The organism is Pseudoalteromonas piscicida (genome assembly GCF_002744175.1).
Classification (GTDB): Bacteria; Pseudomonadota; Gammaproteobacteria; order Enterobacterales; family Alteromonadaceae; genus Pseudoalteromonas; species Pseudoalteromonas piscicida_B.
This window is the reverse complement of the sequence record NZ_NKHF01000089.1, coordinates 1-115,343: the sequence shown is the minus strand read 5'-3', so window position 1 is coordinate 115,343 and position 115,343 is coordinate 1. Positions and strand designations below refer to the sequence as shown.

Annotated in this window: 98 protein-coding genes and 2 pseudogenes (1 of these 100 running past the window's edge); 41 read left to right on the top strand and 59 right to left on the bottom strand. The window is 43.8% G+C overall.

From position 1 onward, the window contains the following. From CEX98_RS18705 to CEX98_RS18695, 3 genes are all read right to left on the bottom strand, one after another. Positions 1-86, bottom strand: part of the annotated coding region (locus CEX98_RS18705) for a non-ribosomal peptide synthetase (protein ID WP_143484359.1) (this coding region is incomplete at its 3' end). The annotated region extends 3,438 nt beyond the left edge of the window; 86 of its 3,524 annotated nt are in view. 133 nt (positions 87-219) lie between these two features. After that, positions 220-831, bottom strand: coding sequence for a hypothetical protein (locus CEX98_RS18700; RefSeq protein ID WP_099643519.1), 612 nt, complete (start codon positions 829-831; stop codon positions 220-222). A gap of 750 nt (positions 832-1,581) precedes the next feature. Further along, complete coding sequence (locus tag CEX98_RS18695) at positions 1,582-2,670, bottom strand: hypothetical protein (RefSeq protein WP_242441756.1); 1,089 nt, start codon at positions 2,668-2,670, stop codon at positions 1,582-1,584. 561 nt (positions 2,671-3,231) lie between these two features. Between CEX98_RS18695 and CEX98_RS18690 the strand changes: the two are divergent. Continuing rightward, a pseudogene (locus CEX98_RS18690) lies at positions 3,232-4,021 on the top strand (transposase); the annotation flags it as partial. Between the two features lie 111 nt (positions 4,022-4,132). Here CEX98_RS18690 and CEX98_RS18685 read toward each other — a convergent pair. After that, the gene (locus tag CEX98_RS18685) at positions 4,133-5,809 is read right to left on the bottom strand and encodes a serine hydrolase domain-containing protein (protein WP_099643517.1); all 1,677 of its coding nucleotides are present in this window, start codon (positions 5,807-5,809) and stop codon (positions 4,133-4,135) included. A gap of 75 nt (positions 5,810-5,884) precedes the next feature. Here CEX98_RS18685 and CEX98_RS18680 point away from each other — a divergent pair, with 75 nt between their 5' ends. After that, positions 5,885-7,516: a LytR/AlgR family response regulator transcription factor gene (locus CEX98_RS18680; RefSeq protein WP_099643516.1), complete on the top strand. Its 1,632-nt coding sequence runs from the start codon at positions 5,885-5,887 to the stop codon at positions 7,514-7,516. Between the two features lie 365 nt (positions 7,517-7,881). Here CEX98_RS18680 and CEX98_RS18670 read toward each other — a convergent pair whose 3' ends face one another. The 4 genes and pseudogenes from CEX98_RS18670 to CEX98_RS18655 form a co-directional block, all read right to left on the bottom strand. Then, entirely contained in the window at positions 7,882-8,613 is a 732-nt protein-coding gene (locus tag CEX98_RS18670; RefSeq protein ID WP_099643515.1) for a hypothetical protein, read from the bottom strand. Further along, positions 8,610-8,798, bottom strand: coding sequence for a hypothetical protein (locus CEX98_RS18665; protein ID WP_099643514.1), 189 nt, complete (start codon positions 8,796-8,798; stop codon positions 8,610-8,612). Before CEX98_RS18665 ends, CEX98_RS18670 begins: the two co-directional genes overlap by 4 nt. A 165-nt stretch (positions 8,799-8,963) precedes the next feature. After that, positions 8,964-10,783: pseudogene (glmS, locus tag CEX98_RS18660) on the bottom strand (glutamine--fructose-6-phosphate transaminase (isomerizing)). Between the two features lie 10 nt (positions 10,784-10,793). After that, positions 10,794-11,576: a DeoR/GlpR family DNA-binding transcription regulator gene (locus CEX98_RS18655; RefSeq protein ID WP_099643525.1), complete on the bottom strand. Its 783-nt coding sequence runs from the start codon at positions 11,574-11,576 to the stop codon at positions 10,794-10,796. A gap of 149 nt (positions 11,577-11,725) precedes the next feature. On the opposite strand from CEX98_RS18655, the gene CEX98_RS18650 reads away from it, so the two are divergent. Next, positions 11,726-13,369 carry a PKD domain-containing protein gene (locus CEX98_RS18650; RefSeq protein ID WP_099643513.1) on the top strand — a complete coding sequence of 548 codons (1,644 nt, stop codon included), beginning with the start codon at positions 11,726-11,728 and terminating at the stop codon, positions 13,367-13,369. 49 nt (positions 13,370-13,418) lie between these two features. Here CEX98_RS18650 and CEX98_RS18645 read toward each other — a convergent pair whose 3' ends face one another. Then, on the bottom strand, positions 13,419-13,718 hold the full coding sequence (locus CEX98_RS18645; RefSeq protein ID WP_099643524.1) for a DUF6482 family protein: 300 nt from the start codon (positions 13,716-13,718) through the stop codon (positions 13,419-13,421). 532 nt (positions 13,719-14,250) lie between these two features. Between CEX98_RS18645 and CEX98_RS18640 the strand changes: the two genes are divergently transcribed. Further along, positions 14,251-14,850 (top strand): retropepsin-like aspartic protease, encoded by a 600-nt coding sequence (locus CEX98_RS18640; protein WP_242441755.1) that lies wholly within the window; start codon positions 14,251-14,253, stop codon positions 14,848-14,850. Positions 14,851-15,041: 191 nt separating this feature from the next. Here the strand turns inward: CEX98_RS18640 and CEX98_RS18635 are convergent, their stop codons facing one another. The 7 genes from CEX98_RS18635 to CEX98_RS18605 form a co-directional block, all read right to left on the bottom strand. Continuing rightward, positions 15,042-16,133, bottom strand: a complete 1,092-nt coding sequence (locus CEX98_RS18635; RefSeq protein WP_099643511.1) for a glycosyltransferase — start codon at positions 16,131-16,133, stop codon at positions 15,042-15,044. Beyond that, on the bottom strand, positions 16,130-17,158 hold the full coding sequence (locus CEX98_RS18630) for a glycosyltransferase family 9 protein (RefSeq protein WP_099643510.1): 1,029 nt from the start codon (positions 17,156-17,158) through the stop codon (positions 16,130-16,132). Before CEX98_RS18630 ends, CEX98_RS18635 begins: the two co-directional genes overlap by 4 nt. A 2-nt stretch (positions 17,159-17,160) precedes the next feature. Next, positions 17,161-18,501 carry a 3-deoxy-D-manno-octulosonic acid transferase gene (locus CEX98_RS18625; protein ID WP_099643509.1) on the bottom strand — a complete coding sequence of 447 codons (1,341 nt, stop codon included), beginning with the start codon at positions 18,499-18,501 and terminating at the stop codon, positions 17,161-17,163. 105 nt (positions 18,502-18,606) lie between these two features. Further along, positions 18,607-20,994 carry an ABC transporter permease gene (locus CEX98_RS18620; protein WP_099643508.1) on the bottom strand — a complete coding sequence of 796 codons (2,388 nt, stop codon included), beginning with the start codon at positions 20,992-20,994 and terminating at the stop codon, positions 18,607-18,609. 57 nt (positions 20,995-21,051) lie between these two features. Then, positions 21,052-23,448 carry an ABC transporter permease gene (locus CEX98_RS18615; protein ID WP_099643507.1) on the bottom strand — a complete coding sequence of 799 codons (2,397 nt, stop codon included), beginning with the start codon at positions 23,446-23,448 and terminating at the stop codon, positions 21,052-21,054. 2 nt (positions 23,449-23,450) lie between these two features. Next, positions 23,451-24,158: an ABC transporter ATP-binding protein gene (locus CEX98_RS18610; RefSeq protein WP_099643506.1), complete on the bottom strand. Its 708-nt coding sequence runs from the start codon at positions 24,156-24,158 to the stop codon at positions 23,451-23,453. Between the two features lie 10 nt (positions 24,159-24,168). After that, positions 24,169-25,422 (bottom strand): efflux RND transporter periplasmic adaptor subunit, encoded by a 1,254-nt coding sequence (locus CEX98_RS18605; protein ID WP_099643505.1) that lies wholly within the window; start codon positions 25,420-25,422, stop codon positions 24,169-24,171. Positions 25,423-25,672: 250 nt separating this feature from the next. Between CEX98_RS18605 and CEX98_RS18600 the strand changes: the two genes are divergently transcribed. Both CEX98_RS18600 and CEX98_RS18595 read left to right on the top strand, forming a co-directional pair. Then, positions 25,673-27,091 (top strand): sigma-54-dependent transcriptional regulator, encoded by a 1,419-nt coding sequence (locus CEX98_RS18600; RefSeq protein WP_099643504.1) that lies wholly within the window; start codon positions 25,673-25,675, stop codon positions 27,089-27,091. A 10-nt stretch (positions 27,092-27,101) separates the two neighbouring features. Beyond that, positions 27,102-28,427 (top strand): sensor histidine kinase, encoded by a 1,326-nt coding sequence (locus CEX98_RS18595; protein ID WP_099643503.1) that lies wholly within the window; start codon positions 27,102-27,104, stop codon positions 28,425-28,427. A 51-nt stretch (positions 28,428-28,478) separates the two neighbouring features. On the opposite strand, the gene CEX98_RS18590 is transcribed toward CEX98_RS18595, so the two are convergent. Next, positions 28,479-29,678 carry an acyltransferase family protein gene (locus tag CEX98_RS18590; RefSeq protein WP_099643502.1) on the bottom strand — a complete coding sequence of 400 codons (1,200 nt, stop codon included), beginning with the start codon at positions 29,676-29,678 and terminating at the stop codon, positions 28,479-28,481. A 247-nt stretch (positions 29,679-29,925) separates the two neighbouring features. On the opposite strand from CEX98_RS18590, the gene CEX98_RS23495 reads away from it, so the two are divergent. From CEX98_RS23495 to CEX98_RS18570, 5 genes are all read left to right on the top strand, one after another. Beyond that, on the top strand, positions 29,926-30,054 hold the full coding sequence (locus CEX98_RS23495) for a hypothetical protein (RefSeq protein WP_277948939.1): 129 nt from the start codon (positions 29,926-29,928) through the stop codon (positions 30,052-30,054). 107 nt (positions 30,055-30,161) lie between these two features. After that, complete coding sequence (locus CEX98_RS18585) at positions 30,162-31,025, top strand: LytTR family DNA-binding domain-containing protein (protein WP_099643501.1); 864 nt, start codon at positions 30,162-30,164, stop codon at positions 31,023-31,025. 345 nt (positions 31,026-31,370) lie between these two features. Continuing rightward, positions 31,371-32,657: a LysM peptidoglycan-binding domain-containing protein gene (locus CEX98_RS18580; protein ID WP_099643500.1), complete on the top strand. Its 1,287-nt coding sequence runs from the start codon at positions 31,371-31,373 to the stop codon at positions 32,655-32,657. Between the two features lie 23 nt (positions 32,658-32,680). Then, on the top strand, positions 32,681-33,433 hold the full coding sequence (locus tag CEX98_RS18575) for a hypothetical protein (RefSeq protein ID WP_099643499.1): 753 nt from the start codon (positions 32,681-32,683) through the stop codon (positions 33,431-33,433). Beyond that, positions 33,394-34,047: a glycoside hydrolase family protein gene (locus CEX98_RS18570; RefSeq protein WP_172439801.1), complete on the top strand. Its 654-nt coding sequence runs from the start codon at positions 33,394-33,396 to the stop codon at positions 34,045-34,047. The genes CEX98_RS18575 and CEX98_RS18570 overlap by 40 nt, the downstream gene beginning before the upstream one ends. A gap of 20 nt (positions 34,048-34,067) precedes the next feature. Here the strand turns inward: CEX98_RS18570 and thpR are convergent, their stop codons facing one another. From thpR to CEX98_RS18555, 3 genes are all read right to left on the bottom strand, one after another. Next, entirely contained in the window at positions 34,068-34,586 is a 519-nt protein-coding gene (gene thpR / locus CEX98_RS18565; RefSeq protein ID WP_099643498.1) for an RNA 2',3'-cyclic phosphodiesterase, read from the bottom strand. Positions 34,587-34,606: 20 nt separating this feature from the next. Then, positions 34,607-35,329 (bottom strand): helix-turn-helix domain-containing protein, encoded by a 723-nt coding sequence (locus CEX98_RS18560; protein ID WP_099643497.1) that lies wholly within the window; start codon positions 35,327-35,329, stop codon positions 34,607-34,609. Between the two features lie 171 nt (positions 35,330-35,500). Beyond that, complete coding sequence (locus tag CEX98_RS18555; protein ID WP_099643496.1) at positions 35,501-36,367, bottom strand: helix-turn-helix domain-containing protein; 867 nt, start codon at positions 36,365-36,367, stop codon at positions 35,501-35,503. 265 nt (positions 36,368-36,632) lie between these two features. Between CEX98_RS18555 and CEX98_RS18550 the strand changes: the two genes are divergently transcribed. The 6 genes from CEX98_RS18550 (at position 36,633) to CEX98_RS22920 (ending at position 46,089) form a co-directional block, all read left to right on the top strand. Then, positions 36,633-39,284, top strand: coding sequence for a TonB-dependent receptor (locus tag CEX98_RS18550; RefSeq protein WP_099643495.1), 2,652 nt, complete (start codon positions 36,633-36,635; stop codon positions 39,282-39,284). Between the two features lie 40 nt (positions 39,285-39,324). After that, a complete protein-coding gene (locus tag CEX98_RS18545; protein WP_099643494.1) occupies positions 39,325-40,812 on the top strand; it encodes a tryptophan halogenase family protein in 1,488 nt (495 codons plus the stop codon). 106 nt (positions 40,813-40,918) lie between these two features. Continuing rightward, positions 40,919-42,184 carry an MFS transporter gene (locus tag CEX98_RS18540; protein WP_099643493.1) on the top strand — a complete coding sequence of 422 codons (1,266 nt, stop codon included), beginning with the start codon at positions 40,919-40,921 and terminating at the stop codon, positions 42,182-42,184. Between the two features lie 6 nt (positions 42,185-42,190). Continuing rightward, a complete protein-coding gene (locus CEX98_RS18535; protein ID WP_099643492.1) occupies positions 42,191-43,066 on the top strand; it encodes an ROK family protein in 876 nt (291 codons plus the stop codon). Beyond that, complete coding sequence (locus CEX98_RS18530) at positions 43,056-45,632, top strand: family 20 glycosylhydrolase (protein WP_099643491.1); 2,577 nt, start codon at positions 43,056-43,058, stop codon at positions 45,630-45,632. Before CEX98_RS18535 ends, CEX98_RS18530 begins: the two co-directional genes overlap by 11 nt. A 283-nt stretch (positions 45,633-45,915) precedes the next feature. Beyond that, a complete protein-coding gene (locus tag CEX98_RS22920) occupies positions 45,916-46,089 on the top strand; it encodes a hypothetical protein (RefSeq protein WP_172439800.1) in 174 nt (57 codons plus the stop codon). A gap of 67 nt (positions 46,090-46,156) precedes the next feature. Here the strand turns inward: CEX98_RS22920 and CEX98_RS18525 are convergent, their stop codons facing one another. The 3 genes from CEX98_RS18525 to CEX98_RS18515 form a co-directional block, all read right to left on the bottom strand. Beyond that, positions 46,157-46,675 carry a hypothetical protein gene (locus CEX98_RS18525; RefSeq protein ID WP_099643490.1) on the bottom strand — a complete coding sequence of 173 codons (519 nt, stop codon included), beginning with the start codon at positions 46,673-46,675 and terminating at the stop codon, positions 46,157-46,159. Between the two features lie 256 nt (positions 46,676-46,931). Further along, positions 46,932-50,063, bottom strand: coding sequence for a lantibiotic dehydratase (locus CEX98_RS18520; RefSeq protein WP_099643489.1), 3,132 nt, complete (start codon positions 50,061-50,063; stop codon positions 46,932-46,934). An 8-nt stretch (positions 50,064-50,071) separates the two neighbouring features. After that, positions 50,072-51,274, bottom strand: coding sequence for a lanthionine synthetase C family protein (locus CEX98_RS18515; protein WP_099643488.1), 1,203 nt, complete (start codon positions 51,272-51,274; stop codon positions 50,072-50,074). Positions 51,275-51,515: 241 nt separating this feature from the next. Here CEX98_RS18515 and CEX98_RS18510 point away from each other — a divergent pair, with 241 nt between their 5' ends. After that, positions 51,516-51,716, top strand: coding sequence for a hypothetical protein (locus tag CEX98_RS18510; RefSeq protein ID WP_099643487.1), 201 nt, complete (start codon positions 51,516-51,518; stop codon positions 51,714-51,716). A gap of 307 nt (positions 51,717-52,023) precedes the next feature. Here CEX98_RS18510 and CEX98_RS18505 read toward each other — a convergent pair whose 3' ends face one another. The 18 genes from CEX98_RS18505 to CEX98_RS18420 form a co-directional block, all read right to left on the bottom strand. Then, a complete protein-coding gene (locus CEX98_RS18505) occupies positions 52,024-54,168 on the bottom strand; it encodes a peptidase domain-containing ABC transporter (protein ID WP_099643486.1) in 2,145 nt (714 codons plus the stop codon). Positions 54,169-54,185: 17 nt separating this feature from the next. Continuing rightward, positions 54,186-55,430, bottom strand: coding sequence for an HlyD family secretion protein (locus CEX98_RS18500; RefSeq protein WP_099643485.1), 1,245 nt, complete (start codon positions 55,428-55,430; stop codon positions 54,186-54,188). Positions 55,431-55,590: 160 nt separating this feature from the next. Then, entirely contained in the window at positions 55,591-56,952 is a 1,362-nt protein-coding gene (gene glmU, locus CEX98_RS18495; RefSeq protein ID WP_099643484.1) for a bifunctional UDP-N-acetylglucosamine diphosphorylase/glucosamine-1-phosphate N-acetyltransferase GlmU, read from the bottom strand. A gap of 426 nt (positions 56,953-57,378) precedes the next feature. Beyond that, positions 57,379-57,795, bottom strand: coding sequence for a F0F1 ATP synthase subunit epsilon (locus CEX98_RS18490; RefSeq protein WP_099643483.1), 417 nt, complete (start codon positions 57,793-57,795; stop codon positions 57,379-57,381). A 13-nt stretch (positions 57,796-57,808) separates the two neighbouring features. Then, on the bottom strand, positions 57,809-59,194 hold the full coding sequence (gene atpD, locus CEX98_RS18485; RefSeq protein WP_099643482.1) for a F0F1 ATP synthase subunit beta: 1,386 nt from the start codon (positions 59,192-59,194) through the stop codon (positions 57,809-57,811). Between the two features lie 32 nt (positions 59,195-59,226). Further along, the gene (gene atpG / locus CEX98_RS18480; protein WP_099643481.1) at positions 59,227-60,087 is read right to left on the bottom strand and encodes a F0F1 ATP synthase subunit gamma; all 861 of its coding nucleotides are present in this window, start codon (positions 60,085-60,087) and stop codon (positions 59,227-59,229) included. 52 nt (positions 60,088-60,139) lie between these two features. Then, positions 60,140-61,681, bottom strand: coding sequence for a F0F1 ATP synthase subunit alpha (atpA, locus tag CEX98_RS18475; RefSeq protein WP_099643480.1), 1,542 nt, complete (start codon positions 61,679-61,681; stop codon positions 60,140-60,142). Between the two features lie 14 nt (positions 61,682-61,695). Next, entirely contained in the window at positions 61,696-62,229 is a 534-nt protein-coding gene (gene atpH / locus CEX98_RS18470; RefSeq protein ID WP_099643522.1) for a F0F1 ATP synthase subunit delta, read from the bottom strand. Positions 62,230-62,244: 15 nt separating this feature from the next. Beyond that, positions 62,245-62,715, bottom strand: coding sequence for a F0F1 ATP synthase subunit B (gene atpF, locus CEX98_RS18465; protein ID WP_010376882.1), 471 nt, complete (start codon positions 62,713-62,715; stop codon positions 62,245-62,247). A gap of 49 nt (positions 62,716-62,764) precedes the next feature. Beyond that, positions 62,765-62,998 (bottom strand): F0F1 ATP synthase subunit C, encoded by a 234-nt coding sequence (atpE, locus tag CEX98_RS18460; protein ID WP_010376881.1) that lies wholly within the window; start codon positions 62,996-62,998, stop codon positions 62,765-62,767. A 78-nt stretch (positions 62,999-63,076) separates the two neighbouring features. Next, positions 63,077-63,934, bottom strand: a complete 858-nt coding sequence (gene atpB / locus CEX98_RS18455; RefSeq protein WP_010376880.1) for a F0F1 ATP synthase subunit A — start codon at positions 63,932-63,934, stop codon at positions 63,077-63,079. Between the two features lie 15 nt (positions 63,935-63,949). Further along, positions 63,950-64,330 carry an ATP synthase subunit I gene (locus CEX98_RS18450; protein ID WP_099643479.1) on the bottom strand — a complete coding sequence of 127 codons (381 nt, stop codon included), beginning with the start codon at positions 64,328-64,330 and terminating at the stop codon, positions 63,950-63,952. Positions 64,331-64,606: 276 nt separating this feature from the next. Then, the gene (locus CEX98_RS18445; RefSeq protein ID WP_099643478.1) at positions 64,607-65,545 is read right to left on the bottom strand and encodes a ParB/RepB/Spo0J family partition protein; all 939 of its coding nucleotides are present in this window, start codon (positions 65,543-65,545) and stop codon (positions 64,607-64,609) included. A 15-nt stretch (positions 65,546-65,560) separates the two neighbouring features. After that, the gene (locus CEX98_RS18440) at positions 65,561-66,346 is read right to left on the bottom strand and encodes a ParA family protein (protein WP_099643477.1); all 786 of its coding nucleotides are present in this window, start codon (positions 66,344-66,346) and stop codon (positions 65,561-65,563) included. Positions 66,347-66,360: 14 nt separating this feature from the next. Then, positions 66,361-66,981 (bottom strand): 16S rRNA (guanine(527)-N(7))-methyltransferase RsmG, encoded by a 621-nt coding sequence (gene rsmG / locus CEX98_RS18435; protein WP_099643476.1) that lies wholly within the window; start codon positions 66,979-66,981, stop codon positions 66,361-66,363. A gap of 15 nt (positions 66,982-66,996) precedes the next feature. Beyond that, positions 66,997-68,886: a tRNA uridine-5-carboxymethylaminomethyl(34) synthesis enzyme MnmG gene (mnmG, locus tag CEX98_RS18430; protein ID WP_099643475.1), complete on the bottom strand. Its 1,890-nt coding sequence runs from the start codon at positions 68,884-68,886 to the stop codon at positions 66,997-66,999. 420 nt (positions 68,887-69,306) lie between these two features. Continuing rightward, the gene (gene mioC, locus CEX98_RS18425) at positions 69,307-69,744 is read right to left on the bottom strand and encodes an FMN-binding protein MioC (RefSeq protein WP_099643474.1); all 438 of its coding nucleotides are present in this window, start codon (positions 69,742-69,744) and stop codon (positions 69,307-69,309) included. Positions 69,745-70,153: 409 nt separating this feature from the next. Further along, entirely contained in the window at positions 70,154-70,951 is a 798-nt protein-coding gene (locus CEX98_RS18420) for an isocitrate lyase/PEP mutase family protein (RefSeq protein WP_099643473.1), read from the bottom strand. Between the two features lie 239 nt (positions 70,952-71,190). Here CEX98_RS18420 and CEX98_RS18415 point away from each other — a divergent pair, with 239 nt between their 5' ends. Beyond that, on the top strand, positions 71,191-71,496 hold the full coding sequence (locus tag CEX98_RS18415; RefSeq protein WP_099643472.1) for a hypothetical protein: 306 nt from the start codon (positions 71,191-71,193) through the stop codon (positions 71,494-71,496). A gap of 115 nt (positions 71,497-71,611) precedes the next feature. Here the strand turns inward: CEX98_RS18415 and mnmE are convergent, their stop codons facing one another. Next, positions 71,612-72,976 carry a tRNA uridine-5-carboxymethylaminomethyl(34) synthesis GTPase MnmE gene (gene mnmE, locus CEX98_RS18410; protein WP_099643471.1) on the bottom strand — a complete coding sequence of 455 codons (1,365 nt, stop codon included), beginning with the start codon at positions 72,974-72,976 and terminating at the stop codon, positions 71,612-71,614. 217 nt (positions 72,977-73,193) lie between these two features. On the opposite strand from mnmE, the gene CEX98_RS18405 reads away from it, so the two are divergent. Continuing rightward, positions 73,194-75,374: a winged helix-turn-helix transcriptional regulator gene (locus CEX98_RS18405; protein WP_099643470.1), complete on the top strand. Its 2,181-nt coding sequence runs from the start codon at positions 73,194-73,196 to the stop codon at positions 75,372-75,374. A 3-nt stretch (positions 75,375-75,377) separates the two neighbouring features. Here CEX98_RS18405 and CEX98_RS18400 read toward each other — a convergent pair whose 3' ends face one another. From CEX98_RS18400 to rpmH, 7 genes are all read right to left on the bottom strand, one after another. Next, complete coding sequence (locus CEX98_RS18400) at positions 75,378-76,115, bottom strand: TlpA family protein disulfide reductase (RefSeq protein ID WP_099643469.1); 738 nt, start codon at positions 76,113-76,115, stop codon at positions 75,378-75,380. Next, complete coding sequence (locus CEX98_RS18395; protein ID WP_099643468.1) at positions 76,115-76,573, bottom strand: TlpA family protein disulfide reductase; 459 nt, start codon at positions 76,571-76,573, stop codon at positions 76,115-76,117. Before CEX98_RS18395 ends, CEX98_RS18400 begins: the two co-directional genes overlap by 1 nt. Before the next feature lie 17 nt (positions 76,574-76,590). Next, positions 76,591-77,262 (bottom strand): cytochrome c biogenesis protein CcdA, encoded by a 672-nt coding sequence (locus CEX98_RS18390; protein ID WP_099643467.1) that lies wholly within the window; start codon positions 77,260-77,262, stop codon positions 76,591-76,593. Positions 77,263-77,424: 162 nt separating this feature from the next. Next, positions 77,425-79,059, bottom strand: coding sequence for a membrane protein insertase YidC (yidC, locus tag CEX98_RS18385; protein ID WP_099643466.1), 1,635 nt, complete (start codon positions 79,057-79,059; stop codon positions 77,425-77,427). An 8-nt stretch (positions 79,060-79,067) separates the two neighbouring features. Then, positions 79,068-79,370, bottom strand: a complete 303-nt coding sequence (gene yidD / locus CEX98_RS18380; RefSeq protein ID WP_242441754.1) for a membrane protein insertion efficiency factor YidD — start codon at positions 79,368-79,370, stop codon at positions 79,068-79,070. A 173-nt stretch (positions 79,371-79,543) separates the two neighbouring features. Continuing rightward, the gene (gene rnpA, locus CEX98_RS18375) at positions 79,544-79,978 is read right to left on the bottom strand and encodes a ribonuclease P protein component (RefSeq protein WP_099643465.1); all 435 of its coding nucleotides are present in this window, start codon (positions 79,976-79,978) and stop codon (positions 79,544-79,546) included. Between the two features lie 6 nt (positions 79,979-79,984). Continuing rightward, complete coding sequence (gene rpmH, locus CEX98_RS18370; RefSeq protein WP_010376846.1) at positions 79,985-80,119, bottom strand: 50S ribosomal protein L34; 135 nt, start codon at positions 80,117-80,119, stop codon at positions 79,985-79,987. Between the two features lie 608 nt (positions 80,120-80,727). Here rpmH and dnaA point away from each other — a divergent pair. The 7 genes from dnaA (at position 80,728) to CEX98_RS18335 (ending at position 90,430) form a co-directional block, all read left to right on the top strand. Next, positions 80,728-82,128 (top strand): chromosomal replication initiator protein DnaA, encoded by a 1,401-nt coding sequence (gene dnaA / locus CEX98_RS18365; RefSeq protein WP_099643464.1) that lies wholly within the window; start codon positions 80,728-80,730, stop codon positions 82,126-82,128. A 10-nt stretch (positions 82,129-82,138) separates the two neighbouring features. Further along, complete coding sequence (gene dnaN / locus CEX98_RS18360) at positions 82,139-83,242, top strand: DNA polymerase III subunit beta (RefSeq protein WP_099643463.1); 1,104 nt, start codon at positions 82,139-82,141, stop codon at positions 83,240-83,242. Positions 83,243-83,246: 4 nt separating this feature from the next. Then, positions 83,247-84,335, top strand: a complete 1,089-nt coding sequence (gene recF, locus CEX98_RS18355) for a DNA replication/repair protein RecF (protein ID WP_099643462.1) — start codon at positions 83,247-83,249, stop codon at positions 84,333-84,335. Between the two features lie 13 nt (positions 84,336-84,348). Next, entirely contained in the window at positions 84,349-86,766 is a 2,418-nt protein-coding gene (gene gyrB / locus CEX98_RS18350; protein ID WP_099643461.1) for a DNA topoisomerase (ATP-hydrolyzing) subunit B, read from the top strand. 173 nt (positions 86,767-86,939) lie between these two features. Further along, positions 86,940-87,842, top strand: coding sequence for a glycine--tRNA ligase subunit alpha (glyQ, locus tag CEX98_RS18345; protein ID WP_099643460.1), 903 nt, complete (start codon positions 86,940-86,942; stop codon positions 87,840-87,842). Further along, a complete protein-coding gene (gene glyS, locus CEX98_RS18340; protein WP_099643459.1) occupies positions 87,842-89,911 on the top strand; it encodes a glycine--tRNA ligase subunit beta in 2,070 nt (689 codons plus the stop codon). The genes glyQ and glyS overlap by 1 nt, the downstream gene beginning before the upstream one ends. Before the next feature lie 72 nt (positions 89,912-89,983). Beyond that, complete coding sequence (locus CEX98_RS18335) at positions 89,984-90,430, top strand: hypothetical protein (RefSeq protein ID WP_099643458.1); 447 nt, start codon at positions 89,984-89,986, stop codon at positions 90,428-90,430. 33 nt (positions 90,431-90,463) lie between these two features. Here CEX98_RS18335 and tusA read toward each other — a convergent pair whose 3' ends face one another. The 3 genes from tusA to fadB form a co-directional block, all read right to left on the bottom strand. After that, positions 90,464-90,703 carry a sulfurtransferase TusA gene (gene tusA / locus CEX98_RS18330; RefSeq protein ID WP_010604166.1) on the bottom strand — a complete coding sequence of 80 codons (240 nt, stop codon included), beginning with the start codon at positions 90,701-90,703 and terminating at the stop codon, positions 90,464-90,466. A 308-nt stretch (positions 90,704-91,011) separates the two neighbouring features. Beyond that, on the bottom strand, positions 91,012-92,181 hold the full coding sequence (gene fadA, locus CEX98_RS18325) for an acetyl-CoA C-acyltransferase FadA (protein ID WP_099643457.1): 1,170 nt from the start codon (positions 92,179-92,181) through the stop codon (positions 91,012-91,014). Between the two features lies 1 nt (position 92,182). Continuing rightward, a complete protein-coding gene (gene fadB / locus CEX98_RS18320; RefSeq protein WP_099643456.1) occupies positions 92,183-94,345 on the bottom strand; it encodes a fatty acid oxidation complex subunit alpha FadB in 2,163 nt (720 codons plus the stop codon). 282 nt (positions 94,346-94,627) lie between these two features. On the opposite strand from fadB, the gene CEX98_RS18315 reads away from it, so the two are divergent. From CEX98_RS18315 to CEX98_RS18290, 6 genes are all read left to right on the top strand, one after another. After that, positions 94,628-96,517: a transglycosylase SLT domain-containing protein gene (locus CEX98_RS18315; RefSeq protein ID WP_099643455.1), complete on the top strand. Its 1,890-nt coding sequence runs from the start codon at positions 94,628-94,630 to the stop codon at positions 96,515-96,517. 93 nt (positions 96,518-96,610) lie between these two features. Next, positions 96,611-97,933 carry a Xaa-Pro dipeptidase gene (pepQ, locus tag CEX98_RS18310; protein WP_099643454.1) on the top strand — a complete coding sequence of 441 codons (1,323 nt, stop codon included), beginning with the start codon at positions 96,611-96,613 and terminating at the stop codon, positions 97,931-97,933. A gap of 68 nt (positions 97,934-98,001) precedes the next feature. Then, on the top strand, positions 98,002-98,619 hold the full coding sequence (locus CEX98_RS18305) for a YigZ family protein (RefSeq protein WP_099643453.1): 618 nt from the start codon (positions 98,002-98,004) through the stop codon (positions 98,617-98,619). Between the two features lie 64 nt (positions 98,620-98,683). Then, a complete protein-coding gene (locus CEX98_RS18300; protein WP_099643452.1) occupies positions 98,684-100,135 on the top strand; it encodes a TrkH family potassium uptake protein in 1,452 nt (483 codons plus the stop codon). Positions 100,136-100,272: 137 nt separating this feature from the next. Further along, complete coding sequence (locus tag CEX98_RS18295; protein ID WP_242441753.1) at positions 100,273-100,806, top strand: hypothetical protein; 534 nt, start codon at positions 100,273-100,275, stop codon at positions 100,804-100,806. 129 nt (positions 100,807-100,935) lie between these two features. Beyond that, positions 100,936-101,619, top strand: a complete 684-nt coding sequence (locus CEX98_RS18290) for a flagellar brake domain-containing protein (protein ID WP_099643451.1) — start codon at positions 100,936-100,938, stop codon at positions 101,617-101,619. A gap of 295 nt (positions 101,620-101,914) precedes the next feature. Here the strand turns inward: CEX98_RS18290 and trkA are convergent, their stop codons facing one another. From trkA to def, 4 genes are read right to left on the bottom strand one after another with little or no spacing between them, the layout of a single operon-like run. Beyond that, positions 101,915-103,291 (bottom strand): Trk system potassium transporter TrkA, encoded by a 1,377-nt coding sequence (gene trkA, locus CEX98_RS18285; RefSeq protein WP_099643450.1) that lies wholly within the window; start codon positions 103,289-103,291, stop codon positions 101,915-101,917. Positions 103,292-103,313: 22 nt separating this feature from the next. Next, entirely contained in the window at positions 103,314-104,597 is a 1,284-nt protein-coding gene (gene rsmB, locus CEX98_RS18280; protein WP_099643449.1) for a 16S rRNA (cytosine(967)-C(5))-methyltransferase RsmB, read from the bottom strand. Next, on the bottom strand, positions 104,594-105,541 hold the full coding sequence (fmt, locus tag CEX98_RS18275) for a methionyl-tRNA formyltransferase (RefSeq protein WP_099643448.1): 948 nt from the start codon (positions 105,539-105,541) through the stop codon (positions 104,594-104,596). The genes rsmB and fmt overlap by 4 nt, the downstream gene beginning before the upstream one ends. A gap of 29 nt (positions 105,542-105,570) precedes the next feature. Continuing rightward, positions 105,571-106,083, bottom strand: a complete 513-nt coding sequence (gene def / locus CEX98_RS18270; protein WP_099643447.1) for a peptide deformylase — start codon at positions 106,081-106,083, stop codon at positions 105,571-105,573. Between the two features lie 127 nt (positions 106,084-106,210). On the opposite strand from def, the gene CEX98_RS18265 reads away from it, so the two are divergent. The 6 genes from CEX98_RS18265 to hemF all read left to right on the top strand — a co-directional run bounded on the left by CEX98_RS18265 (position 106,211) and on the right by hemF (position 111,369). Further along, a complete protein-coding gene (locus CEX98_RS18265; protein ID WP_099643446.1) occupies positions 106,211-107,350 on the top strand; it encodes a LysM peptidoglycan-binding domain-containing protein in 1,140 nt (379 codons plus the stop codon). Between the two features lie 47 nt (positions 107,351-107,397). Next, positions 107,398-108,480, top strand: coding sequence for a DNA-processing protein DprA (dprA, locus tag CEX98_RS18260; RefSeq protein ID WP_099643445.1), 1,083 nt, complete (start codon positions 107,398-107,400; stop codon positions 108,478-108,480). 4 nt (positions 108,481-108,484) lie between these two features. Further along, positions 108,485-108,958, top strand: a complete 474-nt coding sequence (locus tag CEX98_RS18255; protein WP_099643444.1) for a DUF494 family protein — start codon at positions 108,485-108,487, stop codon at positions 108,956-108,958. A 350-nt stretch (positions 108,959-109,308) separates the two neighbouring features. Beyond that, positions 109,309-109,875, top strand: coding sequence for a DNA topoisomerase family protein (locus CEX98_RS18250; protein ID WP_099643443.1), 567 nt, complete (start codon positions 109,309-109,311; stop codon positions 109,873-109,875). Beyond that, positions 109,872-110,450, top strand: coding sequence for a Sua5/YciO/YrdC/YwlC family protein (locus tag CEX98_RS18245; protein ID WP_099643442.1), 579 nt, complete (start codon positions 109,872-109,874; stop codon positions 110,448-110,450). The genes CEX98_RS18250 and CEX98_RS18245 overlap by 4 nt, the downstream gene beginning before the upstream one ends. Before the next feature lie 7 nt (positions 110,451-110,457). Next, entirely contained in the window at positions 110,458-111,369 is a 912-nt protein-coding gene (gene hemF / locus CEX98_RS18240) for an oxygen-dependent coproporphyrinogen oxidase (protein WP_099643441.1), read from the top strand. Positions 111,370-111,417: 48 nt separating this feature from the next. Here the strand turns inward: hemF and CEX98_RS18235 are convergent, their stop codons facing one another. Next, positions 111,418-113,025 carry a methyl-accepting chemotaxis protein gene (locus CEX98_RS18235; protein WP_099643440.1) on the bottom strand — a complete coding sequence of 536 codons (1,608 nt, stop codon included), beginning with the start codon at positions 113,023-113,025 and terminating at the stop codon, positions 111,418-111,420. Between the two features lie 105 nt (positions 113,026-113,130). Next, positions 113,131-113,580 (bottom strand): group II truncated hemoglobin, encoded by a 450-nt coding sequence (locus CEX98_RS18230; RefSeq protein WP_099643439.1) that lies wholly within the window; start codon positions 113,578-113,580, stop codon positions 113,131-113,133. Between the two features lie 27 nt (positions 113,581-113,607). On the opposite strand from CEX98_RS18230, the gene aroE reads away from it, so the two are divergent. Then, the gene (aroE, locus tag CEX98_RS18225; RefSeq protein WP_099643438.1) at positions 113,608-114,420 is read left to right on the top strand and encodes a shikimate dehydrogenase; all 813 of its coding nucleotides are present in this window, start codon (positions 113,608-113,610) and stop codon (positions 114,418-114,420) included. A 1-nt stretch (position 114,421) separates the two neighbouring features. Next, positions 114,422-114,655 (top strand): DUF1488 family protein, encoded by a 234-nt coding sequence (locus tag CEX98_RS18220; RefSeq protein WP_099643437.1) that lies wholly within the window; start codon positions 114,422-114,424, stop codon positions 114,653-114,655. Here the strand turns inward: CEX98_RS18220 and CEX98_RS18215 are convergent. Then, positions 114,641-115,171: a gamma carbonic anhydrase family protein gene (locus CEX98_RS18215; RefSeq protein WP_172439798.1), complete on the bottom strand. Its 531-nt coding sequence runs from the start codon at positions 115,169-115,171 to the stop codon at positions 114,641-114,643. The genes CEX98_RS18220 and CEX98_RS18215 overlap by 15 nt on opposite strands. Positions 115,172-115,343: the final 172 nt, after the last annotated feature.

Here is a 115,343-nt window from a genome sequence, read left to right as displayed (position 1 = left end):
CCACCAATATTATTTACAACGTCTCCGTTGAGTTGCCCTTCAATTAAAATACCTTTTTGTATAGAGGTTAGTTGTACATTCTTCATAGTTATCTATTTACGCCGAATAAGCGCAGCATTCCTTCATTAAACATCACGCCAAAGACGGATGAAATAAACATCGCAAACTTCGTTCAAATGTTCGAAGCCCGTATCTTAAATTGTAGTTACCCAATGAGTGTCAATTAGCTTCAGCGCTTTTCAGCTTTTTATTTTCTTCTTGCACTGTTGCCTGAATTTCTACTAAAGGCTCGATACCTAATTTAGCTCGCTCTGCGTCTGAAAAGTGAGGATCAACTGGATCATGAATATACATGTCACCTTTCTTGTTTAAGCGCCAATGTGTGCCATATCGTTGTGATTTTCCCTGAGACAAAAGGTAACGATCCATAGCTGCGCCCGCATACCACCCAGCCACTTCGAAATTCAATTCATAGGCTTGCTTGCACAAGTAGAATGCAAGCAAATGATTTTCATAGCTAGTGCTGGCATAGTAATTGTCAGAACCTGTCGCTTTAGGGGTGTGCTGTAGAATAATACAAGCGTAAAAAAAGCCTTCAGCTGAATCGATCCTGTTTGAGGCAACCAACTCTAACACTCGCTCACGTCTACGTGCTGAACCTTGAGAATCCGTAAGTCCTTCATTAATCATTTTTTGATCTAATTCGAACATCTGTTTTATTTCAGACGTTACATCCGATTCTTGCAAATTTTGTTGCTTAGCTAACGTGCTTCCCTGAACCCCTAAAGACAGGGTAAACAACAACACTTTGGTGAGAGATAATTTCCCCATTGAGTGACATCTCCATTAATATAACTCTACTGTGATTGAGTATGACGATTATTTTTATCAGCACTATGAATCTGCTCACACGCTAAAAAATGCGAGAGAGCCTATAAACATCAGTGGATTACCTATTCACGGCAAACGCTTAAGTGAACACTTCTGTAGTATAAAGGGCCATACATAGGGTAGCTAAGTATAGCGGACACAAACAAGCCTTAAACTGCAAAAGATAGTCTACTTTCATAAAGTCGGGTAGACTCTTGATATGCTCAGCATTCACACCATAAAAATATTAAAGATCTCACGCGTGAGATCTTTAATATTTTTACGCCACAACCTAATAGTTATCCCGAGTTATTTCCAGCTGGAAACATCTCCTCTGCCTTTAGCGTACAAATATTATTGTCTACCTTCAAAAACACAAGCACCAACCTAGCTTGACAATGACCATATCAAATTTTCATTTCACTGATATGGCTTTTCAATTTATAAGCCAAATCGGAAAAGCAAGGCTATGAAAACCTTGCCCTATAGACTCCTGAAGCGTCACTTGAACAAGTTTGCTGTCGCCTTTTTGAGCTCAGCTTGAGGTAAAAACTGACCTGTAATTGTTAACATTGCATACAGGTTGTGTTTTAGCTTATCCAATTCAAAGTTGCTTGGATTAGTGGCCACTTGTAATAAGTGAATAGTCACACTTGCAATGTAGTATGTAAGCACTAACTTACATACTACTTACTATTCTGAGTATAAAAATTAAGATTCTGACTCAGAAAGGAATGATATTACCTTTCGCAATGCTGAGTTCACCATATTGGTATCACCCCAGTCTATTGAGTCCCAGTCGACCCCACTGTCTAACGACATGATGTTGCAAGACAGCAGCTTCTTGATAACTTTAGGTGACTCTACTTTTTCGAAAGTATATAGCTCATTTCGTTTCTTATTACCGGCTGGGATCGCAGCCTTGCCACTCAATTTTTCTGCCAATAAACTGTTTATTTCTCTTTTATGACTACCAGTTAATACTGTTAGTCCTCTTTCAGTCTGATAATTTTTCTCTTCTGTAAGTACCAGTTTTTTCATTTTTACAAAAGACAAAGAGTTACCATCTTCATAAGCAGTAACAACAGCAGGGTATCGAACCAGCACATTATAATTATCAAACGCACCACCCGAAATACCCAAAACACTCACAGTCTCTTTTACAGTGAGCGCCTTTCCTCCAACTCTCTTTCTGGCTTTATTTAGAGCTTCTATTTCGTGCATAGCGGTCATAAATGCTCGGAGTTTGCCATATTGAGGCAAATCTTCCCGACTGGCGTTCTCTTGGAACTGCTTTATCTTGTGCAGCACAGGCTTTTTATCATAGACCTTAAAATGCGCAGCACCGTTTACACCGTGAGCATAGATCATAGCAAAAAATCTACGGTGGCCAGTCAATATCTGATAACTACCATCCTCTGTTGGAAAAACGGTGGGAGCCTGAATTACTTCCGAAACCGCAACATTTTCTCCTAGCTCTATGATTGAAGCGATAGTTTGATTGGACTTTTTCCATTCCGTTGAGCCCACAACGCAGCAATTTACAATGCAAGACTTACCAATAACAACTTTATTTTCAGCAGAATACCGCTCGATTAGTTGCTTCTTAGACAATTGCTTCGTGGCAACTTGATAGGCGTGCTCATCACTCATGATAACCGCAGGAAAATACCTTGGGTTACTATGGTCAGGCGTTACCTTACTAATGAAAAGTGACTTGTACTCGTAGCATGAATCCGAGATAGATTCCTGCTCATTTGAAGCAATAGATGCCAGTATAGTCTGTTCAAGTTTATCCATTATTTACCTTGTATTAAATCATATAACCCAACTGATTCCATTTACAAGACAAGTGCTTACGACACTCATCTATCTCTAAACAATAAGCCAAATTACTATATTATTATGCTTATTGCTAGGCACCAAAACGATTCATGGCAGATGAGTTAGCTTATACTTAAACACTGCTTCGAAAGATATCCCTTTAATAGGTTGAACCACTTGCCTTTAAGCAATAATACAGTAAATACACGCTGCGATACAATAGGATAATGGCCTGGTTGCTTGACAGGGAATCAGGGATTCGAAACAAAAAGCTTACAAAAACAGTGAGTAAGGATTCCACTAAGAATACGCACATCTGCACAACTAGACCCACACACGTCGAGAATATACAAATTGTACCCTTTTTAACCCCATCATTTCTCAAACCTTCATGAATGACTGCATAGCAAAAAGCGCCTTCGCGCCTTTTTTGGCTGCGGGTTAATACTTGGAATGAAACTATATTCCTAAGTTACAATTGATGTCGCCTCGCAATATAGTTTCATACTGAGCGGGGCTTTATATCTGTGTTTTGGCATGGAAATATTCAGCTTAACCGACACCAAATACTACCACTGCATCTCCCGTTGCGTGAGGTGCACGTTTTTATGCGGTGAGGATAAATTGACCGGAAAATCCTATGAACATTGCCTTGATTGGGTTGAAGAAAAGCTCCCGATGTTGGTAGTTGTCTTCTGTATCGACGTCTGTGCCTATGCAGTGATGAATAACCACACTCACGTTGTTCTGCGCGTTGATTGATGATAAAAAGGCCAAGCGCTTGTCAGATAAAGCCGTTGTGATACGTTGGCACCAGCTGTTTAAAGGTAATTGGGTACCTTAAGAAGAGCCTCTCAGCGAGTCGGAGCACTTGATACTCAGTGAATATGTTACCAAATACAGACAAAGACTGGCTGATATTAGTTGGTTTATGCGAGTGCTCAACGAGGATATTACCCGTTGAGCAAATAAAGAGAATGAGTGTACAGGCCGGCTCTAGGGAGGAAGGTTTAAATCTCAACTCTTGCTGGACGAAGCAGTATTAGCTGCTTGTATGGCATACGTTGACTTAAACCCTATTCGAGCTAAATTAGCCCCAACACCTGAAACCTCTGACTTTACCAGTATCAAAAAGCGCATCGACCATGCAAGGTAAGGGAAGCAACCAAAAAGCCTATTACGGTTTGCGGGAAGTCCCCGAAAACATATGCCAGAAGGACAGCCTTTTGAGCTCAAGTTTTACATAGCGTTGGTTGAGCTTAACGGCCAATGTATTCGCACCGACAAAAACGGTGCCATCTTTGAGTCTCAACCTATTCTGCAGAAACCTTATTTTAAAAGCACTTTTGATACGAATAGTAAACAACTGTGTGCAATTCTAAGTCGAAACTGCCATAACCATGGTGAGCAAATAACAGTGGGTGGGTGTCTTGTTTGTTCACTTCAGTTTGCTCAACCCTGCTTGGAACGTCTCGTTATCAGGGTGGAAGTGTAAACCTAACTGATAAAACGTTATCGCTTCTTGTTTTCGCCCTTCGTCTCGGGCATAAGTTGCAAGCCTTTCAAACGTCGCTGTTCGCGTTAATAGCGTATTCGGGTATGCTGCGACCCAGCTTTTATACGCATTTAAGCCTACTTTATATCCACTGTTCCTAGCATGCACAAAAGGAGGTTGGATGTTCTTGGTAATGCGTGTAAGCGCAGTTGCAGGTTGGTCAGCATCTTTGTGAAAAAATGCGAGATTACCTTTGTACAAGCCAATCTCGGCACTAACAAACTGATCTATTCGATAACGGCCATTCTCTGTTGGTAAGAGCTCGTATGGCATTCTAGTACCAAATGAGTTATCTAAAAGTAACCTCCCATTTTTTACAAAGACGGTAACTATTTCATTAAACGGCGAAAAAAAGCCTCTATTGATATTGTAATAATGCCCCACCATATCCGCATGCCGAGATTTATTTGACGCCATTTTAGAGCCATTGATTGCTCGTCCCCAGTTGCGCTCACTAATTATGGAGCTAATTACGGCATTAATAACAGGGATACGGCTTTTGTGTGCTCCGTTGCCAAAAATGATAATTGCTTTCCCTCCCTCCATTGTCGCCATCACTTGTCCGCCAAACCCCGCTCCGTAGCCTGAATGAGAAAACCACTCGAGGTTTCCGTCAGCCATATACCTCATCCAACCTAATCCCCATCCACCTGCCTTTTTTAGTGTCTGAATTTTAGTTGTTTCTCTTGCAACTCTTGGTGAAATTACTGTTCCAGACTGGTGCCGTAAAGCACGTTGAAAATCAATTATCAGTTTTGCCATATCTGTCGGAGTCGTCCACATCCCCGCAGCAGCTACTTGCGGATAGATAGGAAGCCCAGTCCCACCGGCAAGCGTACCGTCAAAATTGTGCGCTTTAGCCACATTCTTTGGGAAATTTGGACTACCGTATTGCTGCAAGGTGCTATTGGTCATTCCAATTGGCTTAAAAAGCATATTCTGAGCTATCTGAGCTATGGGTTGCCCTACCACATCCTCAATAACCATCTGCGCAATAACAAAACCGCCTCCACTATAACTAAAGCGGCTTCCAGGAGAGGATTGAATAGTAATAGGGTCCGCAGGCTTCTTTAACTTTTTACCGTTTAAACTTTCAACCAGAGTAGGTATGTCATCTCCCGTAAAATAAGCAGAATATCCGCTTTGATTCACCCCACCGCTATGACTGAGCAAGTGGCGCAACGTAACGGGTTGTTGAGTTGTATATTTGTTTTCAGGGAGTTTCCACCTCCGCAGGTAATTGTTTACAGGCACATCTAAATTCAGTCTGTTTTGTTCCGATAATTGAGTTGCAATGATGGCAGTTATCACTTTTGAAATAGAAGCTGCGCCAAAAGCGGTATTCTGATTTATATACTCTCCAGCACCACGTTCCTTTTTTCCATATGAGCCGATAAATGCCACTTCGTAATTTTCCACTACCGCAACACTTAGCCCGGGCAAATTGTGCTGCTTGAGTAATGCTTCAAAGTCCACGTTCGCAAAATTAACAGGTTGTTTTGCTGATGCCGCAACTGAAAACAAAGCAAACAATAAAAATAAACACCTTAAAAGCTTCATAAAACTGCTTTTCCTTTTAATAAATGTGCAGACCGCAGTGGTTGTGCTGTCATGTGTCTGAAAGTTATATAGAATATGGGTTTGAATATATCTACGAAATTCCTTTTTGCTCGCTTTTTTATGCTAACGGTCGGTTTTTTTATGCTAACGGTAGGTTTTTTTCAGGGTGTCACCTGTCTTTTTTCCAGACATAGTTCAATTTGTGCAGGCCACGTTTTACGTTTTTGTGTGGTGATAAGTCTATTTTATTCAATAATGGTAAACGCCACCTCAACCTCTCCCGTTCATATCTCATCAGTATCTGTCTGTCAGGATGTATCTAAAAATACACAGGGAAGACTGATAAAAGTCGAAAACTGTAGAGCAGTGTCAATCAATCAGGTCAACCCAAAGCAATCATTAGTTTGGATACAAGTTCATTTCGACGTGGCAAACGCAGGGCAACCTAGGGAGCGCCCTCTTGGACTGGTTCTGTCAGCCGAAGCATCTACGACGGTTTATCTTAATGGAGTAAAAATCGGCCGCAATGGCTCGCCAGCTGAGGAAGCAAAAAATGAAGTTGCCGGCCGCATAGATAAGAGTTTCTATTTACCTGACAGCCTCCTTATAAACCAACACAATGCTTTAGTCATCGAGTTATCTTCACATAACAGGCTATTACAAATTGATCCGCCTATACAAAGGTTGCTTATCACCGATTATCAAACGCCTAAGGACTACCTTGCAAACCACTACCTACCCGTGTTTATCCCGTTTGGTATTTTAATTCTCGGTTTTATCTACTCAACTGTATTAGCCTTCCAAAGTAATAATACCAAACACAACCTATTCATCCCTTTTGCATCACTTTTCGCAGTTATCCAGTTAATTGCTGAAGTATCACGCGGGTTGTTTGATTACAGTTACCCATACAATGGGATCAGGATGCTAACTATTCTTTGCTCAAGCTTAATAGTTTCATTCTTTTTATTGAGTTATGTATGTAAACGCTTTTTAACACAAAGGGGAAAGACAGCCTTAACCGTTGGTTGTGTAACGACCCTCATACTTGTCTTGTTACTGGATCACTTGGAATCAAAAACGCTTGCATCATTACTGCTCCCTATGGGAATAGGCACATTAATTACCGGGTATGCTGCGATAAAGAAAGCCCGCAACGCGCTGCCACATAGCATCGCACTGTTTGCATTTGTTTTATTGACTGCTAGTAGCCCAAACCAATTTTTGGATATTTACTACTACTATTGCATTGCTTTGCTTTTCGCCTTCTTTTTTGCTCAACATGCTATCGATTATAAGAAAGAGCAGGAAAAAAAGCGGTTTGAGCAAGATCGGGCAGATCGATTACAGCGCATATTGGATGAACAGAAAGAACGGGAGCAACCAACTAAAATAAAAATCAGCCATGCTGGAAAAACAGACTTTATATCTTGCGAAGAGATTTGTTTTTGTAAAGGGGCAAGAGATTATGTTGAGCTGGTTATTAATAATAGGGGAAGTGTATTGCACCACAACAGCTTGTCTGAGCTTGAAAGTACACTTCCAACCACTTTTTTACGGGTTCATCGCTCGTACATAGTGAATACTCAGTTCATAACATCATTATCCAGAAGCGCATCAGGAACCGGCATTTTACATTTATCGACAGGTGACGAAGTCCCAGTTAGTCGCAGGATCATGCCCAAAGTCCGCGACGCATTAGGTTAGACGGTTATCCAAATTAGACACTATTAGGCCAAAAAGCCAGCAAAAAAGCCGTTGCAATTATTGTGTGACTTAGGGATATGGCTTCATTCTAAGTCACAAAAAAACTGTCGCCCTGCAACAAAGTTTCATCCTCGTGCTACTACTTAATCTACTCACAAGTACTGATGACTCCCCTGCTAGGCCAACATATGTCAAAAAATAAAACACAATGCATTGACCTTGTAATCCTGATACTCGCCAGTACCGCGCCCCTCTTTAATCCATTTACGATATTGGGCCTCAGTATGGCCAATCTTCCTAGACATAATATACCGCTATAACTGATTGAAATTTCAGCATAGCGTAAATACACAGAACGCTTCCACTTAAGAATGAGAAAGCGTCGAGTTATCAGGTTCTTCGTAAATATATAGATACTCTAAATTAAGGTTGATGATCTGACTATATTTCAAAATTAATCTTTCACCCTTTATTTGGTAGTAGCGTTCACAACCTGAACCATCATCGTCATCTTTAATATTTCTTCGATATACATCAAACAACACGATTCTATCTAGCTGCCCATCACTATCCAGATAAAAATCATCTAGATATCCATAATACAGATAGGAACTCTCTTTTGTGTCTAATAAACATGATACTTTAATTATTTGAGCTGAAGATTCAGATGACAACTTACCTTTTAATTCGTAGTACCAAGGAGTATCAAATGAAAGTAATGATGATTTATACGGGTTGCATTTAAAGACTATTATTTGCGCCAACTTACCGCAGAGCCATGATGAAAAATACAAAACTAAGAAATACACCCCAATATGGCCAACATCAGGTTGCAAAGAATCAATATCACTTTGAGCAAGCTTTACACCTGTCAGTAGTTTAATACAGATATCGAAATCAATGCTTTTATAAAAAGTATGAATAAAGAATGCGAAAGGAACCTGTATACACAAAGCCCAAAACAAGCTGCTTGCGGAAGACGCTTCAAATGGTTTCTTGTCTAGGGATGTATTTTCCTTGCGCTCGTAAGCGCTAGTAAAAATGAAACCTGGGAGAATAAGAGCAAGCAAAAAGAAAGCGGGAAAAGCAATGTTCATGCTGCGTTTTCTGACTCTTTCTCATCCTCAGTGGTTCTTTTTTCACTCGTTATTACATAAGATTTGCCATTAGACAGTTTGATGATCCTAGAATCTTCTCCACTTCCAACAAACTTCTGAAGCTCAATTCGGCCTTTAGTATCCTTGCGAATCTGTTTCGCTATGTTGCCCATAAGTGCTTTCATTTTATACCCTCCAGATAGTAAACGAAGTCTAATGTCTAATAATTAACCAGTCAATACATTGTACCTAATGGACACAGCTCCAACATATAAAAAATAACATTAAATCAAGTTTAGGGTGAAACTTTATTGTTCACCCACAAAAAAAAGGCGCTTGCGCGCCTTTTCTTATTCTACCGTTACACTCTTTGCGAGGTTTCTCGGTTGGTCAACATCGGTGCCTTTAATCACGGCTACATAGTACGAAAGTAGCTGTAGCGGGATGGTGTAAACCACTGGGGCGATGATGTTTTCTACGTGGTTGACGTTCATTACTCGCATGGTGTCGTCTGAGGCAAAGTTTGAGTCTTTGTCTGCAAATACATAGATGATACCGCCGCGTGCGCGTACTTCTTCAACGTTTGATTTTAGCTTTTCAAGCAGTTCGTTGTTTGGTGCAACGACGATGATTGGCATGTCTGCGTCGATAAGTGCTAGCGGGCCGTGTTTTAGCTCGCCTGCCGCATAAGCTTCGGCGTGGATGTAAGAGATCTCTTTAAGCTTAAGTGCACCTTCCATTGCGATTGGGTATTGTGAGCCGCGGCCTAGGAATAGCGAGTGATGTTTGTCGGCAATTCTTCTGCAAGTAGCTCAATGCCGTCAGCCATGCTTAGGGTTTCTTCTAGCTTGGTTGGCAGGGTTTTGATGGCGTTGACGATTGCGCTTTGGTCACGGCCTTTTTCCTGCGCGATTGACGCAGTTAGCATCAGTAAGCCAACTAATTGAGTTGTAAATGCTTTGGTTGATGCCACGCCAATTTCAGCGCCAGCTTTGGTCATAAAGGCAAGATCTGATTCGCGTACTAGCGATGAGCCAGGTACGTTACAGATAGTCATTGACGCCATATAGCCTTGCTCTTTGGCCAAACGCAGTGCTGCGAGCGTGTCTGCGGTTTCACCTGATTGTGAAATGGTCACCAGTAGGCTGTTTTCGTGAACAAATGAGTCGCGATAACGGAATTCTGAAGCGATTTCAACGTTACAGCTTACGCCTGCAAATTGCTCTAACCAGTAGCGTGCTACCATGCCTGAGTGGTAAGACGTACCACACGCGATGATCTGTACGTGTTTTACATCTTTAAAAATTTCGTTCGCTTTGTCGCCAAATGCATCGATACTCACGCGATCGTTATCTAAACGGCCTTCAAGTGTGTTACGTACGGCCATTGGCTGCTCGTAGATTTCTTTTAGCATGTAGTGGCGGTATTCACCTTTGCCCGACGCATCTTGAGTGATGTTAGACTCTACCACTTCACGCTCTACTGGATTACCATTGATGTCGAAGATTTCAACCGTTTCACCAGTAATACGTGCTACATCCCCCTCTTCTAGGAAGATAAAGCTGCGCGTTACAGGTAATAATGCGAGCTGATCAGAAGCGATAAAGTTTTCACCTAGACCAAGGCCAATTACCAGTGGGCTACCTGAGCGTGCCACAATGATTTCACCTTGGTTGGCTTTATCAAACAACACTGTACCGTATGCACCTTCAAGCTGTTTAACCGCAGCTTGCACGGCAGCGAGTAACGTGGTGTGTTGTTGTCTAAGTTGATGGATCAGGTGCACCATCACTTCAGTGTCGGTGTCAGATAAAAATTCGTAGCCGTCTTCTTTTAATGCGCTGCGCAAGCCTTCGTGGTTTTCAATAATGCCGTTGTGCACTAGCGCAATTTCGCTGTTAGAAATATGCGGGTGCGCGTTGGCTTCGGTTACGCCGCCGTGGGTAGCCCAGCGAGTATGTGCGATACCGGTTGTGCCTTTTACTTCTGCATTTTCAAGCGCAGCTTCTAGGTTTACCACTTTACCTACGGCTTTCACGCTGTTGAGTGTGCCACCTTCGCAAAGTGCCACACCCGCAGAGTCATAACCACGGTATTCAAGGCGTTTTAGGCCTTCGATAAGAATTTTGTTTACTGGACGCTCAGCAACAGCGCCTACGATTCCACACATAATCTCTCCATTATTTGCACGTTGTGTGTAGTTCAGCACAGATAAGATGTATGCCACGCGCTTCGATCGCTTGGCGGAGGTCATCAGCCAAGTTGTTGTCGGTGATCAAAGTGGTGATCTGTGCCCAGGGTATTTCTAAATTTGGAATTTTACGGCCAACCTTTTCGGATTCGACCATTACAATTACTTCACGGGCTGACTTGGCCATCACACGGCTCAATCCAATCAACTCATTAAAGGTGGTTGTGCCGCGTTCTACATCAATGCCATCGGCACCAATAAAAAGTTGGTCAAAGTCATAGGATTGCAGCACTTGTTCCGCTACTTGTCCTTGAAATGACTCAGAATGTGGATCCCATGTTCCACCGGTCATCAATAAAGTAGGCTCATTTTCTAGTGATAACAAGCGATTAGCAATGTTCATCGCGTTGGTCATCACTACAAGTCCGCGCTTTTGTATCAGCTCAGGAATCAAGGTTTCAGTGGTTCTGCCGCTATCAATTATGATGCGGTTGTGATCCTTAATCAGCTCAGCGGCCGCTTTCGCAATGGCCGTTTTACGCGCCGAGTCTTGCTCGTCTTTTCCTGATGCGGTGATCTCTTTAGGAAGGGCAATCGCACCACCGTAACGGCGCAGTAATAGGCCACTTTTTTCTAATGCCGTTAAATCCTTACGAATCGTAACTTCTGATGTTTCAAACTCAGCGGCGAGCGATTCTACGCTAACTTCACCATATTCATTTACCCATGAAAGAATGGTATGCCTGCGCTGTTGAGTATTTCGTTTAGTCATCATACAAGTTTCGTTTCGAAATTTAGTGCGATTATAATCGAAACTTTTATATTTGGACAAGCTAATTTTTGTGCAGAGCAAATTTTAACTAGATTAAATATTCTAAAGCAGGTATTTTGTCTCACTGGATATAATAAAGGGACATTTATATGAACAAACGATTAATATTATTGGCTTTATTTCTTGGAGCAACGCTAACGGCGTGTGGTGGTTCAGGGAGTTCAACTACACCACAGGTAGAAAACAGTAACGTCAGCGATAACGAGAAAGACACAACCACAGATAGTGAAACTGACTCCGATAACTCAACGACAGATAATGTAGCCATTGCCGCTAAAATCGACCCCATCAAATCGGTCTATACAGGCTCTACGGTCAGGTTGATAGGAACAAGTAGCATTGTGTCTGCTAATTCAAGTATAAATTGGTCGATTATTGACAAACCAAGTCATAGCGAGGCCAAAATAACAAATAACAGCAGACTAATGAGCGATTTTGTTGCCGATGTAGCTGGTACTTATCAAGTTCAACTGCTGATTAAATCCGGTTCAAAAGAATCTGTCGCGCTAGCGTCGGTCAACGTTTCAGATAAACCAATTGAACCAACAAATCATGCCCCAACAGCAGTTATCACGCCCTTTAAGGAAAGAGTAGTTAAAAATGAGCAGGTAACACTGAGCGCCAAAGACAGCTCAGATCCCGATGGCGACCGCCTTTATTATAAGTGGCAAGTGACAAGCGCGAACAATGCGTTAGACTTCCGTCTCAACAATCCAGAAGGACAATCTGCTATTTTTGAAGGCAGAGACTATGGCACGTTTACGATTAGCTTAACGGTACACGATGGTAAAGACTACTCAGAGACAGTTACCAAGCAAATAGAAGTCTATGACGACAGGCCAGAGCTAAAAGCATTGCTTGATGCACCTGAAACTGCTGAAGTGAACGACTTTATTACCCTAAATGCTGAAGCCAGCATGCAATACAACTTTGCGACCCCAATGTTTAGCTTCGACAGTATTCCTGCTGGCAGTAAGGTAAAACTACCCCAATCTATGGCATATATCTCCTTCTTTATCCCTGATGTCGCTGGTGAATACAAGGTTCGCTTTACGCTAAAAGATAGAAATAGCGACCGAACAGCGTCGGTGGTAAAAACGATTACGGTCTCAGAGAAACCGGCGCAAACAGGTAAAGTTACGAGTCTATTTTACGGTGACCGAAATGCGCCGCCGGTACTTAACATAGTGCCAGGTCCGCTGCTCAACACTTTTACCCTTACAGAGCAAGAATTCATCGCCGAGGTCCAAGATCCAGAAGGCGCACAAGTAGAGCTACACTGGAAGTGGCTAAATAAACCTGCCGCTAGCCAAGCAACCATTGTTACTGAAGCCAATAATCGCGCTAGCACCCGCTTTGATGTCGCCGGCCTCTATATTGTACAAGCCGATGCCAGCGATGGAGAAAATACCACCAGCCGGTTTGTCGCCATAAAAGTCGAAGATCCGGCAAACTACGCGCCAATCATTACCAACGTAGAAGTAGATGGGAGTAAAATCAAAGGCAACCGCTTAACCCTTAAAGCGAACGCTTATGACAAAGAAGCTAACCCCATTACCTTCACATGGCTGGTGATAATGCCAAATGGTACAATCGCCCCTGTCGGAACTGAAACTAGTAACACTGCCACATTGCCTTTAACTGCCGCAGGTACTTATCAGGTATTGGTTTACGCGAGCGATAACATAGCCCCTTACTCGGGACATAAACGTATTACATTTGTCGTTCAGTAATACTGGAAGCGGCGCTTAGCCGGCGCCGCTTTTCTGTCTGGCAAATGTGCTAGAGGTTTCTTATTTCCATTGTATCAACGCCATTGCTCTGCGAATGAATGGGGCCACACTCATCATATGCAGACTCTACTCTAAGATAAGCTTGCGTTGCGCCAAGCTCCGCCAGTTTTGTTTCTGCCTCTCGCAGCGAGTTGAACGGGGTTAATTTACCTTCAGCATGCATCAGAATATGTAAATTACCTTCCATATCCTGACCCCCCGCCAAATAATGGTTTGAATCAGCATAGCTCAGTACGATGGCGTGTAGTTCTTTAGTTGCAATTTTTTCTTTAAGTGTGGCAGCAAGCATAGCGCGCTCCTCATTTAATTGGACAATAATTAAACGAACCAATGAGCCATCTAGTTCACTTTTAGCCAACCGTAGCGAGAAAACCATTTAAAGCAGGCTCCATATCTGCAGCATTTTGCTTGTTAGTGCATACTTATTAAACGGGAAGTTGTTAATTTTTCTTTGATTAACGATTAAATTAGGTACAAAATAAAAAACCTTAATCATTATTAACACCTAACAAGGATTTAGTTTGAAACTTATAATTTCAATCTTTGCAGGGCTCTTTTGCTCTCAAGTAATAGCTGGAATAACGCCTTGGATTGATTTTAATCTCGAGAACGGCCATATCAAAGTACCAGCTACAGTCGCCAATATACACAGTAATATCATTCTGGATACAGGGTCTCAAATCAACGCAATTAATAGGCGATTCTTAAGCAAAAATAATCTTAGCCTAACAAAAAGCGGAAGAATTGAGGTTCAGGGAATATATAGTACTGAAACTAGAGCAACTTATAACAATGTTCCTGTTAACTTGTTTGGTGTCGATATGAAGTTAGATAAAGTTGCAGAACTTAACCTAGGCGAGCACACGAATGCGGCCTTGTTTGGCAGACCCTTTTTCGAACACTTCGTGATACAACTTGACTATCCCAACAGCAAAATGCGCATTATTGATCATGAATCTATTAACTTAAATAAGCTTAAGAACATTAAACTGATTAAACAAAGAGGCTCAGGAATGCCTATTGTAGAAATCTCTTTAAAAGAGGACAAATCGATTTGGCTGTTGCTTGATACGGGTAATAATGGCGGGATTGTTATCGAGCGCAACGTAGCAAAAAGTATGGGGTGGCTAGACACTTTAGAGCGAAACTCAGTTATTAGCACCGGAGCCAATTCAAGTGCCGTATCAGAGGATTTTAGGGTCCCTTGGATTAAGTTTGGTCCATTTGAGCTAGAAAATGTGCTTATTAGTATTCCAGAAGAAGGTCAACGAACCCACTTGGTGTCTCAGCATAAAACCACAGGAAGCCGAATTAAAGGGAAAAGGGTACAAGGCGCGATTGGTTATGATGTCCTCAAGCACTTTCTAATCACGCTCGACTATAGAGGTGGCTACGCGCACATTGGTCTTCCTGAAGAATAGCCTCACTTCGTAAAATGATAGGTGGCCGACTTACTTTTTAGCTGTAATACCAAATGCATTAAATAAATGGGCTATTTGAAGCGGAGAAATAGCTTTAGTAGCTAGGCAAAAATTTTGCTATTTAGTCGTTCTCAATGAGAAATTTTTAACGACGCTAATATGCTATTTCATCCTTCAAATTGATCAGAGAATTAATTCAATTGGTATAATACCTTGCGATACACAGATAAATTGCCTGCGGCCATCACCTCAATAGCAAATTTATTGAGCATTTTAGCTCGCCCTGCTTTTCCCATCTCTTCTCGCAAGCTAGGGTTATGCAGCAATATATTCAGATCGCTGGTAAATTGCGCTTCATCACCAACTTGGCTCAACAAGCCGGTTTCACTGTGCTTTATGGCTTCAGGGATACCGCCTGCTGCAAATCCAACTACCGGTATACCAGATGCGCTACTTTGTAGTAGTGCCACTCCCAAGCCTTCTGTTGCTGCAGGATGCGCAACAATATCGACCGCAGGTAAAATACGTGCTACATCTTGTCGAAATCCCACAAGCTGAACAATTTTTTGTAGCCCCAGCTCGTCTATACGGGTCTGGTACTGTTGCAATTTAGGCCCTCGACCAAACAATAATACCCGCAAGTTAGGATGCTCGCTCACCAGCTGCTTAGCCGCTCGCATGATCACGGCTTGCCCTTTGCGTTCAATAAGCTGCGCAAAATTTGCGACTATCAGCGCATTTTGTGGCAGGTCAAACTCCTCTAATAACCACTGACGATCTGCTTTGTTTGGCGCAAAACGTACTGTATCAACGGCGCTATGAACAAGCTGTACTTGCTCTGGAGCAACCCCTTGTGACAATAGCACTTGGCGGATCCCCTCAGAGATCGCAATAACCTTGTCAAAAGTCGGGTATTTTATTTTTGACCACCAACGTGGTTCTGGATTATCGACTCGTCTCGATAAAATAACGGGAATATTAAGCGACTTCGCTGCAATTAACCCCCAAGTATCAACTCCTCGACGGCTATGGATATGCACACAATCCGGCTGGTGCTCGGCGATCACCTTGCGTAAGCGCAAGCACTGCATCATATCAAGATCCCCTGCCATCTTCACAGGATGTACAATAATTTGGCTGTCTATTGCTGCAATCATTTCACTGCTCGGTGGACACACAATAATGTTCTCCACCCCTTTGCGCTGCAAAGCCTGGGTTAAATAGACAACCTGTTGTGCCCCTCCGTATAAGTGACGGCCGGCCTCAATATGCAAGACTTTCATAGCACTTCTCCTAATGCTTGTGACACTCTTTGGGGTGTCAGTCCGGCCATACAATCGTAACGAGCCTCACAGGTCGGCCTGCGCTTGCACGGCGAGCAAGCAAGTTTGTCGCTGAGCACTTTGGCAGTCGAGCTAAAGGTGTTTTCATACGGTAAGGTTGAGCCGAATAAAGCAATCACTGGGGTTTGATGGGCCATTGCCATATGCGTAAGCCCAGTATCTACGCCAATCACGCCTTTAGCCCCCCGAATAATTTCACTGCATTCCAACAGCTGTGTTTTACCTGTTAGGTTTATCACCTCAGGCATCTGCCGAGCCAAGCGCTCGCTGTGAGCAATATCGCTTGGTCCCCCTAACATAATGATGGTGTCACATAACGACTGCTTTACTTGTTTATACAACTCAGACCAATACTCGTCTAACCAATGCTTTTGTGCACGAGTGGTAAACGGGCAAAACACCACATAAGGTTGGTTTTTGGTGTGTTCGGATAACAGCAAAGCTACGCGCTGTTGGGTTTCGTTGGCGGCAATAAGGGAGTACTGAAATGCCGTTTCTGGGGCGCCGAAAAACCGTGCCGCTGCTCGATATTCAGAGCTAATATCTGCAGACCAAGGAACGCTTACCACCTTATTCATTAGCCATTGGCTACCTTCGCGGCTATTAATGCCAACTTTATATTTAGCACCACAAAGCCATGCCAACACGCCACTTTTGAGAAGTCCTTGGGCGTCAAGCACCAAGTCAAACTCTCGACTAGCAAGCATTTGCTTAAAAGAACGAATTTGCTTCAGCAAGGCTATCAGACCCTGTGCTTTACGCGTCTTTTGCCATTCGCTACGTGGCCAAAGGATCACTTCATCAAGTAATGGGTTTTGTTGTAGTAAGGATGCACCCGCAGGCTCTGCCAGCCAGCTGAGTTTTGCTTCTGGATAACATGTTTTTAGCGCTGAGATAAGGCCAGAAGCCATCACGATATCGCCAATGGCGCTTAGCCGTACAATAAGAATATTATGATATTGCATGCTTATCTGATCACCATGGGGTATAAATGCATTTTGCGCTTCGACTGATGCGCCTTTTGTAGCTGATATAGCACTTGTTTTGTGGTTTTTTGTAGTGCACCGTCGTGAGCTGCAATCGCCGCTTGACCCGCTTTAACCTGCATTACCGTATTTGCATTATTTTGCCAACACGCCAAGACACTGTGCGCTATTTGCTGTGGTTCTTGACCATCTCTTAGCGCGCCTGCTGCCAGCAATGGCGAACAAATATCTTCACAGTTCCTCCTACTTGACCCCATTACGACAGCCGCTCCTTGTACCACGGCTTCGGCAGGGTTATGACCGCCAAGCTTCACCAAAGAGCCACCGATAAAAGCAACATGGGCAGCGCGATAAAATGAAAAGAGCTTACCCATAGTATCAAGGAGGTATACTTGGGTCGTCGGGTCTATTTCTGGTTGCATAGAATAGCGCTGACAACGCAGTGAACTTGCTTTGAGTAGTTGCCATACTTGCTCAAACCGCTCAGGGTGACGCGGTGCGATGATAAGCTGCGCTGTTGAGGTGTGTGCTAGTAATTGCTTGTGCGCCACAATAACAGCCACCTCTTCGGTATCGTGAGTGCTGCCAGCAACCCATGTTAACCGCGCAGGCTTTTGAGTAGGATCCGCTCGCTTTAGTTCCGGCCAGTCATACTTAATATTCCCACATAACATCAACTTTTCTGGCGGTACGCCCAAATCGCGAAAAGCTTGATAACTGCGTTCACTCTGCGGCAGTATTTTATGTACTTTTGACACCATAAAAGTGAAAAGGCCTAACATTTTGTTATAGCGATGCTTAGATCTTTCTGTCATACGGGCATTCACCAGCATTACTCGACTGCCACGATTGCGTGCTTGGCGGATTAGGTTAGGCCACCACTCCATCTCTACCGACATCGTTAATACGGGATTAAAGTGGTTTAAGAACGCCCCCACGGTTAACTGAAAATCCAATGGGAGATAGGTATGGATAACTTGGCCCCCCCAATGGCGCTCAATATAGTGTGAGCCTGCCACTGTAGTGCAAGTAAAAACGATGGGTAGGTGAGGATGTTGTCTACGCAGTTCGGGAATCAGTTTCGCAATGGCGGAGCACTCACCAACAGACACGCCATGTAAATGAATACACGCAGATAATGGGTTGCAATTAAAGATACCGAGGCGCTGCACGAAATGCTTTTTATAGCCTGGTTTACAAAGCCACTTTTTTAATAAGATCAGTGAAATTAACGGTAACAATAACACAAGAATGCAATTATAAACGCCAATCCAAAGTGAACTAGCAGTTCTTTTACGAAGACGAGAGGCGGTCTTAGCCATAGCTACACCTTGTTATTCACAGATGAATTAACCCCAGTGTAACTATGGTTTTTGACACTAAATTGACAATAACTTAGCGCTGATAACTTTCGTCAGTCGCTCTTTTTACTCATACCGCAGAATTAATGACGGACGCGTACTCGCTGCTTTAAAGGCAAGGATAGCCACTGTCAACCAGGTGATCCCAGCAACGACCAAAGCAGCAACACCATATACCCACACCGCCTGCTCTATTCTATCGTTGAAGTTTGCAAGCCACTCACCAACCAACCAATAGGCAAGTGGGTACGCAATGGCAATGCTCAATATAACTAAAACCAAAAAGTCTCTCGCTAGCATATTGACGATACTCAGCCGTGATGCCCCTAGCACTTTACGTACAGCCACTTCTTTTTGCCGCTTTAACACTGTAAAGGAGGTCAGCCCAATCACACCTAATATAGCAAGGCATAGTGTAAGTAAGCTAAATGTTTGCACAATCTGAATAAAGCGGGCGTCTTCATTAAAATTTGCGCTAAAATTTGCTCCCAAATCTTCAATGTTAGGTTCATAAATACCCAACCTTGAGGCGAGCAGCTGGGTAAGCTGTTGCGTCACATATTGTTGTTTTGATTTATCGATTTCTATCAAAATAGCAGCTGTTGGTACTAGACTATACCCTGGCAACAACATCGCCACGGAGTTATTGCGCTTAGCACCACCGATTTGTATATCCTTCACCACTCCCACCACCGTCATCGTTAAACTTCCACGACGCATGGTTTCTCCGATTATATGTTGAGGCGAAGCAAAGCCTGCAAGCTTAGTGACAGACTCCGTAACAATAATACTAATAGTGCGCTCATCTCCTCGTCGTGTGTACCAATCTGATGCATATTCTGGTGAAAAATCCCGCCCTGCGATTAACTCTAAGCCGAGTTGCGATACAGCATTAAAGCCGACGCCTATACCGGCGATGGCTTCTGCCGACTCTTCACCATTTGGTAGTATCGGGGTAAAGCTGTATTGAATATCATGGGTTAAGTCCGTATCCAGGGGGCCCACTTGTTTCACCCCATCAATATTTCGCACTGCATCTAGCACCTGCGAGTGCGGGCCAGCAAGTATAGCGTCTTTTGGTAACTCTCTTATATATAAACGATTTTCTACGTTATAACCTGGCGACAAGGTTTGCAAAAAGCTGAGCTGTCGTGGCAGCGTTATAGCACCAACAATCAAAGCAGTAGCGACAATAAATTGAGACATGAGCAATATTTTTCGCAACCACAAGGCACCGCCAGATATGGAGGATTGACCCGACAACATTAATTTTGGGTTTAATTTCGAGAGATAGAGCGCAGGATAAATCCCCGCGAGCAAACTGACAATGAGTGACAAAGCTACAAGAAGCCCACCCTGCCAGCTAAAAAAAGTAAAATTAAGTGTTCTATCAACCAAATGATTAAACCTAGGTAAGCTCAATTCAATCATTGCGGCACTAACGACAAGTGTTACTAGGGCAATAATCAAAAATTCGCAGATAAACTGGCAGAATAACTGCGCCCTTGACGCGCCAAGTGACTTTCTGATCCCCACTTCTTTAATTCGACTGCCACTTTGCGCAATACTCAGGTTAATAAAATTGATAGCAGCGACGCTCAGCAGAGCAAAGCTGAGTATTACACTCACAATGATAGCTTGAACATTGCCACCAGCACGCATCTCTGATAGTTCATCATGATATAGATGCAGGTCTAGAAGAGACGTTAGGTTAATCGATAACATATCTTTTTCTGGCCCCACCACAAATAAATCTGTGACAGCCTGTTCCAATGCCTCAATGTCATTGGTGCTATTTAGGCGTAAATACACATAATGCATGTGCATATTTAAGTTTTCGCTGGTCTTGTTGGTGTAAATCAGGCTATCAAATGCAAAATGAGTATTAGGGGGTAAATCTTCAAAAACTGCAGCAACTGTGTATACACCATCTTTATAATCTAAACGTTGCCCAACTACATCTAGGTGCCCAAACAAACGCGTGGCTTCAGTGCGACTCAATGCCAATTGCTCTGGCTTACTCAACGCTTGTTCAATATCGCCACCTAAGACCTTGAGGTCGATGAAGCTCATGATATTACTTGAAGCAACATATAAATTATGCAACTGAAAAGAGCTCTCGCCAGAACGCACATAACCTAGCGCAGGGTCATAATTTTTTGCACGAAATAGCGCAAATATGTCGTCGACTTGTGCAAGATCTTTGGCTTTGAGCAGACGGGGATAGTTAACGGTTGGAATGGTGCCCAGACCAAGTGGTGAAAAGTCTACTTCGGCGCGATATACCTGTTCAGCATTTGGCTGAAACCGATCGAATGACAGTTCATGAAGCGTGTAAAGCAAGATCAAAAATGCAGCAGACACACCCAATGAAAACCCTAGCACATTGAGAGCAAAGTGAAGTTTTTGTTTTTTCGCCACTCGTAACGCAGTACTTAAATTGACAATCAGCATGTTTTTTCCTTAAACGAAACGCAAAAGCGGCCTAAAAACGGCCGCGCAAACAATGTGTTATTCGTACCGCAGAATTAATGACGGACGCGTACTCGCTGCTTTAAAGGCAAGGGTAGCCACCGTCAACCAGGTGATCCCAGCAACGACCAAAGCAGCAACACCATATACCCACACCGCCTGCTCTATTCTATCGTTGAAGTTTGCAAGCCAATCACCGACCAACCAGTACGTTACGGGATAAGCAATAGCGATGCTGACAGCCACTAGGGTAAGAAACTCTTTTGCTAAGATATTCACAATGCTAAAACGAGAAGCCCCTAATACTTTGCGCACAGCCACTTCCTTTTGACGGCGTACAGTGGCAAAGGATGCGAGACCAAAAGTGCCCAGACAAGTTAGGAACACCGCAAGGCCGGTGAAGATCTGTACAACTTTAGAAACGCGTTTATCACCACTGAGCACAGCCTGATAACTCTCCGAGAGTAGGTTAATCTCTGGCTCATACACATTTGCTGTTTTTGCCAATACGCTAATCAATTCTTGTCTAATGTTTACTAAGCGCTGTGGCTCAATCGTTAAGATCACTTCAGAGGTTGGATTAAAGTAAGTGAAGCCAAGTAAGAACATAATATTAGAGTTAGCTTCTTGGGCATTTCCCACTTTTACGTCTGCAACAACACCAACCACTCGCATTGCCACATTGCGGCCGGTATCTTTAATCGTTTTGCCAATCATATCGGCAACATTGCTGTAGCCTGCCTGTTTAGCAATCGACTCAGTAACAACAGTGCCTACTGTGGTTACCCCATTTACTCGGTTTGCCCAATCACCGGCAAACTCACGACTAAAGTCTCGACCTGCAAGTAACGTTAAGCCTAACCCTTTGACTACCTCGTAGCCTGTACCAATCACGGGGGTTAAAGATTGCGATTGTTCACCATTGGGCCAAGTGGGTACTAATGTATTGTTAATTGAACGAGTCAACTGTGTATCAATGACACTCACGTGCTTCACCCCTTCAATCGCTGAAAACTGCTTGATGAGTGATGTTGGTGCTTTGGTTAATGCTGATTTTACCGGCACTTCTGAGACCACCAAACGCTGTGCAGTTTCATAACCAAGCGGTAAATTCTGTAAATGTGCTAACTGATATTGCAGTGTTACCGATGCAATGATTAGCCCGATTGCGAGACCAGCCTGTAAAGTCAGCAAACTCTTTCGTACCCAAATTGCCGTGTTTCCACGCTGTAAGTCGCCACTTAGCACACGCTTGGCACTAAAAGATGAAATAAAGAACGCAGGATAAAGACCAGCTAACAATCCCACTGCGATAGCAACCACGACCACAACAACACTAAAAATAGAACCATAATCAACGCTGAGCGCTCGACCCACTAAGTTATTAAAACTAGGCAATAATAACTCGACTAAAGCACAAGCAATGATCATCGATAGTAAAGACACTAAAACAGATTCAGATAAAAACTGTGTCACTAATTGCGATTTGCTAGCGCCAAGTGCCTTGCGGACACCCACTTCTTTTGCTCGCTTTGCCGATTGTGCCACCGTCATATTAATAAAGTTGAAAGCAGCAATTAGGATCAACAACACGCTTAAACCTGCACAGATCATCACCACTTGCTTCGCTCCCCCTACCTTCATTTCAAACGGTGATTTTGCGCTAAAATGTAAGTCCAGTAAGGGATGTAGCTGCAGCGATAAGCGGCCTTTGAAATCACCAAAATAGTATTTTTCCGTCAGTGTTTTTTCTAAAGCAGCAACATCAGTTTGCGGTGCCAATCGTAAATAAACATAGCTAGAAGTAATATCCGTATTGGCAGGATCATGCTCTACAGAAACTAGGTTTTTAAAGCCGAAATGCGTATTTTCAGGTAAGTCTGTAAAAACCGCTCTTACCGTATATTGGCCATTTTTATGCTGTAAAGTTTCGCCAATCACGTTGGTGCGGCCAAAAATGCGCTGAGCCTCTGAAAGACTCAATGCAATGCTATTTGGCACACTCATGGCGTTTTCAAGATTGCCTGCTAGCGTTTCTATGTCGATAAAGCTTTCAATATTTGCCGTGGCACCATAGAGATCATTCAGTTTAAAGCCTTGGTTTTTCACACTCACATCAACTTCAGCTTCACGAGTGAACTCCACCATCGTCAGCGCAAAAACCGCTTCAACCTGGCTATATTCAAGCGCTCGAGTACCGTTGATATAATTAAAAATAGGAACAACCCCAAGCCCTAACTGCGAATAGTCTTGTGCAATTCGATACACGCGATCAGCGTGAGGCTGTTGGCTATCATAAGACAGTTCATTTTTGGCAAATAACGCGACCAAAATAGCCGCTGCCAGGCCTACGCTGAGTCCTAAAACATTTAATATAAAATGCTGTTTTTGCTGCCTAAAAGCACGCAATGCCGTTATTAGGTAATTTGCTATCATCTCTACGCTACCTCTGTTTTTGGTGGTTGCCCCACCGTGTTAGCTTTGTCTAGCATTACTTGACCGTCGAGTAGGCGTACAAGTCGGTCCGCGTATGTGCCTTCTTTTTCAGAGTGCGTAACCATAATAACGGTCGTGCCTTCTCTATTAAGTTCACGCAACATCGTCATGACTTCTTCCCCGTTTTTTGAGTCCAAGTTACCCGTTGGCTCATCAGCTAAAATTAGTTTTGGGTTAATGACTAATGCTCTTGCTACCGCAACACGTTGCTGCTGACCACCAGAAAGCTGCTGCGGCAAGTGTTCGGCTCGGTGGTCAATAGCCACGCGTTTTAAAATTTCTTCTACGCGCTGCTTACGTTCACTTTTTGAGATATTTTGGTATTGCAGCGGTAGCTCCACGTTTTCAAATACGGTTAACTCATCAATAAGATTGAAGCTTTGAAACACAAAGCCGATTGATGCTTTACGTAGCTGTGATAACTGCTTCTCGCTGTAACCTGCGATGTCAGTACCCGCAAATTCAAACTGACCAGAAGAAGGGGAATCTAACATTCCAAGGATTGATAATAAGGTAGACTTACCACACCCAGACGGGCCCATGATGGCCACAAACTCACCTTCATTGACACTTAGGTTAATATTATTTAGCGCAGTAGTTTCAACGTCTTGCGTACGAAATACACGGTTTAGATTAGTTAGTTTTATCATTGTTATATCCTTAGAAATTTAGGTGTTGCGCTTTATCGAAGTTGCTGTAGCTTGAGGTGATCACTTGCTCACCTTGCGATAGGCCGTCTAACACTTCGTAATAATCTTGATTTTTCTTACCTAAGCGAATGTCACGACGCTCAGCAGTTTTGCCATCACTCGCCAACACGTATACCCAATTACCGCCAGAGCTGGTAAAAAATGCACCTCGTTTTAGCAATAAGGCATTCTCTTTGTTGCCGCCAAGCATCAGCTCTACATCTATGCTTTGGCCGCGCTTGATGTCGCTAAGGCCACTTGGCAGTGCCACCTCTACCTGAAATTGTGATTGCGTCACTCGACTATCAATTTTGCTTACCTTGGCACTGACTAAGCCGCTGTCTAGCATCACATTCACTGCCATATCCGGTTGTACCTGGTTTAAATAAAACTCATCGAGGCGCACAACCAACTTGTATTCATTTGGAATGTCAATTTGGCCTAACCGCGCCCCTTTACTCTTTGATTCACCAATTTCAACATCCAGCTCACTCAAGTAACCCGATACAGGGGCTTTGATCAGTAGGTTTTCGAGATTTTTACGCGCGAACTTTAGGTTTTTTTGTAGCATTTCGGCGCTATCTTCCAATTGCTCAACTTGCACTTTACGAATCGAGTTTTCTTGTGCTTGGCGCTCTAACGTCAGTTCCTTTCGAGCCTTGTAATACCGTAAATCGTCCTCGATTTCAGACAATCTGTCGGTTGCCAGCACACCTTTTTCAACAAGTGGTTTAGATTGCTTATAACGGCGTTCCAAATGGCTAATTTGTAAGTCAATTTCCAGCAAGTCACGGCGTAAATTAAGACGACTAGTTGCCATCGTCATTTGGGTGTTTCTTAGGAAGTTAAGCTGCTCTGTTACTTGTGCTTCGCGGCTCATCACGTCTAGCTGTAAACTGGTGTTACTCAATCTCACTAATGGCTGACCCGCTTCAACATACTCCCCCTGCTCTACCAAGCGCTCTTCTACTTGGCCACCCGCGATGGTGTCTAAATAAATGGTTGTTTTTGGCACGACCTGACCGCGCAGACTCAAGGCGTCCACAAACGCGCCTTTGCTCACGGTGCTTACCGTCAAACTGCTTAGCGCTAAGTGTTGACTGCGACCTGAAGAGGCAGTGTTAGTGAATGCAAACGCTGCAGCCGCAATACCCAAAAGTACCCCACCCGCAACCGCCTTTTTAAGGTGTTTTTGTAATCCTGAACGTTCTATTTTCTTATCCATAATCACGCCTCTTGTGCTCTGTCTGTTTAATCGTTGTTAGCGAATATGGGTAACTATAATCAAGGCCTATGCCAAAGTTATTTTTTCAATTAAAAACAAAATCTTATGTTTATTTTGTTGTTGTTGAGGATCTATTGGTGTCCGGAAATAGAACACATCAAAAATAGCAAGGTGTCCATAAATGAACACTTTTCGTAGACGAGGTGTAAACGATTGCGGTACGCTAAAAGAAAAATAAAGCGATCAGGATATGAAGCAGGAAGGCACTATATTAATAGTCGACGACAACAGCGATATATTAATTGCAGCAAAACTTTTGCTAAAAAAACATTACCAAACCATCATCACTACAGATAACCCCTTCGATATAGAAGCACAGATTGCATCGCAGCAAATAGACGTGATCTTGCTCGATATGAACTTTAGCCAAGACGCCATCAGCGGCAAAGAAGGGTTTTATTGGTTAAAGAAAATCGTCGAACAAGACTCAAGCATTGTGGTGTTATTAATGACCGCCTATGGCGATATTCAACTCGCTGTCGATGCCATCAAAGCCGGCGCCGCGGACTTTATTGCTAAACCATGGCAAAACGACCAACTATTAGGAGCGGTTGCCGCCGCATTTGCACACGCAAAAGACAAGCAGCAAGTGGGCAAGCTTACTCGTCAAACACAAGGCTTAAACCAAGCCCTCAACCAGTCCAGCGGCAGTCAGCAATTTGCCTTTTTAGGTCAAAGTCCTGCGATGCAAAAGGTTTTTAGTACCATAGCACGCGCAGCGCTCACCGATGCCAATATTTTGATCACTGGCGAAAGTGGTACAGGTAAAGAACTGGCGGCCCACGCCATTCACCAAGCAAGTATGCGTCGCGACAATACATTTATTAGCTTAGATATGGGGGCAATCTCAGAAAGCTTGTTTGAAAGCGAGCTATTTGGTCATAAAAAAGGCGCATTTACCGACGCAAAAAGCGATAAGGTCGGTCGCTTTGAATTAGCCCATGAAGGAAGCTTATTTTTAGATGAATTGGGTAACCTACCCATGGCCCAACAAACCACGCTGCTTGCAGCCCTACAGAATCGACAAATCACCCCTGTAGGCGGCAACAAACCCATTTCGGTAGACATACGACTTATCTGTGCCACCAACGACAACTTACAACAAGCGGTTGATGAAGGGCGGTTTAGACAAGATTTACTCTATCGGATCAACACAATAGAGATCCGACTTCCGCCACTGCGTGAACGTGCCGATGATATTCCACTCCTTGTAAACTATTACCTAGAACACTTTTGTCACAAATATAAACGACAGCTTGAAGTGCAAAGCAGTGACATGCAAAGGCTGCAAGCTTATCCGTGGCCGGGTAATGTTAGGGAGCTTGCCCATGCAATCGAACGCGCGGTGATCTTAAGTGAAAGCGAACTTTTAGATATCAGCACCGTAATTGGTACTAGTCACACAACTACGCAAGTAAGTATGAAAGAGGAAGATACCGCACACACAAATACACTCACATTTGGAGACACCTTCAACCTTGAAGAGATAGAACAACGTACGGTGCGTGCGGCGCTCAAGCATTACCAAGGCAATGTCTCAAATGCGGCCAAAGCACTCGGATTAACCCGAGGGGCAATGTATCGTCGCTTAGAAAAATACGATTTGTAGGATATAGAAAATGACTCGCCTTGCTCACCACCCTAGCGTCGTTTTTTTCTTTACTATCATTGCGCTAATGACTTTCAACGGACTGTCGCTATATTTGTATATACAAGATGGATTTTCAGCCACTTGGCTGCTTATCACCCTAATCGCCATTGCGTGTATTTCAGCTTTATATTTTCAGTTTAACAAACAAAATAAGCATATGGGTTTTGTGCTTAAGTCTCTAGCCAATGGTGACAGTTCCTTGGGGTTGAGCCAATATCACCCCATGCGGCAGCACTTAGAAGAAATCAAAACTCGGATCCAAAGCGCTCGATTAACAGCCGAGCAGCAGGCTCACTTTTTACAAACCTTGCTAGTGCATATCGACTTGGCCGTTTTGGTATTCGACAGCGATGGCAATATCATTGAATCAAACCCAGCAGTCACCCGGCTACTCGGAAAAACCATTAATCACAGCGAAGATTTAGAAGATATCGCACCATTGGTTAAAGAATGCGATAACAGCTTGAGAACAATTGCAAATTGGCAATATGGCGAGCAGCAAGATAACTTGTCTATACAAATCACATCGGCACAGATCCAAGGTCAAATTCGTAAAATAGTCACCTTACAGTCCATTCGCGATGCCTTACAGAACAAAGAACAGCAGGCCTATAAACGCCTCACCAAGGTTCTTACACACGAAGTGGCTAACTCAATCACCCCGCTGTCGTCTATTGCGCAAACCTGTGAGGGGTTACTGCCCGAAACATTAAGTTTTAACGATGAAGAAGATAAACAAGACCTCGCCTTAGCGTTACAAACGCTGGCCAAACGCACTGAGTATTTAGGTGCTTTTATTGCGCGCTTTAGAACCGTCAGTAATTTACCCAGCCCGGCGCTGCAACCAACTCAGCTTGCGCCGCTTGTTGAAGGTATTTATCAATTGCATCAACAAAACTGCGATCAGGCTAACATAGACTTGCAGCTAGATATCAATCACTCACAACTGGTGATGTTAGATGCGGCTCAGATTGAGCAAGTGCTGATAAACTTAACCAAAAATGCCATTGAAGCAGTGCAGCAATGCAACGACTTGGACGAACAAGGTACTCGCCAAGTGGTGTTAAAAACCGGAGCAAATAACGCCGGCCAACATTTTATAGAGATAAGCGATAATGGCCCCGGCATCGCAGAGCATGTCGTCGACATGATTTTTGTGCCGTTTTTTACCACTAAACAACAAGGTTCTGGGATCGGTTTAAGCCTTTCGAGACAAATCATGATTAATCATGGCGGTGACTTAATTTATCTTAAGCGCGAGCAAGGCGCCTGCTTTAGATGTGTGTTTGGTTAATTAACTTCTTATCCCAAGTTCAGGGAACTTTATGAGAGTTTGTCATCGAGCTTAGACAATCCGCAATATTAGTGGGAGCAACAACACACATCCAAATAGCCATAGCCTTTTATTTGAGCTCAGTGCGTGGTTGCGATACCCCATTATCAGCCCCATCGAGCCTAGTTTTGGTGTTGCCCAATATAAAAATAAAGAGAAGAAACCGGTGCCAGTAAGCACCAACAGGCTCTCAAACACACCACCGAGTTGATAACGGCTAAGCCAAAACGCTAAAGCAATAATCACGCTTTGGTGACAAAGATAAATGGGAAATACCGCTTTGTTGAGCCTCGCCAGCAACGGATGAGGGCGAGTAAAGTAGCGCGCAGCTAATGTAAGCACCAATAAAACGGCACACACGCGCTGCAACACCAAAATAACGCCACCACCCCAAACAATGAAAGGCGTAAGCGAACCTTGCAACCAGTAGAAATGATATAAAAGCAATATAATCAACGCATTGAAGATACAAACCCATATCAACACTTTACCTTGCCGAGCAAGCCAAGCCCAAAACCGTTGCTGTTTGGCAAGCAGGTAACCAGCGAGCAAAAACACAAATCCTTGAAATTCTCTTTGGTTATCTCCCGCTAACGCTAACTGGGCCCAGAGTAAACTTGCAACAGCCAGCACACTCAAGGTGTAAGTTGCCCCTCTTAGGGCCATCAAACGCTGGAGCATTACTTGAAGCTTAGAGGTAAGAACCATATGCAACACTGCAAGAAGCAGAGTAAAGCACCATAACTCTCGCAAATACCAAAGGTGATTAACGTCAACATGAGGCCATATACCACTTTGATACTGATTAAATAGGGGGCTGTTAAGATCAATAAATTGTTTATAAAAGTCGATATATCCAAGCGTTAGTCCGGCATCTTGCTGCATTTCAGCATAAAGTTGCACGGGTACGACAACCCAGATACCAAATAATAATGGCAGTAATAGCAAAGGTGTACGGAAGAGCATTGCGGTTAATGCTCCTTGTTTGTCGAAAATATACCTAAGCGCAACGCCCGAAATAAACCAGATAAGCAACATGCGCCACGGTGATAGCAACAGCATCAAATATTCTAGCCAAACCGAGGTATAGGCGCTCTTATAGTGAAACTCCCAGTTAGGCACATACAACATAGCGGTGTGATAAAAAATGAGTACTGCAAACGCAATAACACGCAGCCAGTCCAGCTCTACTCGCCGATTTACATGCTCCATTTTAATTTCTTTTCAACAGTAAACGTATCTTTAAGCTTCGCCAGTACAGCGCACAAAGAAACCATAATTTGCTTAGATAACAATGACGAGGGATAAACCGTGGAATAGTGGGATAAACCTAGTGGCCGCAGTTTACCCTCTTGCTAGGGCCTGTTGATCTTCGCTGTTTTATTTTGCTCCCAGTGAGCGTGTTTTGGTCGCAGCGCTCACTTTTCCGCCTAGTAATCTAAGCAAAAGGTGTGCAACAATGCATAAAGCGGGCTTGAGTCAACCCGAAGGGCAGCACTCGATTGGCATCTTTAATGTGTCGCCCCACAAGAAAATGGGTAAGGTGACTGTGCGCTGCGGTAAAGCATTTATCGCCATACTCACATAGAATATCTATGCTAGGCAGGTTCCGCCTTGTATACATGGTAATCAAACTGCCGCAAAAACAAACTTGAAAGATCAACAGGCCCCTTAAGTAGAAGAAAAGCTTAAAACATGATGTTTTCACGCACCTTTATTCAGCAATACCACTCGTTGATGGCTATGATATTACTCGCCCTCTTTCTGGCGATTAATAACACCTTAAATGCCATTACACTGATCATGGATGCCAAACGAGATGCGCAGCTCGATTTTGCGCTGTGGGAACCTTTCGTGTGGGAATACACCAGTGCCGCGGCCAGTTTGGCCTTAATTCCTGCAATATCTTGGTACTTAAGCGCTTTTCCTTGGCTTTGGCATAAGCCTTTTAAGGTCGCTGTGCATTTTTTTATTGCCTCACTGATATTTTGTTTTAGCCATGTTGGCATCATGGTGTTATTACGTGAAACGATTTATTTTAGTTTGCAACGAGAGTACAACTTCCACCTTTCTTGGTTCGAACTTATCTATGAATATCAGAAAGATGCTTGGAGTTTAGTGTTCTTTATTGCACTCATAAAAGGCTATCAATTTAGTGTTTCCCATATGCTTGGCGAGGCGTCACCAATAAAGCAAGAAAGCGATGACGATGAAACGCCCTCCAAACCTATTCATCATTTATTGGTACGTAAGCTTGGCAAAGAGTTTATCGTTAAAGTTGAAGAGGTTGAGTGGTTGCAGTCGTCTGGAAATTACGTCAATCTACACGTAAATGGCCGCATTTATCCGCTGCGCTCTACGCTTGCCTCGCTATGTCAGCGCTTAGACCCCGCTGGCTTCGTGCGCATTCATCGCTCTTTTGCTATCAATGTTTCTAAGGTCGTGAGTATTACCCCGCTTGCCAGTGGTGACAGTGAGATAGCATTGCAAAGTGGAAAAGTATTAACGCTTTCACGAACCTATAAAGCACAATTTAAGGACCAACTCCGTCTTGAATAAATATGAACTCGGGGTAACGACTTGTTCTCTAGCGGTTGTTACCTCTTACTACTAGGTTAAATTTGCTTGCAATAGGCCAGATTAACCAATCTTCTTATTCCGAGTTTAGGTTAATTAAGCAATACAAGGCCACCAAGCAATCGTATGTTATTGCGTGAACTTTATTAATCAATGCTAAATGCTGTAACGCGGAAGTTCATTTTGTATCCATTTCATCACCTTACACTAGCCAGCCACAACAGGTATCGTGCTGATTTTTGCATTTGCACCGAACTTATATACAATCTTATGTGGTTCAGCCCCGCGCCATGGACTACATAATAAAAGGATAATAAAAAAGGCTTTATGAAAAACCTCATTACTCCACTACTCTTTGGTATTTTGCTGTTAAACGGCTGTAGTCAAATACAGCAACCCAACAATTCACAGCCAGCACCTACCAACTCTGAACAAGCAGCGCAGCAACCACAGCCATACACTGTTGAAAAAACATCAACCGCTGACCTAAAGCCCCCCTTTGATCCGCTTGCTACCGACAATTTATGGCTAAGGATCAAAGGACAACTCAGTTTTTCGGATTCAGATGACAAACGAGTAAAACAAAGAATAGACTGGTATTTAAAACATCCAAATTACATGGATACGATCAGCGAACGTGCCGCTCCATTGCTTTACTACCTAGTCGAAGAAGTTGAAAAGCGAGAGATGCCCATTGAGCTTGCCCTAATGCCGCTCATTGAGAGTGACTTTGATACACAAGCTTACTCTCACAAACATGCTTCTGGTTTATGGCAGCTAACGCCATTAATTGCTAAGCATTTTGGTGCCAAAATCAATGCTTGGTACGATGGTCGTCAAGATATTGTTGACTCAACGCGAGTCGCGCTAGACTTTTTGCAATACCTCCATCAACGCTTTGATGGCAATTGGTATCATGCAATTGCCGCTTACAATACAGGAGAAGGTAGGGTATTAGCAGCTATCGAACGCAATAAAAAAGCGGGAAAGCCAACCGACTTTTTCCACCTCAAGTTGCCACGCCAAACGAGTCATTATGTGCCTAAGCTACTTGCCGCAGCCCAATTGCTAAAGCACGACCTCATGGCATTTCCAAAAATTCCAAATCGCTCAACAATGCGTGTGATAAAACTGGATCAGCAGGCTATTTTGTCGGATCTAAAAGGCTGGAAAGACGTTGAAACCTTAAATCCTGGCTATGCGAGGTTTCCGGCATTACTTGGTGGCCCAGCTCATATCGTGGTGCCTACGGCTAGAGTAGCAGAATGGCAAGCGATGCTCGCTGACTTACCAAAAATGCCTGCAGATACTTGGCAGCATTACACCATTCGCCGAGGTGATTCACTCAGTACAATTGCACAGCGCTATTCGTTGAGCGTTGCTGAGCTGAAAGCATTCAATCAACTAAAAAGTGATCGAATCCGTGCTGGGAAAAAGCTCATTTTACCCATTTTGGCTGATAAACAACTGGACTATAAGATTAAACACGGCGATAGTTTATGGCGCATCGCAAAACAGTTTAATGTTAGCGTCGCAAAGCTTAAACAATGGAATCAGTTATCAACAGATAGGCTGAAGATTGGCGATACATTACTTGTGTTTCTTTCGCCCTAGGCCATTATATCAATGAGATTAAAATGACCCAGAACAATAATAAAAACTTACTGGATGAAGCTGTGGCCGAAGCGCAGAGCAATGCGCCTATCAAGTCACAGCATCACATATCAAGAGCGCCGAGAGGAACGTTTAAGCTCTCTCGCTCTAAAATGAACACAATTCTAGCACTCTGTGCGATGTTTATTTCCGCCGCTTCATTTTACGCCACATACTTGCAGGCAAAAGCGGCACAAGAACAAGTATCCGCAGCTGAAAAGCAACTAAAAACCGAAACCTGGCCATGGTTACAATTTAGCTATAGCAACTTTGATTTAGACTCTACGCAAGCAACAATCCGAGTAGATATTCGAAATTCGGGCACGGGACCGGCCATTATTCACTATATAAAATATGAGTTTGATGGCGAAAACTATGATGACGTCACTGAGCTTATGGATGCATGCTGTAATCTTAACGCTTACCAAGCCGCATTGAGTGATGCACAAGACGAAGAGTCGAGCATCAACTATCTCAAAAAGTTTGGTTGGTATGTTTCCAGTGCACCGCAAAAAGTGTTACTCGCAGATGGCGATAGCTTCAATATTTTTACGATGCCAAAAAGTAGCTTTAACCGAGGGCTATGGGATAAAATTGACGAGCATAAGTCCGCCTTTAAAGCACAAGCCTGTTACTGCTCTATACTCAAACAATGTTATATCACTGATGAAAAAGCAGCTATCGTTGAGGTGCCAAGTTGTTCAACAACCGCGAAAAATTCTATCAAAGAGTCATAGCGCATTTACTGCAGTTTGAAGGAGAAGTGCTGCATCTTTATCTAGACATCAATGGCAACCCAACAATAGGTGTTGGTTTTCATATGCAAAGTGTTGATCAGTTTTGCCGATTACCAATGCGAGATAGGCGTGCTAAACGTACTGCAACGCTGCAACAAAAACGCGACGAATATCGCACCTTAAAATATAAACCCAGTGGCTACAAAGCTTCTTGGTATGCCCAATATACTGAGCTAACCTTACCGCCCAAAGCCTCAAAACGACTATTAATTGAACAGATTAAAAGCTTTGAACAATCACTTAATCATTTTTTTGCAAAGCAAGATGTTGGCTGTATTCCGTATCAACAACTTCCCACCCCCGCCAAAATAGCTTTATTGGATATGGCTTATAACCTTGGCACCAGTAAGTTGTTTTTGGCCTTTCCAAACTTGATTAGAGCCGTCAGCGCACAAAATTGGCAACAAGCCAGTCAAGAATGCAGCCGTTTGCATATAAGTCCAGCAAGAAACGATGCTACTAAGCAATTGTTTTTAAAATGCACCCGCTATAACCGCTACCAGCTAAGCTGGTTTCAAGCCTTACTTGCAAAGTTAAAACGTTGGCTGGACTGATAACTTATCAAAACCTCAGGTTAATCTAGAAAAAATGACGCTATTGGCTCGTAGACTAAGCCATGCTCATTACGGTGAGAGTGGTATAAGTAGAACTTCTTTACCGTGAGTGAGAAAGGCGCAATTGGCTTGTCGACAGTTGGTTCTGGCTTACAGTTTCGAAATAGCGTGATATGCGGTGAGAAAGGTTGAGTGTTGTGATACAGGTCACACTTTTCTCCAAAAGCACGTAGCGGATTGGCCAAATCAAGCAAAGGTTGTGGTTTTTGTTCAGGCTTCAAATAAAAAATACCATTGTGTTGCCAGTAGCCATGATCACTAAAAGTGAGTGTAAATTTCGGCACCGTTAACGTGCTGGCAAAGTCACAAAGCGACTCGACTTGTGACTCTTCCACCATAGCAAGAAACGCCAGTGTAAGATGCCAATTATTCGGCTGTGTATTGGCTTTACTCGCGCTCACGCTATCCACCAGCCATTGGCCAATATGCGCTCGCGTAGCGTCATCCATTCCAATACCAAAAAATAATCGTTTTTGCATCTTACACCTATATTGATAATCTAAGGTTTAACTAGCCGCTTACCTACTAAAGTTAGCATAACCCCAGCAGAGAAGCACAATAAGCCAACAAATTGCAGCCATGCATTTTCTGCTCGCTCAACAAATTTAGGGCCTTGGAAACGATAATGCCTTCTACCATCGGTTACCGATTCGGTATAAGCACTTCCTCTGTAATCTGAGAAAAATACCGTTTTTTTGTCTAAGCGTTTAGCCATGGCAACCTCAACTTGTGCAAAAAACTCACGGTCACCACTCTTACTATAAGGAATAAGGTATGCGTGCCACTTGTGATATAGTTCGACGGGCTCACCGGCTTGCAATACACCTTGAGATTCATATTCAAATCGCTTTTCACTAAAAAATAACTGTTTGTAGCCACTCCAAAACAGCCCAACTCCAAGAGAAACTAACACAATGGCTAGTATTGCTAGGTGTGTATATTGTTTTTGTTTTGATTGTTGATGTTGCTTATACCAATATTCGATATCTGGAATTTGGCTTAATTCTTCACGTTTCCCTTGTGTTGAAAGGGTTTGCATACACTCATCTAAGGATAAATTCAGCGCCGTCAGTAACTTTCTAAATACTTCGTTAGAAGGCACAGACTTGTCGTTTTCTAGTTTAGATAAATAGCTTTGCTCAACACACATTTGCTCCGCTAACTGGGGCTGGCTCAAGCCTTTTTGTGTACGGATCTGTTTTATAAAGTGTCCTAGTGTCATCACGGTCATCCTCGTTTATTGTTGTTGCGACCCGGCACATTCTTGGCAATTCCTTGATAAATACCAAGTTGAATATTTAGGAATAAGCATGAATATCATAGCATTACGAAATATTCACGGTTTGAATTGAAGTTTTGATTAAAACCTACAATAAACAGGCCCACGTTCAGATCAATACAATGCCTTTTGGTGTAGCCGTGCGCGAAACTCACTGGGCGTACACGCCTTCAACGCTTGAAAACGACGATTAAAATTAGAAATATTATTAAAACCACATTGATCCGATATCACACTAATGGGAGAGGCGGAGCTAATTAATAGTTTACAGGCCTTGGCAATACGCAGCTGATTGATAAATTCCGTCACAGTACGCTCAGTGCGCTTTTTAAAGAAACGGTGAAAATGATTGGTGCTCATGTGCACTTGTTGTGCAAGCTCATCGGCGCTTAATTTGTCGGTGTAATTGTCATATATATAGGCAATAACCCGGTCGAATTTGTCTTTCGCGGGATCATGGCGGGCGTCAAAGCGAAAGCCACTACTAGCTAAATGTTGATAGTTCGACGTCGCCATTAACGTGAGGATTTCGAGTAACAACACAAAGCGTGTTAACGGCTCGGCATCTGCAATTTGTTCAAACCAAGCCTTAACTTGCTGAGCAACAGCGATAGGGAATTTTACACCACGCCGTGATGCGTGTAGTAACTCTGATAAGCCATATAGCTCTGGATGCTGTGCTACCAAGGATTCCAACCAGTTAGCCGGGATCTGTGCTACATGCACAACATGAGCGGAGTTATCTGGGTTAGGTTTTGACTGCCACGTATGTGGTAAATCGGGCCCAAGTATCACTAAGTCTAAGTCTTCGTATGGGGCGATATGATCGCCCACATGGCACACTCCAACACTATTGAGCGTCAAACAGATCTCATATTCAGGATGATAATGCCAATTAAAGGGGATTTCGGGTAATTGATAAAGGCAATAGCGCCACGAGCATCCAGGTGATGGCAGCACTTTTTCGTACATCGCACGCATAGCAATTTCCTTTTACTTTGGGTTTGTTATTAATTTCAAAGCAACAGCAATTACACCCAGTTGCTGATCATGCAAATTCAATCATTCATCAGTATTTATCTATCAGAATATAACGCTTGTCATAAAAGCCTTGAAGTATTTTTGTCAAATAATCATCACTAAAGCGTGAAAAGTATCAGTAGTAGATAGAAACATACCGCTTAAAAAACACTCAAGGCGATACCCTAACTTCTGCCAACAACAAATAGGAACAATGGGCAGAACAATGAAAACAACTAAGTTGAAGCAATTTAAACGCAATAAACTTGCTGCCATCGTGACAGCAAGTACCTTATCACCCTTTTTATTCACCGCATCACCATCTGCATTAGCCGAAGAGCAAAATGCGACAGGTAATGTTGAAGTCATTGAAGTAAGGGGTATTCGCCGCTCGCTTGAAGCCTCAATGAATACCAAGCGCTTTGCAGATGGTATTGTCGATGCCATCACTTCGGAAGATATAGGTAAGTTTCCTGACAAAAACATCGGTGATGCGCTGCAACGTATTTCAGGAGTTACGGTTGACCGCCAATATGGTGAAGTTAGCGGGGTAACCATTCGTGGTACCGCCCCCGAGCAGTCACGTATTTTATTAAACGGTCAATCCGTTGCCAGTACCGATTGGTATGATTTGGGGCCAGCCACACGTACTTTTAACATGGAGTTGTTGTCTGCAGAGCAAGTTTCGGCAGTGAACGTTTACAAAACACCGGAGGCAAATATTGAGGAAGGCGCCTTAGGTGGCACGGTGAATCTTGTGACCCGTAAACCACTGGACTTGGATGCACACACTTACATGGTGTCAGCAGAAATGGGCCGCTCCACCTTATATGATGAAAATGACGTCAGTGGATCGTTTTTAGGTAGCTGGAAAAATGACGATGAAAAGTTTGGGATACTCGCAGCATATTCAATTGAAAACCTGACTTCAGGCCGTCATGTGCTTGAATCTATTGGTGGCTACTATGAATATTTTGCAGCCAATCAAGATACAGGGCAAGCATCGACCGTAGGCGCTTGGGCCATCGGCTCACAAGCATTCCGAGCAGAGCGTGAGCGCACCAGTGCGCAACTCACAGCGCAATTCGCACCAAGCGATAACACTGAATTTACTGTCGACTACTTTCGTTTTGAGTTTGACAATCCACATGTGAACCATAACTTTCTTACCGTAAGTGCCCGTGGCGCAGGTGCGGTTGATGTGCAAAACAACGCGGCGGGCGGTACACAGCGCGCGCGCATTTTGCCAGCTTACGCGAACATTATATATAACCCTGTGGTTCGTAACGCCGTCAATATGAAAGCCGATGTATTAAACTTAAGCGGTAAATATATTGGTGAAACCTATGAAGTCAGCGGTGTTATCGGCCACTCAGGTTCAGAAGGTGGCACACAATTTGGTTCGTCAAGTTGGTGGATACCAGCCTCTGATGAAGGCGGTCGTATCGATGACCCTGCGTTTCCTGATGGCCAAAACAGCACAGACGGTGGCTTTACATATGATGCCTCTGGCCCTTATCAAATCTGGTTTGATTCATTGGATCCGACCGATGCCAGCCAATTTAAACACGCTCAAGAAGCGAACTTCCAAACCACGGTACAAGAACATGATGTCAGCTATGCACAAGCAGATGTAAAGTGGATGCTAGATCATGCTTACTTCAATAACATCCAAGCTGGTGTAAAGATAAATCAAAATGAGTTTTCTCGCGTTGCGTTACAGCGTAACCCTGCTGAAGTACTAGGTTTTGTTCCAAACCCAAGCCTTACAGACTGGAGTGATGGCGTATTTACTGATCTGCATTCTCAAACTGGGGGGCACATTCTTGATTCTTACGCTAAGTTAGATGAAGACAAATGGTGGGACTTTATTAAGGGTAAGTATGAGGCAGGTGAACTAGTCGAAGTTAAGGCGCTTGGCAACACATTTAGTGTTGAAGAAGATATGCTCGCAATCTATGTACAAAGTGACTTCAGCGGTGAGAATTTCCGCGGTAATATCGGCTTACGCTATGTAGACACCGAACAAAAATCTCTTGGTTATGTCGATAACCAAGCATTTGATGAAACCGTTGATTACGATAATTGGTTACCTAGCGTCAATTTCGCCTACGATTACAGCGACGATATTATCATCCGCGCTGCTGCATCTAGCGTTATGTCTCGCGTAAATTATAGCGACTTAAAACCAGGCCTTGCCATTGATGCCAACTTTGGTTCAGCGGAAGGTGGTAACCCCTATTTAACGCCTTATGAGGCTGACCAAGCAGATATTGGTGTGGAATATTACTTCACTGAAGCTTCTTTATTCTCAGCAGCCGTTTTTGTGAAGAAAATTGACAACGTTGTCTTTTCTACTGAAGCCGTTGAGTACGTAGACGGATGCGGAACCGACCCTTCTAAATATGATCAATGCCGAGTCACACGGCCGCGTAGTAACGGCGATGGTGACGTAACAGGGTTAGAACTGCAGCTTCAACATAGCTTTGATAATGGCTTTGGCTTTATAACTAACTACACCTATGTAGATAGTGAAACCACTACACCAGATAATACAAAGGAAATGGTTCCAGGTGTTTCTGAAAATTCATTTAATGGCTCTGTATTTTTTGAAAATGAGCTGTTTAGTGCACGGATCGCCTATAACTGGCGCAGTGAGTGGATCGGCGTGGGTGCGGCACAAGCGGTGCGCAACGATAGCTACCAACAGTGGGATGCCTCTGTGGTATGGCATGCGATGGAAAACCTAGATGTCAGCTTAGAGGGTGTGAACCTGACCAATGAGGTTATTCAATCTTACGACACCAACTATAACTTAACGCAGAATACCATTGAATTTGGTACGCGTTATTACCTTGGCGTTAGCTATAAGTTTTAACCTCGGAGCCCCAGTCTTTCGCGGCTGGGGTGATTAGCTCATGAAAAAAATACATTCACTCACCATCCTTGGCGGTGGCACCGCTGGCTGGATGTGCGCAGCTTATCTTGCCAAGCATCAACCCAACTTATCAATTACGGTGATTGAGTCACCAAGTATTGGCAGAATTGGGGTTGGCGAAGGTTCAACACCTCACTTGCAGCATTTTATGCAAAGTTTAGGAGTCCATGAAAGCGACTGGATGCCGGCATGCCAAGCGAGCTATAAAACAGGAATTTATTTTGATAACTGGAATGGCGATAATGGCAGCTATTTTCATCCTTTCTTCTCTGAGATGGATGCAAAAACGGCAGAAGTCTACTTTGTTAACGCCAATGCTAGACGTCGCGGTAGCGAATATATCGATAAACCCGAGCACTACTTTTTAGCAGCTGTGCTGGCTAACAAACAACAAGCTCCTCAGCCACAACGTTCGTTACCAAGGACGCTTGAATACGGCTATCATTTTGATGCACAAAAGCTAGCGGATTGGCTAAGAGAGTTTAGCTTAACGCGGCACGTAAAACACTTACAAAGCACTGTGAATAGTGTGCAACATCACGCACAGGAGGTTATAGGTCTGACACTTGAGTCGGGTGAGCAAGTAAAGAGTGATTTTTACGTCGACGCCTCAGGGTTTAACGCACTACTGATAGAAAAAGCGCTCGAAGTGCCATTTATTTCCTTTACAGATCAGTTACTCAATGATTCAGCTGTCGCGATCGCTGGCGATATAATTAACCCGCTACCTTCAAGCACTTCTGCTATCGCGATGCCGTGTGGCTGGCGCTGGCAGATCCCACTACAAGACAGAACCGGACATGGTTACGTATACAGCAGCGCACATATCACCGCAAAGCAAGCAGAGACGCAACTGCGACAAGCCGCGCAACTTGATAAAGGACAAGCCAAACACCTCACCATGAGAGTCGGCATGATGGCCCGTAGTATTGAAGGTAATGTGTTTGCCATAGGTCTCGCGCAGAGTTTTATCGAGCCACTAGAAGCCACGGCGTTGATGGTTACCAGCCATAGCATTGAGTTATTAAACAGGCTGCTTTCGCAACAGCTGGAAGCTGAAGCTATCAATCAACAACTGTCTGATCTTGTGCTCGGTATCAAAGAGTATGTGCTCGCTCATTACGCCACCAGCAAGCGTGTTGATACTCGGTATTGGCAAGATGCGAAAGTGGCAGCGCTGAATGTAAGCGAGCTTGATGCATTGCTCACACACTGGCGTGGGGGTGGCGACTTTGATGCTTGGCTACACCAATACAGGCAACAGTCTCCCTATATTCGTCCAAGTTGGTATTGCTTACTTGGTGGCATGGATCATCGCGATAGCAGCTGCCACATGCACTTTGATCAAGCGCCTCAGCATATTGAGCAAGCAGCAAAAGCTTACCTAGAGAAGCTGTGTGATGAACATTTTATTGACCATACAAACGCACTGGAACAATTACAACGAACACAAGCATTTAGTGCATAACCCAATTGCGGGTGGTGGTGAGATTCCCCTTGATCTTTTTGTTTGTCTGCCCACAAGCGAGATCGCCACACCATCACCCGCTTTCAATTGAAGGTGGAAATACAACATGAAAAAAAGCTACCTAGTGATTGCCTTAGTATTGGCGACCTTTTTTACCGTGTCCTTTATCACGAATATTTTAGGCGCGATTTTTCCGGCATTAATAGAAAGCTACCGTATTGGCCTAACACTCGCCGGTTTTTTCCCGTTCGCCTTTTTTATCGCTTATGGTGTGATGTCTATTCCAGCGGGGCTGCTAGTTCAGCGCTTTGGAGAAAAAACCGTCATGCAGCTTGCATTTACCCTAGCAGCAATTGGCGCAACGACCTTTGTGTTACTGCCAACGTTTGCCATTGCCATGGTGGCACTGTTTATGTTGGGTTGTGCTATGGCTTTGCTGCAAGTGGCTATCAATCCACTATTGAGAGCCAGTGGTGGCTCTGAGCATTTCGCTGTGCTTTCGGTGTTTGCGCAGTTGATGTTCGGCGCGGCTGCAACAATTGCACCTTTGGTATATAGCAAACTGCAATCTCAAGTCACCACCATAGAAGGGGTTGGCGGTACACTCTCAAGTATTATCCCCGCCGATAAAACCTGGCTAAGCATTTACGCAGTCTTTGCGCTCCTAAGTGTCACGATGCTATTGCTCTCACAGTTTACGCCATTTAGCGTTGTACCAGAGCAGCAAAAGCAACAACTGAGTTGGTCACAAAGTATCGCTTTCTTTAAGGATAAAACCGTGTTGAAATTCTTTGCTGCCATTGCTGCCTATGTTGCGCTTGAGCAAGGTGTTGCTAACCTTATTTCTGTCTTTTTGCAGCAATATCATGACCTAGACCCAACCACCGAAGGCGCAAAAGTGGTGAGTGAATTTTGGTTATGCTTAACCTTAGGCTGCCTATTTGGTTTAGTGCTGCTTAAACTCATTGATGCTCAGAAACTGTTGATTTTATTCAGCCTTGGCGCCGCCACCGCACTGCTCTGTGCACTATTCGGTAGAACTACAGTTGCCTTGATTGCCTTCCCAATTGTGGGGTTCTTTCTCTCCATTATGTGGTCGGTCATCTTTGCACTGGCATTAAATTCGTTCAAAACCGGTCATGGTGCGATCACAGGCATTTTATGTACAGGGATCATCGGCGGTGCCTTTATGTCTCCCCTCATAGGGTTAGCTGCTGAATTGAGTAGCAACTTACAACTTGCAGCCCTGCTCTTGTTACTCCCACTTAGCTATATACTGAGTGTTGGAGTATGGGCTAACCCTCTGATTAAAAATAAGACTTTTGGCAATAGTCAACATACGCTGTCCCAACCCCTAAATGAAAATAGCTAAATTACGATGAATCACTCTTTATTATGTATCGACTTAGGTGGCACCAAAGCTCTTGTGGCTTCGGTTATACACACTCAGATCGAACAGGTACGCCAATATGTAGTGCCCAGCCAAGCCAGCTTGGACCAAGTTAATGCTTTTATTGTGCGCTTAATAGCAGAAAACCTCACGGCCAACACAACAGGTATTGCCATTGGCGTGCCAAGCACTTTGGATATATGCAGCGGCACCGTGCTAACAACACAAAATATTCCAAACTGGCAAAATGTCCCGCTAAAGCAATTGTTAGAGCTGCGTTTTTCGTTGCCTGTTGTAGTGCACAATGACGCAAACTGTTTTGCATTTGGTGAATATTTATATGGTGGCCATCAAGCAAAAAACCTCATTGGCGCATGCCTTGGTACGGGTATTGGTGCCGGTTTTGTGTTTAATGGTCACCTATACACCGGCAATCATAGTGCCGCAGGAGAGCTGGGTAGCCTAAGTTATCTTGATGGAATTATTGAAGATTATGCTTCAGGAAAATTCTTTCAACGGCAAGGCATTGAAGGAAAATGGCTATTCAAGCAAGCACAAAATGGCGATGCGTTCGCGCGACAACAATTTGAAGCGTTCGGGGGTCATGTTGGTCATGCACTCGCTCAAGTCGTCATGGTGTTAAACCCTGATGTCATCGTACTTGGCGGTTCAGTGACACATGCTTATGACTATTTTAAAGCAGCCCTTGACTCCAAAATGCAACTGTTACTTGATGATGCTTTATATCATTCTGTTCGCGTTATACCAAGCAACCTACATCATGCTCCCCTCCTCGGTGCATATGGGTTATTTCAACACAATAAAATTAACTACAATAACAAGGAACTAGCCAATGAAGTTTAATCGGCTTATTGCCCTACTTTTTGGGGTTTCGTCCCCCCTTTATGCACTCGACCAAACCGCCTTAAACTGGCTAAGCCAGAATCTTGAAGTAACCTACACCTTACTAGATAGTAAGCCGAGCACCTGCCCTAAGGCACAACAAAAGTGTTATTACTCGGAATTGAGCTTTAGCGTAGCCACAGAACATCCCAATCCAAACCGTGATTTTGCTATCTTTTTTAGCCAGCTGATGCCGATTTATCACGTCGAGGGCGATAACTTTACCATCATCCATATAAATGGCGATATCCATAAAATCACGCCTGCCGCAGGGTTTTCCGGGTTTGCAAGCACTCCTACCACAGTACGTTTTTATACTAAGGATTCTCAGGTTACGCGCTCGGAGTTTATGCCGAATTATATTATTACGGACGCGCAACTTAAGCTCTCCCCACAAGTGATAAAAAGCACACAACCTCAACTTGATAAAGATACAGGTCTGGAGCTACAGCCTTACCTCGCTCCATTTAAAACTCGCAATCAGCTGCAAACCAGCAGTGACGATGATACTCCATGGATGAGTAGCGAATACCTATATCAACATCAAGTTAGACCTGCGCTCGATACCGCGATTGGACTTATTCCTAAACCCAAAAAACTTACCGTGCTGTCCGATAAGCGTGTAAATCTAGCTGCTGGTATTAACCTCCAACTTTCAGGCGTTTCTGCAGACGCAATTGCAATGGCAGAAAAGCGACTCAATGCCCTCGGAGTTAAAAGCACCAAACATGGCGTTGCAGTGGATGTTGTCGTAAAACCAACGCAACAATCAAGCCCTCAGTATCAGCTGACGGTCGCCGAAGATAATATCGCAGTACAAGCCAATAATGCCACCGCAGCGTTTTATGCTTTGCAGAGCATTGCAGGGCTGTTGAATATCGATGATTTGAGTATTCCTATGGTTGATATCTTCGATACCCCAAGATATGACTTTCGTGGTTTACATGTCGATGTTGCTCGCAACTTCCGCTCTAAGGCTTTCATTCTACAGACCATTGAACAGATGGCGGCATACAAGTTAAATAAGCTCCATCTTCATTTGGCCGACGATGAAGGTTGGCGATTAGCGATTAAAGATCTCGATGAACTCACCTCAGTAGGCGCCTATCGTTGTTTTGATCTAACCGAAACTCGCTGCCTTTTACCACAATTAGGCGCAGGTAATGATAAAAATGCGCCAGTGAATGGCTTTTACTCAGCAGAGGATTATATTGAAACCTTACATTATGCCAAAGCACACCACGTCGAAGTATTACCCTCATTAGATATGCCCGGCCACTCTCGAGCTGCAATTATTGCCATGGAAGCACGATTTAAGACCCTCATGGCACAGGGAAAACATAAAGAGGCACAGCAATATCGCTTAGTAGAGCCTGCTGATAAAACGCAGTACAGCTCTATCCAACATTACAACGACAACACCCTAAATGTCTGTATCCCAAACACTTATGCTTTTATCGACAAGGTATTGAGCGAAGTAAAAGCGCTGCATGACCGCGCTGGTGTACCACTCAATACATACCATATAGGAGCCGATGAGACCGCGGGAGCGTGGCTCGACTCTCCTGCCTGTAATGAATTAAAGGCGACGGTCAAAAACTTCACCAGCTTTAACGGCTACTTCATTGAACGGATCGCAACGCGACTAGATAAGAAAGGCATACAGGTTGCAGGGTGGAGCGATGGTTTAGGGGATGTACGCGCTGCGAATATGCCAGCAAATGTGCAAAGCAATGCTTGGGCGACATTAAGCGAAAATGGACATGTAGTGGCTCATCGCTTTGCCAATCAGGGCTGGCAGGTCGTGCTATCTAGCCCTGATGTAACCTACTTTGACTTTCCATACCAATCTCATCCTGAAGAGCGTGGTAATCACTGGGCAAGCCGCGCCATTGAGAGTAAGAAGATGTTTGAATTTATGCCAGATAACCTTCCTGCTCATGCAGAGATCTGGCGAGATACTAATAATCATACCTACACCGCAGATGATAGTGAGTCATCACTCACTAAAGAGATTAACTTTGTTGGGATCCAAGGGCACTTATGGAGTGAAATGCTCCGTAGCGACACACAAGCCGAATATATGCTGTACCCAAGGCTGTTGGCGCTTGCAGAGCGTGCATGGCACCATGCAAAATGGGAGTTGCCTTACCAAGCGGGTCGTATATACAACCAATCTAGCCAGTATTTTACGGCCGAGTTACAGGCTCAACGAGATGCCGATTGGCAACGATTCGTCACCATTTTAGGTTATCAAGAGCTTCCTAAACTAGCACAAGCTGGAATCGAATTTCGGATCCCTGTTGTCGCAGCAACGCGCTTATCTCCTGATAAGTTAGATGCTTTTACCGCCATTCCGGGTTTTGTTATTGAAGCGCAAGTAGAGCATGGTGAGTGGATACCTTTTAGCAGGACCCTTGGCAACGTAAGGGCGCTAAGAGCGGCACAACCTGATTCAGAAAGAAAAGGAAGAGCGCTTGCGCTTACACAAGCGCAATCATCAAGTGAACAACCTAAGTATCAATAGAGGATAATTCTGCTGATATTATTTCTGCTCGCTCAAATAAAATGCTAAATAACCTGAACTCGGGATAACAACTTGTTCTCTAGCAACTGTTATCCAAACCTCAGGTTAAACAAGAAACAAATCTGAAAGCAAAATGTTGAAAAAACATAAATATTGTATTAGCTTGATTGTTGCAGCATATGTTATTCGATGACAGAAACACTTTTGTGCGGCTGTATTCAATTTCATATGAATGCCAATGTGAATAGCTCAAACAGAGCCAAAATATAGAAGGAATACTAGAATGAAACTATCTTTAAATAAAAAGAAAATTAAAGCTCTATCAGCTGATAAACAAACAGTGCCGGCTGTGATGACACCACAAGTTGCAGGCGGTGGCTTTCGTCTTAGCGACTTTGGTTTAACACACTGTGTAGCAAACACGTGTGGACGCCACACATGTCCTGATATCTACTAATCAGCAATCATTAAATAGGTGAAAGAGCATTAACCGCTACTTTCGCCTATTTATGCGTAAGTTTTTATTATTTAAACCTTACTGCTTTATCACTTGCCTTGTAAATACGAGATTCAGGCTCAGTCCACACGCCATTTTTCAAATATTGTGTCGATACCGTAAATTGACCATTAGTAAAACGACTGGTTGACTTTACCTTAGTGATACCATCTTTGTTGTTAGTGACATCCTCATAGGCTACAAACTCAGTAGGGCTAAGCACTTCCATCTTACCTTGAGTATAAAATCCCGCAGTTGTGAAATAATAAAAGACTAAACTTTCTTTACTTTTATCCCAAAAAATCAATGATTCACCACCGTACTCACCGTCATTAATAGAGTGCAAAGTACGAATAGCGGTGCCATTTAACGCACGCTCCCAATGACTGATATCAAGCATGCTGGGTTGCCCTTTTGGCACTTCAAAGTGGGACTCCCAGGTCCCTAAATAAGGACTAAAAACCTCAAGTTCTTTACTGAGTTGCGGGGTTGCCCAAGCGCAGATGTTAAAAGCAAATAGCGCAACAAGCATGCATTTTTTGATCATTTTTTCTTTCCTGTTGATGAATACCAACAAAGTATAGGTGAGAAAACCATCTTTGCGCGTTGAATAGCGAAGGATAGTAAGGCTTGCGTGTAGAGGAAAAAAAGCTGGCACAACATTGCCAGCTTTTAGAACAGTAAACCTGTGGTTTGGATAAGAAACAAGCTAACTAACCTGGACTCGCATAACACCTTGCTCCCTAGCAACTGTTATCCCTTACTACTGCGTTAAATTTCTTTGCAATAGGCTAAAGATCAGGTTAATTAGGCACTTTTGATTGAGAAAAGTACTTTCTTCGCAACATATCATGCACAACAAACTCCTGCTCGCGGCCATATGCTTTAAACATGCGATTATTGTGCATATGTAGCAACGAACTCAGCAATGAGTTAGTGCTTAAGTTAAGCGCACCGTCTTTATCAAGCGCTAAGATAGCTTGAACAATTGGTTTAGCCTGCTGTTGCCATGCTTCCAACAGTGCCAAAATAGTCTGCTGAGATTCATCACATTGCGTCAGTGCAGATACCTGTAGTTTGGCAAAATCATCATCCAATTGTGCTTGGTTATCTCGATATCGGTTACCTAATTGCTTTCTGAGCATGCTGCTTTCATTAAACTCCTTACCAAAGCCCGCTCGTAATGAGGAAATCAGGTTAAGTTTCTCTTCGCTGCTGTACTCGAATAGAGAGAGCAGCATGTCGGTGTAAGCCAATGCGACGCGCCAGCGAATATCTTCACCAAACTCTTCAACTAATTGACAACTCTTAGCGATAAGCTCACTGTCAAACATAAACAAGCTTTCTACTAACGCCATCGACTTAGGACCGCCATAGCGCTCGACTTCGCGCTCATAGGTCATCAACTCCACTTTATGGAGCTGGGAGCTCTCAATCATCGGAGCCAAGAGTTGATTAAGCTTAGGCAATAGATCGCCACAAAGTACTTCTGGCTTACCTTGAAAGCGTAAACGAAGATGCCAATCAGGATCGCCGTAGCGAATAAAAAACCACTTATCAAACAAAGCACTATTATCTTCGATCAAGGGGAGAAGTTGCTCGTAGAGCAATTGTTCAACAATGGTGTTACCTGAATATATTTTCAGGCTTAACCACTCAGAGCCCGCACTAAAACGCCTAGTAATCGGTGCCGCCGTTATGTTTTCTAACGGCTTTTCAGCGAAATGGCGGTATGGAGTAGCCGCCTCGTTGCACAGAGGTACAATGATTTCATTCGCGTAGTGCCTCCCCTGTTTATCCTTGACCCGTGAGGTAAGCTGAGATGTCAGAACTTCGTTTAGCTCTACCACACTGCGCCCCTTGGTTTCCGTTAAGAGAATTTCCAGCATCGCACTTTGGCTTAAGTTCAACGTTAAAACATTATCGCCAACCGCAAAATTTACCCACTCATCGAGTAAATACTTTTCTTTGAGCTGATTTAGCTTAGTGATATCGACCTGTTGATTGACCAGCAGGGCTTCTAACGCCTTACGTTCAACGCGCCACGTTTTTTCATTTAAGATCATGTTATCTAACATGATGCGGGGAACATAAGCTGCATTAGCTAAGCTCGATGGCATCGAAAATCTCGGAGTCTCACTTTCTTGATGTTGCAGCATGCAGAGAAACTTGTAAGCACTTAAGCTTCTTGCAGAGAAGTTATGGGCACTCGATAATCGAGGGATAATCCGCTTGTTTAACCGCTTACTCCACAGTTTCACCTCTCTGTTTTCAACCCACACATAGAGATCGTTAAGCGGTATCTGATACTCTGAGTCTAGGGCGCTATCTGCCATAAAAACAATTTCATATTGGCGTAAATGAGGACGCGCGATCACATTACCTGGACGCCCTTCTGGCATATGCACAATCTCTGCAAAAATCACGTCTTTACTATGGTTTTGCTCTTGCTCTAAATGTTCAATTACCGAAGTTTTCAGGGGTTCATCTAAGTGACAAAAACGTCCCAACAGATTAGCAGCAGAAGGACCATAGCAACCATTAAATTTCATAATGGGTTGAGACTGTTCATCTTCAAACAGACTAAGCATGACGGCCATTGAATACGGGAAATTAAACTCAGTTTTACCTTGTACTCGCTGCTTCAAATCACTGCTTTTAAGTACGACCGTGTCTTTGCCCAAATTGCTCGGTAACGAGACCGCTTGTTCAATGATAAAGTCTAGTTCAGACAACTCTTGGCTGCTCGACTGTTTACTGTCAGCTCGGCCCAATTGTAAACCACCGACTAATGGCGCATCATACCCAGTTTCGGTTGAGACGCTAATCCCCGACTCATCGTCTAGTACCACATCTAAGGGGACAAACTGCCCTTCAAATCGCGTATTAAACTTATTAACGAAGTTTTCTAACGGGTTATGCTTGCTACGTTGACTCAAGCTTGCAACAAGTTGAAGTTGTTTATTCACCCTTTGTAATTCTTGTTGAGAAAGTTCACATTGAGAAAATGCTCGATAAGTATCTGATTGAAATAGTTTGTTTTCTTGCACTTTCACTGGCAGCTCAGATAAATATCGGTAGATATGATGATATTGCTCTGGACTTGCTTCTCCCGCTTTGTCCAATACAGCAAGATCGGCAATCGCTTGCTCTAATTTTGCAGTGATCTCAGCCGGAGCAAACTTTTTTAACGCCTTAATAAGGGCAACATCAGGGCTTTCTCCTGTGAGTGGTAGCGGAATGTCAGGCACGACTACCCCTTCTTTAATTAACGCCTCAAGATAGTCGCACACTTCATCATATTCTGCTTCCTCATACTTGTGCATAAACTGCTTAACTAACTGTGGGAAGCTTAACCGCTGTTTTGCCAAATTTAGCATAGTGATAAAATACTCATCACTATCAACCGCACTCAACCGATATTGCATGGTGTCATCAGAAAGGTAAGTCTCAATATAACGGCATTGATCGGCAATAAAGTAGTGGGATGGATTTGGTAAATAGGTTAATTGCTCCGACTTCGCCTCTGTTTCAGCTAGATGAGAACGAACCGCAGAGAGCAAAAACATATCTAGGCGCGTTTTACGTGTATCTCGCTCAGTATTTTCACTGACTAGACGCGTTTCGGCTCCTAGCTTACCGGTATGAATTCCGGAGAAAAGCCCAAACGGTGTGGGACGAGACGACATGCGGATCAAATATCTCAGCAAGGCAAGCGCGACTTTTTTACCCTGCTTTGAACTGGGTTTTTCACGCCATTGCTCTAGCCGCTCAAGCAGTGAGGGACTGGCCACATAAAGCGCTTCTATCACCCCAGGTGTTGCCAGCCACGCACTGAGCATTTCGTTACTATCTTGTTTATTAAAAAGTGTTTCAACTGGCAGCTTTGGCGCTCTTAGTACAAAAAAAGAGTCTGTTTTTATTGTTGCTGACATAATTATCCTTAATTCATTAGTAGGCAATCTGTCCAATCTAGGTTGTCGTCTAACACACCGATCAATGCTAAACCTATACCTGAGTAACCCATTAAGAAAGTGCAATCTTCTTGATGTATCTTATCAAGTCCATTGTAGGAATATAGTGCTTCTAAGCCACTTTCTTGATATTTGTTTAACCCATACTCTAGCCAATTTAAGGCCGCTTGATGCAGCTTAGGATGTGGCATCACTTTGTTGAGCAATTGATAGATCGTCACTAAACCAAAGAAGCCATGGCAAAGCCCCGCATCGTTAATATGACCATGTTTAGCGTCTCTATCCACATTAAATAGTGCAATTTCTTGTGCACGTTCAACATAGCTTGGCATATCTAAGGCTCGCCCCACTCTTGCCAGCGTCAACGCAATAGTTAAATCGCCATAGCACCATCCCAAGCGAGAATGACTATTATCATTTGCACACGAGCCAAAACAGGACTGCTTGTCATCGGCTTGACTCTGTTGCTCAAGCAGCCAATCGCAGCTTGAGACAATAAGTTTCTTCGCACGGGCACTGATGCTTGCGTCTTCAAGTGCTGGTATCAGCGCTGCAATGATGCCAGGTACACCATGGGCAAGACCAAGATTAAATTCATGCTGTTCAAGGTTTTCTTTATCAAATCGATAGACTGAGTGCTTTGGTTGAGACCAAGCTAATTGATCGCCATCTAGGCTGATAGCAACCGACTCATAACCTGTGACAAGTCGGTCGAATAAGGTCGTTTGTTTGGTCTTTTTGGCTCTGCGAGCAATGTAAGGCGCGTACCCAGCTAATCCAAGTACCATTTCAATTTCTCCCGTCCAAGGTGAGAAATCGAGCGCCGTAGCAAAGAAATTGTCTATTTCTTCAAGTAACTCAGAGTCGTAGTCTTCATCGTTGTATTGATTGAAATACTCCAATACCCAAGCTTGACCAGCGAGTCCAGAACTTAATTCAGGTGTTTGCTCAGCCAGCTCATTCTGTAACTTTTCAAGAGCTTGGTTAAACGTCTGCTCATCAACCCAAGCTTCATTATAGTTAGAAGCCCGGTACAAAAATAATAGATGACCGGCTAAGCCACTTAGAAGACCATTACTAGTGACCTTTTCCAGATCAGTTTCCACTCGTTTAGCGAGCGCGGCCACCATCGGCTTAATTTGTTGTTTTTGTTTATCTGACGCCTTTAGCATACTTATCCTTGTTTAAACTCTATTGTGCATATCTGTTCTGTCTTTACTATAGGTAAGTTAACCTTTTGACTAGATAAACTCAAACAATTGAAACAATAGAAACAAAAAAACACAAAATAAAAAACAAAAGATTGACAATTGTGACAACTATCGTTAGCTTATTTTTTGTTCACACAAAATTGTGTGATAAAGGATTAACAAAAAAGGACTTTATCTAAATACAATAAGTTAAGGATAAAAAATGAAATTAAAACTAAATAAAAAGTGCATAAAAGCACTATCTAACGACAGCAAGTCAATCCCTGCTAATATGACACCTCAAATTGCTGGCGGTGATGTACAAGCAAACTCACCAGCAGGGTCAATATTAACTGACCGCTATGGTGATTGCTGGACAGGCCGTAATCACTCTTGCCGTGAACACACTTGTCAGATCCCATAACCCAAGATACTGAAATTATAGAGTAGAGAGTATTCTCTACTCTTGTCACCCTCTAAAGACTTTCCTTTTCGACATATAGCCAGAGAGTTTTGATGATAACTCCGCTCTCGCGTCTTACTAGCACCCAGATCCCCACATCCTTGTAGGCAAGACGAATTTGCGCACCAATAGCTGGGATTGGAACTGAATTCAACATACTTAACGCTAAAACAGGCAGCTAGAAAGGCATTAACGGGTTAGCTGAAGGGGCTGAAACCACGATGAGTGGTCACAAATAAAGATAAAGCGAGCCAATCGCTCGCTTTATCTATTCAGACTCTGATGTTGAGGTTTGCTCTTCATCCTCATGATGTTCGGGCTTTTTGAGCTTGATTTCTCTATCTGCCGAAGCAATGGTCTCTTTACGATGAGCAATAATAATACGGGTGATCTTCAACCGTGATACCGCATCATTGATATCTTCTTCAAGTCCGGTATCTAAATGACTGGTAGCTTCATCCATGAACAGAATTTTAGGGTCTTTGTACAATGCACGCGCCAGAATGATCCGCTGCTTTTGGCCGCCAGATAAACTCGACCCCATATCACCAATTAAACTGTCATAACCCATCGGCATTTCACTGATATCATCATGAATTGCAGCAAGTTGAGCACAATGTACGACCTTTGACATATCGATTGGAGAGTCAAAAAAAGCGATGTTATCAGCAACCGTCCCGGATAGTAGCTCGTCATCTTGCATCACAGCAGCAATTTGCTGACGATATTGCCTTGCGCCAATTTGGCTAAGTGATACGCCGTCTACCAAAATCTCTCCACTAGAGGGCTTGTTTAAACCTAGCATTAGCTTAAGCAAGGTAGATTTGCCACAGCCAGAAGGTCCTGTGATCGCCACAGATTCACCTGCATGTATGGTTAGGTTGAGCTTGTCGATAACATTAGGGGTTGCATCTGAGTAAGCAAAGGAGATGTTTTTCACCTCTATTTTGCCTTTAATATCCAGTTGTCGGTATTGATCCGGCTGTAATTCTTCTTTGTCAGTGAGTGCGATATCTGCGATACGATCAAAATGCAGACCAAGCATCTTAAACTCAATCAACTTCTCGATTAAGTTAGCCGTCTTATCCATAAACTGACGTTTGTATGACATAAAGGCAAATAACATCCCGGTACTAAAGCCACCAGCAATCACCAAGTGGGCGGCTAAATACACCACGATGATATTTTCAATCCCAAATAATGCGCGATTAATGGCGTCGTAGCCAATATTGAAATTACCCAAGCGAATATTGTGGTTAATGGCGCTGGCATAACGGTTTTGCCATTGGCCTTCTCGCTTCACCTCAGAGCCAAACAGCTTTATCGTCTGGATCCCGCGCACTGTTTCCATAAAGTTAGAATTCTCTTCCGCGCGGGCCATGATTTCTTGCTCACTAATATTGCGAAATGGCTTATACATGGCAATACGAATGATGGCGTAAGCAATAACGGCAACGAGTACTACGGCAGATAGCATGGGGCTATAAAAGAAAATCATCGCCAAGGTAATAATCGCCATCAAACCGTCAATTATCGCCTCAATAACCCCAGTAGTGAGAAGCTGTTTTACCTGTTGTAGTGAGCTAAACCTAGAAACAACATCTCCCATATGACGTTTTTCAAAATAAGAGATAGGTAAGCGTACCAAGTGATGAAACAAGTTAGCACCGAGTTGGATATTCATCTGATTACCAAAGTGCAATAGGGTAAAACCCCGCAACGCATTGGTCGCAATCTCGAAGAGCAATACCAAAAAGAAGCCCACGGCAAGTACGGTCAGTAGCGAGGTATCTCCTGTCAGGATGACATCGTCTATGACTAACTGGATATAGTAAGGTGCAGCAAGTGTGAATACTTGCAACAAAATAGAGAGAATAAAAATGAGCAGTAACGAACGTTTTAAGCCCGTAATGCGGCTCCAAAAGTCAGAAAACTTGAGACTCGCCTTTTGCTCTTTCTTTTCGAAGTCCTTCGTAGGTGTCAGCTCCAGCGCTACTCCAGTAAAATGTTTAGAAGCCTCTTCAATCGAGAAGGTCTTTTCGCCACCAGCGGGGTCATGGATCACAATACGCTTTTGATTGGCCTTTTTTAGCACCACAAAATGATTCATATCCCAGTGCAAAATAGCCGGAGTTTGCAGCGCGTCCAAATCTTCAAGTTCAATTCTAAGCGGTCTTGAAGTGAGATGAAGCTTTTCAGCAAAGTGCATAATATCGAGCAGCGTACAGCCTTCAATTGAGATGCTAAAACGCTGTCTTAATCGTGTTAAGTCAGTCTGATAACCGTGATACCCAGCAACCATGGCAAGGCTTGCAAGGCCGCACTCAGCGGCTTCAGATTGGATGATCACAGGTAAAGATTTACGCGACCAAAACTCTAACTTATTGGCTGCGCCTTCATGTTCCATTTCCATATCAACCCTTTTACTTCTTATAACTGACCTTTGATGCTAAACACGGGGTCAAATAGCCAACGTAATAACGAACGCTCTTCTACCACTATGTCCGCATCTAGCGTCATACCCGCTCGCAATGCGGTATCTTTACCGTATGCCTTCACAACTTGCTCATCTAGCTCGACAACAACCCGGTATGCAGGCTCCTGAATAATACCTGGCATATTGGTTTCTTCAGGCAAGATCACACTATTACTAAGTTCAACGATTTTCCCTTGATAGATACCAAACTTCTCATAGGGGAAGGCATGATAGCGCAGCTTTGTCTGTTGTCCTGTTTTGATAAAACCAAAAGCAGAAGTTGGAATATAAACAATGGCCTGCATATCACTATCTTCAGGGATCACCGTTAATAGGTGCTGCCCCGTCGACACACTTTTGCCTGTTTTAGCGAGTAACCCTGTTACCACACCAGACTGTGCGGCACGAATTTCTCCCAATCGCTCTTGTTCAATGGAGGAAATTTGGATCAATAAGTCGGCTTGTTGTGATTGCAGCTGAGAAATACGGCTCTGATGCTCAATGGGCAGCTTCGCCAGCTGGTTTTTAATATTCTTTAACTGGGATTGCAGTGCGATACGCTCTGATCGGATCGAGGAGGATTGCTGCTTCAGTGACAATAAAGTGTCTTTTTGTCGCTGTAGTTCTAACTCGGAGATATAACCCGTCCCCTTTAACGTAGCGATTTGTGAAACTAAGTCTTGATTGAGTAGCAACCGCTCCTGAAATGTAGCAGCTTGACGCTCAAGCTCGTTGAGTTTCTCTTTCGCGGAACTCTCTTGTTGCTGCAGCTCTGCCATATCAAGTTGATGCTGGCCACGCAGTTGCTCTATCTGCTGCAATAAATTTTGCTGCTGAAAGCGATACTGATTGAGTAATGCTTGATTTAACTCCGTGGCTTCAGTGCTGTGCTTTGCAGATGCAATGCGTAACAAAGGCTGACCTGCTGTTACTTTTTCACCTTCTTTAACCAACACTTCAGAGACAATACCTTGCTGCATAGCAGCAACACGTAAAAGCCCACCACTGGGCTCAATAACGCCAGATACTCTTTCCTTTCTGGCATAGCTACCACTTGAGAGAAACACAATACTTAAAATAACAACCACTAAGATGAGTAACCCCAACGTTTTAAATACAGGCGGCTGAATTAAACTGATCGTGCCCTCTAAGCGATGCTGTTTATGCTCTAACACCTCACGGCGAAATAAATTTTCCATAGCACTTATCGGGTAATATTATTGTTAATATTTTTTTATTGAAAATACAATGTACCACGGGCGGTAACAGAAAGGAATGATATAAGGCAAGTCATTACTTGCCTTATATCGATATAGTCTAGTGTTGTGCTATCTATATGATGTGATTGATTAAATAGCCTTACGACTTCTTCGTTGGGCGTTGCCAACCATCTAGATTTCGCTGTTTACCTCGCGCCACCGCTAACTGTTCCTCTTTTACTGTAGCAGTAATCACTGAGCCAGCACCTATGGTTGCGGTACTACCAATTTCAACCGGTGCAACTAAAGAGGAGTTTGAGCCAATAAAGGCATTGTCGCCAATAATGGTCTTAGACTTATTCACACCATCATAGTTACAGGTAATTGTACCAGCACCGATATTCACCTTTTCACCGATTTCCGCATCGCCTAGATAAGTCAGATGGTTTGCTTTAGAGCCTTTACCTAAGCGGGATTTTTTCATCTCAACAAAGTTACCTATGTGAGAGTCCTCTTCCATCACCGCACCGGGGCGAAGACGAGCAAATGGCCCTAAAGTACATTTATCGGCTACTTGCGCATCTTCGATAAGTGTATTGGCTTTGATCACCACACCATTGCCAATTTTACAGTTTTTAAGTACGCAGTTGGGACCAATAATCACATCGTCACCCACTTCAACGTTTCCTTCAAACACCACATTCACATCGATTTGAACATCTTGACCTGTGATGACTTGGCCTCGCACATCAATGCGGGCAGGATCTGCTAAGCTGGCACCATTGAGCATTAAAGTTTCAGCCTGCCAAGCTTGATAAGCGCGCTCCAATGCAGCCAATTGCACTCGGTTATTTGCACCTTCAACTTCCATTTTATCGTCTGGTTGTGCTGAGGTGATCTCCACTCCTTCGCTGTGCGCCATAGCAACGATGTCAGTGAGATAATATTCACCTTGTGCATTATTGTTAGAAAGCTGTCCCAGCCACTTTTTCAAGAGCTTACCATTAGCAGCCATAATGCCTGTGTTTATCTCTGTAATAGCGAGTTGTTCTTCAGACGCATCTTTTTGCTCAACAATGCCAACCAATTTGCCATGCTCTCGCAGCATGCGCCCGTAGCCAGCAGGGTTTTCCAGATCCACAGTCAATACAGCTAAGCCTTCGTCAGGTGTCACATCCAGTAACCGTTGTAGCGTGCTTTTTTTTGTAAGTGGAACATCACCATAAAGAATTAAAACTTTATCATTGTCATTAATATGCGATTTTGCCACTGCAACCGCATGACCTGTGCCTAACTGCTCAGCTTGGTGGACCCAGTTGACTTCATTGTGCGATAGTGCAGTCTGAAGCTGCTCGGCACCATGACCATATACGAGATTAGTAGAATGAGCGCCAAGTGAAACAGCGTTATCAATCACATGCTGAACCATAGGTTTTCCAGCAATAGGATGAAGAACTTTAGGCAGTTTGGAACGCATACGAGTGCCTTTACCCGCAGCAAGAATAATTGTATTTAATGGCATGAACACAGGATCCTTTTTCTTGTGTCTGTTAAACAAATGTACTTTTCAATTCCTATGCCTTTAACGCCATCACTTCTATGTGTATCGCGACACCCTAAACCAGCAGGCAGTTTAGCACTTACTCAGTACAAGTTTTGCGTTATTGTAGCGGGGATTGCTCAGAAACGTAAGAGAGTATTTTATTAGCTTGATATTGATGCGTAGCGAATAGAAAATCGAGCCGTACACTTTGACATATGAGGGGTAACTGACAAGTCACATTGTGTACTTTGTACCTTCCGTAATCAGTGTGGAGCAGTATCAAACACAGAGAACAGGTCTGTATAATCCCATCACTCCCATCCAATTAGAGTAATTTGGCTACAATAACAGGAATAAAAAAACCCACGCAATGCGTGGGTTTTTGATAACCAGATAGGTGGCTGCTTATTTGCGCAGCTGGCGTAGAAGGCGTAGTTGAGCAAGGGCTTCTTCAAGCTGCAATGCTGCACGCTGGTAATCCAGCTCGCTTGCAGTGCCTGAAGCCAATTGCGCTTCCGCTTCACGTTTAGCGTCTTCAGCAGCTTGCTCATCAAGTTCATCCGCACGAATAGCCACGTCCGCAAGAACGGTAACTGTTTGTGGTTGAACTTCTAGCGTACCGCCGGCAACGTAGATAACTTCTTCTGAGCTATCAGCTTTAACCAAACGTACCATACCAGGTTTTAGGCCAGTCAGTAGTGGCGCGTGGCCAGGGTGAATACCAAGTTCACCTTCACTACCTGTCACTTGAATCGTAGCCACTTCGCCAGAGAATAAACTCTGCTCTGCACTTACTACGTCAAGGTGTACTGTCATTGCCATAACAACCTCCTAATTACATGTTTTTAGCTTTATCGATCGCTTCGTCGATTGAGCCAACCATGTAGAATGCCTGCTCAGGCATATCATCGTATTCACCGTTTAGGATGCCCTTAAAGCCAGAGATTGTGTCTTTAAGAGATACGTATTTACCAGGTGCACCTGTGAATACCTCAGCAACGAAGAACGGCTGAGATAGGAAACGCTGGATCTTACGTGCACGAGATACAACTTGCTTATCTTCGTCAGATAGCTCGTCCATACCTAGAATTGCGATGATGTCTTTCAGCTCTTTATAACGCTGTAGAACTGTCTGAACGCCACGTGCTGTGTCGTAGTGCTCTTGACCGATAACTTGTGGGTCAAGCTGACGTGAAGTTGAATCTAGAGGGTCTACCGCAGGGTAGATACCTAGAGACGCGATATCACGAGAAAGTACTACTGTCGCATCTAAGTGAGCAAACGTTGTTGCTGGTGATGGGTCAGTCAAGTCATCCGCAGGTACGTATACCGCTTGGATTGAAGTGATTGAACCTGTCTTAGTTGATGCGATACGCTCCTGTAGAACACCCATTTCTTCAGCTAGTGTAGGCTGGTAACCTACTGCTGAAGGCATACGACCTAGCAGTGCTGATACTTCAGTACCTGCTAGAGTATAACGGTAGATGTTATCTACGAAGAATAGTACGTCACGACCTTCGTCACGGAACTTCTCAGCCATTGTAAGACCAGTTAGTGCAACACGTAGACGGTTACCCGGTGGCTCGTTCATCTGGCCATATACTAGCGATACTTTATCTAGTACGTTTGAGTCGTTCATCTCATGGTAGAAGTCATTACCCTCACGAGTACGCTCACCAACACCTGCGAATACTGAGTAACCGCTGTGCTCGATTGCGATGTTACGGATAAGTTCCATCATGTTTACGGTTTTACCTACACCCGCACCACCGAATAGACCAACTTTACCACCTTTAGCGAATGGACATACAAGGTCGATAACCTTGATACCAGTCTCTAGAAGCTCAACTGAGTTGCTCTGCTCTTCGTATGTTGGAGCTGCACGGTGAATAGACCAACGCTCTTCTTCACCAATTGGACCCGCTTCATCAATCGCGTCACCAAGTACGTTCATGATACGACCTAGTGTTGCTGTACCAACTGGAACCTTAATTGGTTCAGCTGTACCTTCTACTGGAGTACCACGACGTAAACCGTCAGTACTACCTAGTGCGATACCACGTACCACACCGCCACCTAGCTGCTGTTGCACTTCTAGTGTCAAACCAGCTAAGTCGCCTTCTGTAACTTTTAGTGCGTCATATACGGCTGGCACGTTGTCTTGTGGAAACTCGATGTCCACAACGGCGCCGATAATTTGGACGACCTTACCTAAACTCATGTCTATTCCTCTTATTAAACTTTGCCGAAGCGTTACACGGCAGCCGAACCGCTCACAATCTCACTGATTTCTTGTGTGATTGCGGCTTGACGTGCCTTGTTGTATACCAGCTGTAGCTCATCAATCAGGCCACCTGCGTTGTCAGTTGCGGCTTTCATCGCAACCATACGGGCAGCTTGTTCAGAGGCAGCATTCTCAACTACACCTTGGTAGACCTGAGACTCAATAAAGCGCACTAATAGTGTCTCTAAAATCGCCTCTGGGCTTGGCTCATATAAGTAATCCCAAGCGTGAGCTGATACATCTTCTTCAGCTTTTGGCAAAGGTAATAACTGATCGATAACAGGCTCTTGTTTCATTGTGTTGACAAACTGGTTGTACACAACAAATAAGCGGTCAATTTTGCCTTCTTCGAATGCTTTAAGCATTACTTTCACAGGACCGATAACATCCTGAACAGAAGGCGTATCTCCTAACCCGGTCTTTTTGGCTTCTAGTTCACCGCCAAAACGTTTGAAGAAACCAGCAGCTTTACTGCCAAGAGTTGCGAACGTTGCCTCAACCCCTTTGTCTTTCCACGCTTTTGCGTCTTTCACTACTTTCTTAAACTCATTTGAGTTCAAGCCGCCACATAGACCACGGTCTGTAGAGATAACGATATAACCAACTCGCTTCACATCACGTTCTTCTAAGAACGGGTGATGGAAGTCAAGATTAGCCTGAGCAACACGACCGATCACTTTGCGTAAGTTTTCAGCGTATGGACGACTCGACGCTACGCGTTCTTGTGCCTTCTTCATTTTTGAAGCGGCAACCATCTCCATTGCGCTGGTGATCTTTTGAGTATTCTTGATACTCCCGATCTTGCTTTTTATCTCTTTTCCGCTGGCCATGACTCTCTCTCCGAATCTCGGTGAGTAGTTACCTACTCACCTTAATAACACATTACCAAGTTTGCGTAGATTTGAACTTCTCTAGAAGTTCTTTAAGCTGCGCTTCGATCTCGGCGTTGTAGTTACCAGTTTCATTGATTTGAGCCATTAGCTCTGCGTACTCGCTCTTCGCAAATGCGATTAGGCTTGCTTCGAAATCAAGGATTTTGTTGATTTCAACATCTTTAAGATAGCCTTTCTCTACTGCGAATAGCGGTAATGACATATCAGCAACAGACATTGGTGCGTACTGTTTCTGCTTCATTAGCTCTGTTACACGCTCACCGTGTTCAAGCTGTGCACGCGTTGCATCATCAAGGTCAGAAGCGAACTGAGAGAACGCCGCTAGTTCACGATACTGAGCTAGCGCTAGACGGATACCACCACCTAGTTTCTTAACGATTTTAGTTTGCGCTGCACCACCTACACGAGATACCGAGATACCAGCGTTAACCGCTGGACGGATACCTGCGTTGAACAAGTCAGTTTCTAGGAAGATCTGACCATCAGTGATTGAGATAACGTTGGTAGGTACGAATGCAGAAACGTCACCACCTTGAGTTTCAATGATTGGCAATGCCGTCAATGAACCTGTTTTACCTTTCACTTCACCATTTGTGAACTTCTCAACGTAGTCAGCGTTTACACGAGACGCACGCTCTAGAAGACGTGAGTGAAGATAGAATACGTCACCTGGGTATGCTTCACGGCCTGGTGGACGCTTAAGTAGTAGTGAGATTTGACGGTAAGCAACAGCTTGCTTAGACAAATCATCATATACGATTAGTGCATCTTCACCGCGGTCACGGAAGTATTCACCCATAGTACAACCAGAGAATGGAGCTAGGAACTGAAGTGCAGCTGATTCTGAAGCAGAAGCAACAACAACAATCGTGTTCTCAAGCGCACCGTGCTCTTCTAGTTTACGTACTACGTTAGCAATAGTAGATGCCTTTTGACCAACCGCTACGTACACACACTTAACGCCTGTGTCTTTTTGGTTGATGATAGCATCGATTGCTAGTGCTGTTTTACCAGTCTGACGGTCACCGATCACAAGCTCACGCTGACCACGACCAACTGGGATCATCGCATCGATAGATTTGTAACCAGTTTGTACTGGCTCATCTACTGATTGACGCTCGATTACGCCAGGTGCGATTTTTTCAACTGCTTCAAAACCATCGTTATCAACAGCGCCTTTACCGTCGATTGGCTCACCTAGCGTGTTAACAACACGACCTAGTAGACCACGGCCTACTGGTACTTCAAGGATACGACCAGTTGATTTAACTTTTACGCCTTCTTTAAGGTCAGCGTATGGACCCATAACTACTGCACCTACTGAGTCACGCTCAAGGTTTAGTGCGATAGCATAACGGTTGCCAGGAAGCTCGATCATCTCACCCTGCATACAGTCAGCAAGACCGTGGATACGGATGATACCGTCGGTAACAGATACGATAGTACCTTCGTTACGCGCTTCACTTACAACTTCAAACTGTTCAATGCGTTGCTTGATCAGTGCAGAAATTTCTGTGGAATTAAGTTGCATGCTCTTTTTCCCAATTACGATTGTAGCGACGTCGCAAGACGCTCTAATTTGCCGCGAACAGAACCGTCAATTACGGTGTCACCGGCTTTAATCACTAGGCCACTTACAATGGCTTCGTCGATGCTACAATTCAGCTTAACTTTGCGTGCGAAACGTTTCTCAAGTGCCGCGACCAATTTTGCTTGCGCATCATCCGCAAGCGCTGTTGCCGAAACCACATCTACTTCGATTTCTTTGTCATAGTCTGCTTTAAATTCAGCAAACAACTCTGCAACAGCTGGAATGGCAGCTAAACGCTCATTTTCGGCCATCAGCTTGATAAGGTTTTGACCTTGTTCGTTGAGTTGCTCAGCACATAACTTGATGATGATTTCAGACTGCTGCGTTTCAGTAGCGATGCTACCTAGTAGCGCCTGAACCTGTTCGTCGCTGGTAACTTGACCAGCGAAGAACAGCATTTCATTCCAAGCTTCAACTGTGCCTTTTTCAACGGCAAGTTCAAAAGCCGCTTTAGCGTATGGGCGAGCGATAGTAGTCAATTCAGACATGCTCATACCCCCTGCTTAAAGCTCAGCGACAAGTTTTTCAACGATGTCACTGTGTGTGGCTTGATTGATTTCACGCTCTAAAATCTTCTCAGCGCCTGCGATAGAAAGTGCAGCGACTTGCGAACGCAGCTCTTCTTTCACACGGTTGCGCTCAGACTCAATTTCAGAGTGTCCCTGAGCAATGATTTTTTCACGCTCTTGCTGACCACGAGTAGTCTCTTCGTCAACAATTAGCGCAGCACGCTTCTTAGCTTGTTCGATGATTTCAGCCGCTTGTGCTTTCGCTTCTTTCAGCTGTTCAGCACCTTGTGCACGTACGCGCTCAAGTTCTTTTTCAGCTTCATCAGATGCCGCTAAACCATCTTCGATTTTCTTCTGGCGAGCTTCAATCGCACCATTTAGTGGTGGCCATACGAACTTCATACAGAACCATACGAAGACCACAAATGCGATTAATTCACCTATTAGAGTGGCGTTTAAGTTCACGACCGCTCCTCCTTACTTGACAGTTGTTCGTTTCAGGTATTTTGCAATATTAAAGAGCGAACAACATGTACATAGCGATACCTACACCGATCATTGCAACGGCATCGATAAGACCAGCTAGGATGAACATTTTAACTTGTAGTGAAGGCGCAAGCTCAGGTTGACGAGCACATGCTTCTAGGAACTTACCACCCATGTTACCGAAGCCTAGTGCAGTACCGATAGCACCAAAACCGATTAGTAGTGCAACAGCGATAAGTTTAATAGCAACTGCGATTTCCATTTTTATCTCCAAAGTTTCAATAGTAAATTAAAGTTTAAGTTTAAATTTAAGTATAAAAAATCTTTACTGTTCAGCTGATTAGTGACTTTCTGTACTAGCCATGCTGAGGTAAACGATTGTCAGCATCATAAATACAAATGCTTGCAGTACGATTACCATAATGTGGAATACTGCCCACACGAAGTGCAGTGGTAACTGCATCAAACCAATTGCACCGATAAGGATGAAAATCATCTCACCAGCGTACAAGTTACCGAACAAACGTAGTGCTAGCGAGAACGGCTTAGCAACCAGCGCGATGGTTTCAAGTAACAAGTTAAACGGGATCAACACTGCCATCATTAGTTTGTTTTTAGAGCTAAATGGGTGCAATGTTAATTCTGCAATAAAGCCACCGATGCCTTTGATTTTGATTGAATAACCGATCATCAGAATAAACACACCTAGCGCCAGCGCAGCTGTCATGTTTAAGTCTGTTGTAGGTACAATCTTCATGTACACATCGTGTGAGTCCATACCAAATGCTTGTTCACCAACAAAGCCAGCGAATGCAGGTAGGAAGTCAACAGGAACTAAGTCCATCAAGTTCATTAGGAATACCCAAACGAAGATCGTTAGGGCTAAAGGTGCAACTAACTTGCTGTTACCGTGATAAGTGTCACGAACGTTGGCACCAACGAACTCAACTACCATTTCGATAAAGCACTGGAATTTACCAGGAACACCTATAGTGGATTTTTTAGCGGCACTTCGGAAGATCCATAAAAATATCAGACCTAAACCGATTGACCATGCGAGGGTATCTACATGCCATGTCCAGAAACCACTATCCGCACATGCTTTGTTGAAGGCAAGACCGGCATCGGTCGAGCACATCTTGGCATTGGTCAAGTGGTGCTGAATATGGCTTGATAGAGTAACTTCTTCTGCAGCCATGTTTTATCCCAAAAGTTAATGATTAAAAAAAATCAGGACCAACCATTGTGTTAGCATCACGAGCATATAAGCGCCAAAAAAAGGCAGCATCATTACTGAAAAATGCTTAAAAATCAGTGCAAAGAGCACAACAGTTAGCAAAAATTTTAATCCATTTCCTCGTTTTATCGAGGAATATACTTGATTTGCTTTGCTTGCACCCATAAATCTAAAGGCATAAGCGGCAAATACAAAATTAGGGAGTACCAACACCGCACCGCCAGCTAACGCTGAAACTCCGGCTTGTACTCCCCAACCCATAAAAACGATTACTGCAGCGACTAATGCTACGATACCCTGAATCAAAACACCTTTTAATGCGGCTCGCCGATACGGGCGGGCTAACGAATGAGTCACTTTATATTAACCTTAATGACGTTAAATTTTATCAGGGTATGAAAACTGGCGAAATTATACTTGTTTCTGCTTAATTTGCAACTTGACGAGGTGAAATGTGACGTTTTTTGGACGCTAAATTGGTCGATTTTTGTTAAGTAAGATAGGTAAAATTAGCGCCAATGCAAGAGTGGTTATTTTTACAACAATGTCCTCTGGGTTTCTGCTCATTTGAAATGTATCTGTAGCGATAGTGTGCAGTGTGGTGTGAGCAAGCACACCACACTAAACCATCACCTATTCGGCTTCATTCATCTCAGGATTGATCCGGCCTAAAATACCGTCCAATTCATCTAAGCTAGCGTAAGAAATGACTAGCTTACCTTTGCCTTTTTGGTTGTAGTTTATTTCTACTTTTGCGCCAAGGTTTTCTTGCAATTGTTGTTCTAGCAGCTGCACATCCGGATCTTTTTGCTTGGCTTCTTTCTTTTCAACCGGTTCCAATATTGAGCGAACGAGCTTCTCGGTCTCGCGCACAGTTAGTCCTTTTGCAACCGCCGTTCTAGCCGCTTCTGACTGTGCTTCACCACTTAGTGCAAGTAAACAACGAGCATGACCCATTTCAATATCACCATGCTCCAACAAGATTTTTACATCATCATTGAGGTTGTTGAGGCGAAGTAAATTGGTTACCGTTGTACGCGATTTCCCCACCGCATCCGCAACTTGCTGATGTGTTAGCTCGAATTCATTTAGCAGCCGATCTAACGCAATCGCTTCTTCCATTGCATTAAGGTCTTCACGCTGAATGTTTTCAATTAAGGCTATTGCAACAGCAGCTTCATCCGGCACGTCTTTAATTAAACATGGAACGGTCTCTTGCTTGGCCAATTGAGCCGCACGCCAGCGCCTTTCACCGGCAATAATTTCAAAACTCTGCGCGGCGACTTTACGCACCACAATCGGTTGTAAAATTCCTTGAGAGCGGATCGAACTTGCCAATTCTTCCAGCGCTTGTTCAGACATATCTTTACGCGGCTGGTACTTACCAGGCTTAAGCCACTCAATCGGTAACCGCTGCAACTCTTGTTCAACAGCAGGTTCTGCTGGCTTATCAGTAACAGGAGCTAAGTTCTCTTCTTGACTGGGTGCAGGTGCCGCAGCACTTGGATTAGGTTTAGCAGAACTCAGTAGGGCATCCAACCCTCGACCTAAACCACGTTTTTTAACCGACATGTTCTTTTTATCCTCTTAGGCAACAGCAGCCGCTTGCTTTTCTTTGCGTCTTAGCATTTCACCCGCTAAGGCAAGATAAGCTTTCGCACCGCTAGACGCTCTATCATAATACATCGCAGGCGCTCCAAAACTTGGCGCCTCCGCCAATCGCACATTACGAGGGATCACAGTACGGTACACTTTATCGCCAAAGTGTTGTTTTAACTGCTCAGATACATCGTTAGCTAGGCGGTTACGCGGGTCGTACATAGTGCGCAAAATGCCTTCAATTTGCAATCCTGGGTTCACCAATTTGCCCAATTGGGTAATGGTATCCATCAAGGCTGTTAACCCTTCGAGTGCATAATACTCACACTGCATTGGCACTAAAACGGCATCGGCAGCAGCCATGGCATTTACCGTAAGCATATTGAGGGAAGGGGGGCAGTCAATAAAAATGTATTCATACTTATCTTTAACTGCTTCTAACGCATTGCGCAATCTTACTTCTCGCGCAAATAGCTCCATTAATTTTACTTCCGCCGCGGTAACATCACCATTTGCTGCAATTAAATGATATTCACCGCTGGTTTCTGTTGTGATCACCTGATCCATTGGAGACTCTTCGATCAACAGATCATATACCGTTGCCACATCGCCGTATTTATCAACACCGCTCCCCATTGTTGCGTTTCCTTGGGGATCCAAATCGATCAACAGTACCTTACGTTTAGTCGCCGCCATGGACGCGGCTAAATTCACCGCAGTGGTTGTTTTACCAACACCACCTTTTTGGTTTGCTATTGCAATGACTCTTGCCACATTGTCCTCGACAATTAATCTTTAGAAAGAATGATTAAATGGCGCTCACCTTCAAGTTTTGGCACCACTAGACTAATATCTTGCGATAAACTCACGCCGTTTGGTAGATCTTCTAGCTCATCCGCAGGGTATTGCCCCTTTAGTGCTAAGAATACACCTTGGTTATCGATTAAATGTGAACACCACTGGATCATATCTTGTAGTGATGCAAAAGCACGGCTGAGTACACCGTCTAATTTAACACTTGGTTGATATTCTTCAACACGAGACTGTACCGGTGTGACATTTTCAATGCCAAGACCATGTTTTACTTGCATTAAAAATCTGACTCTTTTACCGAGGCTATCAAGCAAGACAAAATTGATGTCCGGTCTAGCAATCGCTAATACCATCCCAGGCAAGCCTGGGCCTGTGCCAACATCAATATAATTGCTACCCGTTAAATGCGGTGCAACGACCAAAGAATCCATGATGTGTTTGACCATCATTTCTTTGGGGTCTCGAACAGAAGTGAGATTGTAGGCTTTATTCCATTTATCCAGCAGCTGGACATAGTCAACCAGCTGCTGCTTTTGTTGTTCGCTTAGCTCTATAGAGGTTTCAGCGAGTAATTCATTCAATTGTTCTAATAACACAGTGTTCCACTGCTATTACGCCGACTTACGCAATAGCCCTTGCTTTTTCAGATACACTAATAATAGCGAAATAGCAGCAGGGGTGATACCAGAAATGCGAGAAGCTTGGCCAATCGTTTGTGGACGAGTGTCTGACAGCTTCGCGACGACTTCGTTAGACAGGCCACTCACTTGACTATAATCAAACTCAGCAGGTAGTACCGTTTCTTCATGACGCAGTTGCTTATTGATCTCATCTTGTTGACGAGCAATGTAGCCGGCGTACTTGGTTTGGATCTCAACTTGCTCAAGAGCAGGAATATTGTCAAACTCCGATCCTAACCCTTCAATCGCCATTAGATCATGATAATTCACCTCAGGGCGACGGATCAGATCCTCAAGACTTGCTTCACGAACCAATGGCTTTTTCAATAAGCCATTTACCGCTTCAAGTGCAGGGTGATCTTTGTGGATCCAAGTATTGCGTAAACGCTGTGCTTCTTGTTCCATTACTTCAAGCTTTTCGTTGTATGCAGCCCAGCGCTCATCGTCAACCAGTCCAAGTTCACGACCTTTTTCAGTTAATCGTAAATCAGCATTGTCTTCACGTAATAACAAGCGATACTCAGCACGAGAGGTAAACATACGGTACGGTTCTTTTGTACCTAAAGTTGCTAAATCATCAATTAATACGCCAGCATAAGCCTCGTCACGGCGTGGTGTCCATGCTTCTCGGCCCTGTACTTGAAGTGCGGCGTTCATACCTGCAATCAAACCTTGGGCACCAGCTTCTTCATATCCAGTCGTACCGTTAATTTGACCTGCGAAGAATAATCCGTTGATAAATTTAGTTTCTAATGATTGCTTGAGATCACGAGGATCGAAGAAATCATATTCAATGGCGTAACCTGGACGACAAATATGGGCATTCTCAAAGCCTTGAATAGAGCGGACAATCTCTAATTGAATATCAAATGGTAAGCTGGTGGAGATACCATTTGGATATAGTTCATATGAAGTAAGACCTTCAGGCTCAACAAAGATCTGGTGCTTTTCTTTATCGGCAAAGCGTACGATTTTATCTTCAATTGAAGGGCAGTAACGTGGACCAATACCTTCAATAACGCCAGCATACATAGGCGAGCGATGTAAATTATTGCGGATCACATCGTGAGTTTTTTCATTTGTATAAGTAATATAACAAGGGATCTGCTTTGGATGATCCGTTACTTTACCCATAAATGAGAAAACTGGAGTTGGTGTATCACCTGGTTGTTCTTGCATCACAGAGAAATCAACTGTACGTGCATCAATACGTGGTGGAGTACCCGTTTTTAGACGGTCAACACGAAAAGGCATCTCACGTAGACGCTCAGCAAGAGCGATTGAAGGTGGATCACCAGCACGACCCCCTTTGAAGTTTTCTAACCCAATATGGATTTGGCCACCCAAGAAAGTGCCTACCGTTAGCACTACTGCATTGGCACTGAAGCGCAAGCCCATTTGTGTAACCACACCTTTAACTTGATCGCCTTCAACAATAAGATCATCACAAGACTGCTGGAAGATCTTTAAGTTTTCTTGGTGCTGAAGAATATCTTGGATCGCCGCTTTATACAGTGCACGATCGGCTTGCGCACGAGTTGCTCGTACCGCAGGGCCTTTCGACGAATTAAGTGTACGAAATTGGATCCCACCTTTGTCGATTGCTTTAGCCATTGCACCACCAAGTGCATCGATCTCTTTAACCAAATGACCTTTACCAATCCCACCAATAGCAGGGTTACACGACATTTGGCCTAACGTATCCATATTGTGTGTTAACAATAAGGTATTCATACCCATACGTGCTGCTGCAAGTGCAGCTTCTGTGCCTGCGTGTCCACCACCAACAACGATGACATCAAAATGTTCATGATAAATCATTTACGGGATCCTACTTAAAACAACCGAGCAAATTTAGAAAGGATGCGTATTCTACCTAGAATTAACCAGAAGTGAAATGGTTAAACTTTGCACAACGCAAAAAAGAGATCTCTTAATATATATAAAGATCTTTTTAAAGATCTTATTGATCTTACTACTACTGATCCTTAGATCTGTGAATAGTTTTGTATTCCTGTTTAGATCCAACTGGTTAACTAAGATCAATTGATGTGAATTAGATCGGATCAACAGGCGCAAAACCTTTGATCAACTACCCTAGTTATTCACAGGGGGAGATCCGACTAATTTTATCCAATGGATAAGTAACCTTAGATCTGCAGTTAGATCAGAGGTTATCCACAATGCGATCTAAAATAGACTAAATTTGTGAATAACTTCTGTGTACTTCTGATCGCGCGACTAGGCGATGCATTCGATAAACTTAGGTAACCAAGCAACAGCGGTATCTTCAGGTAGATCGGGTTGTAAAACGTCAATTTTTGCAACTTCTAGTAAAAGCGTGGCACCCTTTTCTTTTAATAACTCAGCTAAATTCAAGGCCGCATGATTAAAAGTGTCATAACTTGAGTCACCAATTCCGATCACAGCAAAGCGCAGATCACTCAGATCAGACTTATCATTAAGGGCTGCTATAAAAGGCAATAGGTTTTCTGGGTAGTCACCTGCACCATAGGTTGATGTTACCACCAGCCATAAGGCTTGTTGGCAAGCTTCAAGTTCAGGTTGTTCATGCAAGTTCACTGAAATCCCTTGAGATTCTAGAGACTCTACAAGTTGCTCAGCGACATATTCCGCCGATCCCATTTGACTGCCAACAATAAGATCTAAAGTTTGCATTGCTACCTTACCTAAGTCTGTAATGCGCGCCATCTTAGCGTTTAACGTGAATATGTAAAGAGGGCAGAGAAGTTATTGGATAAAAAATTTTGTACAAATAGTGGCTAAAATCTAAGTTTTATGTATATCTATATGAAAAATATAAATAAAATAAAATATTCTTTGGTTTAAAGCGGTGATCTTGTTGTGGATAATCTTTGGGATAGCTGAGCTTAACCGGATCTTGTATAAGCTGTTTTTGACGATGAAGCCACTTATAAAGGCGGATTTGAAGAATAAATTATGGCTTGTGGATGATTGTTTGTGGATAACGATCTAAAAGCCCAGATTCGATCTAGGCTTTTAGATCTATATTGTTAGATCCATATAATAAAAGAATCTAAAAAAACCGTCAGATCTCAGGATTTATTTAGTTTGACAACCAAGCTGTGCTGACAGATTGTTCAAATAAGAAGTCTACCGCGCTTTCTTCAAGCAGTTTTTTAGTGGCTGACTCTTGCTGTGCTATCACATGATCGCTAAGCGCATTACCCGTAGAGATACGTTTAACTCCTAACTCTATTAGCATCTGTTTATCATTAAATCCGGGTAACAGCATTACATTGACTGGGATTAAAAGCAGGGATGTTAGGCGTTTTATTGTTGTATGCTCGGTTAAACCGGGAATAAAAAAACCATCACAACCCGCTTCTTGATAGGCGAGCGCACGTTCATACAGCGCCGCTTCTGTCCACTGTGGTTGTAAGCAAAGATCGCAACGGGCATTGATAAAAAAGTGCTCGAAACCGCCATGACGTAAAGCTTGTTTGATTGCCTGTAATAAGGCTTGATGTGCCTCTATACCGCGCAAGCTGCTCTGAGCGCTCGGCTTATCTTCAATGTTGATACCGGCAACGCCGAGTTCAGCTAATTTTAAAATATGCTGGATGATCTGATCCTGATCTGTGCTGTAACCTGCCTCTATATCAACACTTAATGGAATAGTAATGACCTTCAAGATGGCACTTACGGTTTGTAGTACATGATCAAATGTGAGTTGTTCTCCATCTTTGTAGCCCTGATGATTAGACATGCCCCAGCTTGTTGTCGCAACGGCCTGGCCACCAGCCTGTTCTATGATAAGCGCCGATAATGGATCCCAGCAGTTAGCTATAAAAAGCGGGGTTGATTGTTGGTGTAATGTGTTAAAAGTTTTAGATAAAGCCATTTTATTTCTCCTAATTTGAAGCGCTTAGGATACGTAGTGTACGGATATTGGACTGGCCAGATTTAGCACTTAACGTGATTTGTAAGGTTTACGGTTATCGCTCAGATCCTTTTTATAAGTTTGCTAACTGTTACTTTTTATTAATACTTATCAATAACTTAAAGATAAGTTTGATGTTGACCTAGTTATATGAATTCGAAATAATAGTATCGATTCTAAGGAACTACAAAAGGTAATACATGGATAAGGAACTGCACATTAGTGCTGCTGAAGGTTGGTACTCATTTCGTATTGATGCATCTGGAGAGTTGGAATTTAAACGCGTTGCACTGTGGGTTGCTGATAAACAGGGTTCTGTAAGAGGATTAATCTCTGGTACTGCCAACAAAAAATTCGCCAACTATTTATACAATGCACCATACACACACGGTGGTTATATTCATTGGGATGATATGACACCCGATCAACAGAAAAAAGCAAAGCAGGACTGTCAAATAGATATCGACAGGTTAAAAGAGCTGCAAGCAGAGGATGCTAATGTGTAGCTGAACCCGCTGTTTTGAGGTTACCGCATTTCAGTACTGTGTTTCACTCTACTAGCCTGATTAACGGGTTGTATTACGCCCGATATTCGGGCGTATGACTTACTTGAGAGTGTTGCTATTTACCGATACAAAACGAGCTAAAGATTTTGCCTAGCAAGTCATCAGAGGTGAATTCACCGGTGATCTCATTGAGATATTGCTGGGTAAGGCGTAGCTCTTCTGCCAAAATTTCACCGGCAATATGCATTTCTAGCTGAGTTTGGCCAATTTCTAGGTGTTCTGCGGCGCGCTCTAGGGCGTCTAAGTGACGACGTCGAGCCATAAAGCCACCTTCGGTTGCACCAGTAAATCCAATACAGGCTTTTAGGTGTTCCCTCAATAAATCAATGCCTTGAATATCTTTGGCACTTAGGCGAATAAGGGTATGGCCTTCACTCGTTGTTGTACCAACGGTTTCACCGCTTAAGTCGACTTTGTTGCGGATCACTGTGATTTCCATGCCTTGCGGTAGCTGCTCGATAAAGTCAGGCCAGATCTTCGCAGGATCGGTTTCGTGGGTTTCGGTGCCATCCACCATAAATAGTACGTGATCGGCACCGCGGATCTCGTCCCATGCGCGCTCGATACCTATTTGCTCTACTTTATCTGGACTATCACGAAGTCCAGCAGTGTCGATGATATGTAGCGGCATACCATCAATATGAATATGCTCACGTAGTACGTCTCGTGTTGTACCTGCGATGTCTGTAACAATCGCGGCTTCACGGCCAGCTAGGGCATTGAGTAGCGACGATTTACCAGCATTAGGGCGACCAGCAATAACCACGCGCATGCCCTCACGCATAATACTGCCTTGCTTAGCTTGTTTACGCACTTCTGTAAGTTGTTGAATAATTGCCTCTAGATCTCCCGCGACTTTGCCGTCTGATAGGAAATCAATTTCTTCATCGGGAAAATCAATCGCGGCCTCTACATACATACGAAGGTGGATTACTTTTTCTACCAATGCATTGATATGTTTAGAGAAGTCACCTTGCAAAGAGTGTAGGGCACTTTTCGCTGCTTGTTCACTGGTAGCATTGATCAAATCAGCTATGGCCTCTGCTTGCGTCAAGTCTAACTTGTCGTTCATAAAAGCACGTTCTGAGAACTCACCAGGTTTTGCTAATCGTACTTGATCGATTTGACTGATCTCCTTTAGCAGCATATCCAGCACCACGGGACCACCATGGCCTTGTAGCTCAAGTACATCTTCTCCGGTGAATGAGTTAGGACCTTGGAAGAACAGGGCTATACCTTGGTCTAACTGCTCACCTGCAAGCGTGTTGAACGGCAGGTACTCGGCATAGCGAGTTTTTGGACATTTGCCTAATATTTGCTCAGCGACCTCTTTGGCTTTACTACCTGATACTCGAATAATACCAACGCCACCGCGACCTGGTGCGGTAGCCTGTGCGGCTATGGTGTCTTGTGCGATCATGATGACTCTTTAGACTGTCTGGTTAATAGCCATAATTGTACAGCAATTGACAGATCTCAGGTATAGCTGGTGGATAATATCGCAGGGTCTTGCTGATGTTTTAATCGCTTTATAACCCTAGCGATACGGTTATGCGTTTTTGTCAGGTATAATACGGATACAGTTTTTACTGGTGTAGTGACTAGTAGAAAAGCTTGTATAAGGGAAAATAAACGCTGTGCTGTACTTTCTTCAATATTGCTTCGATCCTGCTGCCTCATGTTTGTATTGTGATGGCGAACAAGTGTCGCTTAGACCAAAAGTGGCTCAGCTACTGGCATACTTTTTAGCCCATCCAAATCAAATTGTTACACGTGAAACATTGCTCAGTACGTTGTGGCAACACGGTGAGTTTAGAGAAGCCGCACTAACACAGAGTATCACTGAGCTAAGACAAGCCCTAAAAGACAATGCCCAGCAGCCCACCTTTATTAAAACCATACCACAGCAGGGTTATCAGTGGATTTGTCCTGTTGAGAGCCGCACGCTTACCACATTCAAACTCACAACAACAATGAAAGCGATGCTGGTTGTTGGTGCAATCGCGTTAGGGGGAGCGGCAGTAAGCTTTTATCTAATGTCAGGCTCTTCATCGGTTGCTACCCAAGTACAAGTTGAACGAGAAACCTTAATTATTGCCCCTATGGTGAATGAAACGGGTGTGCAAGCCAATGCTTGGTGGGGCTATGCGCTTGAAGCAGCATTAAGAGAGTATTTACAGAGCAGTTATCAGTTAGTACCGCGAAGTCAGTATCCCGAGCTTTTAAATAATAACGCGGTGAACAAACTTACGCTTTCGTTAAAGCCTATCCAACAGCGCTTTATACTCAGCGTAGCTTATGGGGATAAACACACAGAGTTGATTGTTGAACAGCTAGATGAAAGCTTTGAAGCAATAGCGACACAGATCGTTACTCAGTTAGCGCTAGGAGATAACGATAAAACCAATGAAAAGTCCGCATTAAATTTAGCAATGAATGATTATTACCGCGGCGTCCAAGCGCTCAATGAGCAAGGTCCTGAACTGGCAAAGGCATATTTTGAGGCGGCTGTGGCACAAATGCCAGAACATCTTGAAAGCCAGCTGGAGCTGGCGCAAATTTGTTGGCAGCTTGGTGATATTGATGCTGCTACCCATCGATTCGAACAGATTTCACTAAGTTCAGCCTCAATCGCGACTCGTGCTCGTTACCACCTTTATTATGGGGAGTTTTTTAAAGCACAGGGCTTACATCAACGAGCATTGCAGCAAGCCCAATTAGCCCTTGAGGCGGCAGAGCAAAGTCAGCAAGTAGAGTTAATTGCAATGGCCTATCAGCTCCAAGCAGATGCTTTTTGGGTGTTACAACGCTGGGATGAGTATCAACACGCGATGAACTCAGCACATGTTTTGATAGGCAGTCGCTCTTTTGCCTACAGCGAAGCGCAGCGGAGTTTCTATCTCGCCAACCCACCAGCAGCCGGTCCTGCAGAAAAAACCTTACTGAATCTAGAGAAGAGTAAACCTGTGCTCGCGCAAGCCATTGGCTATTATGAGCAAACAGGGCAGACTATGAATCTGATAAAAGCTTTGTTTGCTTATGGACAAAATTACTTAGTGCCAGTCGTTGAAAGTGAACCTAGTTTACTAAAAGCCCTCGATTTGGCTCAAAAACATGGTTATCGCTACTTAGAAAAGCAAATACTCACTTATTTGGGGTTTTACTATATTCAGCTGCATCAGGGGGAAAAAGCACTAGACTATTTAAATCGCGTCAAGGTTGAACCGCGCTTTATTCCAAGCCATGAGCAACAACAATTACTGATTGGCATGGCGCATATGGATATTGCGCTGCAAACGGGTGATACGAATGCTCTGCAAAGTGCAATTTCGCAATATCAAATGCTGTTAAACAGCGACTATATTTCTTCGGTGACGCGTGCCAATGTTAAATTGTTACTTGGTTGGACCTGGATCAAAGCGGGTAAGCTCGCATTGGCAAAGCAGTTGACGACTGAGGCAATGCAGGACTATCAAACGTTGCAGCTACAAGAAGTTGAGACCTATGCGCTTTATACGCAAATGTATATCCACTTGCTAAACAATGAGCCCCAACAAGCGCTTGAGATCATTACTGCACATCAACATACCAATTCACATCTTTTGTTGCTCTACGGTGTTGTTGCGGCTGATATGTTAAAAGAAGAAGCGCTACAAAAGCGCTTTTCAGATAAATTGGCTGGGCTTGAAAATAGTCAGTTGTTGCAGCAACAGTTACAGCAATTACATCGACAAAGCCACATAGATAAGCGCTTTATTGCTGAACTTATCGATGCCCCTTATAGCGTCTATTGTCAGAGTAAATGGACGATAAACTAGCGTCTATTCTAAGTTGGGAGGCTGATTACCGCGATAAATAACGTCACCTTGTTTGTCTTGCACCACCCAGTAAGGCAGCTCTCTAATATCAAAGTGGCTAAATACTTCGTTGTGGTGATCGAACACAATATCGTGTTTTATCTGAAAGCGCCGTTGGTAGTCTCGAGCACTTTGTTCGTCCACATAAAAGGGTTTGATCAGGGTAACAACCGGATACCTACTCGAGTCAACAAGCTGGTTGTTTTGCTTAATTCTTGTTTCACAAGCTGGAATATGTTGAAACGGGCACAAGCTATCGCTGAAGAATAATACTCTGTATTCACTATCTATAGGCACTATTGAAAATGGTGTACCGGTGAGTGTGTGTAACGGGATCCGGATTGCTTTCTCTTGGCTTGGTGTAGTGGTAGTCGTTAACAACTCACGCTGGATAACTTTGCCGTCTTTAACGATAACTCGAACAGGTGTTTGCCTCACAACAAACCGTTGCATTAACTGGTTGTGCTTATCAATGGTTAACTCAGTATAGCTTGGATAGGCCGTTTTAAACTGCGCTAAGCTTGCCTCATCAATATTTATATCGGGCTGTAGCAATCTCCTTGGTGCTAGTGGTGTTGGCAGAGTGGTAGGCTGTACATACTCATCCCAAATATTAATAAACACATACTCTTGTGTGTTGGCGTGAGTAGACAAGCTGAGAAATACTGCGATGTGTAGAAGTATGAGTTTGATTAGTGACATTAGTTTGCTCCTTGAAGTGCGCTCAGGTGCTCCTGTAGCTCATCCGTAAATAATGCGCTGCGGTAGATTTCTTTGCCGTGTTCATCAATAAGAATATGTTGTGGCGTACCTAGCACTTGAAATTGCTGGGTTATCTTGCCATTACCATCAAATACCGTGGGAAACTGGTAATTATGTTTATCAAGATAAGCTTGCACGCCTTTTTCTGACTGGTTGAAGCCTATATTGACGGCGATAACCTGATATCGGTTATTGGCTTGTTGAAAGCTTTGCTCAAGCAGCGGCATTTCTTCCACGCAGTAGGAGCACCACGTTGCCCAAAACTTTAAGTAAGTGACTTTACCTTGGCTGGTTACTGTATTGTTTGCCAAGGTATTAGCGGTAAGTGCGGGATAGTCCTGTGCAGCAGATGCCGTGCTGAATAAGATAAAGAGTGAATAAAAAATGATTTTTTTCATGGTGGTTCCTTTGCGTTTTATAGCCAACTTTTGCCAGCTTGAATAAGAAAATATTGCGCCATTGCAACTAAAATAAGGGCGGTTGCGGTAGTGATATGATTAAGCCAAGCCCCGGATTTTGGTAACTGATGTAAAAAGCGTGTGCTAAGCCCTGCTATCAGCAATAGGGTGCTCATACCGAGCGCAAAACTAAACAACAGGGCGCCTCCTAAGACTGGTTGCTGGGTATTGGCAACAAAAAGTAATAAGCCGCCAAGAACTGGAGATGTACAAGGAGCCGCAACAAGGGCACTGGCCATGCCCATTAGCAGTGGCGCTGACGAGCCTGTTGAAATCGCATTTGGCAAGCGTGGTAGGGAGATTAAACCTTTTGATACCGCAGCAAAGTAGAGTAATAGATTGGCAAAAATTAGCAGCACCCAAGGATTTGTTGCTACTTGACCAAAGAAGCTACCCGTTAGCGCAGCAATAAATCCAAGGGCGGCGTACACCATAGCAAAACCTAGCGCATACAAAATTGGGGCAAGACGAATATGGCGCTGTTGGCTCAAGGTCGCAACGGTTATGGGCAGTATGGGGTATACACAAGGCGTAAAGCTGGTAAGTACACCCACTAAGAGTGCAATAGGCACCAACCACCAGCTAGCTTCTGCACTGGAGAGTGCTTGTAGTAAAGTAGATTCAAACATCGTCTTCTCTTTGCATTTTTTCACTGCAAAAGAGCATGACGGAGAATTTAGATTTGACCTATCAAATCGTCATAAAATCGCTATCAAATTTTATCAAGTTATTGTTTTAAAGGCATAAAAAACGGCTCAAAGGAGAGCCGTTTTTATTATATTGGGTATACGTTAACCGCGTACTTTCATGCCTTTTTTCTCCATGCCGCGGTAGATGATAAGCATCTGAGCGATAGAGATAAGGTTTGAAACCAGCCAGTAAAGTACCAGGCCTGATGGGAACCAAATAAAGAAGATTGAGAACACGACAGGCATGTAAGTCATCATCTTTTGTTGCATTGGATCTGTCACTGTCATTGGCTGTAGCTTTTGCGTTAGGAACATACTTGCACCAAATAGCACCGGTAGTACGTAGTACGGGTCCATAGATGATAGATCCGTTAGCCACAACATAAACTCAGCATGACGTAGTTCTGTCGATTCAAGGAATACATAGAACAGGGCTAGGAAGATTGGCATTTGTAGTAATAGTGGGAAACAGCCACCCATTGGGTTCACTTTTTCCTTACGGTACATTTCCATCATCGCTTGGCCGAACTTCTGACGGTCATCGCCATAGCGCTCTTTTAATGCCTGCATCTTAGGCTGAAGCATACGCATTTTAGCCATTGAGGTGTATTGCGCTTTAGTTAGCGGGTATAGCGCCGTTTTCACAATTAAAGTGATAGCAATAATTGCCAGACCCCAGTTACCTAAAATCCCGTGAAGGAATTTTAGTAGCGTCAGTAGCGGTTGTGAAATAAACCATAACCAGCCGTAGTCTACGGTTAGATCTAAGTCTTCTTGAATTGCTTCAAGTGCATCGGTGTCTTTCGGGCCCATGTAATAAATAGCATGAAGTGTTGCTGCGCTATTAGCTTGAACGTTGATTGGCTCGCCTTTTAGACCAACTAAGCCGTTACCATTTCTAAGTGCGGTATAAATCGTATTGTTGGTTTGCTGGTCTGGCACCCACGCACTTACAAAATAGTGCTGTAGGAAAGCAACGTAGCCGCCTTGAGTATTTTTATTAAGGTTTGCTTCCGCCATGTCTGAGAAGCTGTATTTCTCATACGGCTCGTCAGCTGTACCGTAGGCTGCACCTAAGTATGTTTGATCAACCATGCTGCCTTTTTCTTGGCGAGTACGTTTGATTTGCGTATACAGTTGCACTTGGATCGGATCAGACGTGGTATTGCTTACTTGATACTCTAAGTCAACATCATATTTGCCTGCTTTGAATACATAGGTTTTTGTGTACTGCACGCCTTTCTCATCGGTAAAGGTCAGTGGTACACGTAATGTATCGCCATTCAGCTCATATTGCTGCTGTGCAGACTCATATACAGGGCGGCCAGATTTATTCGCATCAGGACCATTTAGGCCGATTAAACCACTTTGCGAGATATATTGATTGCCTTCAAATTCACCAAGTAACATGAAAGGCTTATCGCTGCCATGGGTTTCTGCGTGTTGTAGTAAGTTGGCTTCAACGATGTCACCGCCCTTAGTATCAATTTTTACCGCAAGTACGTCGGTAGTAATACTAATGACAGAACGTGTTGCCTGAGTTGCTACAACTGGGACATCTGATTGGCTTGATGCTGGTACATCAGCTTGCTCTTCTGTTGGGGTTGAGTTCGCCACTTGTTGAGTGACGGCACTGGTATCAGCTTGTGGTTGGTTTTGTTCTTGTGTCCACTCTTGGAACAATAAAAACGAAACCAGCAACAAACCGATAAATAAAAACGTGCGTTGCGATTCCATAACAGCTCTTATTTCTCGTGTTGTTTAACTTTAGTTGACTTCACAGGTACAGGATCATCTCCACCTGCACTCAAAGGGTGACATTTTAATATGCGTTTAACCGCTAACCAACTCCCTTTTGCAATTCCATATAAATTAATTGCTTGAATTGCATAACTAGAACAGGTCGGGTTGAAACGACAATGAGGCCCAAGTAGGGGGCTAATCCATTGTTGATAACCGCGGATCAGCAAAATAAGCAGGTGCTTGGGAAGCGAACAAACTGCTTTGAACTGATTTCTGATCTTGCTACGCCCTGAAGTTGAATTCATGGCTTTGTAGATACCAATTTCCTCAATGTTCTGAGTAAACCTAGGTCAGGAATAACAGAATATTTTTCCATTGATATAGCTGATTAAAAGGTGAGCTAACCTTACCTTAATTGGCGTAAAATTACTATGCTAGCTGGATTTAAATACGCCAGAAAAGGGCAGGCAAAATGAGATTATTGCTTTTTCGCGTTAGGCTGAGGCTTTTTTGAACGCTTTTGCTGGGTTCTTGGTTTAAACGGTGGTTTAGGTGCACCCGGTTTGCAACGTTCATTTATTTTACGCCACATCTTAGTCAGTTGCTTTGTCAGCTCTTCGTTGGACTGTTCATCAACACCGGTTTTGACCATTAAGACAATATCGATGTTATCTAGCTTATGGCGGTTCAAACGAAAACTTTCTCTTGCAAGGCGTTTGATACGGTTACGTTGACATGCTTTTTTGCAGCGTTTTTTAGCTACAGTTAAGCCGAGTCGTGGATGACCAACATCATTGGGTTTTGCAAGTAGGGTAAAATAAGGAGTAGCAGCGCGAGCTGGCTCTTGAAATATGCGGGAGTAATGCGAGGGAGTTAACAAACGTAACTCCCTGCTAAAGCTAAAGTCTTCCACTAAATATTAAGCAGAAAGTACTTTACGGCCTTTAGCACGACGACGTGCTAATACTTTACGACCGTTCTTAGTCGCCATGCGAGCACGGAAACCGTGAGTGCGCTTGCGTTTAAGTACGCTAGGTTGAAAAGTTCTTTTCATAACAATTCCATCCGATCGGTTAAAAGTTAAAACATCCTATGCAGGTCGCGATCCTGGCACAGGTGCCATTGCGAGCGCGAGATATTAATGCTGAGCACGTCGAAAGTCAATCAAAATCTGTTCTCTGTGGCTAAATAATCCACAGATACTATTTTGACTTCCTTATATATAGACAAGGAACTGCAAAACTATCGAGCAAACATAGATGATCCATATAAAGTAGGATCAGTACGAAATCGATCTGCATAGATCAGATCCGATGGCCGGCATTATAACATTTAGTAAGAATAGGAAAAGCTCTGGAAAACTAAATTTGATCTTAATTTTGGGGTGAGATCGGGGGATTTTTTTGCTATGATCTTACTTGTGGGTAAAAAATAAAAACCTTTTAATATCATGGGCTTGTTTTTTTAACCGGGTGAGATCTTACTTTTTCTAAATGTCAATATTGAACTTGTGGATAAGATCACTTCATAATACCCCGCTTCCACCAGTGATTTTGTAATAATAAATAAGTATTTCCGGCGATCTTCGGTTAGATCTCACAATAAGTAGATCTGAAACCGCTGTTTTATATTCCCGGGAATCAAAACCTATTGGAGTTCAGAGTGTATCTGTCGGTTTGGCAAAGTTGTTTATATGTTTTGCAAGATGAATTGCCATCTCAGCAATTTAGTATGTGGGTAAGACCACTGCAGGCAGAAAGTACTGATGATACGCTAACTATCTATGCGCCTAATCGTTTTGTATTGGATTGGGTCCGAGAAAAGTATCTCCATCGTATTAATGAGCTGCTCATCGAAATTTGCGGTGACGAAGCCCCAGAGTTGCGTTTTGATGTGGGGAGTAAACCCGTATTGGCTGCGCAACCTAATCTTTCTCAAGAAAAAGCCGCTGCGGTTGGTCAGGCTCCGGATCATGCATCTGCAATACAAGGAGCACAGCCCAGAGTAGCCGAGAAAGTCGAACCGGCACCTAAGTCAGCTCATAAATCTAACATTAAAGAAAACTATACCTTTGATAATTTTGTTGAAGGTAAATCTAACCAGCTTGCCAAAGCGGCAGCAACTCAAGTTGCTGACAACCCAGGTTCTGCGTTTAACCCAGTATTTATTTATGGCGGTACTGGCTTAGGTAAAACACACTTACTGCACGCAGTTGGGAACGGCATTATTGAACAAAAGCCAGATGCAAAAATTGTGTACATGCATTCTGAGCGGTTTGTTCAAGATATGGTTAAGGCATTACAGAATAACGCGATTGAAGAATTTAAACGTTACTATCGTAGTGTTGACGCACTGATGATTGATGATATTCAGTTCTTCGCAAATAAAGAACGTTCGCAAGAAGAGTTCTTTCATACCTTTAATGCGCTGCTAGAAGGTAACCAGCAAATTATCTTAACTTCTGACCGCTACCCAAAAGAAATTGAAGGGGTAGAAGATCGACTGAAGTCGCGCTTTGGTTGGGGGTTAACTATAGCGATTGAGCCACCAGAGCTAGAAACCCGAGTAGCTATTTTAATGAAGAAGGCACAGCAGAGTAATATCAATTTACCTCATGAAGTTGCATTCTTTATTGCCAAGAAACTTCGCTCAAACGTGCGTGAGTTGGAAGGTGCATTAAACCGGGTAATTGCAAATGCAAACTTCACTGGAAGGCCTATTTCAATTGATTTCGTTAAAGAGGCACTGCGAGACTTATTGGCGCTTCAAGATAAGCTTGTGACTATCGATAATATTCAGCGTACTGTCGCGGAATATTATCGCATTCGTGTCTCTGACTTATTATCTAAACGTCGTAGTCGCTCGGTTGCACGGCCCAGACAAGTTGCCATGGCACTGTCTAAAGAGCTGACGAATCATAGCTTACCTGAAATTGGCGATGCCTTTGGTGGGCGCGATCACACCACCGTGTTACACGCGTGTAGAAAAGTAAAAGAGCTTCGTGATGAGAGTCACGAAGTAAAAGAAGATTATCAAAACTTAATTAGAACGCTGTCTTCTTAAGGGTTAAATGATGCAAATTACCATTCCAAGAGAACTATTTTTAAAACCCCTGGTACAGGTGTCTGGCGCGATTGAGCGCAAGCATACGCTACCTATTCTGTCTAATGTGCTACTCGAAGTGAAAGAGGGTGCGTTATATATGACAGGTACCGATTTAGAGATAGAGCTGGTTGCATCTGTTACCCTAGATAATAGTGTTCCAGACGCCAAAATCACGCTGCCGGCTAAAAAGCTGCTTGATATTTGTAAGAGCCTACCTGATAACTCTGATCTGGTACTCAGTACACAAGAACACCAACTGCTTTTAACTAGTGGCCAAAGCCGCTTCTCGTTAACGACATTGGCTGCTGAAGACTTTCCTAACCTCGAAGAGTGGGATGGTGAGGTAGAGTTTGTCATTACACGTTTAGAGTTAAGAAAGCTTCTCGAAGCGACCCATTTCTCTATGGCAAACCAAGATGTACGTTACTATTTAAACGGCATGTCATTTGAGGTGGACAATAGTGAGATTAAAACGGTTGCAACAGACGGCCACCGTTTAGCCATCGCGCAACAAACGTTACCTGAGTCTCTGCAAACACAACGTCAATTGATCATTCCGCGTAAAGGGGTTCAAGAAATCATGCGCTTGCTCCCTGCGGATGACGAAACAATTACCATTCAATTTGGTGCTAACCACGTGCGCATCATAGATAGCGAATTCACCTTTACCAGTAAGCTGGTGGATGGTCGATTCCCAGATTACCGTAGAGTATTACCTCGTGGGGGTGACAAGTTGGTCACTGCGAATCGAGAGTGGTTGCGCAGCGCATTCCAACGCGTATCTATCTTGTCTAACGAGAAGTTCCGTGGCGTGAGATTAAACTTGAGCAGTGGCCAGTTAAAGATCAGTGCTAACAATCCAGAGCAAGAACAGGCAGAAGAGGTAGTTGAAGTCGGTTATCAAGGCGATGATCTTGAGGTAGGATTTAATGTCTCGTATTTGTTGGATGTGTTAAATACAATTAAGTCGGAAGATGTACAGTTTACACTTTCTGATTCGAATAGTAGCGCACTGATAGAAGCTGTTGGCGATGAAAATGCAATGTATGTAGTCATGCCAATGCGCCTATAGATTTATGAGTTTGACCCATCTTAGCCTCAATACCTTTCGTAATATTGAGGCAATGGCACTTTCACCCAGTCATGCAGTTAATGTTATTCTGGGTGAAAATGGCAGCGGTAAAACCAGCCTGCTTGAAGCCATCTACTTTCTCTCCAGCGGTAAATCTTTTCGAACTAACCTTCAGAAATTGATGATCAAGCATGAAGCATCTCATTGTGTTGTTCATGCTAAAAAACAATTACATAACTTGTCTATACCGCTAGGTATCAGCAAATATACAAGTGGTGAAACTAAGCTCAAGATTCAGGGGCAGGCCAGCAGAAAAGTTGCAGAATTGGCACAGGTTTTACCTGTTCAAGTTATTACCCCAGAAAGCTATGAGCTATTTTTTGGTGGACCAAAAGAGCGAAGGAAGTTTTTAGATTTGGGTGTGTTCCACGTGGAACATCAGTTCTATGCTTCTTGGAAAATGTTTAATCAAGTGCTCAAGCAGCGTAATGCATTGCTTAAGGCAAAACCTCGGGACTACCAGTCTCAGCTCAGCTATTGGGACAAGGAGTTTGTTAGGCTGGCAGAGCAAATAAATATGCTTAGAGAGGCGTATATAGGTAGGTTTCAGGCGCATTTTTTTGATAAGATAGGGGATATAAGCCCCATATTTAAAGGCCTTGAAATTCGCTTTCAAGCGGGCTGGAAGGGGGAACTAGCTGATGTACTAGTAAATCAGCTGGAGCGTGACTTAAAACTTGGATATACAAGTAAAGGGCCTCATAAGGCAGACTTTAATTTCTATACCCAAGGTCACAGCGTAGAACATATTTTTTCTCGCGGTCAGTTAAAGCTCTTACTGTATGCACTCAAAGTAATGCAGAATAGTTTGATTGACCAGGAGAGTAATAAGCAGTCAATCTTGCTTATTGATGATTTACCTTCGGAGTTGAGTGATGATACGAAGGTGGCGGTATCTCGCTTATTAGCGCAGTGCCAGTCACAATTGTTTATTACCGCGATAACTCCAGAAAGTATTGCCGCCGTTATTGAACCAATGGAACGTGAAATCAAAATGTTCCACGTGGAACATGGCAGCTTAATAACAAAATAATTGGAAGAAACCCATGTCGGAAAATTACGATTCGTCGAGTATTAAAGTACTTAAAGGATTGGATGCTGTAAGAAAGCGTCCGGGAATGTATATCGGTGACACAGACGATGGTACTGGTTTGCATCACATGGTGTTTGAGGTCGTTGATAACTCAATCGACGAAGCACTAGCAGGATATTGTGACGATATTTTCGTAACAATTCACACTGATGGCTCTGTATCTGTTCGAGATAATGGTCGTGGTATCCCAACTTCAATTCATGAAGAAGAAGGAGTCTCTGCCGCGGAAGTTATCATGACGGTACTTCATGCCGGTGGTAAATTTGATGATAACTCATATAAAGTATCTGGCGGTTTACACGGCGTAGGTGTTTCTGTTGTAAATGCACTTTCTGAAAAACTACAACTAACAATTCGCCGTGATGGCAAAGTGCACCAGCAGAAATACACTATGGGTGTTCCTGACGCACCATTAGGTGTAATTGGTGAAGCTGAAACTACGGGCACTGAACTGAGATTTTGGCCAAGCGCAGAAACGTTCTCAGATACTAACTTCCACTACGATATTCTGGCAAAACGCTTACGCGAATTATCTTTCTTGAACTCTGGTGTTAGCATCATCTTAAGTGATGAGCGCGAAGAAAATAAGCAAGATCACTTCAAATATGAAGGAGGTATTCAGGCTTTTGTTGAATACCTAAACCGCAAGAAGACGCCTGTTCATCAAAGTGTTTTCCATTTTTCAACGGAACGTGAAGACGGTATTAGTGTTGAAGTATCAATGCAGTGGAATGATGGTTTCCAAGAAAACATCTACTGCTTTACAAACAATATCCCGCAACGAGATGGTGGTACTCACTTAGCTGGTTTCCGTGCGGCATTAACGCGTACGCTAAATACCTACATGGAAAAAGAAGGCTTTAATAAAAAGCATAAAACCAGTGCAACAGGTGATGATGCCCGTGAAGGTTTAACCGCCGTTGTAAGCGTAAAAGTACCAGATCCAAAATTCTCTTCACAAACTAAAGACAAGCTTGTTTCTAGTGAAGTGAAAGGGGCTGTTGAGCAGATGATGGCTGAAAAGCTAACTGAATTCTTGCTTGAAAACCCAGGTGACGCTAAAACCGTTGTAAACAAAATCGTTGATGCTGCACGTGCTCGTGAAGCTGCACGTAAAGCCCGTGAAATGACTCGTCGTAAAGGTGTGATGGATTTAGCTGGTCTACCGGGTAAATTAGCCGACTGCCAAGAACGAGACCCAGCACTTTCTGAACTATACATAGTGGAGGGTGACTCGGCGGGTGGTTCTGCTAAGCAAGGTCGTAACCGTAAGAACCAAGCTATCCTGCCGCTTAAAGGTAAAATCCTTAACGTAGAAAAAGCTCGCTTTGATAAGATGCTTTCTTCTCAGGAAGTAGCAACACTGATTACTGCATTAGGTTGTGGTATTGGTCGTGATGAATATAATCCTGAGAAACTAAGATATCATCGTATCATCATCATGACCGATGCGGACGTGGATGGTTCTCACATTCGTACACTGCTACTGACTTTCTTCTATCGTCAAATGCCTGAAATCATTGAACGTGGTTATGTGTACATAGCTCAACCACCACTATATAAAGTGAAAAAAGGCAAGCAAGAACGATACATTAAAGATGATAATGCACTAACAGCGTACTTGACGACATTAGCACTTAACGATGCTGCACTGTATCCAGCGGAAGGTGCTGAGCCAATTTCTGGTAACAAGCTAGAAAACTTAGTACATGATTATCAGAATACGATTGATATTATTGAGCGCCTTAAGCGTAAGTATCCATCATCTATTATGAATCGCCTTCTTTACCACCCTGAGCTAACAGAGTCAGACTTGTCTGATGAAGCAAAAGTAACGGCGTGGACTGAAAACTTGGTTGCTGACCTTGTGAAGAAAGATGAGGATGCAACTATCTTCAATGCAGAAGTTGCATTTGATGAAGAGCGTCACATGTATTACCCAGTGATAAACATCCGTCAGCATGGTGTTGATAAAGCGCATACCTTGAACTTTGACTTTATCACATCTAAAGACTACGTACGCATTGCGAACACAGGCCGCCAAATTGGTAACTTAGTGACAGAGGGCGGATACGTACAGCGTGGTGAAAAGACCCAAGCCATTGACTACTTTGAAGCTGGTCTAGAATGGTTAATCTCGGAGTCGAAGCGCGGCTTGTATACACAACGCTATAAAGGACTAGGTGAGATGAACCCAGATCAACTTTGGGAAACTACGATGGATCCTGGCGCTCGCCGTATGTTACGTGTAACTATCGAAGATGCTATTGCGGCTGACCAGTTATTCGCAACTCTCATGGGCGATCAAGTAGAGCCTCGTAGAGAGTTTATCGAAACAAATGCATTGCGCGTTGTTAACTTAGACGTGTAAATACAAGCTTCTAATAAAAAGGAGGGATTTTCCCTCCTTTTTTTATGCTTTAAAGCTTAAAACCCTAAAGCGCTCGCGGTATACTGAGCATAATTTTCAATCATTGAATCTAGCGTGAGCACGGAAATATCAGGGCTCACACACGATAAGTACCAGATAAAAATAAGCCAACTATGCAAAAATACGATATCAAAACCTTCCAAGGTTTGATCCTGGCTTTACAGGATTACTGGGCGCAGCAAGGCTGTGTTGTAGCTCAACCTTTAGATATGGAAGTTGGTGCGGGTACATTCCACCCGATGACCTTCCTTAAGTCCATTGGTCCTGAACCAATGTCGAGCGCGTATGTACAACCATGTCGCCGTCCGACAGATGGTCGCTATGGTGAAAACCCAAACCGTCTTCAGCATTACTACCAATTCCAAGTTGTATTGAAGCCGTCACCTGAAAACATTCAGGAACTATACCTCGGTTCACTAGAAGCGCTAGGTATTGATACGCTGACACATGAAGTCCGTTTTGTAGAAGACAACTGGGAATCACCAACTTTGGGCGCATGGGGACTTGGTTGGGAAGTATGGTTAAATGGCATGGAAGTGACTCAGTTCACTTATTTTCAGCAGGTTGGCGGCATTGAATGTTCACCTGTAACGGGTGAAATTACTTATGGTCTAGAGCGCCTTGCAATGTATATACAAGGTGTAGACAGCATTTATGACCTCGTTTGGACAGATGGTCCAATGGGACGCGTTACCTATGGTGATGTGTTCATGCAAAACGAAATCGAACAGTCGACATACAACTTTGAGCACGCGGACGTAGACGCGCTATTCAAGCAATTTGATCAGTGTGAAAAAGAAAGCGAAAAGCTTATCGAAGCAGGGCTGCCATTGCCAGCTTACGAGCAGGTAATGAAGGCATCTCATGCATTTAACCTATTAGATGCGCGTCACGCTATCTCAGTAACCGAGCGTCAGCGCTATATTTTAAGAGTACGTGCTTTATCAAAAGCCTGTGCACAGGCTTATTATGATGCACGTGAAGCACTTGGCTTCCCGCTTTGTAAGGATAAATAATGTCGACTGAAAACTTACTCGTAGAAATTGGTACTGAAGAGTTACCACCCAAGGCGTTACGTAACCTTGCTGAGTCATTTGCAGAAAACACGAAGCAAGAACTTGAAGCGTTAGAATTAAGCCATGAAGGCGTGAGCTGGTATGCCTCACCTCGTCGTTTAGGTATTCAAGTTAAAGCACTACAAACACAACAAGCCGACAAAGTAGTTGAAAAACGTGGTCCAGCTATTCAAGCAGCATTTGATGCTGATGGTAACGCCACAAAAGCGGCGCTAGGTTGGGCTCGTGGTTGTGGTATTGATATTGTTGATGCGGAACGTTTAGAAACAGACAAGGGCACTTGGTTACTACACAAAGCAAAAGTAGAAGGTCAACAGACCTTAGCGCTACTTAGCGATGTGATCAACAAAGCGCTGGCTAAGTTGCCGATTCCAAAGCCAATGCGCTGGGGCGCAAACAAGACGCAATTTATTCGTCCTGTGCACACTGTAGCGGCACTGCTTGGTAGTCAACAAGTCGAAGGTGAAGTGTTAGGCAAAGTCATTAGTAATGAACTTCAAGGGCATCGTTTCCATCACCCTGAGCGTGTTCGTGTAACACATGCAGATGACAGTCACCAAGTGTTAAAAGGTGCCTATGTCATTGCTGACTATGAAGCGCGTAAAGCGTTAATTCGTGGCCAAATTGAAGCTGAAGCTGAAAAGCTAGGCGCACAAGTGGCAATGGATGAAGACTTGCTTGAGGAAGTTACCTCGCTAGTTGAGTGGCCGGTCACTTTGGTTGCGTCGTTTGAGGAAGCCTTCTTGCAGGTGCCTGATGAAGCACTCATCTACACCATGAAAGACGACCAAAAGTATTTTCCACTATTAGACAAGCAAGGCAACTTGATCAACAAGTTCTTATTTGTTTCTAACATTGAAAGTAAAGATCCTAGCGTGGTTATCTCGGGTAACGAGAAGGTGGTTCGCCCACGTTTAGCGGATGCCCAGTTCTTCTTTGAAACAGATAAAAAGAAAACGTTGGAAAGCCGTCTTGAATCACTGGATTCAGTGTTATTTCAAAAGCAGCTTGGCACATTAAAAGACAAGTCAGAGCGTATTGCTGCGTTGGCAGGTTTTATTGCTGAACAACTTGGTGCCGATAAGACACTGGCAGAGCGTGCCGGCCTACTAAGTAAAACTGACCTGATGACTGAAATGGTCATGGAGTTTACCGATGTTCAAGGCGTAATGGGTATGCATTACGCACGTATCGATGGTGAAGCGGAAGAGGTTGCATTAGCGCAAAATGAGCAATATATGCCGCGTTTTGCAGGTGACAATCTACCGTCCAACCCAATCAGCTTTGCCGTTGCGCTTGCAGATAAGTTTGATACCTTGGTTGGTATTTTTGGGATCGGCCAGACACCTAAAGGTGATAAAGACCCGTTTGCACTTCGCCGTGCAGCCATTGGTGCATTACGCATTATGGTAGAAAAAGAACTACCACTAGATATTACGGATATTGTCGCTAAAGCAATGACCTTATTCGGTGATAAGCTAAGTAATGCAAATGTAGCGGATGAAGTGGTTGAGTTCATGTTAGGCCGTTTCCGAGCTTGGTATCAAGATGAAGGGATCAGTGTTGATGTGATCCAAGCAGTACTTGCAAGACGTCCAACGAGTCCGGTTGATTTTGATCGTCGCGTTAAAGCGGTAAGCCACTTTAGAACGCTAGCTGAAGCTGAGGCATTGGCTGCAGCGAATAAGCGAGTAAATAACATCTTGGCAAAAAATAATGTTGCCTCTGAAGTTGCTGTAGACAACGCGTTGTTGCAAGAAGAAGCTGAGCAGAAGCTTGCGACACAAGTTGCTGAACTTACTGCTGAGCTTGCACCTGTGTACGCAGGTGGTGATTATCAAACGGCACTAACTCGACTTGCAAGCCTACGTGAAACCGTAGATAACTTCTTTGATAATGTAATGGTAATGGCCGAAGACGAAGCGATAAAAGCAAACCGTCTGGCGCTATTGAGCCAGTTAAGCAAGTTATTCCTTAACACCGCCGATATTTCGGTGTTACAAAACTAATCGCGACCATAAAAAGCCAGCAAGCGCTGGCTTTTTGTTGATTAGTCATAAGCAAGTAAAAGGCAGTCAGCTATGATGAAAAAACAAGGGGCAATGGCGTTTTTGCTATTGGCACTCACTGCATGTAGCAGTAATTTTCAATTGCCAACAAGCTCAACTACGCCCGTCGTTGTCGGTGAGTTAGATAAGACACTTTATTTACGTGGTGACTTCACTTTATGGGATGCTGAGCCTCAGTACCGTATGGAAGAAACACAACCTGGTGTCTACGCTACCAAAGCCAGATTTATGAGTCCTGGTAAAGTTTACGAGTTTAAAATTGCTGATGAGCAGTGGAGCGAAGGCTATAACTGTGGCTATAAGAGTGAAGGGCAACTTTCGCTTGGACAACCATTGGCTGCAGATTGCAATACGGTATATAACTACTTTAGCTTTAAGCCAAGCAAAAAAGGATGGTATGAGATCCGTTTAGACTATCGAAATCCTAGAGCACCAAAAGTGGTTATTGTTAAATCTTAAAAAAGCGGCACAAGCCGCTTTTTTATTGTGCCGTTACAGACCTTTTCTAATCACATATCTATACGGTGATTCAGCCACTGCTTTAGCTACTAAGGTATGGTCCATAAACTCGCAAAAACTAGGAATATCTCTCGTCGTAGACGGGTCATCTGCTATTACTAACAAAGTCTCACCTAAGTTCATCCTTCTTACCATGCCTCTAATCATCATCACAGGTTCCGGACAACGTAAGCCTACAGCATCTAAGGTATGGTCGGTATTATCAAAACTCATTGTGGGTGGCCTTGTTAGTTACGAAAACTGTTATTTTAACCGCATGTTGTAAGTAACCTCAAGCTCGGATAACTCATGCCTTTTTAACCGTTAGCGCCAAAACTCCTAGTCAAGATGACGAGGGATGTAAAGTGACCTTTAACAAGAATGAATTCGCTCAGTTTATGGGAAAATGAGTGTGGCAGTTTCTTCCGAGTTCAGAATAGACAATAAAAAAGGCAAAACAGCTGAGCTGTTTTGCCTTGGTCACCAAGTTGAAGTTGTGTGCTGGTATTGTCTTTTAATAGCCCAGTACCAGCTGGTTGGAATTAGTCGTCTACGCGCTCGAATACGGTAGCGATACCTTGGCCTAAACCAATACACATAGTTGCAAGGCCATACTTCGCGTCTTTCTCTTCCATTAGGTTGATAAGTGTTGTGCTGATACGTGAGCCAGAACAACCTAGCGGGTGGCCAAGCGCAATGGCGCCACCGTTAAGGTTCACTTTCTCATCGACCTTATCTAGTAGACCTAGGTCTTTTAACACAGGTAGAGATTGAGCTGCGAAGGCTTCGTTCAGTTCAGCAACATCGATATCATCAATAGTAATACCTGCTTGTTTCAATGCTTTTTGTGAGGCTGGAACTGGTCCGTAACCCATAATTGAAGGATCGCAGCCTGCAACCGCCATTGACTTAACTCGAGCACGGATCGGAAGGCCAAGCTCTTTTGCTTTAGACTCGCTCATGACCAACATCGCTGAAGCGCCGTCAGAAAGTGCTGAAGACGTTCCCGCCGTTACCGTACCTGAGGCTGGATTAAATACCGGGCGCAGCTGACCTAGACCTTCTAGGTTGGTTTCCGGGCGGATAACTTCATCATGCTCAACAAGTACAGGTGTACCGTCTGCATCATGTCCTTCCATTGGTAGAATTTCTTTGGCAAAACGGCCTTCCACGGTTGCAGCATACGCACGTTGGTGTGAGCGTACCGCAAACTCATCTTGTTGCTCACGGCTGATCCCGTGCATTAACGCTAGGTACTCTGCTGTTAAGCCCATCACGCCAGCCGCTTGAGCAACTGATGTTGCAAGGCCTGGGTGAAAGTCATTGCCATGGGTCATTGGTACGTGACCCATGTGCTCAACACCACCAATCAGGTAAGTGTCACCAGCACCTGTCATGATAGCGCGAGCTGCGTCGTGTAATGCCTGCATTGATGAACCACATAAGCGGTTTACGGTTACTGCTGGTACGGTGTGCGGTATACCAGCTAACAATGCAGCGTTACGGCCAACGTTAAAGCCTTGCTCTAAAGTTTGCTGTACACAGCCCCAGTAAATGTCGTCAATGGAATCAGGGGCAACTTGAGGATTACGCTCTAGTAAGCCTTTCATTAGATGTGCGCTCAAATCTTCGGCACGTTTATGCTTGAATACACCGCCTTTTGAACGGCCCATTGGGGTACGAATACAATCTACGATTACCGCGTTTTCCATGTTACTTGCCCTCCACTTGATAGAACACTTTACCTTCATCAGCCCACTGTCTTGTTTGTTCAGAGACTTGGTAAATTTCACCAAGGTGAGCGTACTTGTCAGCCATCGCAACAAAATTTGCTAGGCCAATTTGGTCTAGATAACGGAAAGCACCGCCTCTGAATGGAGGGAAGCCGATACCATAAATGAGTGCCATGTCAGCTTCTTGTGGTGAAGCTACAATGCCTTCTTGAAGACATAGCAATACTTCGTTGATCATTGGCACCATACAGCGTTCGATAATCGTTTGTTTATCAAAGTCACTTGGAGCGTCGCAAATACTGCTTAGCAGCTCAAGTGCACTGTCGTCTTTACTCTTCTTCAAGCGGCCTTTGCGATCAGGTGCGTATTGGTAGAAACCTTTTTGGTTTTTCTGACCAAAGCGCTCAGCGTTCGCAAGCACAGCAACTGGGTCTTTATCTTTGCGCGCCATACGCGTTGGGAAACCATCAGCCATTACACCAGTACAGTGATTTGCTGTATCAATACCCACGACATCAAGTAGATATGCAGGACCCATCGGCCAGCCAAAGACATTTTCCATTACTTTATCCACTTTGGCGAAGTCTGCGCCTTCAACCACAAGTTGGCTAAAGCCTGCAAAGTAAGGGAATAGAACTCGGTTAACAAAGAACCCAGGGCAATCGTTTACCACGATAGGAGACTTACCTAGTTTTAAGGCGTAATCAACTACAGCTGCAACCGTTTCGTCAGATGTTTGTTCACCACGGATAATCTCAACCAGTGGCATTTTTGGTACTGGGTTAAAGAAGTGCATACCACAGAAGTTTTCAGGCTTCTCTAATGCAGTTGCCAGCTCATCGATACGAATAGTCGATGTATTTGAGGTCAGGATAGTACCTTCTGGCAGTTGTGACTCAAGGCTAGCCAATACCGACTTCTTGATCTTGGGGTTTTCCACAACCGCTTCAACAATGATATCCGAATCTTGTAGATCTTGATCGTTAAGGGTTGGTTTGATTTTTCCAAGTGTTGCAACCATTTTGTCCATCGACATGTGGCCGCGTTGTACTTTCTTACCAAGCAATTTTGCAGCTTCACCCATGCCCAGGTCTAGTGCACCTTGTTGAATGTCTTTCATCACAATCGGTGTGCCTTTGTAGGCTGATTGGTAAGCGATACCGCCACCCATAATACCTGCACCTAGCACTGCGGCTTGCTTGATCTCTGTGTTGCTTTGTTTTGCTTGCTTCTTGGCGACCGTTTTGATGTATTGATCCGCTAAGAAAATACCGGTTTGCGCTGCGGCTTCAGCCGTTCTAGCAAGCTTTGCAAAGTTTTGGTTTTCCAATGCCATCGCTTCGCTGCGACCAAGGTTGGCGGCTGCTTTAAGCGTTTGAACCGCCATCATAGGTGCTGGGTAGTGGCCCTTAGTTTTTGCCATTACCATGCCTTCAGCCATGCCAAAACTCATGCCTTGCTCAACACGGTTCATTTTCAACGGCTCAAGCTTAACTTGACGTTTTGCTCGCCAATCTAGCTTACCTTCGATGGCTTGCTCTACCGTGCGGATCGCCGCTGTCATTAGCTTGTCAGCAGGGACAACGCCGTCAACTGCACCCACTTTTAGTGCGTCGTTTGCACGGTTTTCTTGACCTGTGGTGATCCACGTCATGGCATTATCAGCGCCGATTAAGCGAGGAAGTCTTACGGTGCCCCCAAAGCCTGGCATAATGCCAAGTTTTACTTCAGGTAGGCCAATCTTTGCGCTGTCTGTTGCGATGCGGTAATCGGTTGCCAATAACCACTCACAGCCACCACCTAGTGCAAGACCATTAACGGCTGATAGGGTTGGAAACGGTAGATCTTCAATCGCATCGAAGACGTCTGTTGCCGTTTTAATCCAGCCAATGAGTTCTTCTTCTGGGCGCTGGAAAGTCGGTAGGAATTCGAAAATATCTGCGCCAACGATAAAGTGGTCTTTGTCGCTGGTAAAGATTAAGCCCTTGATATCATCACGCTGGCTCAATTCGATTAGCGCTTCGTGGCTTTCTTTTAGTACTTGCTGAGATAATTTGTTTACTGAGCCTGGTAGGCAAAATTTAAACTCAGCGATATTGCCTTTGCAAAAATCAACTACAAAGGACTCGCGTTTGATTAACATACATGTTCTCCCGTGCTTTACACTGGTACGATGAGTTGTAATTTCAATCAGTGTGGATCCTTTAGCGGCAAATTGCAATGAAAAATTTACCGCACATTTACTGAAATACCTGAGTCGGTTTGCTATGGTGGCTTAACACACCTCGCATTTAGTGTAATTTGCGAACCGATCCGCAAATTACAAGCCGAGTGGCAGTTCTTCAGTGCCACCTTTAGATAAGCATACTTTGGCTGTATTTCAATTTAGGTGTGTATTCTTTTTGGCAGATTGAGAAGGGTTTGCATGACATATTGGTTACGCCGCTTTGCTGCGGGCAGCTTGTGTATGGTGAGCTGGCTCTGTGCAGCTGATAGCACTCACGACGAATTCAAAGAGGCCGAGCGTATTGCTTGGTCTGGTAATTATAGTAATTTTAAGGCTGCCATTGCGCAGCTAGACCATCCACTCAAGCCTTATGTCGAAATGGCATTTTACAAGCGTCACCCAAGGTTAAAGTATCAGCAAGAAATCCAACACTTCCTCATGGTGTATGAACATACGCCGCTCGAATGGCCGGTGCGCGCTGCTTGGTTAGACTACTTAAAGCGGTACAAGAAAAAAGCACGTTTCATTGAAGACTACCGTGATACCAGTGATGTGGAGCTTAAATGTACTTACTTGGCATATCAGTTAGATTTAGGCGCTCCCCAAAAAGCGATTCTTGATCAAATTGCTGATATTTGGACTGTCGGTAAGTCGCAACCTAAAGCGTGCGATGGCCTGTTTAATCTATGGCATAAAGCTGGGTATAGAACACCTGAACGTGTATGGCAGCGAGTCACAAATGCGGCTCAGTCGGGGCAAACATCTTTGTTAGATTATCTTGGCCGATTATTGCCAAAAGGAGAGGCGTATTTAGCTGATCTATATAAGAAGGTACGTCAAGATCCCAGCGCAGCGGCTGGATTATATCGATTTAAGAAGCGCAATAAAAAAGAGTCTGAAATCGCAGTGTACGGGGTAAGGCGATTAGTGTGGCGCGATCCTGATTTAGCTTTACGCGCTTGGCAGAAAATGCAAGAAATGTTTGTCTTCACCCAACAGCAAAAAGACAGTGTGGCTTATCGTTTTGCATTAGCACTGGCATCCAAAGGCCATGACGATGCGAGATTTTGGCTCAATAAGGTGCCAAAATCGATGCAGGATAAAAAGCTTCTGCAATGGCTGATGAGTAACATGCTCAAAGAACAGGACTGGGAAGGGATCTCGGCATTATTTGTCGGTCATGAGCAGTTGAGCAATGGTCAACAATACTGGTTAGCGTATAGCCTTGCGCAGCGGGGTGACATGGCTAAGGCAAACGATATCTGGCGGCTACTAGCACAAGAGCGTGATTACTATGGTTTCCTTGCCGCCGCACGCTTAGGTTTACCTGTCTCATTAAAGGAAGAGCCCTTAAATGTTGAACCAAAAGTGGTACAACGCGTATCTCAAGCGCCTGGATTTAAACGTGCCAAGGCGTTGTACGAGTTAGAAAGGTATACGCAGGCACGCCGTGAATGGAACTATTTAACCAACACATCGAGCAAGGAGGAGAAACTTGCCGCCTCCATTTTAGCTGCGGAACTTGATTGGTATGACAGCACCATTTTTACACTCGCTCAGATCAAAGCATGGAACTATGTCGACCTTCGTTTCCCTATGGCATTTAAGGAGCTGTTTACTAAATACAGTAAGCGTAACCGAGTTGATGTTGCTTGGAGTATCGCCATTGCTCGGCGCGAGAGCTCTTTTGCGCCAGATGCGCGCTCAAGCGCTGATGCACACGGTTTGATGCAGCTACTTCCGAGCACGGCAAAATACGTGAATAACCGTAAACGCGTTACTCAGCATCGCCTCTATCAGCCGGCGACGAATATCCGCCTTGGGACGAGTTACTTAGAATACTTAAAGCGAAAAAATGCGGGTAATGAAATACTGGCGACAGCATCTTATAACGCAGGGTTTCACAGAATTAAACGCTGGCTTCCACGAGAAGCGATGCCAGCGGAGCTATGGATAGAGCTAATCCCGTATCGAGAAACCCGTGATTACGTTAAAAATGTGATGGCCTACCGGCAGGTTTACCATACTCGCCTTGGTCGAGATGGCAACATCTTGGCAAGTATCTTGGATATGAAAATTGTGAAGTAAACGCACATGGCTGGTATTAGACTCAGTTCGTCGTTTTTAGGTATCAGCTATGATAGACTCGAAAGTATGTGAATTTTTGAAAATGGGTACACCATGGATAAGTTAGCAAATTTATACGCAGAGCATATTGCCACATTGCAGCAGCGTACAAGAACGATAGTAGAAAGAGAAGGGCTTGAGGGATTGGTTATCCACTCAGGGCAGGCAAAGCGTCAGTTCCTTGATGATATGTACTATCCGTTTAAAGTGAATCCGCAATTTAAAGCTTGGTTACCCGTTATCGACAACCCGCATTGCTGGATCGTAGTCAATGGCAGTGATAAACCAAAACTGATCTTTTATCGTCCAGTCGATTTTTGGCACAAAGTACCTGACGAGCCGAGAGACTTTTGGGCTGAGTATTTTGATATTCAGCTACTCGTTAAACCGGATCAGGTTGAGCAGTTACTGCCATACGACAAAGCCAACTTTGCCTATATTGGTGAGTATCTAGAAGTTGCACAAGCGCTAGGCTTTACGCAAGTGAACCCTGAGCCGGTGATGAACTTCTTGCACTACCATCGTGCCTACAAGACACAGTATGAAATGGAGTGCTTACGTGAAGCGAGTCGTTTGGGTGTACTTGGTCACATGGCGGCCAGAGATGCTTTTTTTGCTGGTGGCTCTGAGTTTGAAATTCAGCAAGCTTACCTAAGCGCAACGCAGCATATGGAAAATGATACGCCTTATGGCAACATCGTTGCATTAAACGAAAATTGTGCCATCTTGCACTACACCCACTTTGAGCGCAAAGCACCAAGCAAGCACCTGTCTTTCTTGATTGATGCTGGCGCAAATTTCAACGGCTATGCGTCTGATATTACTCGTACTTATGACTTTGCAAAGCAAGGCGAATTTGCAGAGTTGGTGAAAGTCATGAACGATCACCAAATTGAATTAGGCAAAGCGCTGCAGCCGGGTAAATTGTACGGCGAGTTACACATTGATTGTCATAATCGCGTGGCTCAAGTACTGAGCGACTTCAATATTGTAAAATTAGACGCTCAGGCAATTGTTGAAAAAGGCATTACCTCGACCTTCTTCCCACATGGTTTAGGTCACCATATCGGCTTGCAAGTCCATGATATGGGTGGCTTTATGGCGGATGAAACTGGTACGCACCAAGCGCCACCTGAAGGTCATCCATTCTTGCGTTGCACTCGTAAGATTGAAGCAAACCAAGTGTTTACTATTGAACCTGGGTTATACTTCATCGATTCATTGCTAGAAGACCTAGCGCAAACGGATAACAAACAGTATATCAATTGGGATAAAATTGATGCACTGAAGCCGTATGGTGGTATCCGAATTGAAGATAACATCATTGTTCATGAAGATAGACTAGAAAACATGACTCGTGACTTAGGTCTAGCGTAATACCATTTTCTAGTACTGTAGAACATTATATTTGGGGGCCGCTTGGCTCCCTTTTAGTTTGGAACATTATGTCTGAATATTTCATCCCGAGTGAATCAATTAGTCATCACGAAGAAATTAAAAAGAGCACTTTTATTGTGCACCTTGCGCATACGCCAACGGTTGAAGATGCCAAAGCTTTTATCAAGCAAATCAATGATGCTTACCCTGACGCTAGGCACAATTGTTGGGCACATATTGCAGGTGCACCTGGGGGCAGTCATGTACTTGGGTTTTCTGATGATGGAGAACCCAATGGCACCGCGGGTAAACCTATGTTGAATGTCTTGATGGGCTCTGGGCTTGGTGAAGTGACGGCAGTGACAACTCGTTATTTCGGTGGTATTAAGCTTGGCACTGGTGGGTTAGTGAGGGCATATGGTGGGACATTAAATAATGCACTTGCCACCCTTAAGACGGTAAAGAAAGTACCAGCTTCGATATTGGTAGGTCACAGCGACTACCATCTTCAAGGAGTCATAGAGCAATTACTACAAAGCCAATTTACAGTGCTACAGTTAGACAAAGAGTATGGTGCTAATATTGCGTGGCAAATTGCAGTAGATAGCCGTGAAACACAACAAATCATTGATGCTATTTATGAATTAACCAATGGTGTTGTATTATTTAAGCAACCCAAGGAGTAAGCTCTACTTCTTTACATTCACCAATTAACCTCTGGGTTAAATAACAAAAAGCGCAGCGTACAAAATGCAATTTCGTACCATAATAAAAATACTCGGGCAGTTAGTCGCTCTATTTAGTATCACTATGGTGCCACCGGCCATTGTATCTTTGATATACAAAGATGGTGGTGGTGTACCGTTTGTTTTGGCTTTTATTTTTAGTGTACTAATGGGGTTGTTCGCTTATTACCCAAACCGCAAAGAAAAGGGCGACCTAAAAGCCAGAGAGGGCTTTTTAATCGTCGTACTGTTTTGGCTAGTACTAGGGGCGTTTGCATCCTTACCGCTGATTTTCTTAGATAAACCTAATCTTTCTTTTGCCGATGCCGTCTTTGAGGCTTTTTCGGGGCTAACCACCACAGGCGCTACAGTGCTGACGGGCATTGAACACTTACCTAAATCGGTACTGTTTTATCGCCAGCAGTTACAGTGGCTTGGTGGTATGGGGATCATCGTACTCGCCGTGGCGGTGCTGCCCATGCTTGGTGTCGGTGGTATGCAGTTGTATCGAGCGGAAACGCCAGGCCCTGTGAAAGACTCCAAGATGACCCCGCGCATTGCCGATACAGCAAAGCACTTGTGGTATATTTATGTGTCTCTTACCGCAGCTTGTACCGTTTCGTATTGGTTTGCGGGGATGAACTGGTTTGACGCGATTTGTCATGCTTTTGCCACGATCGCCATCGGGGGGTTTTCGACCTACGACGCTTCAATGGGATACTTTGATAACCCGTTTATTAATGTTATTTGCGTGGTTTTCTTATTAATCGCTGCGATTAACTTCTCACTTCACTATGCCGCCGTGTCGAGCCGAAATATTAAAGTCTATTTACGCGATCCAGAGTTTAAAGTTTTCCTCTTTATACAGTTGGCGCTGGTGGTTATATGCTTTGCTGTGCTGTCGTCAAACAACGTCTATGAAAGCGGTGACGAAACCCTAGACCAAGCACTATTCCAAGCCGTTTCAATTAGTACGACCGCAGGCTTTGCAACCGATAGCTTTTCAAGTTGGCCTTTGTTCTTGCCTATTTTACTTATTTTTTCGAGCTTTATCGGAGGTTGTGCGGGTTCTACTGGTGGTGGTATGAAAGTTGTTCGAGTCTTCTTGCTCTATTTGCAAGGGATCCGCGAGCTGAATCGTTTAGTCCATCCTCGTGCTATTTACTCAATTAAGTTAGGGCGCAAAGCGTTGCCAGATAAAGTGGTTGAGGCAGTGTGGGGGTTTTTCTCTGCTTACGCTTTGGTGTTTGTGATCATCATGATTGCACTACTTGGCACTGGGCTGGATAACATTACCGCTTTTTCTGCAACCGCTGCATGCCTGAATAACCTAGGTCCTGGACTGGGAGAGGTTGCGGCACATTATGGTGATATTACTGACTCTGCAAAATGGATACTGACTTTGGCCATGGTCTTTGGTCGACTGGAGATATTTACACTGTTAGTTCTATTTACACCTACCTTTTGGCGCGGTTAAGCATCAATTCCCACTGGGCTTTCATGAAAGAAAGCCCATCTTCCCTGCATATGTGACCAACTCCTGCCTTCTTGTTTAAGTTCGAAAACAAAAAGTTAATAAAAAAATTGAAAAACTCGGATTTTCGGGGTTTTCAAATGTCAGTATTTTTACAACGATTTAACTTCGAGGTAATGGTTTTGCTTGCCACACGCTTTTCAGATAAAGGGTTTAAAGTGATTAAGGGATTTGCCGCAAGCCAAGAGCAGGGCTCTGGTATGCAGCTTATAGAACGAAGCGTAATGCAGTTGAACAACATGATCAGTGAGGCTGGTTACTTACAGGCTAACCAGGCTGTGTTGGGAAACGCTCAGTCTTATGACTTGTTTCACCAAATAGGATGTGAAAGTGGTGCGCGGTTTGTTGTACAAGTTGTCTCAGAGAATGAACTTTGGCAAAAGCGTCAGCTTCCTGCATTACTTGATTGTCACGAGTCACATAGTAATAGCTGCTTGTTTCAAAAGGACTTATCTGGAATTTTGTTTGTAGCTAAGCGTAATAGTGAACCGATGATGTTGTTTATTGCAGCTGAAGAGCTTGCTATGCCACAGAGTTCGCTTGAGATACAAAGCCGGATGATGACGCTAAGAGATGGCGCAATCATGCTAAAAAGTCACTTTCTGATTAAGTGAACGGCCCTTTTTTAGGTATTGTTGATAGTTCAACAGTTGTAATTAATCTCAATTCAGTTTTAAATGACCTTCCACTAAAACTGCTACAATGAAACAGTAGTAGACTTGAACTCGGGAAGGGTTGAATACATGTTAAAAACTCAGGAGGTAGGGCAAGAAGCCTTGCTCACCGCAATCAGCGCAGGAAGCATTGTTGATTTAGAAATTTGTTTGCCGGCAAACAGTAAAAGAATAAAAACAGAATACGTCGGTATGCTACAAGGGACGTTTCTCATTCTAAACCATCCCAACCCTAAGCGATTAGGCGCGGCGCTGGACTATGTAATGGAAGGGACTTCGGTCATCGTCCGAGCGTTGCTCGAAAATGGTGATGGTCAGGTCATTGCATTCAAATCGCAAATTAAGGCGGTTTCTGTCCATCCCGCGCGGCTTATTTTCCTTTACCCGCCTGACAAAATTCAGACCTATAAATTGCGCTCACAAAATCGAGTACCCACCTTAATTCCAGCTAATTTTCACTGTCATGGCATTAAAGAAGTCGGAGTGATCAAAGATATTTCTTTGGCTGGATTACAATTAGATTTGACTTCCATTGATGCTGAGCATTTGGAGGAGGGGTTGAACTGCGAGGTATTTATAGAAGGCAAAGAGGGAAATCAAATCACCCTTGAGGGGACTATCCGGCGGATAAAAGGGCATGAGCAGATTGTATCGCTAGGGATCCGTCTCACTTCAAGTCCAGATATTATCCGTGGCGTATTAAAAGATTATTTAATCGACTTGTCTATTTTTCAAGACCAACAAGATACTTAACCTTAACTCGGGATCAGAAGTTAGTTAATCAACTAAATTACCTAAGCTCAAAAGCGCAATACCACTCTAGCCAGAAGTTATTTCTACAAAGATGTAGGTATCAGAGTGGTAGCAGGACGCGAGAGCGGAGTTATCCCCAAAACTCTCTGGCTAGATAAGGAAATAATTTAATGTGATTTTAAAAGCAATAAGTTAGCTCGTTTCTTATTCAAAACTTAGGTTAAATAAGCAATTTTGACCGCAGTTAGCGTCTTAATACTTCCTCAAATGGACCACTTAATTAAGCGAATTGGTATTAAACGAATAAAGCGCTCACTTGGAAGAGCTTTTCTACAACACCGATTTGCTTTTTGTCGATCAAGAACATGATCACATGGTCGCCTGATAAAATAATGGTATCGTCGTGTGCTATCAGTACATCCTCATCGCGCACGATTGCGCCTATGGTTGCCCCTGGCGGTAACTTGATATCTCGAACTGCACGGCCCACCACTTTGGAAGTATTTTCATCGCCGTGAGCAACGGCTTCAATTGCTTCAGCTGCCCCTTTACGTAATGAATAAACGTTCACAATATCCCCTCGGCGAACATGGGTGAGTAGTGCCGAAATAGTCGCTTGCTGTGGTGAGATAGCGATATCAATATCGCCACCTTGTACAAGGTCAACATAAGCGCCGCGTTGGATCAGGGCCATGGTTTTTTGTACACCCATACGCTTAGCCAACATGGCTGCCATAATATTGGCTTCGTCGTCGTTGGTGACCGCGATGAAGACATCTACTTGCTCAATATGCTCTTCTGATAACAACTCTTGATCTGAGGCATCACCACAAAAGACCACTGTGTTATCGAGGGTTTCAGACAGTTGTGTGGCACGCGCTTGGTTACGCTCGATGAGCTTTACACTGTGATTTTTGTCTAGAGAGCTGGCTAATCCTGCACCTATGTTACCACCGCCAGCTATCATAATTTTCTTGTATGAACGCTCAAGCTTTTGTAGCTCATTCATCACCGCACGAATATGTTTTGTTGCAGCGATAAAGAAAACTTCATCATCGGCTTCAATCACAGTGGTGCCGAGTGGTTTGATGGCTTTACCCTGACGATAAATAGCGGCGACTCGCGTATCGACGTTAGGAATGTGCTCTTTTAATGCTGAGAGCGCATAGCCAACAAGCAAGCCACCGTAATACGCTTTTACTGCGACAAGTGATAGCATGCCCTCGGCAAATTGCAGTACTTGTAGGGCTCCTGGGTAGTCTATTAATCTACGAATATACTGCGTCACTAGCTGCTCTGGGGCAATGTAATGATCGACAGGTAAATCATCATTATGGAACAGCTTTTCTCTATATTTTAAGTATTGCTCGGAACGGATCCGAGCAATTTTGGTCGGCGTATTGAAAATACTATAAGCGACCTGACACGCAATCATATTTACTTCATCGGAGCTGGTTACGGCGATGATCATGTCAGCGTCTTCCGCTCCTGCTTGACGTAAAATCTCAGGGTGCGCACTATGTCCAGTGACACCCTGTAAATCGTATTTGTCTTGCAGCTCTCTTAAGCGCTCGCCATCAATGTCGACAACGGTAATTTCATTTTCTTCACCGACGAGGTTTTCTGCCAGTGTCCCGCCGACTTGGCCGGCGCCTAAGATGATGATTTTCATATTGGTTACGGTCGATTTTCTTTTATTGTTTTGTCAACTTTGCGTAGTAAAACCCATCACTCAGTCCGGGTAATAGCTGCAAGCCTGGTTGTGTTGTTGTGTCTGCATCATGCAAAGGCACAAGAGTCGCATCTGGAGTCGCAGAGAGAAAACGTGCGATCTGTTGTTGATTCTCTTGCGGTAATACTGAACAGGTAGCATAAACTAGTGTGCCACCGGGCTTAAGTAATGGCCAGATCTTATCAATAATTTGTGCCTGTAACGTCACCAAGTTATCAATGTCAGAGGCGCGTCTTAGCCATTTGATGTCCGGGTGTCGTCTGATCACGCCAGTTGCAGAGCACGGCACATCTAACAAGATGCGGTCGTATTGCTCACCATCCCACCATGCTTCAGGGTCGCTTGCGTCACCTTCAATGCAGTTAGCCGTCAGCCCTATGCGCTTTAGGTTTTGCTCTACGCGTTGCAAGCGCTCACCATCGGCATCAATGGCCGTCACTTCGGCTTTTGCTAACTCTAAGATATGGCAAGTTTTCCCTCCAGGTGCTGCACAAGCGTCAAGGATCTTGTCGCCTTCTTGTGGCGCTAATAATCTTGCCGCTTTCTGAGCCGCGGCATCTTGCACTGAGCAAGCGCCAGCTGAAAATTGCGGGAGAGCGTAGACGTCAATTGGGCTGGCAAGCAGGATCCCATCTGGATATTCGTTGTGGTACTCATAGGCGATCCCTTCGTTGTCTAACAACGCAGCGTAGTCCGATGTTGAGAACTGCGACTGATTAACACGCAGCCACATCGGTGCTTGTTGTTGGTTCGCCTCTAAAATAGCCTGCCACTGAGTTGGATAGGCAGCTTTTAGTTGATTGATAAACCAGCCAGGGTGGTTGTATAAACAAGCTGGGATTTCTGCAGCACTTGTTTCTAACTCGACCTGGTGGCGTTGGAAGTTGCGTAAAATTGCATTAACCAAGCCTTTCATGCCAGGTGCTCTTAGTGGAGTAAGCGCGTTAACAGTTTCGGCAACCGCAGCATGAGCTGGAACACGCATATGCTGAAGTTGGTAAATACCCACATACAACAAAAACTGGAATACACGGCGCTTGCCTTTTAAAGGCTGTTCTAGTAACTGCTGGCAGTAGTGTTCTAGAGAAGGTAAATACCTCAGCACACCGTAGCAAATTTGCTGTAGCAAGGCTTTGTCTTTACCGTCTAATTGACTTGTAGCGAGTGGTAACTGTGCGCTTAATGACGCACCTTTATCGACCACTTGGAACAGGGTTTGGGCGGCAAGCGCACGAACGTTACTCACGCTTCACCCACCTTAGTGCCGACAGCAACCCAGTCTGCACGGCCGTTTAAAAAGTCTTGCGCAGACATCGGTTTTTTGCCTTGAGGCTGCAGAGTAAGGATTTGCAGCGCTTTTGTACCACAAGCAATCACAATACCTTGCTTATCCGCTCGGAGTATTTGCCCAGCTTCACCTTGTGCATCAACAACTTGAGCTTGCCAAACTTTGACGCTATTGCCTGCCATCTTGGTAAAACAGACTGGCCACGGGTTGAAAGCTCTGATATTGCGTTCGATTTGCTCAGCACTCATTTGCCAATCGATATCGGCTTCTTCTTTGCTCAGTTTCTTAGCATAATTAGCCTGTGTATCATCTTGCTTCTCTGGTGTGATCTCACCAGCAGACAAACGGGCCAAAGTGTCAATTAAGGCATCAGGGCCAAGTTCAGCTAATTTGTTATATAAATCCGCACTGGTATCAGTCGCAGTAATAGGGCAGCGAGCAATATGTAACATATCGCCAGTATCTAGGCCTTCGTCCATTTGCATGATGGTTACGCCTGTTTCGTCGTCACCAGCCCAAATAGCGCGTTGAATCGGTGCAGCCCCTCGCCATCTTGGTAAGATAGAACCATGAACATTAAGACAACCCAGTCGAGGTGTGTCCAAAATAGCTTTTGGCAATAGTACCCCATACGCAACAACAATCATTACATCGGCATTCAATGCCGCTAATTCTGCTTGCGCTTCTGGTGTTTTGAGCGATTGCGGTTGTAATACCGGCAGCTCATGTTGTTGTGCTAATACTTTTACTTCACACGCTTTGAGTTTTTTACCTCGTCCGGCAGGACGATCTGGTGGACAGTACACGGCCACTACGTCATGGTGTGATTGAATGAGAGCGTCAAGGTGGCGCGCTGCAAAGTCAGGCGTGCCTGCGAAAACGATACGCAAAGGATTACTCACGAAATACCCTAAAGTCAGTTAGTTGTTGGTTAGGCTTGCTTTGCAGCGAGCTTGGCTTCTTTTTCAAGCTTTTTGCGAATGCGGTTACGTTTCAATGGTGATAGGTAATCAATGAACAGTTTACCAACAAGGTGGTCGAGTTCATGTTGAATACATACCGCAAGTAGGCCTTCTGCGTCTAGCTCGTATTCTTCGCCTTGTTCATTAAGCGCCTTTACCGTAACGGTTTCCGCACGGTCTACTTTGGCGTAAGAATATGGGACTGACAAGCAACCCTCTTCACTGACGGTTGAACCATCACGCTTGATGATCTCCGGATTGATTAGTACGCGAGGTTCGTCACGCTCTTCCGATACATCAATAACCACAATACGCTGGTGAATATCGACTTGTGTTGCAGCAAGGCCGATGCCATTCTCATCGTACATCGTTTCCATCATGTCTTTGACTATCTGACGGATGTCGTCATTTACCTCTGCAACTGGCTGTGCAACCGTGCGTAAGCGCTCATCTGGAAACTTTAAAACTTCTAATTTGGCCATGATTACCCTAAATCAATTTATCGTGTAAGCTGTTGTAAGCTAGTGTATGGTCTTATTTTAGCCATTCAAGTTCCCCTTTAACAGGTTTTGGTGGATAATAACCAAAAATAACCACAAGGAAGCCATCATGAAATATCCGATTGCTGCAATAATGATCGCTAGTTGCACTGTTTTTACTGTTAAAGCAGAGACCTTGACTGTGAAAGCAAACGCGCCACAACATTATGTGGTAAAAAAAGGCGATACCTTGTGGGATATTTCAAAAATGTATTTGCGCTCTCCATGGAAGTGGAAGCAGTTGTGGCAATGGAATCCGAGTATTAAAAATCCGGATTTGATTTATCCTGGCGATAATCTTAAGTTGCAATACGATGCCAACGGCAATCCTATGTTGGTACTGGATAAAAGCATAAAAAAACTTTCTCCACATACGCGTATAGTGAATCAAAAAGCGAAGGCAATTCCAACCTTACCACTGCCGCTTATGGAACCTTTCTTACGTTTTGAGCAAGCCCTCAGTGAATCTGTGTTTTCCCAGAGTCCTATTGTTTTAGGTGCAGATCGCAATGTAAAAAATGCATCTCCAGGCCATCTGTTGTACGTTAAAGCTGACCTTGTAAAAGGTGGGCATTATGCCATTTATCGACAAGGCGAGACATATCGTACGCTAGATAGTAACGAAGCGCTTGGTTTAGAAGCCGTGCTAGTCGGTTTTGGTCATGTAGTGGAACAGGGAGATATTCGCGCAGGAAGACCAGCTAAACTCAAACTTGAAGTGGCGAAACAAGAGGTTAGAGCGGGGGATATAGTATTACCCATCGCCGATGGTCAGAGCTATCCCGCACAATTTGCCATGTCTCGCCCTGAGCAGCAAACACACGGGCGCATCATTGCCAGTGATAACAAGCTTAGAGAGTTTAGCACGATGAGTGTCGTGGTACTCGATGTAGGTAGCAAAGCGCAGCTTAAAGAAGGACATATTCTTGATATTGTAAGGCAATCACCTACAGTTATAGAAAGTCAGCATGGTCCACGGTATATTGAAGATGCATCACGACTCGACAAAATGATCACTGAAATGGGATCTTGGTTTGGAGAGGAGAATGATGACAACAGCGTAGTGTGGCATATGCCCAAGGAAAAGGTGGGTGAAGTGATGGTTTTCAAGGTATATGACGACCTCAGTTATGCGATGGTTGTTGCAACCTCTGAACCCATTCGAGTTGGTGATTACGTACAAGCATTCAAGGAAGTTGCGCACAACTAAGTGACTATGTTCCTCCTTGAGTGAAACGATAAACTCAAGGAGAGAGTATGGAGCATTCCAAATTGGCTCAAGCATTGGCGTTAACCTTATGCCAAGGGTTGGGCACTAAAACTATTATGGCTTTACTTAGCCATCTACCTCTTAGCCATCTATTCACGATGGATCAATCTGGCCTTTGCGCCCTCGGACTCAGTGAGTCAGTCGCAACTAATTTAATTCACACCGATTGGTCTCGTGTTGAGCGTATCATGGCGTATTGCGAGCGCCATCAGATCCATATAGTGTCGATGTTTTGTCTTGGTTATCCAGAGCAACTGAAAGAAATTTGTCACCCGCCCATTGTACTTTTTTGCAAAGGGGACGTCACAGTATTGAAGCGGCCTCAGGTTGCGATTGTTGGTAGTCGTAGCTCCACTCGAACTGGGCTTGAATTAGCACATGAGTTTGCTCAGGGGTTAAGCCGAGCTGGTTTGGTGGTGACATCAGGAATGGCAAGGGGGATCGATGGTGCAGCGCATCAAGGCACTATAGATGTTGATGGTAGCACGATTGCCGTGCTTGGTACGGGAGTCGATGTTGTTTACCCCAAACGTCATCAACGGCTGTATGAGGATATAATCCAGCAGGGGTTGGTGGTAAGTGAGTTTTTGCCCGGAACACCTGCAAATAGCAATCATTTTCCGCGTCGAAATCGCATCATTTCAGGGTTGTCTCTTGGTGTATTGCTTGTTGAAGCAGAGATTAAAAGTGGTTCGCTTATCACTGCAAGGTACGCGCTGGAGCAGAATAAAGAGGTGTTTGCCATCCCCGGCTCAATCAAAAATAGGTTAAGCAGTGGTTGTCATTACCTGATAAAGCAAGGGGCAAAGCTTACCGAAAATATCGAGGATATTTTGGAAGAAGTGAGCTTTTTTTGTGAAAACAGTCTATATAGTATAGAAATAGATGAGCAAAAAGAGGAGCAATGTCCTGTATTAGAAAACCTTGGCTTTGAAGTGACCTCAGTGGATACTTTAACGCAAAGGACCCAGTGGCCAGTAGAACAGGTGGTTGCCAGACTATTGGACCTAGAACTCGAAGATAAAGTAGAGCGTGTACTAGACGGCTACATAAAACTCGCGAGGGGTTAAGAAGATGTTTGATATTCTAATGTATTTATTTGAGAATTATATTCACAGTGAGGCAGAAATATTTGTCGAACAAAATGAACTCACCGATGAACTCCTTCGCGCAGGCTTTAATCAAGGCGAAATATATAAGGCACTTGACTGGTTAGAACAGCTTGCAGATTTACAGCACAGTGACGAATACCCCTATCTAAATGCAAAACCAGACCATGCAACACGTATTTACACCGACAGCGAATGTAATATGTTGGACGTTGAGAGCCGTGGGTTTTTAATGTTTGTAGAGCAGGTTGGCGTGATTGATAGTACCACCAGAGAAATGGTAATGGACCGTTTATTTGCCTTAGATAAAAGCTACATTAGCTTAGATGATTTGAAATGGGTGATCTTGATGGTGCTATTTAACGTGCCTGGTAAAGAGCATGCCTATGCGCAAATGGAAGATCTTATTTTTACGGAACCGGCAGCGGTTGTGCACTAATAGGGTAACTAAGTGGTTGTTCGAGCGAGTGCAAGTGGAGGCTTATACGGTCTTTACTTGTAGCGCTTGAAGGCGATAACGGTCAAACTTACACCACTTAGCAAAAGAGAATTGCTATCATTCCCTTGACCCTTAAAACAAGGCGATTATATTATACCAATCCGCATTAATACCTGCTCAATTTGAGGGAGTAAATTTGACGCTAACGGCGTTAAAAATTTCTTGTTTAGAACCACTAAATAGCAAAATTTTTGCCTTGTTACCGACAAAATTTCCTTGCCTCAAATAGACCACTTAATTAAGCGAATTGGTATTAGGCGCATATTTGCACTAAGGGTGGTGGTAAAGCGATGAGTAAAATTGATCATGCATTATTTAATGCAGACAAACATGCATTAGAAAAAGAGTATGAAGTGTGCCCAGAGTGCGGCTCTGAACTGGTAATAAAAAACAGTAAAAATGGGCCCTTTATTGGCTGCGCTAGCTATCCTACCTGTGAATATATCAGACCTTTGGCTCATCATGATAGCCATGTCATTAAAGTGCTTGAAGATGTCGCTTGCCCAGAGTGTGGCAAGGATCTGGTTATCAAAAATGGCCGCTATGGCATGTTTATCGGTTGTACTGGTTATCCCGCTTGCCATTACATAGGGCATGAAGATGCACCCGAGCCGCTGGTATTACCAAACTGTCCTAAATGCAGAAAGGGTAAACTTACCCAACGGAAAAATAAGTTTGGTAAGCACTTTTATAGCTGTGACAGCTACCCTAGCTGCAAGTATACCTTGAATGCCAAACCAGTGGAGCATACTTGCCCTGAGTGCAACTGGCCCGTGCTGGTGGAGAAAACCCGAGCGGGAAAAGCTGTGTTACAATGCCCACAGAAATCATGTCAAACGATTGTGGAATTACCGTGAGCAATGATAACCAAACTGACACTTCGACATTAGCAACACCTGAGTCAGCTCTGCAAGCCGGGCTGGTAATTTGTTATCCCACCGAAGCTATTTTTGGGTTAGGGTGTGACCCCGATAACCAAGCTGCCGTCGCAAAGCTGCTGGCGCTCAAGTCGCGACCCGTAGAAAAGGGGTTGATTTTAATTGCCGATAATTATGGCCAGTGTCTACCTTATGTAGATGATAATAAAATTCCCATGGATAAACGCGCAGATATTTTTTCATCATGGCCAGGCGCTATTACTTGGTTACTGCCAGCGAAAGCACAAACGCCAAGTTGGCTAACCGGTGGACACAATACTATCGCGGTTCGTGTAACCAACCATCCTGTTGTCAAACAGCTTTGTCAGCGGTTTGGCAAGCCGATAGTTTCTACCAGTGCCAATCTAACCGGTGAAGCACCTGCCATTTCTTTATCGCAAGCCCGCAATCAGTTTGGAGCTCAAGTAGGTTACTATGTTGACGGTGAGTTAGGTGGTAATTCCACACCAAGTGTAATTAAACATGCGATGACTGGCGAAGTGATCCGAGGATAAAAGTACCATGAGTAAAGTAAACTTAGAGACCGTAAAAGCCTTTTTACTACAACTACAAGATAACATTTGCAAAGGCTTAGAGGCTGCTGATGGTAAGGCACAGTTTGTCGAAGATGCCTGGGAACGTGCCGAAGGGGGCGGTGGCCGAACTCGGGTGATCCGCGATGGTAATGTGATTGAACAAGGTGGGGTAAACTACTCCCATGTCTTTGGGGCATCAATGCCAGCATCTGCTACTGCACACCGGCCAGAGCTGGCAGGAAGAAGCTTCCATGCCTGTGGTGTATCCTTAGTGATCCATCCAAAGAATCCACATATTCCAACGAGTCATGCCAATGTTCGCTTTTTCATTGCTGAAAAAGAGGGCGAGGAGCCAATTTGGTGGTTTGGTGGCGGGTTTGACTTAACGCCATTTTATCCCGTACTGGAAGATGTTAAACATTGGCACCAAGTGGCAAAAGACTTGTGTACACCATTTGGTGATGAGGTCTATGGTGACTATAAAAAGTGGTGTGACGAATACTTCTATTTAAAGCATCGAGATGAAACTCGAGGTGTTGGTGGCTTGTTCTTTGATGATCTTAACCAATGGGGCTTTGAAAAGAGTTTTGCGTTTATGCAGGCAGTGGGGAATGGCTTTCTTGATGCGTATCTGCCTATCATCGAACAGCGTAAAGATACGCCATATACAGAGCAAGAGCGTCAGTTCCAGCTATATCGTCGTGGTCGTTATGTGGAGTTTAACTTAGTTTGGGACCGAGGTACTTTGTTTGGTCTGCAAACCGGAGGCCGCACTGAATCTATTTTAATGTCGATGCCTCCATTAGCGCGCTGGGAATATGACTTTCAACCTGAACCAGATTCTAAAGAGGCTGAATTATCTCAATACCTCACCCCAAAGAACTGGTTGGCGATGTAATAGAGTAAAAAAGGAGCCTCGGCTCCTTTTTTACTTTTAGCGGTTCACTTAGTTTAATTTAAACCCTCTAACTTGTTCATCCAGATCGCGCGCAAGGGTGAGCAGCTCTTCACTTATCTGTTTGGACCCGTGGGCATCAACCAGTGAGCGTTCCGCATTATCACTGATAGCCACTACGCTACGGTTAATTTCCTCAGCGGCCAAGTTTTGTTGCTCAGTTGCGTCTGCAATTTGTAAGTTAAGTGCATTGATTTCATGCATTTGTGTTGAAATATCTTTTAGTGCCTGTGCGACTTTCTTTACTTGGTTAGCACGGTCATCTGCTTCTTCACACGAAGCACTCATAGCTGCAACCGTTTGTTGCGCCTCTGACTGCAGTTTATCTATTGTACGTTTAATTTCATCTGTTGAATCGTGAGTACGTGTGGCAAGTGTCCGGACTTCATCTGCTACAACCGCGAATCCACGACCGGCTTCCCCTGCGCGAGCCGCTTCAATAGCTGCGTTCAGTGCCAAAAGGTTAGTTTGTTCAGCAATACTACTGATCACCTCAAGTACTTTACCTACCTCTAAAGTTTGTGCTTGGAGCTGAGAGACTTGCTCTGCGGCTTGTCGTACATCTTGCGCTAATTGATTGATGCTTTGTTCCGTATGGTTAGCAACAGTCATACTTTCCTCAGCTAGGTGGTTACTGCTATCCGACTTTTCTGAGGCAAAATGGGTGGTGTTTTTTACTTCACTGGATGAACTCTCCAACTCATTAATCGCGGCAGCGACAGAATCTGTCCCTTGCTTTTGCTCTTGAATGGCAAGCTCAGTGGTTTCGGCCGACGCATAAATAGACTCAGCCGAATGGATCAGAATTTTTGATGAGCTAGAAAGTTGAGAAATATTATCCTTGAAGCTATCCATCATTTTATTAAAGTTTATTGCCAAGCGCCCCAGTTCATCATCTACGCTATCATCAATTCGCAAAGACAAGTCTTTATTGGTTGTTGCTAAACGCATCGTTCGACCAAGTGTTTTGAGTCGTACAATAAAGAGCTTTCTAAATACCACCCCCAAAATGACAAAGGTAGTGATAAAAATTGCGGAAAGTAATGCTGTGCTTAACCAAGTATTATTGTGTACGGTATTATCGATGCCGTCGAGTGAGTAGCTAATCCTTACCACACCAAGAACATCTCCTTCTTTTGCCTGATGACAACCCAAGCAGTTGGTGCCCTTATAGTCTTCTCTGGCGACCATCGGCTTTAAGTACGTCATGATACGACTACCGTCACGTTGCTCGATAACCAAGGTTTCTTTACCGTTAAGTGCATCAAACTCTGCTTCAGAATTCGGTGCCTGATTGGCATTACCTGGCCCATACAACTTATTCACTTGCTCTGAGCGGATAATATGCGCATCTTCGATATTTGGATGATTACGGATCTTATCGCTGAGGATTTCACGATTTGCCATGGTACCAGTTAGCATCATGGTATTAATTGAGTCAAAGTAGTTATCTGCTAACAGCCTAATATTGCTCTCGACTGTTTCTTCCGCGAGGGTTTTTTGTTGACTACTACTACTGAGAATACTTGCGATGAGGACGAGCACGCCAGTCACCGCAAGTAACGCATAGATTTTATGTTGAATAGATTTCACACGCATCGCACCTGTTCACAATTAGAACAATGATTATGCATCTCTACTCAAGAACAGGATTTGACCTAGCGCAAAATTGTCTTGTAATTTCAATTAACTAATACTTTAGTTTTACTCTTGATTAATCATATGTGTCGCAAGCTGTGCTAGAGATTGTCTCAGCCCCTCTCGCAATAATGGGTTTCCTACCTCTAAATCGAGTGTTTTATCCATACAATACATCCACTGATCGCGTAAATCTTTGTCGATAGGAAAGGGCATGTGGCGCATTCTCAATCTTGGATGGCCGTATTTTTCTGCAAATAAATCGGGCCCACCGAGCCAGCCAGAAAGAAACTCAAAGAATACCTGCCTGATCCGATCTAATGGCTGCGGATGCATATCATAAAGCGGCTTAGCATAAGGGTCTGACGCCATAATGTCGTAAAAGCGGTTAGCAAGGTCACGAGTGCCTTGTTCTCCACCGATGATTTCATAAGGTGTTTTTTCAGGGGTGGGGGCATTATTTGTTGGTTCTACGGTTGCATCTTTATTAAAGATACGTTTAATTAACTGCTTCATAATGACTCTCAAGGCGCTCTAATAACAATGGACAAATACGCGGTATTCGGTAATCCGATAAAACATTCTAAATCGCCAGCAATCCATGCGCAATTCGCACAGCAATGTCAGCAACAGCTAGAGTATGAGGCTATTTTGGCACCTGAAGATGCCTTTGTTCAAACTGCATCGAGATTTTTTGCTGAGGGAGGGGATGGCGCAAATGTGACATTACCTTTCAAAGAGCAAGCATTCACCTTTGCTAATATGCTAACTGAACGAGCGAAACTTGCAGGCGCAGTGAATACTTTGATCAAACAGAAAGACGGTACAATTAAAGGTGACAATACCGATGGTGAAGGCCTCGTAAGAGACTTGATAAACCATCAAGCAAAACTAGATGGTGCTACTATCTTATTGATAGGTGCTGGTGGCGCGGCTAAAGGGTGTATTTATCCACTCTTTCAAGCGGGAGTGAAACAGATCATCGTTGCAAACCGAACAGAGGCAAAGGCAATGCAATTGGCTGAACAATTTGCTGCCTATGGTGATATTAAAGGGTGCGGGTTAAAGAATACTCCAGATATGGGTTTTGATATTGTGATTAACTCCACATCTTCTAGCATCACAGGTGATGTTCCTAGTGTTAGTCCTGCTGTTTTTACATCTTGTTTGATTGCCTATGATATGTTCTACAGCGATAAACAAACGAGTTTCTTAAATTGGGCTGCAAAACATAATCAGCAAACACAATTAATAGATGGTATCGGTATGTTAGTAGAACAAGCTGCGGAAGCGTTTTATCAATGGCGAGGTGTGCGTCCCGATACGTCTGAAACTTTTAAGCTGATCAGAGGTTAAAATGAATCAAGCAATACTGTTTAACGATGACATCAGTTATCAGCAAGGAGAGCTAACGTTTACAGCGATGGCAAGCGGACAACTGATCCGCTGCAAAATCGCCACTGAGCTTGAACAAGAAGCGGCGATAGCGCATTTTGCTCAGTACCAATTTGATTATGAAATGCAGGCTGAGCAATTAATTGAAGATGAAGCATTTAATGAAGCAGGAGAGGTAAGCCTAGCTTTCCTCTAAATACTCATCTTTTAGTTCCACATAATTTTGCGCAGACACTTTTAGAAATTGTAACTCTTGCTCTGTGAGAGGTCTGGCTTGTTTAACCGGACTGCCGACATATAAAAAACCAGACTCAAGGTTTTTATTGGGCGGCACGAGTGCACCGCCACCGATAATAACGTCATCTCCGACGGTGACGTTATCCATAATAATCGCACCCATACCTACGAGAATACGATTACCAAGTTTGCAACCATGCAACATGACTTTATGACCAACAGTCACATCATCACCAATGATAAGCGGGTAACCGTTAGGTACTGAAGCGCTCTTTCTTGTTAAATGCAGTACGCTTCCGTCTTGAACATTGGTTCGTTTCCCTATCTTGATGTAGTTCACATCGCCTCTGGCTGCAACCAATGGCCAAACGCTGCTGTCTTCGCCGATTTCTATATCACCGACCAAAACGGATGATTCATCAATATAGACGCCTTTTGACAAGCGCGGGGATTTACCTTTATAACTTCTAAGCATGGCTACACTATCCATTTCTCATATCTGTAACTGCTAGTGTAGAGAGTTGTATACTAAAACTCTAGTGTGAAAAAACAGCAAAATGATGAACCAAAGTATCAAAAATAGACGTTTCGTTTGGTTTTTGCTCGAACAACTTGTTTTTCGCAATTTTCTTTCAAAAAAGGGTTGC

Coding starts and splice junctions, on each gene's coding strand:
- CEX98_RS18700 (WP_099643519.1), bottom strand. CDS start 831: ATGGGGAAATTATCTCTCACCAAAGTGTTGTTGTTTACCCTGTCTTTA.
- CEX98_RS18695 (WP_242441756.1), bottom strand. CDS start 2,670: ATGGATAAACTTGAACAGACTATACTGGCATCTATTGCTTCAAATGAG.
- CEX98_RS18685 (WP_099643517.1), bottom strand. CDS start 5,809: ATGAAGCTTTTAAGGTGTTTATTTTTATTGTTTGCTTTGTTTTCAGTT.
- CEX98_RS18680 (WP_099643516.1), top strand. CDS start 5,885: ATGGGTTTGAATATATCTACGAAATTCCTTTTTGCTCGCTTTTTTATG.
- CEX98_RS18670 (WP_099643515.1), bottom strand. CDS start 8,613: ATGAACATTGCTTTTCCCGCTTTCTTTTTGCTTGCTCTTATTCTCCCA.
- CEX98_RS18665 (WP_099643514.1), bottom strand. CDS start 8,798: ATGAAAGCACTTATGGGCAACATAGCGAAACAGATTCGCAAGGATACT.
- CEX98_RS18655 (WP_099643525.1), bottom strand. CDS start 11,576: ATGACTAAACGAAATACTCAACAGCGCAGGCATACCATTCTTTCATGG.
- CEX98_RS18650 (WP_099643513.1), top strand. CDS start 11,726: ATGAACAAACGATTAATATTATTGGCTTTATTTCTTGGAGCAACGCTA.
- CEX98_RS18645 (WP_099643524.1), bottom strand. CDS start 13,718: ATGCTTGCTGCCACACTTAAAGAAAAAATTGCAACTAAAGAACTACAC.
- CEX98_RS18640 (WP_242441755.1), top strand. CDS start 14,251: ATGAAGTTAGATAAAGTTGCAGAACTTAACCTAGGCGAGCACACGAAT.
- CEX98_RS18635 (WP_099643511.1), bottom strand. CDS start 16,133: ATGAAAGTCTTGCATATTGAGGCCGGCCGTCACTTATACGGAGGGGCA.
- CEX98_RS18630 (WP_099643510.1), bottom strand. CDS start 17,158: ATGCAATATCATAATATTCTTATTGTACGGCTAAGCGCCATTGGCGAT.
- CEX98_RS18625 (WP_099643509.1), bottom strand. CDS start 18,501: ATGGCTAAGACCGCCTCTCGTCTTCGTAAAAGAACTGCTAGTTCACTT.
- CEX98_RS18620 (WP_099643508.1), bottom strand. CDS start 20,994: ATGCTGATTGTCAATTTAAGTACTGCGTTACGAGTGGCGAAAAAACAA.
- CEX98_RS18615 (WP_099643507.1), bottom strand. CDS start 23,448: ATGATAGCAAATTACCTAATAACGGCATTGCGTGCTTTTAGGCAGCAA.
- CEX98_RS18610 (WP_099643506.1), bottom strand. CDS start 24,158: ATGATAAAACTAACTAATCTAAACCGTGTATTTCGTACGCAAGACGTT.
- CEX98_RS18605 (WP_099643505.1), bottom strand. CDS start 25,422: ATGGATAAGAAAATAGAACGTTCAGGATTACAAAAACACCTTAAAAAG.
- CEX98_RS18600 (WP_099643504.1), top strand. CDS start 25,673: ATGAAGCAGGAAGGCACTATATTAATAGTCGACGACAACAGCGATATA.
- CEX98_RS18595 (WP_099643503.1), top strand. CDS start 27,102: ATGACTCGCCTTGCTCACCACCCTAGCGTCGTTTTTTTCTTTACTATC.
- CEX98_RS18590 (WP_099643502.1), bottom strand. CDS start 29,678: ATGGAGCATGTAAATCGGCGAGTAGAGCTGGACTGGCTGCGTGTTATT.
- CEX98_RS23495 (WP_277948939.1), top strand. CDS start 29,926: ATGCATAAAGCGGGCTTGAGTCAACCCGAAGGGCAGCACTCGATTGGC.
- CEX98_RS18585 (WP_099643501.1), top strand. CDS start 30,162: ATGATGTTTTCACGCACCTTTATTCAGCAATACCACTCGTTGATGGCT.
- CEX98_RS18580 (WP_099643500.1), top strand. CDS start 31,371: ATGAAAAACCTCATTACTCCACTACTCTTTGGTATTTTGCTGTTAAAC.
- CEX98_RS18575 (WP_099643499.1), top strand. CDS start 32,681: ATGACCCAGAACAATAATAAAAACTTACTGGATGAAGCTGTGGCCGAA.
- thpR (WP_099643498.1), bottom strand. CDS start 34,586: ATGCAAAAACGATTATTTTTTGGTATTGGAATGGATGACGCTACGCGA.
- CEX98_RS18560 (WP_099643497.1), bottom strand. CDS start 35,329: ATGACACTAGGACACTTTATAAAACAGATCCGTACACAAAAAGGCTTG.
- CEX98_RS18555 (WP_099643496.1), bottom strand. CDS start 36,367: ATGCGTGCGATGTACGAAAAAGTGCTGCCATCACCTGGATGCTCGTGG.
- CEX98_RS18550 (WP_099643495.1), top strand. CDS start 36,633: ATGAAAACAACTAAGTTGAAGCAATTTAAACGCAATAAACTTGCTGCC.
- CEX98_RS18545 (WP_099643494.1), top strand. CDS start 39,325: ATGAAAAAAATACATTCACTCACCATCCTTGGCGGTGGCACCGCTGGC.
- CEX98_RS18540 (WP_099643493.1), top strand. CDS start 40,919: ATGAAAAAAAGCTACCTAGTGATTGCCTTAGTATTGGCGACCTTTTTT.
- CEX98_RS18535 (WP_099643492.1), top strand. CDS start 42,191: ATGAATCACTCTTTATTATGTATCGACTTAGGTGGCACCAAAGCTCTT.
- CEX98_RS18530 (WP_099643491.1), top strand. CDS start 43,056: ATGAAGTTTAATCGGCTTATTGCCCTACTTTTTGGGGTTTCGTCCCCC.
- CEX98_RS22920 (WP_172439800.1), top strand. CDS start 45,916: ATGAAACTATCTTTAAATAAAAAGAAAATTAAAGCTCTATCAGCTGAT.
- CEX98_RS18525 (WP_099643490.1), bottom strand. CDS start 46,675: ATGATCAAAAAATGCATGCTTGTTGCGCTATTTGCTTTTAACATCTGC.
- CEX98_RS18520 (WP_099643489.1), bottom strand. CDS start 50,063: ATGTCAGCAACAATAAAAACAGACTCTTTTTTTGTACTAAGAGCGCCA.
- CEX98_RS18515 (WP_099643488.1), bottom strand. CDS start 51,274: ATGCTAAAGGCGTCAGATAAACAAAAACAACAAATTAAGCCGATGGTG.
- CEX98_RS18510 (WP_099643487.1), top strand. CDS start 51,516: ATGAAATTAAAACTAAATAAAAAGTGCATAAAAGCACTATCTAACGAC.
- CEX98_RS18505 (WP_099643486.1), bottom strand. CDS start 54,168: ATGGAAATGGAACATGAAGGCGCAGCCAATAAGTTAGAGTTTTGGTCG.
- CEX98_RS18500 (WP_099643485.1), bottom strand. CDS start 55,430: ATGGAAAATTTATTTCGCCGTGAGGTGTTAGAGCATAAACAGCATCGC.
- glmU (WP_099643484.1), bottom strand. CDS start 56,952: ATGCCATTAAATACAATTATTCTTGCTGCGGGTAAAGGCACTCGTATG.
- CEX98_RS18490 (WP_099643483.1), bottom strand. CDS start 57,795: ATGGCAATGACAGTACACCTTGACGTAGTAAGTGCAGAGCAGAGTTTA.
- atpD (WP_099643482.1), bottom strand. CDS start 59,194: ATGAGTTTAGGTAAGGTCGTCCAAATTATCGGCGCCGTTGTGGACATC.
- atpG (WP_099643481.1), bottom strand. CDS start 60,087: ATGGCCAGCGGAAAAGAGATAAAAAGCAAGATCGGGAGTATCAAGAAT.
- atpA (WP_099643480.1), bottom strand. CDS start 61,681: ATGCAACTTAATTCCACAGAAATTTCTGCACTGATCAAGCAACGCATT.
- atpH (WP_099643522.1), bottom strand. CDS start 62,229: ATGTCTGAATTGACTACTATCGCTCGCCCATACGCTAAAGCGGCTTTT.
- atpE (WP_010376881.1), bottom strand. CDS start 62,998: ATGGAAATCGCAGTTGCTATTAAACTTATCGCTGTTGCACTACTAATC.
- atpB (WP_010376880.1), bottom strand. CDS start 63,934: ATGGCTGCAGAAGAAGTTACTCTATCAAGCCATATTCAGCACCACTTG.
- CEX98_RS18445 (WP_099643478.1), bottom strand. CDS start 65,545: ATGTCGGTTAAAAAACGTGGTTTAGGTCGAGGGTTGGATGCCCTACTG.
- mnmG (WP_099643475.1), bottom strand. CDS start 68,886: ATGATTTATCATGAACATTTTGATGTCATCGTTGTTGGTGGTGGACAC.
- mioC (WP_099643474.1), bottom strand. CDS start 69,744: ATGCAAACTTTAGATCTTATTGTTGGCAGTCAAATGGGATCGGCGGAA.
- CEX98_RS18420 (WP_099643473.1), bottom strand. CDS start 70,951: ATGGCTTTATCTAAAACTTTTAACACATTACACCAACAATCAACCCCG.
- CEX98_RS18415 (WP_099643472.1), top strand. CDS start 71,191: ATGGATAAGGAACTGCACATTAGTGCTGCTGAAGGTTGGTACTCATTT.
- mnmE (WP_099643471.1), bottom strand. CDS start 72,976: ATGATCGCACAAGACACCATAGCCGCACAGGCTACCGCACCAGGTCGC.
- CEX98_RS18400 (WP_099643469.1), bottom strand. CDS start 76,115: ATGTCACTAATCAAACTCATACTTCTACACATCGCAGTATTTCTCAGC.
- CEX98_RS18395 (WP_099643468.1), bottom strand. CDS start 76,573: ATGAAAAAAATCATTTTTTATTCACTCTTTATCTTATTCAGCACGGCA.
- CEX98_RS18390 (WP_099643467.1), bottom strand. CDS start 77,262: ATGTTTGAATCTACTTTACTACAAGCACTCTCCAGTGCAGAAGCTAGC.
- yidC (WP_099643466.1), bottom strand. CDS start 79,059: ATGGAATCGCAACGCACGTTTTTATTTATCGGTTTGTTGCTGGTTTCG.
- yidD (WP_242441754.1), bottom strand. CDS start 79,370: ATGAATTCAACTTCAGGGCGTAGCAAGATCAGAAATCAGTTCAAAGCA.
- rpmH (WP_010376846.1), bottom strand. CDS start 80,119: ATGAAAAGAACTTTTCAACCTAGCGTACTTAAACGCAAGCGCACTCAC.
- dnaN (WP_099643463.1), top strand. CDS start 82,139: ATGCAAATTACCATTCCAAGAGAACTATTTTTAAAACCCCTGGTACAG.
- recF (WP_099643462.1), top strand. CDS start 83,247: ATGAGTTTGACCCATCTTAGCCTCAATACCTTTCGTAATATTGAGGCA.
- gyrB (WP_099643461.1), top strand. CDS start 84,349: ATGTCGGAAAATTACGATTCGTCGAGTATTAAAGTACTTAAAGGATTG.
- glyQ (WP_099643460.1), top strand. CDS start 86,940: ATGCAAAAATACGATATCAAAACCTTCCAAGGTTTGATCCTGGCTTTA.
- glyS (WP_099643459.1), top strand. CDS start 87,842: ATGTCGACTGAAAACTTACTCGTAGAAATTGGTACTGAAGAGTTACCA.
- CEX98_RS18335 (WP_099643458.1), top strand. CDS start 89,984: ATGATGAAAAAACAAGGGGCAATGGCGTTTTTGCTATTGGCACTCACT.
- tusA (WP_010604166.1), bottom strand. CDS start 90,703: ATGAGTTTTGATAATACCGACCATACCTTAGATGCTGTAGGCTTACGT.
- fadA (WP_099643457.1), bottom strand. CDS start 92,181: ATGGAAAACGCGGTAATCGTAGATTGTATTCGTACCCCAATGGGCCGT.
- fadB (WP_099643456.1), bottom strand. CDS start 94,345: ATGTTAATCAAACGCGAGTCCTTTGTAGTTGATTTTTGCAAAGGCAAT.
- CEX98_RS18315 (WP_099643455.1), top strand. CDS start 94,628: ATGACATATTGGTTACGCCGCTTTGCTGCGGGCAGCTTGTGTATGGTG.
- pepQ (WP_099643454.1), top strand. CDS start 96,611: ATGGATAAGTTAGCAAATTTATACGCAGAGCATATTGCCACATTGCAG.
- CEX98_RS18305 (WP_099643453.1), top strand. CDS start 98,002: ATGTCTGAATATTTCATCCCGAGTGAATCAATTAGTCATCACGAAGAA.
- CEX98_RS18300 (WP_099643452.1), top strand. CDS start 98,684: ATGCAATTTCGTACCATAATAAAAATACTCGGGCAGTTAGTCGCTCTA.
- CEX98_RS18295 (WP_242441753.1), top strand. CDS start 100,273: ATGTCAGTATTTTTACAACGATTTAACTTCGAGGTAATGGTTTTGCTT.
- CEX98_RS18290 (WP_099643451.1), top strand. CDS start 100,936: ATGTTAAAAACTCAGGAGGTAGGGCAAGAAGCCTTGCTCACCGCAATC.
- trkA (WP_099643450.1), bottom strand. CDS start 103,291: ATGAAAATCATCATCTTAGGCGCCGGCCAAGTCGGCGGGACACTGGCA.
- def (WP_099643447.1), bottom strand. CDS start 106,083: ATGGCCAAATTAGAAGTTTTAAAGTTTCCAGATGAGCGCTTACGCACG.
- CEX98_RS18265 (WP_099643446.1), top strand. CDS start 106,211: ATGAAATATCCGATTGCTGCAATAATGATCGCTAGTTGCACTGTTTTT.
- dprA (WP_099643445.1), top strand. CDS start 107,398: ATGGAGCATTCCAAATTGGCTCAAGCATTGGCGTTAACCTTATGCCAA.
- CEX98_RS18255 (WP_099643444.1), top strand. CDS start 108,485: ATGTTTGATATTCTAATGTATTTATTTGAGAATTATATTCACAGTGAG.
- CEX98_RS18250 (WP_099643443.1), top strand. CDS start 109,309: ATGAGTAAAATTGATCATGCATTATTTAATGCAGACAAACATGCATTA.
- hemF (WP_099643441.1), top strand. CDS start 110,458: ATGAGTAAAGTAAACTTAGAGACCGTAAAAGCCTTTTTACTACAACTA.
- CEX98_RS18235 (WP_099643440.1), bottom strand. CDS start 113,025: ATGCGTGTGAAATCTATTCAACATAAAATCTATGCGTTACTTGCGGTG.
- CEX98_RS18230 (WP_099643439.1), bottom strand. CDS start 113,580: ATGAAGCAGTTAATTAAACGTATCTTTAATAAAGATGCAACCGTAGAA.
- aroE (WP_099643438.1), top strand. CDS start 113,608: ATGGACAAATACGCGGTATTCGGTAATCCGATAAAACATTCTAAATCG.
- CEX98_RS18220 (WP_099643437.1), top strand. CDS start 114,422: ATGAATCAAGCAATACTGTTTAACGATGACATCAGTTATCAGCAAGGA.
- CEX98_RS18215 (WP_172439798.1), bottom strand. CDS start 115,171: ATGCTTAGAAGTTATAAAGGTAAATCCCCGCGCTTGTCAAAAGGCGTC.